Source organism: Blastococcus sp. LR1, assembly GCF_020166105.1.
Taxonomy (GTDB): domain Bacteria; phylum Actinomycetota; class Actinomycetes; order Mycobacteriales; family Geodermatophilaceae; genus Blastococcus.
In genome coordinates, this window is the sequence record NZ_JAIUJY010000004.1 from 392,947 (window position 1) to 503,623 (window position 110,677).

Genomic DNA, 110,677 nt, shown 5'->3' on the forward strand with positions numbered 1-110,677 from the left:
GGTGCTCGACCTCGCCGAGCAGGCGGCTAGATTCGTCGGTTGATGACCGGAGCCCGTGCCGCGACAGACGGCACTTCCACCGAGGTCTGGCACCGGATCTCCGCGCCGGCGTCGACCATCGGCCCCTGGCTTCCCGAGGGTGCGCTCGGCACGGCGCTCGCCGACGGGCTGGCCCGGGTGGAGGAGCGGCTCGCCGTCGCCGTCGGCAGCGAGCACCCGTTCGTGCGGGAGGCCGCCGGCCACCTGATGTCCGCCGGGGGCAAGCGGTTCCGCCCGATGCTGGCGCTGCTGGCCGCCCAGCTCGGGAACGCGGACGCCCCGCAGGTGACCGAGGGTGCCGTCGTCTGCGAGCTGACCCACCTGGCCACGCTGTACCACGACGACGTGATGGACGAGGCCGCCGTCCGCCGCGGCGCCCCCAGCGCGAACAGCCGGTGGAGCAACAGCGTCGCGATCCTCACCGGGGATCTGCTCTTCGCCCGCGCGTCGGACATCCTGGCCGATCTCGGCCCCGACGCCGTCCGGGTCCAGGCCCGCACCTTCGAGCGGCTGGTGACCGGCCAGATCCAGGAGACCGTCGGCGCCCAGGCCGGCGACGACCCGGTCGCCCACTACCTGCAGGTGCTGGCGGACAAGACCGGCTCGCTGGTGGCGACGTCGGCGCGCTTCGGCGCCACGTTCGCCGGCGTCGACCCCGCTCTCGTCGAGGCGCTGACCGCCTTCGGCGAGGAGGTCGGCGTGGCCTTCCAGCTGTCGGACGACCTGCTCGACATCGTCACCGACGGCGCCTCCGGAAAGCTGCCCGGCACCGACCTCCGGGAGGGCATCGCGACCCTGCCGGTGCTGTTCGCGCTGGCCGGTGATGATCCGGACGAGGCCCGGCTGCGCGAGCTCGTGGCGGCGCCGGTCACCGGGGACGCCGAGCACGCGGAGGCGCTGGCGCTGCTGCGCTCCTCCCGGTCACTGGCCCGGGCGAACGACGTCCTGCGCGAGTACGCCGACCGGGCCCGCGCCCGGTTGGACGCCGTACCGGAGGGCGACGTGCGCGAGGCGCTGTCCGCGCTCTGCGAGTACGTGGTCACGCGTACCAGCTGAGAAAGGACCCCCATGGCCCCCACCACTCGCAGGCTCGTGGCGGGACCCTGCATGGCGGCCGTGCTGCTGCTGGGCGCCTGCTCCAGCGGGGCGGAGGACTCCGGATCCGTCGCGACGCCCTCCACCACCTCGGCACCCGCTGGTTCTCCCACGTTGGAGATCGAGGTGGTGGTCGATGGTCTCGACCACCCCTGGGACGTCGCGCAGGCCGAGGACGGCACGTTGCTGCTCGACGAACGGTCGGGCGGCTTCACCGCGGTGCTCCCCGACGGCGCCGTCCAGGCGGTCGAAGCCGACTTCGGCGACCTGTTCGCGACGGGCGAGACCGGCCTGATGGGCCTGGCGCTGGATCCTGCCTTCGCCGAGAACCGGCGGATGTACACGTGCCAGGGCGTGGTGGACGGGGACGAGGCATCGATCGAGGTGATCTCCTGGACCGTCTCCGACGACTGGACCTCGGCATCCCGGGTCGAGGACCCGCTGATCGGCGGCATCCCGGTGAACGAGCGCTCGGGTCGGCACGGCGGCTGCCGACTGGAGTTCGCGCCCGACGGTGCGTTATTCGTCGGCACGGGGGACAACGCGGTCGGCAGTCATCCGCAGGACCTCGGGTCGCTGGCCGGCAAGGTGCTGCGCGCCGACCCGGCCACCGGCGACGCGCTCCCGGACAACCCGTTCGCCGCCCCCGACGACGGTGCGGCGGACCTGATCCAGACCTATGGGCACCGCAACGTGCAGGGTCTGGCGGTCCGCCCCGGAACCGAGGAGATGTACTCGGTCGAGCACGGCCCCGACCGCAACGACGAGGTCAACCTGCTGCAGCCGGGGGGCAACTACGGCTGGGATCCCGACGGGGACGGGTCCTACGACGAGAGCGTCCCGATGACCGACCCGGAGATCGAGGGCGCGGTGTCGGCGGTCTGGGACTCCGGGGCTCCGCCGATCGCGCCGAGCGACGGCACCTTCCTCGACGGCGAGCAGTGGGGTGCCTACGACGGGCTGCTGCTGCTGGGCGCGCTGCGCGGCCGGCACGTGCTGGCCCTCCGCCTGGACGAGTCCGGCTCCCTCGTCGAGCAGTTCCGGCTGCCGGAGCTCGACGGCACCTACGGACGGATCCGCACCGTGGAGCAGGGCACCGACGGTGCGCTCTACGTGACCACCGACAACGGCGGCGGCGAGGACCAGCTGCTGCGCGTCACGCCCCGAGGCTGACCGCCCGCTCGCGCACCCGCGGCGGGACCTCCGCGCCGTCCGGCAGCAGAGGGCACGGCTCCGGCTCCCCGGCGACCGTGCGCAGCGGGAGCACCCCGGCCCAGACCGGCAGCCCGAGGTCGCGCTCGTCGTCGCCGGGCGGGCCGGTCCGGATCTTCACGCTCGCCTCGCCCAGGTCCAGCGCGAGGACGGCGGTGGCGGCCAGCTCCTTGCGGTCGGGCAGCCGGGTCGCGGCCCACGATCCGGGGGCCAGCTGCTCGGTGAGCGCCTCCAGCCCGGCCAGGCGCTCGTCCTCGTCGGTGACCGGGCGGGCCGTGCCGTGCACGACCGCACACCGGTAGTTGACCGAGTGGTGGAAGGCCGAGCGCGCGTAGACGATCCCGTCCAGGTGGGTGACGGTGAAGCAGACCGGGATCCCGGCGGCGCCGCGCAGCGTGGCGGCACCGGTCGAGCCGTGCAGGTAGAGGGTGTCCCCGCGGCGGCCATAGCCGGTGGGCAGCACGACCGGGGCACCGTCCAGCACGACGCCGAGGTGCCCGACGAGGCCGGCGTCCAGGACCTCGTAGAGCTCGGCGCGGTCGGTGCGTGCGCGGTTCGCGCCGCGGCGCACGGTGCTGCGGGCGGTGGGGGAGAGCGGGGCGTTCGTGTCCACGGAATGGATCATGATCGCCGGACTGGCCTCCCGGAACGGCCAATCCGCTACCTTTCCGGCAGGCCAATCGGAAGGAGAGCCGTGGTCGACGTCCCGCCCCTCCTGCTCGACCGCGCATCGCGGACGCCGCTGTCGGTCCAGCTCGCCGACGCGCTGCGGGCCGCGACGGCCGACGGCACCCTCCGCCCCGGTGACCGGCTCCCGTCGACCCGGGAGCTGGCCGTCGCCCTGCGCGTCAGCCGCACCGTCACCTCCGCCGCCTACGACCAGCTGCTGGCCGAGGGCTGGGTGGGCGGCCGCCGCGGGGCGGGCACGTTCGTGCTGAGCGCCGTTTCCCCCGGTCCGGTCGGGGTCACGCCGGCCGTGGACCGGGTGGCACCGGCGTCGGCCCTGGTCGACCTCCGGGCGGGCTCGCCGTGCCTCGAGGTGCTCGACCGTGCGGCCTGGCGGCGGGCCTGGCGAGCCGCCGGCGACGAGCCGCCGGACCGGCTGCCGGAGCCGGCCGGCGACCCCGGCTTCCGGGCGGCGGTGGCCGGGCACCTGCTGAGGCACCGAGGGCTGGTAGCGGCGCCGGCCGACGTGCTGGCGACCAGCGGCACGTCCGCGGCGGTGACCGAGATCGTCCGCGTGCTGCCGCCGGGCAGCAGGGTGGCGGTCGAGAACCCCGGCTACCAGCGGGTGGTGGGTGCGCTGCGCGACGCCGGGTGCGTCGTCGTGCCCGTCCCGGTGGACGACGACGGGCTGGTGCTCGACGCGGTGCCGGCCGACGTGGCCGCCGTCTACTGCACGCCGGCGCACCAGTACCCGCTGGGCCGGCGGATGTCGGCGGCTCGGCGGCTGGCGCTCGTGACGCGGGCCCGGGCCGAGGGCTGGTGGGTGCTGGAGGACGACTACGACGGCGAGCTGCGCTACGACGTCGCCCCGCTGCCGCTGCTCGGAGCGCTCGGCCCCGACGTGGTCGTCCACCTCGGCACGACCAGCAAGATCCTCAGTCCCACTCTCGGCGTGGGCTGGCTGGTCGCCCCGCCCGCGCTCCGCGATCTCCTGCTCGAGCGCCGCACCCGCACCGGCATGCGCCCGCCACGCGCCGGGCAGCGGGTGCTGGCAGCTCTGGCCGCGTCGGGCGACCTCGCCCGGCACCTGCGCCGGCTCCGGCGGGAGCTGGCCGGCCGGCGCCAGGAGGTGCGCGTCGCGGTGGCGGCAGCCGGGCTGGTCGCCGAGGGCGACCCCGCCGGGGCGCACCTGCTCGTTCCCCTGACCGGACCGGAGGAGGAGGCGGCGGTGGTCGCCGCCGCGGCCGCGGAAGGAGTGGCCCTGGACGGGCTGGGCCGGCATCTCGGCGCCGGTGCCGCCGACCGAGCGGGGCTGGTCCTGGGCTTCGCCGCACCCGGCCGGGAGGAGCTCCGCCGGGCGCTCGTCGTCCTGACCGAGGTGCTGCGCGGTACCCGGAACGACAGCGACCCCGCCTCCCCGGAGGGAGACGGGGCCCTCTCCTAGGCCTTGACTTCCCAGGTGTCGCCGCCGTCGAGCAGCGCGGTCAGGTCGCCGGGGCCCGAGAGGCGGGCCTCGTCGAGCTGCTCGGTCATCATCGCGTCGTAGCTCGGCTTCTGGACCTTCCGGAAGACGCCCATGGGCGAGTACCGCAGGTCCTGCGACGAGAGCCGGGACAGCGCGAACGCGTAGGACGGGTCCTCGCGGGTCGCGTCGTGGACGACGATCTCCGAGGGGTCCACCTGGTTCGTCTCGGCGATCCGCAGGCCGCCGAAGTCCTCGCGGACCACGCAGGAGGCGCCGTCCGGACCGAACACGAGCGGCTTGCCGTGCTCGAGCGGGATCGTCCACATCGGGCCGGTCGCCGGGTCCTTGAGCAGCTCGAACGCGCCGTCGTTGAAGATGTTGCAGTTCTGGTAGATCTCGACCAGCGACGTGCCCTTGTGCTCGGCCGCCTGCCGCAGCACCTCGGTGAGGCCCTTGCGGTCGGAGTCCATGGCACGGCCGACGAAGGTGGCGTCGGCGCCCAGGGCCAGCGAGACCGGGTTGAACGGGTGGTCCAGCGAGCCCATCGGGGTGGACTTGGTGACCTTGCCGACCTCGGAGGTGGGCGAGTACTGGCCCTTGGTGAGCCCGTAGATCCGGTTGTTGAACAGCAGGATCGTCATGTTCACGTTGCGGCGCAGCGCGTGGATCAGGTGGTTGCCACCGATGGAGAGCGCATCGCCGTCACCGGTCACGACCCACACCGACAGGTCGGGGCGGGAGGCGGCCAGACCGGTCGCGATCGCCGGGGCGCGACCGTGGATCGAGTGCATCCCGTAGGTGTTCATGTAGTACGGGAAGCGCGACGAGCAGCCGATCCCGGACACGATGACCATGTCCTCGCGGGCGATGCCGAGGCTGGGCAGGAAGCTCTGGACCGCGTTGAGGATGACGTAGTCACCGCAGCCCGGGCACCAGCGCACCTCCTGGTCGGTCTTGAAGTCCTTGCCCTTGAGCTCGGTCACCTTCGGGCCGTGCTGCTCCAGCGATCGGGCGATCGCGGCATCGATCGGGGTCGGCGCGTCGGGCATGCCGAGTTCGACGGTCACTGCTGTGCTCCGTTCAGGGATGCGGTGGTGCTGTCGATCGCGTCCTGGATGACCGCGGCCAGCCCTGCCGAGCGGAACGGCATCCCGCTCACCTGGGTGTGGCTCTGCACGTCGACGAGGTACTTCGCGCGCAGCAGCAGGGAGAGCTGTCCGAGGTTCATCTCCGGGCAGATCACCCGGTCGTACCGGGCGAGGACCTCGCCCAGGTCGGACGGGAAGGGGTTGATGTGCCGCAGGTGGATCTGGGCGACCTTGCGGCCGGAGCCCCGGACCTGCCGGGCAGCGGAGCCGATCGGCCCGTAGGTCGAGCCCCAGCCGATGACGGCGACACGGGCGTCGCCGTCCGGGTCCTCGACATCGGTCAGCGGGATCGACGCGGCGATGCCGTCGATCTTCGCCTGCCGGGTGCGGGTCATGAAGTCGTGGTTGGCCGGGTCGTAGGAGATGTTGCCGGTCTTGTCGGCCTTCTCCAGCCCGCCGATCCGGTGCTGCATGCCCGCGGTGCCGGGGATGGCCCAGGCGCGGGCCAGGGTCTCCGGGTCGCGCAGGTAGGGGAGGAACTCGCCGTCCTCACCGTTGGGCTCGGTCGCGAACGCGACCGCCGAGGTGAGGTCCGGCAGGGAGTCGGCGTCCGGGATCGCCCACGGCTCGGCGCCGTTGGCGAGGTAGCCGTCCGAGAGCAGCATGACCGGGGTGCGGTAGGTCAGCGCGATCCGCGCGGCCTCCACGGCGGCGTCGAAGCAGTCGCCGGGGGAGCGGGGGGCGATGACCGGGATGGGGGCCTCGCCGTTGCGTCCGAACATCGCCTGCAGCAGGTCGCTCTGCTCGGTCTTGGTGGGCAGGCCGGTCGAGGGCCCGCCGCGCTGCACGTCCACGATCACCAGCGGGAGCTCGGTCATGACCGCCAGGCCGATGGTCTCGGCCTTGAGGGCCACACCCGGGCCGGAGGTGGTGGTGATGCCGAGCGCACCGCCGAAGGAGGCACCCAGGGCCGCGCCGATGCCGGCGATCTCGTCCTCGGCCTGGAAGGTGCGGACGTTGAAGGCCTTGTGCCGCGACAGCTCGTGGAGGATGTCCGACGCCGGGGTGATCGGGTAGGCGCCCAGGAAGATCGGGAGCCCCGACCGCTGTCCGGCGGCGACCAGCCCGAGGGCCAGCGCCTGGTTGCCGGAGATGTTGCGGTAGCGGCCCGGCTTCATCGGGGCGGGCTTGATCTCGTAGGAGACCGCGAACGCCTCGGTGGTGTCGCCGTAGTTGTAGCCGGCCCGGAACGCGGCGATGTTGGCCGCGGCGATCTCGGGCTTGCGCCGGAACTGGCGCTCGAGGAAGCGGATGGTGCCCTCGGTGGGCCGGTGGTACATCCAGCTCAGCAGCCCGAGGGTGAACATGTTCTTGCTCCGCTCGGCCTCCTTCTTGCCGAGGCCGGAGTCCTTGAGCGCCTCGAGCGTCATGGAGGTCAGCGCCACGCTGACGGTCTGCCAGCCCTCCAGGGAGCCGTCCTCGAGCGGGTTCGTCGCGTAGCCGACCTTGGCCAGGTTGCGCGGGGTGAACTCGTCGGAGTCGAGGATCAGCAGGCCGCCGCCGGGCAGCTCGGAGAGGTTCGCCTTGAGCGCCGCGGGGTTCATGGCCACGAGGACGTCGGGTGCGTCACCCGGCGTCATGACGTCGTGGTCGGCGAACTGCAGCTGGAAGGAGCTGACGCCCGGCAGGGTCCCCGTCGGCGCCCGGATCTCGGCGGGGAAGTTCGGCAGCGTCTTCAGGTCGTTGCCGAAGGACGCCGTCTCGCTGGTGAAGCGGTTGCCGGTCAGCTGCATGCCGTCGCCGGAGTCGCCGGCGAGCCGGATGACGACGCGGTCGAGCGCCACGACGCTCTTCACGAGGCCGCCCGGGGCGGAGCTGGACACCGTGGTGGCCAGGGCGCCGTCCGGGTTCGACGGCGCGACGGTCGGGTTGGTGCCAGTCATCAGGGGGTCTACCTCCACCGGGCGAGGTTACGTGCGTGTGTCGGCGACCGGGATGTGCAACCGGACACGCTGGCCGCGGGAGGATCCCACCGCGCTCGAGGGTTCCAACCAAGGCAGCCCTTATCTCATTCCGCCGGGTGACGGCCCTGTGCGGCGGCGGGGAACGGGCGGTCGGTGGACCGCGTTGGACCGGACGTGCAGCGATGGGCCAACGGAGTGCGGACCGCAGTGCTCCTGGGTCTCATGGGCGGTCTCATCCTCATGGCCGGAGCGCTGATCGGAGGGCGGGGCGGTCTGGGCATCGCCCTGGTGCTCGCGCTCGGTGTGAACGGCTACGCCTACTACCGCTCCGACACCCTGGCCCTGCGCTCGATGCGGGCCTTCCCGGTGACCGAGACGCAGGCGCCGCAGCTCTACGCCATCGTGCGCGAGCTGGCGACCTCCGCTCACCAGCCGATGCCCCGGCTGTACGTCAGCCCCACCAATCAGCCGAACGCCTTCGCGACCGGCCGCAACCCGCGCCATGCGGCCGTCTGCGTCACCCAGGGGATCCTCGAGCTGCTCGACCGGCGGCAGTTGCGGGGCGTGCTCGCCCACGAGCTGTCGCACGTCTACAACCGCGACATCCTGATCAGCTCCGTCGCCGGCGCCATGGCCGCGGTCATCACCTACCTGGCGCACATGGCGATGTTCGCCTCGCTCTTCGGCGGTCGCTCGGGCGAGGACCGCGGCGGCGGCAACGCGCTCGGTGGGCTGCTGCTCGTGTTCCTCGGACCGCTGGCGGCGGGCCTGGTGCGGATGGGGGTCAGCCGCAGCCGGGAGTTCCAGGCCGACGCCTCCGGCGCCGAGCTGTCGCAGGATCCGCTGGCCCTCGCCGATGCGCTGCGGGTCATCGAGCGCGGGACCGCGGCGCGACCGCTCCCGCAGGAGGAGCGCCTGGTGACCCAGAGCCATCTCATGATCGCCAACCCGTTCCGCGGTCAGGGCATGGCGTCGATGTTCGCCAGCCACCCGCCGATGGCCGAGCGGATCGCCCGCCTGGAGCAGATGGCCCGCGAGTAGAAGGACCCGGCCGCACCCCACGACACGCTCCGCGCGCCGCGGGCCCCTGCGGCCGGGCCGATTCCATCAGGTCACCTAGCGGTAGTTGTCGAACTGCAGGGCGACGTCGAGGTCGGCGCCCTTCAGCAGCTGCTGGACGGCCTGCAGGTCATCGCGCTTCTTGCCGCTGACCCGCAGCTGATCGCCCTGGATCTGCGCCTGCACACCCTTGGGGCCCTCGTCGCGGATCAGCTTGGCGATCTTCTTGGCGACGTCGGACTCGATGCCCTGCTTGATCGTCGCGCCGATCTTGTAGCTCTTGCCCGAGGACTGCGGCTCCCCGGCATCCAGCACCTTCAGCGAGATGCCGCGCTTGATCAGCTTCTCTTTGAACACCTCGAGCGCGGCCGCGACCCGCTCCTCGGTGTCGGCCTGGAGGCTCACGCCCTCCTCGCCGGCCCAGGCGATGGTGGCGTTCGTGCCGCGGAAGTCGAAGCGCTGCGAGAGCTCCTTGCCGGCCTGGTTCAGGGCGTTGTCGACCTCCTGGCGGTCCACCTTGCTCACGACGTCGAACGATGCGTCGGCCATGTCTTCCTCTCCTCGGGGCGCGGTCGCGCCACCGGCACTCGGTGCGGGGACCCGTCACCGCCGGTCCCCGCGTCTTGTAGTCTCTCCCGCGTACCGAGCAGCACGCACCGCACGGCGGGTTGCCCGAGTGGCCAATGGGAGCGGACTGTAAATCCGTCGGCTTAGCCTTCGAAGGTTCGAATCCTTCACCCGCCACGTTCGGTACGACGGCCCCCGACCACCAGGTCGGGGGCCGTCGCCCGTTCCGGGCCGGTCGGTTCAGCGCGTTCCCGGCAGGTCAGGGCAGCGTCGGGGCCCGTGCGCTGGCGACGGCGGTGCGCTCCAGCGGCTGGCCGCCGAGGAAGATCCAGTCGAAGGTGATCGTCACGAAGCGGGTGCACGTGACGGTCACCTCCGCGCCGTCGGTCTCGGCCGACCAGCTGTCGAGCTGGATCCCGCCGTCGGCGAGCTGGTCGGCGACGGCGGCCTGGGCCGCCGCGCGGGTGAGGGGCAGCTCGGCGCCCACGCCGCTGGCGTAGAGAACCGCCTCGTCGGCCTGGTTCGCGGCGGCGAGCGCGGCGCCGTCGCAGACCGACTGCACCTCCTGCTGCTCGAGGAAGGCGTCGGAGGCGGCGATGGCCCCGAAGGCCATCAGGGCCGCGACCAGCCAGCAGACCAGCACGAAGGGCAGGGTGGAGCCCCGCTCAGGGTCCTGGATCTCGAGCCGCACGCCCGGAGGGTAAGCAGGGGGCCGGGGTTGTCCACCACCTGTGGACACGATCTGTGGACATTGTGGACGGACGGTCACCCGGTCCCGTGACGAGCGGCTGGTCCCTGTGGACGGCGGGCCCGCGGCCGACCCTGCCGGGACGTCGCAGCGCCGCACCGCGTGACGCCGGGTGCGGTGCGAGTGGCGGAAGGTCACGACATGACGTGCGCGTACGGCGTGTCGTTGCCGACGTGCTTGCCGTCGCTCCACACGGGAAGCAAGGTCTCCGGCACGGCCTGTATTCGACGACGCTCTGCCCCCGCGCGTGGACGGCTGCCGTGCCAGCCAGTCATTTGTGCCCAGAGGGAGGCGCCATGAGCATCGCCATGCAGCGTGAAGGTCGGTCGGTTCGCGGGACCAAGTGGACCCGCGGGACCAAGTGGACCCGCGGCACCAAGTGGACGCGCCTAGCGGGCTGAGTCCGCCAGGGGCTCATCTGCGGTTCACTCGTGCGGGGCAGTCGTTCTTCGGAACGGCTGCCCCGACTCATGTCCGGGGTGTTCCGTGCCGAAGTCGGTGGGAGCCGGCTTTTCCTCCCGGCTCGGAACAGGGTTGTGGTGGCCGACGCCGCTGTTAGCCTTCGCCCGCCCCACGACACCAGGAGCGCAGTTGCAGGTGGCTGAGCACGACGTTCGCGACCCGATCAGGGGACGTGCAGCGCGCAGCCACTGGCTCGTCGCGCTGGTCGGCCTCGCCTTCGGGGTCCCGGTCGGGGCGCTCCTGCTGGCGGACGACCGGTCGGACGTCCACGTCGTCGTGCTCGTAGCGGTCTTCTGCGCCGCCGTCGCCGCCGAGCGTCTCAACGTGCACGTCGAGTTCCGGCGCCAGAGCCTGCACAGCTCGGGCAGCGAGCTGGCGTTCGTGCTCGCGCTCGTCGAGCTGGGCGGCGCGTGGACGGCCGTGACACGTGCTGCTGCGGTCGTGCTGGTCTTCTCGTCCCAGCGGCTCCCGGCTCCGAAGGTGGTCTTCAACGCCGCAGTGGCGGTCGTCGAAGCCGGCGTCGCCGTGGCCGTGCTCGCGCTGCTCCCGCCCGGCGGGATCACCGAGCCCTCGTCCTGGCTGTCCTACCTGCTCGCGATCTTCGCGGCCAACATGGTCGGCGGCGTCTTCGTGGTCGGTGCGGTCACGCTCAGCCAGGGCTATCCGGGTCGCGCCATCTGGACCAGCCTGTTCGTTCCCGTGCTCGTCATCGGGCCGGTGGCGGTGCTCATCGGGCTGACGGCCCTCCTGCTGCTGCACGCCACCGTGTGGTCCTGGCTGATCGTCGCACCGCTCACGCTGGCTCTGGGTCTGCTCTACCGCCGGTTCGGGACGGTCGCGCGGCAGAGTCAGTCCCTGGAGCAGGTCTACGACTTCGCCCGGCGGGTGGAGGAAGTGCAGCCCGACGAGGCCGGCACCCGGCAGATCGTCCAGGCGGTGCGCGAGCTGCTGAACGCAGAGAGCGTCGCCCTCTGGCTTCCCCCGTACCTCGACGAGGGGCCACGGCTCGTCGTGGCCACCGAGGACGGCGTGGACTGGTACGACGGGCCGGGCGATCCGGACGACCTGCTCCGACGGCGGGCCGTGGCCTCCGCCGAAGGCGTGATCCACGTGGCTCTGGCCCGTGCCGACGAAGCCGAGCGTGCCGCGCTGGCCCGCCGCGGGGTCGCGGACCTGCTGGGCGCGCCGGTCACGACGGCCGCCGGCGAGCCGGGTTACCTCGAGGTCTGCGACCGCCGTAGCGACCTCGTCACGTTCAGCAGCAGTGAGCGCGGTGCCCTGGACTCCATGCTCACGCACGTCAACGCCGCGATCCGGCAGCAGCAGCTGCTCACCCGGATCCGCTACGACGCCGACCACGACCGGCTGACCGGCCTGCCGAACCGCCAGCGCCTCGCCGCCGAGATCGACGAGCTGCTCTCCGCCGACCCGGCGGGTGCGCGGGCCGGGCTGATCCTGGCCTCCCTCGGCACCTACGCCGACGTCACCGACACCCTCGGCCACGCCGCGAGCGACGAACTGCTGCTGGTCACCGCCGGACTGCTGCGGGAGCACGCGCCGCCGCGCGCCCTGCTCGCCCGGATGGAGCGCGAGCAGTTCGCGGTGCTCCTGCCCGGTCTCTCCCTGGCGGCGACCGAGCAGGCCGCCCGCCGGCTGCGGGAAGCAGCCGCGACGCGGGTCCGGGTCGCGGGTCTGGACCTGGAGGTCTCGCTCACGATCGGCGTGGTCGCGGCCCCGGTGCACGGCACCGACGCCGGCATCCTGATGCAGCGGGCCGATGTCGCCCTGCTCGCGGCGGAGAACTCCGGCGGGGTGGCCAGCTACCACCCGGTCCTGGACCAGCAGAGCCTGCGTCGTCTCCAGCTCGGCACGGAGCTCGAGCAGGCCATGGCGGACCGGCAGATCAGCGTCGTCTTCCAGCCGGTCATCGACGCGCAGTCCAACGACATCGTCAGCGTGGAGACGCTCGTCCGGTGGGTCCACCCCCGGTACGGCAACGTCCCCCCGGAGGAGGTCATCGGCCTGGCCGAGCAGATCGGCCGGATCGGCGCGATCACCGATCACGTCCTAGACCTGGCGCTGGCCCGGTGTCGCGGATGGCTGGACCAGGGCATCGCGCTCTCGGTCGCGGTGAACGTGTCCGCCAGCTCCCTGGCGGAGCCGGACCTCGTCGAGCGCATCCGCGGCGCTCTGCTGCGCCACCAGGTGCCCGGCGAGCTGCTCATCCTCGAGCTGACCGAGAGCAGCGTCGTCGACGACGCCGTGCGGGAGAGCTCCGTCCTCGACGACCTGCACGACCTCGGGCTCCGGCTGTCCATGGACGACTTCGGCACCGGCTACTCGTCGCTGTCGCAGCTCCGGCAGCTGCCGATCGACGAGCTGAAGATCGACAAGTCCTTCATCCTGACGATGGCCACCAGTCAGGGGGAGTCGTTCATCGCCCGGTCGATCATCGAGCTGGCGCACAACCTGGGGCTCTCCGTCGTCGCCGAGGGCGTCGAGGACGAGATGACCCGCAACCAGCTGGCCACGATGGGCTGCGACAAGCTGCAGGGTTTCCTGATCAGCCGGCCGCTGGCGGAGGACCGCCTGGAGAAGTGGCTGCTGGCCCGCGCCGGGGTCCGGTCCGCCGCCCCGGGTGCCGCGCACCGCCGCCTGTTCGTCCGGACCTGACGCGGAACCTCTCCGGGTGGCTGTTAGAGTCTTCCCGCACGGTCCGGAGGGCCTCGCTGAGTGCCACGAACGGCTTGGTAGAGTCTCCGACGGTTCCGATAGCGCCCCTTTAGCTCAGTCGGCAGAGCGTCTCCATGGTAAGGAGAAGGTCTACGGTTCGATTCCGTAAAGGGGCTCTGGTTAGCAAGCAGACCGGCCGGTCCTGTCGCGAGACCGGGCCGCACGGTCGTCCCGGCGGTGTAGCTCAGCCTGGTAGAGCAAGCGGCTCATAATCGCTGTGTCACCGGTTCAAGTCCGGTCACCGCTACTCCCGACGGACCCCGCACTCCGGGGTCCGTCGTCCTGTCGGTACACCCGATCGCACCACCAGGCCCCCGCCCCGGGGGTCTGCCCCACAAGGCGAGGAGCGCCCCATGGCAGCCACCGATGTCCGCCCGAAGATCACCCTGGCCTGCCAGGAGTGCAAGAGCCGGAACTACATCACCCGCAAGAACCGGCGGAACGACCCCGACCGGCTCGAGCTGAAGAAGTACTGCCCGCGCGAGCGCAAGCACACCGTGCACCGCGAGACCCGCTGACGGTCTCCGACAACTGAGCTGAGGGCGGGAGCATGGCGCTGGACCGGGAACTGGTCGGGCGCAGCTACCCGCCCTCAGCCGTCTACGAGGTAGGCCGGGCCAAGATCGCCGAGTTCGCCACCGCGGTCGGGGCGCTGGACCCGGTCCACCTCGACGTCGATGCCGCCCGCGCCGCCGGGCATCCCGACGTCATCGCACCGCCCACGTTCGCCATCGTGGTCAGCCTCGAGGCGGCCTTCGTCGTCCTGAGCGACCCGGAGGTGGGGCTGGACTACAGCCGGGTGGTCCACGGCGAGCAGAAGTTCGTCCACCACCGCCCGATCCGGGCCGGGGACCGGCTGGTCGCCACGACCACCATCGACGCCGCCCGGTCCGTCGCCGGCAACGACCTGCTGACCGCCCGGGTGGAGCTGGTCGGCGAGGACGGCGACGCGGTGTGCACCGCGATCTCGATGCTGGTCGCCCGGGGGGTCTCGTGAACGCCGACGTGGGCATCGATGTGGGCACCGAGCTGCCGGAGCAGGTCGTCCGGATCACCCGCGCCGACCTGGTCCGCTACGCCGGAGCGTCGGGCGACTTCAACCCGATCCACTGGAACGAGCGGGTGGCCCGCGAGGTGGGCCTGCCGGGCGTCATCGCCCACGGAATGTTCACCATGGCGCTGGCCGGCCGGGCCGTGACCGCGTGGACCGGGGACCCGGCTGCCCTGCTGGAGTACCAGGTGCGCTTCGGGCGGCCAGTGGTCGTGCCCGATGACGAGGACGGCGCCGAGCTCACGGTCCGCGGCCGGGTCGCGGCGCTGCTGGACGGCGGCCGGGCGCGCGTGGACCTCACCGTGACCAGCGCGGGTGAGAAGGTGCTCTCCCTGGCCCGCGTGGTCGTGCGCCTGCCGTGACGGTCCGCCGGTCGGCGGTGCTGCTCACCGCTGTCCTGCTGACCGGCTGCACCTCCTTCGCCGACGGGGACCCGGCCGGCGCCGCCGCGACGCCGGCTCCTCCGGAGGCGGCCGTCGATCCGGGTGCGTGCCCGACGGAGCGCGCGGCGCCCGACCCGGACCGGCCGGAGATCGACTACGACTTCCGGCTCTCCGACGACCTGCGCACCGTCACCGGTCGCGAGACCGTCGTCTTCACCCCCGACCTGCCGACCGACGAGCTCGTCTTCCGGCTGGTCCCCAACGCCCCGGAGTCGGAGTCCGCGGGGAACCGGCTGGTCGTCGAAGGGGTGCGGGGCGACGACGTGCGCGACGGCGGCTACGAGGCGGTCGGCGCTGCGGGTCCGGGCGGGCTGTACGTCGTACGGCTCGACGACGAGCTGGCGGCAGGGGAGTCCACGGAGGTCCGGTTGGACTTCACGCTCACCGTCGGTGAGGGCGGCTTCGAGCGGTTCGGCGCCGCCGAGGGTGTGACCTGGTGGGCGAGCGGGGCTCCGCTGCTGGCCTGGGAGCCCGGCGCCGGCTGGGCCCGTGACCCCTTCGTCGGGCTCACCGGCGAGACCACGGTGAGTCCCGCGGCCGACAGCACCGTCACCGTCTCCGCACCGGAGCAGCTCACCGTGCTCATGACCGGGGCCCACGCCGCCCCTGGCGAGCCACGGGACGGACGGCGCACCTGGCGGTCGACCGAGCCGGTCGCACGGGACGTCGCCGTCGCGGCGGGGCTGTTCGGCACGGCGGAGGGGGAGACCCCGACGGGGGTGCAGGTCCGGGTCGGCACCCTCCCGGACGGGGACCTGACGTCGGCGGAGCTGCTGGAGGACACCCTCGGGGCGATCGCCGAGCTGGAGGCGTTCCTGGGCCCCTTCCCCTACGAGACGCTCAGCGTCGCGCTGCTGCCGGACTACGGCGGCGGGATCGAGTACCCGAGCATGATCCTGGAAGCCACGCCGAGCCGGGAGGTGCTCGTCCACGAGGTCGCGCACATGTGGTTCTACGGGATGGTCGGCAACTCGCAGTTCCGCGATCCCTGGCTGGACGAGGCGTTCGCCTCCTGGGCCGAGGCGGTGACCGATCCGCCGGCGGCGCGGGCGGTGGAGTCCGCACTGGCCCGGCCCGGCGACGTCGGGGGAGCGATGGACCAGTTCGACGGCGACCGGTCCTACGTCAGCGCCGTCTACGGCAAGGGTGGCGCCGCACTGCTGGCAGCGCGGGAGGCCGCCGGCGCCGTGGCGTTCGACGAGGCGATCCGCTGCTACGTGGACGCGACCGCGTGGTCCGTCGCGACCCCGGCCGACGTCGGCGCCGCACTGGCGGACCTGCCCGCCGCGACCGGCGTCCTGGTCGAGGCCGGAGCGCTCGACCCGTAGATGGACGGGCCAGGCGTCAGCCGGCGGAGCCGAGCAGCCGCTGCAGTCGGGTGACGCCCTCGACGAGGTCGTCGTCGCCCAGGGCGTAGGACATCCGGATGTAGCCCGGCGTCCCGAACGCCTCACCGGGGACCACCGCGACCTCGGCCTGCTCCAGGATCACCTCGGCCAGCTCGGCGCTGGTCTCCGCCGTCCGCCCGCCGATCGGCCGGCCCAGCAGGCCCTTCACCGACGGGTAGACGTAGAAGGCGCCCTGCGGCTCGGGGCAGGCGATGCCCGGGATCTCCCGCAGCATCGACACGATCGTGGTCCGGCGGCGGTCGAAGGCCTCGCGCATCGTGGCCACTGCCGACAGGTCCCCGTTCAGCGCGGCGATGGCGGCGGCCTGGGAGACGTTGGCGACGTTCGACGTCGCGTGCGACTGCAGGTTGGTCGCCGCCTTCACCACGTCCGCCGGGCCCGCGATCCAGCCGACCCGCCAGCCGGTCATGGCGTAGGTCTTCGCGACGCCGTTGACCACGATGCAGCGGTCGGCCAGCTCGGGGACGAGGACGGGCATCGACGGCGCGGTCACGCCGCCGTAGGTGAGGTGCTCGTAGATCTCGTCGGTCAGGACCCAGAGGCCGGCCTCGAGGGCCCAGCGGCCGATCTCCTCGACCTGCTCCGGCGGGTAGACCGCGCCGGTGGGGTTCGACGGCGAGCAGAAGAGCAGCGCCTTGGTGCGCGGGGTGCGTGCGGCCTCCAGCTGGGCGGCGGAGACGAGGTAGCCGCTCTGCTCGTCGGCCACGACCGGCACCGGCACCCCGCCGGCCAGCGCGATCGCCTCGGGGTAGGTGGTCCAGTAGGGCGCGGGCACGAGGACCTCGTCGCCCGGGTCGAGCATCGTGGCGAACGCCTCGTAGACCGCCTGCTTGCCGCCGTTGGTGACCAGCACCTGGGCGGGGGAGATCTGCAGGCCGGAGTCCCGCGCCGTCTTGGCGACGATGGCCTCCTTGAGCGCGGGCAGACCGCCGGCCGGCGTGTACCGGTGCATGGCGGGGGTGCGGGCCGCGGCGATCGCGGCCTCCACGATGTAGTCGGGCGTCGGGAAGTCCGGCTCGCCGGCGCCGAACCCGATCACCGGCTTGCCGGCGGCCTTGAGGGCCTTGGCCTTGGCGTCGACGGCCAGCGTCGCGGACTCGGCGATGGCGCCGATGCGACGGGAGATGCGGCGCGCGGCGGGCGGCAGCTCGGTCGAGGGGGTGACGGACTCCGGGGCGGAGGCGGCGGTCATGGGACCATCGTGTCAAAGACCGCCGCCGCAGGGGCCGCCGCCCGCCGCGGGCTCCGGTCGCCCGCTGGTGGAGGCGGGTCGGCGGGACGTTGGCTGTCCACTCGAGCGGTCCCGTACACTTGCAGCCCTGGGGCAGTTGACCCCGCCACCGGCGTGCCCCGGATCTCCTCGGAGGTCGGGACGCGGCTGCGGCGAGACGGCCGTCCCGGGGCCCTTCCGGGCACAGGGGTGTAGCTCAATTGGCAGAGCAGCGGTCTCCAAAACCGCAGGCTGCAGGTTCAAGTCCTGTCACCCCTGCCCGTGCCGCCGGTCCGCCGGCGACGAGCACGCCCAGAGCAGCACCGCACGGCAGCAGACAGGCAGCACCGACCGACGGCCCTCGCGCGAGAGGCCACCACGACGAGGCGAGCGAGGCGCAGTGAGCGACGAGAAGCCGGGCCGCGAGGACGACGCGCGCGCCGCCTCCGACGCCGAGCTCACCGACGAGCAGCTCGACCGTGAGGCACCCGGCGTCGATGACGCCGAGGCGCTCGAGGCGGCCGAGGACGAGGTGGCCGACGAGGCCGCGGCGGCCGAGGACAAGACCGTCGCGAAGCCTGCCCGTCGCCGGGGCCGCATCACCGCGGACGGCGAGGACGAGGACGACGAGCCGGCTGCCCGCAGCCGCCGGGCGGCGCGCACGGCGTCGGGCCCCGCCCGCGACGGCACCGGCACCCGGTCCCGCGCGGCCGCGGAGCGGGCGCGTGCCGAGGAGCTGCGGCCGCGCCGGTCGATCCTCCGGTTCCTGCGCGAGGTCGTGGCCGAGCTGCGCAAGGTCATCTGGCCGGGCCGGCGCGAGCTGATCACCTACACCACCGTCGTCATCGTGTTCGTGGCGTTCATCGTCGCGCTGGTGGCCGGGCTGGACCTGCTCTTCGCACGGGGCGTGATCGCCGTCTTCGGCTGACCTCCGCACCGTGCCGTTCCGCCCCCTGACAAGGAAGAGACCTCTGTGACCGACCCCCGTGAGCCCTTCGAGACCGACAGTGCGGTCGAAGGCACCGACCTGGACGACGCCCGCTTCGACGAGCGCGGTTCCGCCGACGTCGAGACCGGCATCGGTGAGACCGGTGCCGCCGAGGGATCCAGCGACACCGCTGACCTGCAGACCGACACCGAGGTCACCGACGTCGTCCCCGAGGTCGAGGACGGCGACACCGCCAGCCTGGCGAGCGACCCGCTGGCCGAGCCCGCCGCCGACTCCGACGACTCCGTCGTCGAGCCGGAGGAGGACGAGGACCCGGCCGAGGCGATGAAGAAGGCGCTGCGGATCGCTCCCGGCGACTGGTACGTCGTGCACTCGTACGCGGGCTACGAGAACAAGGTGAAGACCAACCTCGAGGCGCGCATCCAGTCCCTCGACGTGGAGGACTACATCTACCAGATCGAGGTGCCCACCGAGGAGGTCACCGAGATCAAGAACGGCAAGCGTTCGCAGGTCAACCGCAAGGTCCTGCCGGGCTACCTGCTGGTCCGCATGGAGCTCAACGACGAGTCGTGGGGCGCCGTCCGCAACACCCCCGGCGTCACCGGTTTCGTGGGTGCGACCTCCAAGCCCTCGCCGCTGACGATCGACGAGGTCGTGAAGATCCTCGTGCCGGCCACCGCTCCGCAGGCCCCGCGCGCCGCCGAGGCCGCCGCCTCCGGTGGCGGCGGCGCCGCCGCCGCGCCGGCGCCCCTCGTGGACTTCGAGGTCGGCGAGTCGGTCACGGTCATGGACGGCCCGTTCGCGACGCTGCCCGCCACCATCAACGAGATCAACGCCGAGCAGCAGAAGCTGCAGGTGCTGGTCTCCATCTTCGGCCGCGAGACGCCCGTCGAGCTGTCGTTCAACCAGGTCAGCAAGATCTGAGCGCTCGACGGCGCCCAGAGCACCAGCTGATCCACCACTGATAGAAGGAAGTCATGCCCCCCAGGAAGCGGTTGACCGCGGTCATCAAGCTCCAGATCAAGGCCGGCGCGGCCACCCCCGCGCCGCCCGTGGGTCCGGCGCTCGGCCAGCACGGCGTCAACATCATGGAGTTCTGCAAGGCCTACAACGCGGCCACCGAGTCGCAGCGCGGCGACGTGGTCCCGGTCGAGATCTCGGTCTTCGAGGACCGGACCTTCACCTTCATCACCAAGACCCCGCCGGCCGCGCGCATGCTGCTCAAGGCCGCCGGTGTCGAGAAGGGGTCGGGCGAGCCGCACAAGACCAAGGTCGCCACGGTCACCCGTGACCAGGTGCGCCAGATCGCCACCACCAAGATGGCCGATCTCAACGCCAACGACCTGGACCAGGCCGAGAGGATCATTGCCGGCACCGCCCGGTCGATGGGCATCACGGTCGTCTGAGGACCCTGCTGCCCCCGCGCCTCGCACGCTCGGCGCGGGTCTCTGCAGCAGGGCCGTTCCATCACGGTTTAGTGGGAGGGCCTTCGCCGGCCCGTACACCACATGACCGGGGCAGCTGCCCCGGAGAGGAATCACCATGGCGAAGCACGGCAAGAAGTTCCGCGCCGCGGCCGACAAGGTCGACCGCGACAACCTGTACAGCCCGCTCCAGGCCGCCACGCTGGCCAAGGAGACGTCGACGACCGCCTACGACGCCACCGTCGAGGTCGCCATGCGCCTGGGCGTCGACCCGCGCAAGGCCGACCAGATGGTCCGCGGCACGGTCAACCTGCCCCACGGCACCGGCAAGACCGCGCGCGTCATCGTCTTCGCGACCGGTGACAAGGCCGCCGAGGCCGAGGCCGCCGGCGCCGACGTCGTGGGCTCCGACGACCTGATCGAGAAGATCCAGGGCGGCTTCCTCGACTTCGACGCCGCGATCGCGACGCCGGACCAGATGGCGAAGGTCGGGCGCATCGCCCGCATCCTCGGCCCCCGTGGCCTGATGCCGAACCCGAAGACGGGCACCGTGACCCCTGACGTCACCAAGGCCGTCAACGACATCAAGGGCGGAAAGATCAACTTCCGCGTCGACAAGCAGGCCAACCTGCACCTGGTGATCGGCAAGACGTCGTTCGACCAGACCAAGCTGGTCGAGAACTACGCCGCCGCGCTCGACGAGGTGCTCCGGGCGAAGCCCTCCTCGGCCAAGGGTCGCTACGTCAAGAAGGTCACCATCTCCACGACCATGGGCCCGGGCATCCCCGTGGACCCGAACCGCACCCGCAACCTGACGGTGGACGAGCCCACCCAGTGACGCGAAGGTCTCGTCCGCACAGGACGAGGCCGCTCCACCACGTTCCGAAGGCTCCGCCGCGCACCCGCGCGGCGGGGCCTTCGTCGTGTGGCGTACTCTTTCTCTCGTTCCCCCCAAGACCGCTGGTCGTCGCACGTCCGCGTGCGATCGAAGGTCCCGGATCCCGGGCGACCCGCGCAGGTGGACGGTCCGATAGCCGGACGCCGTCGTGCGTCCGTCCTCTCGCCCCGTGCGCACTGCGCCGGGGCGTCTTCCGTCTCCGGGGCGTCGATCGCCCGTCGTCGTGCAGCGGCCAGAGGTCGCCCGACAGACGAGAGGAGGCCCATGCCCACGCAGGCGAAGGCCGCGGTGATCGACGAGATCACCGATCGGTTCCAGAACTCGAGTGCGGCGGTGCTCACCGAGTACCGCGGGCTGACCGTGGCGCAGCTGACCCAGCTGCGTCGTTCCCTCGGTGAGGGCAGCAGCTACGCCGTCGTCAAGAACACCCTGACGAAGCGGGCGGCGGACTCGGTCGGTTACTCCGACCTCGCCCCGCTGCTCAACGGTCCGACCGGTATCGCCTTCATCCAGGGCGACCCGGTGGAGGCCGCGAAGGCCATCCGTGACTTCGCCAAGGCCAACCCGATGCTCGTCGTCAAGGGCGGCGTCGTGGACGGTCGTACGGTCGACGCCTCCGAGGTCACCCGCCTCGCCGACGTCGAGCCGCGCGAGGTCCTGCTGGCCAAGCTGGCCGGCGCGATGAAGGGCAACCTGACGAAGGCTGCCGGGCTGTTCCAGGCCCCGCTGTCCCAGATGGCCCGCCTGGCCGAGGCGCTCAAGGAGAAGAAGCCCGCCGAGGCTGCCGCTCCCGAGGCTCCCGCCGCCGAGGCTCCGGCTTCGGACGACACCGCTGCTGCTGACACCACCCCCGAGACCGACACCGCTGCCGCCGACGCGGCCAGCGACGACTGACCCAGAAGGAGATCACCATGGCGAAGCTTTCCAGCGCCGACCTGCTCGACGCTTTCAAGGAGATGACCCTCCTCGAGCTGTCCGACTTCGTGAAGCAGTTCGAGGAGACCTTCGAGGTCACCGCTGCTGCTCCCGTTGCCGCTGCTGCCGCCCCGGCCGCCGGTGGCGGCGACGGTGGCGCTGCCGCCGCCGAGGAGCAGGACGAGTTCGACGTCATCCTCGAGGCTGCCGGCGACAAGAAGATCCAGGTCATCAAGGAGGTGCGTAGCCTCACGTCCCTCGGCCTCAAGGAGGCCAAGGACCTGGTCGACAACGCGCCGAAGCCGATCCTGGAGAAGGTCGCCAAGGACGCTGCCGAGAAGGCCAAGGCCGCTCTCGAGGGCGCCGGCGCCACCGTCACCGTCAAGTGACCCCCTGCCCGGTGGTCCCGACCACCGGGCACGTCACGGTCTCGTGACTCCGCACCCGGCTCGCGCCGGGTGATGCACGACCTCGTTCAGGGGCCGTCCTCCGTCACGGAGGGCGGCCCCTGACGCGTGTCGGGGCAGTTTCTGATCCAGAGACGAGATCGGCGTCACCCAAAGGCGGTGATGCACGTAACCTTGCCTCCACACGTTCGTTACTGGCTGGTAGTGGTGCGGACCACGACGGCTCCGGGTGCGGAGCCGTTGAGGATGCCGCACACTGCCGGGGCCCGCCATGGCGGCGGGGCGGGGACCGGCAGCAGAGCCGGAGCGGGAGGCAGGAGACACGTGGGCGTCGCAGTCGAGGTCTCGGGGCTGACCAAGTCGTTCGGCAGCCAGAACATCTGGAGCGACGTCACGCTGACGTTGCCCCCTGGCGAGATCTCCGTCCTGCTGGGCCCCTCGGGCACCGGCAAGTCTGTGTTCCTGAAGTCGCTGGTCGGTCTGCTGAAGCCCGAGAAGGGCTCGATCATCATCAGCGACACCGACATCGTGACGACCAGCGAGAACCAGCTCTACGAGATCCGGAAGCTGTTCGGCGTCCTGTTCCAGGACGGCGCCCTCTTCGGCTCGATGAGCCTGTACGACAACATCGCCTTCCCGCTGCGCGAGCACACCAAGAAGAGCGAGTCGGACATCAAGTCGATCGTCCTCGAGAAGATGGACATGGTCGGCCTGGCCGGCGCCGAGGGCAAGCTGCCCGGCGAGATCTCCGGCGGTATGCGCAAGCGCGCCGGCCTGGCCCGTGCGCTGGTGCTCGACCCCGAGATCATCCTGTTCGACGAGCCGGACTCGGGTCTGGACCCGGTGCGCGTGGCCTACCTCAACCAGCTCATCGTCGACCTCAACGCGCAGATCGACGCCACGTTCCTCATCGTCACGCACGACATCGGCACCGCCCGCACCGTGCCGGACAACCTCGGCCTGCTGTTCCGCCGCAACCTGGTGATGTTCGGCCCGCGCGAGCAGCTGCTCACCTCGCAGGAGCCCGTCGTCCGCCAGTTCCTCAACGGTCGCCGCGAGGGTCCGATCGGCATGAGCGAGGAGAAGGACGTCGCCCAGGTCGAGGCCGAGATGAAGGCGCTCGAGGAGCGCGGCGGCGACTCGCACAACGGCGTGGGGCCCAAGGGGGCCTCCGGCGGGGACGCGGTGCCGCCGCAGCTCACGCCGTCCGAGGGGCTGCCCGAGCGCAAGGCCGAGCGCCGCCGCCAGGAGCGCGTCGCGCGGATGCTGCACGAGTTCGACGAGGAGACGCAGGCCGCGATCCGGCAGTCGCTGCCAGAGGAGCTGCTGGCCAAGGCCGACGCCGGAGCCTACGAGTCCACCCGGTCCGGCGGTCGGCACTGGGCCGCCGAGGCCGATGCGCAGGGCACCGACGGTCAGCCCGCCCGGTCCACCGCGACGGCAGTGCTGCCCCGCCAGGGCGGTGAGGCGTGAGCGCCACCGAGAAGCCCAAAGCACCTGGGCTGCTCGACGGCAAGCTCTCGCCGACGCGCCCCCTGCGCGCCAGCGGCAATCTCTTCGCCTTCGCGCTGGACACGCTCCGGTCGCTGCCCAAGCGCCCGTTCCAGCTGCGCGAGTTCCTCCAGCAGGCCTGGTTCGTCGCCAGCGTCACGATCATCCCGACCGCCCTCGTCGCGATCCCGTTCGGCGCCGTCATCGCCCTGCAGCTGGGGTCCCTGACCCGGCAGCTGGGGGCGCAGTCGTTCAGCGGTTCGGCATCCGTGCTGGCGGTGGTGCGCGAGGCGAGCCCGATCGTGACCGCGTTGCTCATCGCCGGTGCGGGTGGATCGGCCATCTGCGCCGACCTCGGTTCCCGCAAGATCCGCGACGAGATCGACGCCATGGAGGTGCTCGGGATCAGTCCGATCCAGCGCCTGGTGGTTCCGCGGGTGCTGGCGTCCATGCTCGTGGGCCTCCTGCTCAACGGCCTGGTCAGCGTGGTCGGCGTGGCCGGCGGCTACTTCTTCAACGTCGTGCTCCAGGGCGGCACCCCCGGCGCCTACCTGGCCTCGTTCAGTGCACTGGCCCAGGTCGAGGACTTCTGGGCCTCGGAGTTCAAGGCGCTCGTGTTCGGGCTCATCGCCGGCATCGTCGCCTCCTACAAGGGCCTGAACGCCGGAGGTGGACCGAAGGGCGTCGGCGACGCGGTGAACCAGTCCGTCGTCATCACGTTCCTCCTGTTGTTCGCGGTGAACCTCGTGATCACCGCGATCTACTTCCAGCTCGTCCCGCCGAAGGGGCAGTGATGGCGCTCCTCTCCACCGGCGACCGGATCAAGGTCGGGACCCGCAAACTGGTCCGCAAGGTCTACAAGCAGCCCCTCGACCTGTTCGAGGACCTCGGCGAGCAGATGTCGTTCTACGCCCGTGCGCTGGCGTGGACCCCCAGGACGCTGCGCCGCTACAAGAAGGAGACGATGCGGCTGCTGGCCGAGGTCACCTTCGGCAGCGGGGCGCTCGCCGTCATCGGCGGCACCGTCGGCGTCATCGCCGCGTTGGCCTTCTTCACCGGGTCCGCGGTCGGCCTCCAGGGCTACGCGGCCCTCGACCAGCTGGGCACGGCCGCCTTCACCGGCTTCCTCTCGGCGTACTTCAACACCCGGGAGATCGCGCCCCTGGTCGCGGGCGTGGCGCTCTCGGCCACGGTCGGCTGCGGCTTCACCGCGCAGATCGGTGCCATGCGCATCAACGAGGAGATCGACGCCCTCGAGGTCATGGGCGTGCCGTCACTGCCGTTCCTGGTGACCACCCGGATCATCGCCGGCTTCGTCGCGGTGGTCCCGCTCTACGTCCTGGGCCTGCTGACCAGCTATTTCGCGACGAGGCTGATCGCGACCCAGGGTTACGGGCAGTCGACCGGCACCTACGACCACTACTTCAACCTGTTCCTGCCACCGGAAGACGTGTTGTGGTCGTTCCTCAAGGTGCTGGTCTTCTCCGTGGTCATCATCCTGACCCACTGCTACTACGGGTACCGGGCCAGCGGCGGCCCGGCGGGGGTCGGCCTCGCCGTCGGCCGCGCGGTCCGCTTCTCCATCGTGGCGATCAACATCATCGACCTGTTCCTGTCGCTGGCCATCTGGGGCTCGACGACCACAGTCAGGATCGCGGGGTGACCAGCTGATGTCCTCGACCAAGGGACGAGTGATCCGGCGCCGGCTGCAGGGCGTCGTGTTCTTCGTCGTGCTCGCCCTGCTGCTCGGAATGTCGGTGGCCAGCTACCAGAAGCTCTTCACCGACGTCGCCGAGGTGACGCTGCAGGCCGACACGGCGGGCAACCAGCTGCAGGAAGCCTCCGACGTGAAGATCCGCGGGGTCATCGTGGGCGAGGTCCGCGAGGTCTCGGCCAGCAAGGACGGGGCGGAGATCGAGCTCGCGATCAACCCGGAGTACCTGGACCAGATCCCCGCCGATGTCAGCGCCCGGCTGCTGCCCAAGACGCTCTTCGGTGAGCGCTTCGTCTCCCTGGAGCTCCCTGAGCAGCCGGCTTCCGAGCGGCTGGCCGACGGAGACGTCATCAGCCAGGACCGCACCAAGAACGCCATCGAGCTCCAGCGGGTCATCGACGACACGTTGCCCCTGCTCCAGGCGGTGCAGCCGCAGGACCTCTCCTACACGCTGGGTGCGGTCGCCGAAGCACTGCGCGGCCGCGGCGACGGGCTGGGTGCCAACCTCGCTGCCACCGGCGAGTACATCGGTGAGCTCAACACCGTGCTACCGGAGATCCAGGCCGACATCTCCGGGCTCGCCGACTTCGCCGAGACCTACGACGGCGCGGCCGACGACCTGCTCGCAGTGCTGGACAACCTGGCCGTCACGAACACCACGGTGGTCGACCAGGAGGAGCAGCTGCGCCGCACGTTCACGGTGGGCACCAGCTCCTCCAACGTGGCGGCCGGCTTCCTCGAGGCCAACGAGCGGAACCTGATCTCCCTGGCCGAGACCTCCCGGCCGGTGCTCGGGCTGTTCGCGAAGTACTCGCCGATCTACCCGTGCCTGCTCGACGGCCTGGCGCGCTCGGTGCCCCGGATCGGGGAGACCTTCGGTACCGATGGCGACCCGGCCCTGAACCTGAACATCCAGATCATCCTGCCGCCGCGCAACGGCTACCAGCCGGGTGACCAGCCGATCTACGCCGACGCCGCCGCGCCGGACTGCCGGGGGCTGGACGACATCGACGGCGAGATCGCCCAGGCCGCGTCGGGGGAGTACTACTGCCCCTACCCGCCGCTCGACGGCGTCGAGTCGCCGGAGAGCGAGCAGCGCCGGGAACCGGCGTGCTACGAGGGTGGCGCCGATGACGGCGGCAACCCGGACAACGTGCCGCGCGCGGCGCGAGCGGGCGAGTCGCTGCCCGACGTGCTCGCCGGGTCCACGGCCGAGCTTGACTTCGTGCGGAGTCTGCTGGCCTACCAGACCGGGGCGGAGCCGGACCAGGTCTCCGACCTGTCGGCCTCGACGTTGGCGCCGTTCCTGCGGGGGAAGAACGTGATGATCCGATGACCGGTCAGCTGCGAGGCATGGCGGGGCCGCTGACCAAACTGGTCGCCTTCGCGGTCGTGACGATCCTGGCCGCCTACGTGCTGGTCTCCACCATCACGAACGCCGGCTACGGCGAGCAGGTGGTCTACCGGGCGCAGTTCACCGACGTCGCCGGCCTCGTCGAGGGAGACGAGGTCCGGATCGCCGGCGTGCGGGTGGGTCAGGTGGTCGCGATCGGGGTGGCCGACCAGCCCGACCGCAACGCTCGGCCGGTGGCCGAGGTGGAGCTCGAGGTGTCCTCCGACATCCCGCTGCCCGCGGCGGTCGAGGCCACCATCCGGTTCCGCAACCTCGTCGGCCAGCGCTACATCTCGCTGACCGAGGGCGACGGCTCCTCCGGCGAGACGCTGGAGGAGGACGCGGTCATCCCGCTCGCCCAGACGACCGAGGCGCTGGACCTCACCACGCTCTTCGGCGGGTTCCAGCCGCTGCTCCAGGCGCTGTCGCCCCAGGACGTGAACCGGGTGTCCTTCGAGATCATCCAGGTCTTCCAGGGGGAGGGCGGGACGATGGAGAGCCTGCTCGCCCACGTCGCGTCGCTGACCGACTCCCTCGCCGACAAGGACGCGGTCATCGGCAGCGTCATCGACAACCTCACGACGGTCATGGGGACGGTCGCCGCCCGGGACCAGCAGCTGTCGGACCTGGTCATCAGCCTGCAGCAGTTCGTCACCGGCCTGGCCGGTGACCGCGAGGCGATCTTCGACTCGCTGGCGACCATCGACCAGCTCGCCGTCGAGACCAGCGGCTTCCTCGCCGACGTCCGGCCGCCGCTCGCCGCCGACATCCAGGCCCTCGAGGATCTGTCCCGCAACGTCGCCGACTCCGGCGACCTCGTCGAGGAGTTCCTGCAGCTGGCGCCGACCAAGCTCGACCTGACGACCCGGACGGCGATCAACGGAAGCTGGTTCAACTTCTTCCTGTGCCGGGCCGGGGGAACCGTGACCCTCCCGTCCCCGACCGGGACGGCGTTCTCCCAGGAGTTCGACTTCGACAGCCAGGCAGAGGGGTGCGGGTGATGGCGCGCCGTTCCAGGAACTTCCGCGACAAGAACCCGGTCGTCGTCGGAGGCGTCAGCCTGGTCGTGATGGCCGTGGTGATCCTCCTGGCGTTCAACGCGCAGTCCCTGCCGCTCATCGGCGGCGGGACCGTCTACAAGGCGCAGTTCTCCGAGGCGGCCGGCCTGAAGCCCGACGACCCGGTGCGGGTGGCCGGCGTCAAGGTCGGCAGCGTGGAGAGCCTGGCCCTCGAGGACGGGGCGGTGACGGTCGAGTTCCGCGTGAAGGACGCGTTCGTCGGTGACCGCTCGGAGGCGGCCATCAAGATCGAGACCGTGCTCGGGGCCAAGTACGTGGCCCTGGTGCCGCGCGGTTCCGGCGAGCTCGACCCCGAGAAGGGCATCCCGCTGGAGCGGACCGCCTCGCCCTACGACGTCGTCGAGGCCTTCGCCGACCTGTCCTCGACGGTGCAGGAGATCGACACCGCCCAGCTCGCCAGCTCCTTCGAGGTGCTGGCCGAGACGTTCGCCGACACTCCGGACGAGGTGCGCACCTCGCTGGAGGGGCTGTCCCGGCTGTCGGACACGATCGCGTCCCGCGACGCCCAGCTGCGCGAGCTGCTCGGCGCCACGCGCAAGGTCACCCAGGTGCTGGCCGACCGCAACGGCGAGTTCACCCAGCTGATCCTCGACTCCAACACGCTGCTCACCGAGGTGCAGGAGCGGCGGGAGCTGATCGACGCGATCCTCACCAGCACCCAGGAGCTGTCGCGCCAGCTGTCCGGCCTGGTCGCGGACAACCGCGAGACGCTCACGCCGGCACTGCAGCAGCTGTCCCGCGTCACCGACATCCTGTCGCGCAACCGGGCGGCCCTCGCCCAGACCGTCACCGAGCTGGCGCCGTTCGTCCGGGTGTTCACCAACACGCTCGGCAACGGCCGCTGGTTCGACAGCTTCGTCAACGACCTGCTCCCGACGGTCGTCGGCGCCGCCGTCTGCACCGGGCTCGAGACACCCGTGACCGGCTGCAACTCTGGAGGTCAGTGATGAGCGGCACGCTGCAGCGCGCGGTCGCGATGGCAGCCGCGCTGGTCCTGCTCGCCGCGCTCGGCTGGACCATCCTGCGGCCCGCGGGCCAGTACCGCGTGACGGCGTTCTTCGAGGAGACGGTCGGCCTCTACCCGGGGTCGGAGGTCCGCGTCCTGGGCATCACGATCGGCACGATCGACGACGTCGTCCCGCTCGGTGACCAGGTCCGGGTCGAGATGAGCATCGACGACGACTACGACGTCCCGGCCGACGCCAACGCCATCGTCCTCGCCCCCTCGCTGGTCTCCGACCGGTACGTGCAGTTCGCGCCGGTCTACGACGGCGGCCCGAGGCTCGAGGACGGCGCCGACATCCCGCTGGACCGCACCGCGATCCCGGTGGAGCTCGACGCTGTCTACGGCGCCCTCGACGAGCTGTCGGCCGCGCTCGGCCCCACCGGCGCGAACGAGAACGGTGCCCTGTCCGACCTCGTCGACGTGGGTGCGGCGAACCTGGAGGGGAACGGTGACGCGCTCAACCGGACCCTCACCGGCTTCTCGCAGGCCGTGGAGACCCTGGCCGACAACCGGGAGGACCTGTTCGGTTCCCTGGAGAACCTGCAGACCTTCACGACGGCGCTGGCCTCGATCGACGCCCAGGTCGGTCTCTTCAACGACAACATGGCGGCCGTGTCCGACCTGCTGGCCTCCGAGCGGGAGGACCTCGCCGAGGCCGTCGTCCTCCTCAACGACGCCCTGGCCGACGTCGCCGGCTTCGTGCGCGACAACACAGCGCTGCTGACGAGCAACGTCAACAAGCTGGCCGACGTGACGCTGGTGCTCGTCCAGCAGCGCAACGCGCTCGCCGAGGTCCTCGATGTCGCCCCGGCCGCACTCAGCAACCTGGCGCGGGCCTACAACCCCGACTTCGGGACCCTGGACACCCGGGACAACGGACTGGGCTCGCTCAGCCCCGAGGTCGTGGTCTGCGGCGCCCTCTTCCAGCTGGGTCGCATCGACCTCGAGCTCGACCTCCCGCTGCCCATCGACCCGCTGGAGCCGCTGCGCACCGGCGTGGACGAGATCTGCGCCCGCCTGCTGTCCGGTGACGCCGACAACGCCAACGGGCCGGACGACCTGAACGGCAACAAGATCCCGGACAGGGACGAGATCTGGGAAGCCATCTTCGGTGGCGGAGCCGGTGGCGGTGGCGGCGCGCCGCAGCTGCCCGTCGGATTCGTCCCCGTCTCGACGGAGGCTGCGGAATGACCAGCGCAACGACGAGGACCCGTCGGCTCACGGCGCTCTTCGCCGGCCTGCTCCTGCTCACCGGCTGCGGGTTCCGGGGCGCCTACTCCTTCAGCCTCCCCGGCGGGGCCGATCTCGGGGAGGAGTCCTACCGGGTGAAGATCGAGTTCCTCGACGTGCTCGACCTGGTCCCGCAGTCCGGGGTCCGGGTGGCCGACGTCGCCGTGGGCCGGGTCGAGGACATCGAGCTCGCCGACGACTGGACGGCGGTCGTGACCGTCGCGGTCAACGGGGACGTCGAGCTGCCGGCCAACGCCGTCGCCGCCATCCAGCAGTCGTCGCTGCTGGGCGAGAAGTACGTCGAGCTGGCCGCGCCCGGCGGGGACCTCGAGGCGCAGGGTCAGCTGGAGGACGGCGACCGCATCACGCTGGACCGCACCAACCGCAACGTCGAGGTCGAGGAGCTGCTCGGGGCGCTGTCCCTGGTGCTCAACGGCGGAGGCCTGGCACAGCTGCAGACGATCAACCGCGAGCTCGGCGACGCGCTCGAGGGCCGCGAGGCGGCGATCAAGGAGACGCTGGGCCAGCTCGACACCTTCATCGGTGGGCTGGACGAGCAGAAGGCGGAGATCAACCGGGCGCTGGACAACGCCAACGCGCTGGCCGCCACCCTCGCCGAGCGGACGGAGACGATCGAGACGGCTCTGGACACGATCGGCCCCGGCCTCGACGTGATCAACGAGCAGCGGGACCTCCTGGTCTCGATGCTGGAGGGCCTGGCCCGGCTGGGGGACGTCGGCACGCGGGTCATCCAGCAGTCGGCCGAGAACACGGTCGCCGACCTGCAGCTGCTCCAGCCGGTCCTCTCGCAGCTGGCCGCGGCCGGCCCGGACCTGGCCGGCTCCCTGGAGCTGCTGCTCACCTACCCCTTCCCGGACAGCTCCCTGTCTGCGCTCAACTACCGGAAGGCGCAGTCGGGTGGCATGGCCCTGTTCACCAACATGACCGCCACCATCGACTTCGACCTGAGCACGATCCTGTGCCGGTACGTGATCGACCAGAACGGCGCACTGCGCCAGCTCCCCCTGACCGACGTGCTCGTCGGCGAGCGCTGCGGTGTCGAGGGGGGCACCGGGACCGGTGGCGGCGGAGGCGGCAGCGCTGCGGCGTCCTCGCCGGCGCCGACCGGGCTCGAGGACGTCGTCGGCTCCGTGGTCGAGGCGGTGCCCGACGTCCCTGACGAGGCGGCACGCGTCGGCCTCCCCCAGATCCCGGAGGTGGGTCCGTGATCGGCCGCGTCACCAACATCAAGCTGATCGCCTTCATCCTCGTGGCGATCCTGGGCATGGCGTACCTGGGCTTCAAGTACGTGGGCCTGGACCGGCTCGTCCTCGGCACCGGGTACGAGGTGGCCGCCGACTTCCGCGACTCCGGCGGCATCTTCGTCAACGCCGAGGTCACCTACCGAGGCGTCGCCGTCGGCCGGGTGTCGGACATGCAACTGGTGGACGACGGCGTCCGCGTCGAGATCACCATCGAGCCCGGGACGGATCCCATCCCGGCCGACACCGACGCCGTCGTGGCCACCCGCAGCGCGGTGGGCGAGCAGTACATCAATCTGCTGCCCAGCAGCGAGGGGGAGCCGTTCCTCGAGGACGGCTCCGTCATCCCGCAGGAGCGCACGAGGATCCCCGTCCCCGTGGAGCAGATGCTGCTCAGCCTGGACGGGCTGGTCGGCTCCATCGACGCGGAGAACCTCCGGATCGTCGTGGAGGAGCTGGGCCAGGCGTTCGCCGGCTCCGGTGACGACCTGGGGCGCCTGATCGACAACGGCGACCTCCTGCTGGCCCGTGCCCAGCAGTCGCTGCCGGAGACGCTGCGGCTCATCACCGACGGTCAGACCGTCCTCGACACGCAGCGCGACAGCCGATCGGCGATCCGTCAGTGGGCGGCGGACCTGCGGCTGTTCACCGACACGCTGGTCGATCTGGACCCGGAGCTGCGCGGCCTCGTGGTCAACGCGCCGGATGCCGGGGAGGCGCTGCAGCGGCTGGTCGAGGACGCCGGCCCGGGGCTGGGCTCGCTGGTCCGTAACCTCGACATCCTCAACAAGGTCACGATCCCGCGGCTCGACGGCGTCCAGCAGATGCTGGTCACCTATCCCGACGCGGTGACCGGCGGCTTCACGGTCGTGCGCCGGGACGAGGACGGCGTGCTGCGCTCGCACTTCGGCCTGGTGCTGACCCAGTCGCCGCACTCGTGCGTCACCGGGTACGTGCCGACGAGCGAGACGCCCAGCGCCGGCGCGGTGGCGGCGGTGGACACCGACGCCATCCGCTGCGAGGTCTTCGACGGCGTGGACCCGCGTCCGGGCGACGACTACGACGAGAACGGGTCCAGCATCCGCGGCGAGCAGAACATCGGCAGCGACGGTGGCCGTGGAGCGACCCAGCCCGGGGGAGGGGCGCCGGGTGGTGGCGGGGCCAACCCGCTCAGCCCGCTGACCGATCTGCTCAACGGTGTGCTCAACGCCACCCCGCTGGCCTCGGCACTCGGCTGACCATGGCATGCTCACCCGCCCGGACGGCCGCACGCCGTCCGGGACGAACACGACTGCATGGAGGGCCTCGCGGGTGATCAGCGACGCGCGGGCGCATCCGCCTGAGGCGGAGGACGCCACCGAACCGGTCGACGGATCCGTGGACGACACCGCCACGGCGTCGGCCGCCCAGGACGACGTCGGGGCCGGGGAGACGGCTGCCCGCGAGCCGGCGGGCGACGACGGCAGGGCGCAGGGACCGCGGCTCGCCCTGCCGCTCGTGCCGGCGCTGGTCGTGCTGCTCGCCCTGCTGGTGGCCGCGACCGCCTTCCTGTGGTTCACGCGGCCCGATCCCTCCGACATCCGCACCGGCGACTACACCGCCGCGCTGCAGGCGGCCCGTTCAGGAGTGGTCGACGTGACCTCCTTCGACCACCTGACGCTCGACGATGACATCGAGCAGATCCGCCGGGTCGCCGTCGGTGACCTCCGCGACGAGGCCGCCGAGCAGCTCGACGGCCGCCGGCAGGAGATCACGGCGTCGGAGGCCGTCGTGAACACCGAGGTCGTCGACGCCGGGGTCGTCGCCGCCGACGAGGACAGCGCGACGGTGGCCCTGCTCATCCAGTCCACGCAGCAGTCCAACGCCGACCCGCAGGCGCAGATCGTGAAGTACCGGATCCAGGTGGAGCTCCAGAAGGTGGACGACCAGTGGCGGCTGTCCGGGATCACGGGGCGGTGAGCCGGTCATGACCGAGGAGGCCGGTAGCCGTCCCCGTCCCACCCCCCGACCGCGCCCCGGCGCGTCCGCGCGGCCCAGCCCGCGGCCCCGTGTCGCCGGCGGCCGCCGCGAGCGCGAGGAGCAGGCACCGGCTCCGGCCGCGTCGGACAGCACTGCCACCGTCGTCACCGGGGAGCCCGCCGCGACCGGCGGATCGACGGTCGTGGGCCGCCGCGCGACGGCGCGGCCGTCCGGGAGGCGATCGGCCGGCGATGCCGCACCGGGGAAGGACGCGCCCCGCCATGTGACGGCGCTGGTCCTCGTCCTCGCGGTGCTCTGCGCCGCCGCCGCGACGGCGGTCGGGGTGCTGCTGTACCAGCGGCTGAACCCCGGCTACGTCGACGCCGAGCTGCTGACCTCGGCCCGCAGCAACGTCGAGGCGCTCTACGCCTACGACTACGAGGACTCCGAGGGCAGCGTGGAGCGCAAGCTCGCTGTGCTCACCGGAGACCTGCGCGAGCAGTACGAGACGGACCTCGGGCAGGGCGGCATCATCGACACCTACGAGCAGGTGTCCGCGACCACCAGGTACGAGGTGCTGGACGTTGGCGTGAAGACGGTCAACGACGCCCAGGACGCCGCCACCCTCGTCGTGTTCGGGCAGTACGTCGTGCAGTCGGCGAACAGCGGGCAGCAGGAGGCTCCGGAGGGATCGGAGTGCAGCGTCACGCCCGAGGGTGCCCAGTCCTGCGTCCAGACGCTGCGTCTCGAGGTCGTCGAGGAAGACGGGGACTGGAAGATCAGCGAGGTCGTCCTCCTCACCACCAGCTGAGGAAGGACCCCCTCGCCCCCCACCTCTCGCACGCTCGCGGCGGGCCCCTGCGAGAGGGCCGATCGGCGTGGCGACAGCACCCCGGGGCGTCCGCTGGCATAGTGACCGGAGCGCACCCCGCCGGCCCCGCAGTTCCGGCAGCTCGCGCGTCCTGCGGATGTGGCACCGCTCGCACCGGTGCCCCCGACGTGGACACGGCGCAGTACCAGGGGTAGGGTCTCCTGTTGCGCTGCCCTCTGACTGCCTGCCCGCCAAGACGGGTCACGACGGGTGCCCGGGAATGCTCCGGGTCCTCCCCACGCTGACCGTCCCGGCGGGCGATCGCGGCCGTCGCGGACAGCCTCGCCATCACCGACGACGACCCAGGACGACCCCGCAGCCCACCGCCCGCACGTCGTGAGGTCCTTGGAAGGACGCATCTTGGCAGGCTCTCGCCCCACCAGCATCACCCCCGGCACCACCGATTCCGGCACCACCAGGACCACCCCGGCACCTCAGGACGGCCCCCGCACCGGCGAGGCCGACCAGCAGAAGATCCCCGGCGCGCCGCTGCGCGTCTCGTTCGCCAAGATCTCCGAGCCTCTCGCGGTCCCGGATCTGCTCGCCCTGCAGACCGCGTCGTTCGACTGGCTGGTCGGCAGCCCCGAGTGGCGCGCCACCCTCGCGCCCGAGGAGCAGGAGTCCGCGGTCGGCGGTCTCGCCGAGATCCTCGAGGAGATCTCCCCGATCGAGGACTTCAGCGGCTCGATGTCGCTGTCCTTCTCCAACCCGCGCTTCGAGGACGTCAAGGCGTCCCTCGAGGAGTGCAAGGACAAGGACATGACGTACGCGGCGCCGCTGTTCGTCACCGCCGAGTTCATGAACAACACCACCGGCGAGATCAAGTCGCAGACGGTGTTCATGGGCGACTTCCCGATCATGACGAACAAGGGCACGTTCGTCATCAACGGGACCGAGCGCGTCGTCGTCTCGCAGCTGGTCCGCTCGCCGGGCGTCTACTTCGACAAGACCCTGGACAAGACGTCGGACAAGGACGTCTTCTCGGCCAAGGTCATCCCGAGCCGCGGTGCGTGGCTGGAGTTCGACGTCGACAAGCGCGACACCGTCGGCGTCCGCATCGACCGCAAGCGCCGCCAGCCGGTCACCGTGCTGCTGAAGGCGCTCGGTTGGGGCGAGGACCGGATCCGCGAGCACTTCCAGTGGTCGCCCACCGTCCTGGCCACGCTCGAGAAGGACCACATCGCCGGGACCGACGAGGCCCTGCTCGACATCTACCGCAAGCTGCGTCCGGGCGAGCCGCCGACGCGTGAGTCGGCGCAGGCGCTGCTGGAGAACCTGTTCTTCAACAGCAAGCGCTACGACCTGGCGAAGGTCGGCCGGTACAAGGTCAACAAGAAGCTGGGCGTCGGCATCCCGCAGAGCACCTCGACGCTCACCGAGGACGACATCGTCGCCACCATCGAGTACGTCGTGCGTCTCCACGCCGGCGAGCCCGACCACGGCGTCGACGACATCGACCACTTCGGCAACCGTCGCCTGCGCACCGTCGGCGAGCTGATCCAGAACCAGATCCGGGTCGGCCTCTCCCGCATGGAGCGCGTGGTCCGCGAGCGGATGACGACCCAGGACGTCGAGGCGATCACGCCGCAGACCCTGATCAACATCCGGCCGGTCGTCGCCTCCATCAAGGAGTTCTTCGGCACCAGCCAGCTGTCGCAGTTCATGGACCAGACCAACCCGCTCGCGGGCCTGACCCACAAGCGCCGCCTGTCGGCGCTGGGCCCGGGTGGTCTGTCGCGTGAGCGCGCCGGCATGGAGGTGCGCGACGTGCACCCCAGCCACTACGGCCGCATGTGCCCGATCGAGACGCCGGAAGGCCCGAACATCGGCCTGATCGGTTCGCTGTCCTCGTTCGGCCGGGTGAACCCGTTCGGCTTCATCGAGACGCCGTACCGCAAGGTCGAGAACGGCACCGTCACGACGCAGATCGACTACCTGACCGCCGACGAGGAGGACCGCTTCGTCGTCGCGCAGGCCAACAGCCCGCTCGACGCGCAGGGTCGCCTCGCCGAGGAGCGCGTCCTGGTCCGCACAAAGGGCGGTGAGGTCGACTACCTCGCCCCCGAGAACGTGGACTACATGGACGTCTCGCCGCGGCAGATGACCTCGGTCGCGACGGCGATGATCCCGTTCCTCGAGCACGACGACGCCAACCGCGCGCTCATGGGCGCGAACATGCAGCGTCAGGCCGTCCCGCTGCTGCGCAGCGAGGCGCCGCTGGTCGGCACCGGCATGGAGCTGCGTGCCGCCGTCGACGCCGGTGACGTCGTCACCGCGGAGAAGGCCGGTGTCGTCGAGGACTCCACCGCCGACTACGTCACCGTCATGGCCGACGACGGCACCCGGCAGACCTACCGGCTGCTGAAGTTCCGCCGCTCGAACCAGGGGACGTCGATCAACCAGTCCCCGGTCGTCGAGGAGGGCCAGCGGGTCGAGATCGGCCAGGTCATCGCCGACGGTCCGTGCACCGACCAGGGCGAGATGGCGCTGGGCAAGAACCTGCTCGTCGCCTTCATGCCGTGGGAGGGCCACAACTACGAGGACGCGATCATCCTGTCGCAGCGCCTCGTGCAGGACGACGTCCTGTCCTCGATCCACATCGAGGAGTTCGAGGTCGACGCCCGCGACACGAAGCTCGGCGCCGAGGAGATCACCCGGGACATCCCGAACGTCTCCGAGGACGTGCTGGCCGACCTGGACGAGCGCGGCATCATCCGCATCGGTGCCGAGGTCGTCCCGGGCGACATCCTCGTCGGCAAGGTGACGCCGAAGGGCGAGACCGAGCTGACCCCCGAGGAGCGCCTGCTCCGCGCGATCTTCGGTGAGAAGGCGCGCGAGGTGCGCGACACCTCGCTCAAGGTCAAGCACGGTGAGTCCGGCAAGGTCATCGGCGTCCGCGTGTTCTCGCGCGAGGACGGCGACGAGCTGCCCGCCGGCGTCAACGAGCTGATCCGGGTCTACGTCGCCCAGATGCGCAAGATCTCCGACGGCGACAAGCTCGCCGGGCGCCACGGCAACAAGGGCGTCATCTCGAAGATCCTGCCGCAGGAGGACATGCCGTTCCTCGAGGACGGCACCCCGGTGGACATCGTCCTCAACCCGCTCGGTGTGCCCGGCCGGATGAACGTCGGCCAGGTCCTGGAGATGCACCTCGGGTGGATCGCCAAGCAGGGCTGGGAGGTCAACGGCGACCCGGACTGGGCGAAGAACCTGCCCGAGGCCGCCAAGGCCGCCGCTCCGGGCACCCGCACCGCGACCCCGGTGTTCGACGGCGCCAAGGAGGACGAGCTCATCGGTCTCCTCGGTTCGACGATCCCGAACCGCGACGGCAACCGGATGGTCAAGGAGACGGGCAAGGCGCGACTGTTCGACGGTCGCTCCGGCGAGCCCTTCCCCGAGCCGATCGCCGTGGGCTACGTCTACATCCTGAAGCTCCTGCACCTGGTCGACGACAAGATCCACGCCCGTTCGACCGGTCCGTACTCGATGATCACGCAGCAGCCGCTGGGTGGTAAGGCGCAGTTCGGTGGTCAGCGCTTCGGTGAGATGGAGTGCTGGGCGATGCAGGCCTACGGCGCGGCCTACGCGCTGCAGGAGCTGCTCACCATCAAGTCCGACGACATCCTCGGCCGCGTGAAGGTCTACGAGGCCATCGTCAAGGGCGAGAACATCCCCGAGCCGGGCATCCCCGAGTCGTTCAAGGTGCTCCTCAAGGAGCTGCAGTCGCTGTGCCTCAACGTCGAGGTGCTGTCCGGTGACGGGCAGGCCATCGAGCTGCGGGACACCGACGACGAGGTCTTCCGCGCCGCGGAGGAGCTGGGCATCGACCTGTCGCGTCGCGAGCCGTCGTCCGTCGAGGACGTCTGATCGGCAGCCGGCCGGCCCCGAGCAGTCAGGGCCGGCCGGCCACACACCTTTCGTTAGAAATGCAGTAACGAGCCCCTGAAAGGGGTCACACCTTGCTCGACGTCAACTTCTTCGACGAGCTCCGCATCGGGCTGGCCACCGGCGATGACATCCGCCAGTGGAGCCACGGTGAGGTGAAGAAGCCCGAGACCATCAACTACCGGACCCTGCGTCCGGAGAAGGACGGTCTCTTCTGCGAGAAGATCTTCGGTCCCACCCGGGACTGGGAGTGCTACTGCGGTAAGTACAAGCGGGTCCGCTTCAAGGGCATCATCTGCGAGCGCTGCGGCGTCGAGGTCACTCGCGCCAAGGTGCGTCGCGAGCGGATGGGCCACATCGAGCTGGCCGCGCCGGTCACCCACATCTGGTTCTTCAAGGGTGTCCCGTCGCGTCTGGGCTACCTGCTCGACCTGGCGCCCAAGGACCTCGAGAAGATCATCTACTTCGCGGCCTACATGATCACCTCGGTGGACGACGAGGCGCGGCACCGCGACCTCCCGACCATCGAGGCCGAGATCAGCGCCGAGAAGTCGAACCTCGAGGGTGCGCGCGACGCCAACGTGGAGGCCCGCCAGCAGAAGCTGGAGGCCGACCTGGCCGAGCTCGAGGCCGAGGGTGCGAAGTCCGACGTGCGCCGCAAGGTGCGCGAGGGCGGCGAGCGCGAGATGCGCCAGCTGCGCGACCGCTCGCAGCGGGAGATCGACCGCCTCGACGAGGTGATGGACACCTTCCGCAAGCTCGAGGTCAAGCAGCTCATCGCCGACGAGAGCCTCTACCGCGAGCTGCGCGACCGCTTCGGTGAGTACTTCGAGGGCGGCATGGGCGCCGCGGCGCTGCAGAAGCTGCTCGCCGGCTTCGACCTCGACGCCGAGGCCGTCTCGCTGCGCGAGACCATCCGCAGTGGCAAGGGCCAGCGCAAGCTCCGCGCCCTCAAGCGGCTCAAGGTCGTCGCCGCGTTCCAGCAGACCCGCAACTCGCCCATGGGCATGGTGCTGGACTGCGTCCCGGTCATCCCGCCGGACCTGCGCCCGATGGTGCAGCTCGACGGTGGCCGCTTCGCGACCAGCGACATGAACGACCTGTACCGCCGCGTGATCAACCGGAACAACCGGCTGAAGCGACTGCTGGACCTCGGCGCTCCCGAGATCATCGTGAACAACGAGAAGCGGATGCTCCAGGAGTCCGTGGACGCGCTGTTCGACAACGGTCGTCGCGGCCGTCCGGTCACCGGCCCGGGCAACCGTCCCCTGAAGTCCCTGAGCGACCTGCTCAAGGGCAAGCAGGGCCGGTTCCGCCAGAACCTGCTCGGCAAGCGCGTCGACTACTCCGGCCGTTCGGTCATCGTCGTCGGCCCGCAGCTGAAGCTGCACCAGTGCGGTCTGCCCAAGCAGATGGCCCTGGAGCTCTTCAAGCCCTTCGTCATGAAGCGGCTGGTCGACCTCAACCACGCGCAGAACATCAAGTCCGCCAAGCGGATGGTCGAGCGCGCCCGCCCCGTCGTCTGGGACGTGCTGGAAGAGGTCATCACCGAGCACCCGGTCCTGCTGAACCGCGCGCCGACGCTGCACCGTCTGGGCATCCAGGCGTTCGAGCCCCAGCTGGTCGAGGGCAAGGCCATCCAGATCCACCCGCTCGTCTGCACCGCGTTCAACGCGGACTTCGACGGTGACCAGATGGCGGTGCACCTGCCGCTGTCGGCCGAGGCGCAGGCCGAGGCCCGGATCCTGATGCTGTCGTCGAACAACATTCTGAGCCCGGCCGACGGTCGTCCGATCACCGCGCCGACCCAGGACATGGTGCTGGGCCTGTACCACCTGACGACCCTGGTGGCCTCGCGCCACGAGGCCGACGGTGGCAAGCCCGCGGCGTTCGCCTCGGCTGCCGAGGCCCTCATGGCCTACGACATGGGTGCGCTGGGCCTGCAGGAGCGCGCGCTGATCCGCCTCGACGAGGTGTTCGGCGTCGACAACGGCAAGGCCAACGACGCGTGGTCGCAGCCCGAGGACTGGACTCCGGGTCAGCCCTCGATCGTCGAGACGAGCCTGGGCCGGGTGCTCTTCAACGAGGCCCTTCCCGAGGACTACCGCTTCGTCAACTACCAGGTGCCGAAGAAGGAGCTCGGGGCGATCGTCAACGACCTCGCCGAGCGCTACCCCAAGGTGCAGGTGGCGGCGACGCTGGACGCCCTCAAGTCGGCCGGCTTCCGCTGGGCGACCCGCTCGGGCGTCACGATCGCGATCGACGACGTCGTCACGCCGCCGGTCAAGCGGGACATCCTCGACCGGCACGAGGCCGAGGCGGCCAAGATCGAGAAGCAGTACGAGCGCGGCGTCATCACCGACGCCGAGCGTCGTGGCGAGCTCATCGAGATCTGGACCCGCGCTCGCGCCGAGGTCAGCCAGGCGATGGTGGACAACTTCCCCACCACGAACCCGGTCTGGGTCATGGTCAACTCGGGCGCCCGAGGCAACATGATGCAGATCAGCCAGATCGCCGGTATGCGAGGGCTCGTCGCCAACCCCAAGGGCGAGATCATCCCGCGGCCGATCAAGGCGAACTTCCGCGAGGGTCTGTCCGTGCTGGAGTACTTCATCTCCACGCACGGCGCCCGCAAGGGTCTGGCCGACACCGCGCTGCGTACCGCCGACTCCGGGTACCTCACCCGTCGTCTGGTGGACGTCTCGCAGGACGTCATCATCCGCGAGGAGGACTGCGGCACCGACCGCGGCGTGATCATGCCGATCGGCACCGTCGTCGACGGTGTGGTGACGCGTGACGCGCACGTCGAGACCAGCGTCTACGCCCGCGCCCTGGCCGCCGACGTGGTGGCCGAGGACGGGACGGTCATCGCCGAGGCGAACGCCGACCTCGGTGACGTTCTCATCCAGACGCTGATCGACGCCCAGGTGTCGGAGGTGAAGGTCCGCTGCGTGCTCACCTGTGAGTCGCTGCTCGGCACCTGTGCCACCTGCTACGGCCGCTCGCTCGCCTCCGGCAAGCTGGTGGACGTCGGCGAGGCGGTCGGCATCATCGCCGCCCAGTCGATCGGTGAGCCCGGCACCCAGCTGACCATGCGCACCTTCCACACCGGTGGTGTGGCCGGTGCGGACATCACGCACGGTCTGCCGCGTGTGGTCGAGCTCTTCGAGGCCCGCGTCCCCAAGGGCAAGGCCCCGATCGCCGAGCTGGCCGGCACCATCCGGATCGAGGACGGCGAGCAGTTCCGCAAGCTCACCATCACCCCGGACGACGGTTCCGAAGAGGTCGTCATCGACAAGCTGTCGCGTCGTTCGCGGCTGCGCATCGAGGACGGTCAGCACGTCGAGGTCGGCGAGCAGCTGACCGAGGGTGCTGTGGACCCGCACGAGGTGCTGCGGATCATGGGCCCGCGCGAGGTGCAGCTGCACCTCGTCCGCGAGGTCCAAGAGGTCTACCGCAGCCAGGGCGTGTCGATCCACGACAAGCACATCGAGGTGATCATCCGCCAGATGCTGAAGCGGGTGACCATCATCGACTCGGGCGCGACGGAGTTCCTGCCCGGTGCGCTGGTCGAGCGGACGCTGTTCGAGACCGAGAACCGCCGCGTCGTCGCCGAGGGCGGCGAGCCGGCCTCGGCCCGTCCGGTCCTCATGGGCATCACGAAGGCCTCGCTCGCGACCGAGTCGTGGCTGTCGGCCGCCTCCTTCCAGGAGACGACCAAGGTCCTCACCGACGCGGCGATCCAGGGGAAGAGCGACAGCCTGCTCGGCCTCAAGGAGAACGTGATCATCGGAAAGCTGATCCCGGCGGGTACGGGCATCAGCCGCTACCGGAACATCACTGTCGAGCCGACCGAGGAGGCGCGTGCCGCCGTCTACACCATGGCCGGCTACGACGACGGGCAGTACTACAGCCCGGACGTCTTCGGTCAGGGCACCGGCGAGGCCGTGCGTCTCGAGGAGTACGACTGGCGGGGCTGAGTCCCTCTAGCTAGGCAGTGACGAAAGGGCCCCCAGATCCGGGATCGGGTCTGGGGGCCCTTTCGTGTCCCGTCGCGCCGACGTGGGCCCCGGAAGGCTCCGCGCGGGCGTGACGCAGCGGCTCAGCGGGCTGGGGGACGCCTCCTGGCCGCGGTGTCGCCCGGTGGACGACAGATCACGGAGCGAGGCGCTTCATGGTCTCCACCGTCTTCAGGCGTCCCTCGCGGGTGCCGTCGAGGGGCTGCAGCATCAGCGTGGTGACGCCGGCCTCGGCGAACGCGGCGATCCGCTCGGCGACGTAGCCCTCGGAGCCGATGAGCGACGACGCCTTGACCAGCTCCAGCGGCACCGCGACGGCGGCCTCGTCCTTCTTGCCGTCGAGGTAGAGGTCCTGGATGGTCTTCGCCTCCGCTTCGTACCCGTAGCGGACGGCGAGGTCGTTGTAGAAGTTCTTGCCGCGGGCGCCCATGCCGCCGATGTAGAGGGCGAGTGCGGGGCGGACGAATTCGGCCAGCTGCTCGACGTCGTCGCCGATGGCGACCGGGACGCCCGTGATCACCTGCAGGTCACCCAGGGCGGCGTCGCGCTTGGCCTTGCCGGCGGCCAGCGAGTCGCCCCAGACGGACGCGGCCTTCTCCGGCACGAAGAAGATCGGCTCCCATGCGTCGGCGATCTCCGCGGCGAGCTCGACGTTCTTCGGGCCGAGCGCGGCCAGCATGACCGGGATCTGCTCGCGGACCGGGGTGTTGATGAGCTTCAGCGGCTTGCCCAGCCCGGTGCCCTCGCCGGCCGGCAGGGGGACGTTGTACTTCTTGCCCTGGTGGTCCAGCCGCTCCCGGCGCCACACCTGGCGGCAGATCTCCACGATCTCACGCGTGCGCTGCAGCGGGGCGTCGTAGGGGACACCGTGCCAGCCCTCGATGACCTGCGGCCCCGAAGCGCCCAGCCCGAGCGTGAACCGGCCGCCGGAGACGAAGTCCAGGCCGGCCGCGGTCATGGCCGTCAACGCCGGCGTGCGGCTGTAGATCGGGAAGATGGCGCTCAGCAGCTCCACCCGCTCGGTCACGGCGGCCAGGTAGCCGAGCTGGCTGACCGCGTCGAAGGTGTAGACCTCGGCGACGGCCGCGAGGTCGAGGCCCGCCGACTCGAGGTCCCGGATCTCCGCCGCCGTCTCCTGGAAACCGCCGCTGTAGCTGGCCTGGATGCCGATGCGCACATGCACTCCTCTGTGTCGCGGCACCACCGTTGGCGCCGTCCGAACGGTATCGGGCGGGCACGCGGCAGGGCGGGGGAGCTGCCACGGAGGCCGCTGGAGCGGTACCGTGCGCCGAGCGGTGACCGGCTCCCGGTCGACCTGTCGACGGGTGTGAGGCACCCGCCTTTGACCCGTTCAGACGGCACGGGTATCGTGGTCAGCCGTGCCCAGGGTGCCCTGGGCCTGCTCCCGTTCGCGGTGCGCCTGGGCGACCAGAGGGCCAAGCCCTCTGATCGCCGGGGACCATCCGCCGGGCCGCGTCTCACGCGGTGCCCGGAGGCTGGCGGCGCCGAGTCGCGAGGGGCAACCGAGTTCGGTCCTTCATCGGACCGGTCCCGGGGAGGGCGACACACCCGACCGCGTGGACCGGAGATGGAACACGGCCGGAAACGGGAAGGTTCCCCTCCGGGAGTCGGCACCCAGCACCACCAGCAGAGCTCAGGCAGTCGACATACCAAGACAGCACCACCCCAGCGCAGGTAGGAGATCAAGGCCACCCATGCCCACGATCAACCAGCTGGTCCGCAAGGGCCGCGAGGACAAGGTCACCAAGACCAGTACTCCGGCGCTGAAGGGTTCGCCCCAGCGTCGCGGAGTCTGCACGCGCGTCTACACGACGACGCCGAAGAAGCCGAACTCGGCGCTGCGCAAGGTCGCTCGCGTCCGCCTCACCAGTGGCATCGAGGTGACCGCCTACATCCCGGGCGTCGGCCACAACCTGCAGGAGCACTCGATGGTGCTCGTGCGCGGCGGCCGCGTGAAGGACCTCCCCGGCGTGCGCTACAAGATCATCCGCGGCTCGCTGGACACCCAGGGTGTCCGCAACCGCAAGCAGGCTCGTAGCCGCTACGGCGCGAAGAAGGAGAAGAGCTAATGCCTCGCAAGGGCCCCGCCCCGAAGCGTCCGCTCATCGCCGACCCGGTGTACCAGTCGCCGCTGGTGACCCAGCTGGTGAACAAGGTCCTGGTCGACGGGAAGCGTTCGGTCGCCGAGGCGATCGTCTACGGCGCCCTCGAGGGCTGCCGTGCCAAGAGCGACACCGACCCGGTCGTCACGCTCAAGCGCGCGCTGGACAACGTCAAGCCGTCCCTCGAGGTCCGCAGCCGCCGCGTCGGTGGTGCGACCTACCAGGTCCCGGTCGAGGTCCGCGCCTCCCGCAGCACGACGCTCGGCCTGCGCTGGCTCATCCAGTACAGCCGGGCCCGTCGCGAGAAGACGATGACCGAGCGTCTGATGAACGAGCTGCTCGACGCGAGCAACGGTCTGGGTGCCGCCGTGAAGCGGCGCGAGGACACGCACAAGATGGCCGAGTCGAACAAGGCCTTCGCGCACTACCGCTGGTGACGTCCGTCCACCAGCGCCCGCGGCCGGCGGGACGACCGGGCCACCCCCGGAACCCGCTCGCGGACCAGAACCAAGAGGAGAAGTAATGGCCAGCAACGAGGCCCAGCTCCGCAAGACCCGGAACATCGGGATCATGGCGCACATCGACGCCGGCAAGACCACCACGACCGAGCGCATCCTCTTCTACACCGGTATCACGTACAAGATCGGTGAGGTCCACGACGGCGCGGCCACGATGGACTGGATGGAGCAGGAGCAGGAGCGCGGCATCACCATCACGTCCGCCGCGACGAAGTGCTCCTGGAACGATCACGACATCAACATCATCGACACCCCCGGGCACGTCGACTTCACAGTCGAGGTCGAGCGGTCCCTGCGCGTGCTCGACGGCGCTGTCGCCGTCTACGACGGTGTGGCCGGCGTCGAGCCGCAGACCGAGCAGGTCTGGCGGCAGGCGGAGAAGTACGGCGTTCCGCGCATGTGCTTCGTCAACAAGCTCGACCGCACGGGTGCCGACTTCTTCCGCTGCGTCGACATGATGGTGGAGCGGCTCGGGGCCAACCCCCTGGTGCTGCAGCTGCCCATCGGTGCCGAGGCCGACTTCATCGGCGTCGTGGACCTGGTCCAGATGCGGGCGCTCACCTGGCGCGGCGAGACCAAGATGGGTGAGGACTACGCGGTCGAGGAGATCCCGGCCGAGCTCGCCGACCAGGCCGCCGAGTACCGCGAGAAGCTCCTCGAGAACATCGCGGACTTCGACGACTCGCTGATGGAGGACTACCTCGCCGGCGAGGAGATCGCTGTCGACCGGCTCAAGGCCGCCATCCGCAAGGCCACCATCGCCGGCCAGGTGAACGCCGTCCTGACGGGCACCGCCTTCAAGAACAAGGGCGTCCAGCCCCTGCTCGACGCGGTCGTCGACTACCTGCCCAGCCCGCTGGACATCGAGGCCATCGTCGGCACCGCGCTCGACGGCGAGACCGAGGTCCTGCGTCACGCGGACGAGGACGAGCCCTTCTCCGCCCTGGCGTTCAAGATCCAGACCGACCAGCACCTGGGCAAGCTCACCTACGTCCGCGTGTACTCCGGTCGCCTGGACGCCGGTTCTCCGGTGCTGAACAGCACCAAGGACCGCAAGGAGCGGATCGGCAAGATCTACCAGATGCACGCCAACAAGCGCGAAGAGCGCGATGGCGTCGGCGCCGGTCAGATCGTGGCGGTCAACGGCCTCAAGCAGACGACGACCGGTGACACCCTCTGCGACCCGCAGAAGCCGGTCATCCTGGAGTCGATGACCTTCCCCGCTCCGGTCATCTCGGTCGCCATCGAGCCGAAGACCAAGAGCGACCAGGAGAAGCTGGGCACCGCGATCCAGAAGCTCGCCGAGGAGGACCCGACGTTCCAGGTCCGCCTGGACGAGGAGACCGGCCAGACCGTCATCTCCGGCATGGGCGAGCTCCACCTGGAGATCCTGGTGGACCGCATGCGCCGCGAGTTCAACGTCGAGGCCAACGTGGGCAAGCCGCAGGTCGCCTACCGCGAGACGATCCGCAAGGCCGTCGAGCGCTACGACTACACCCACAAGAAGCAGACCGGTGGCTCCGGCCAGTTCGCGAAGGTGCAGATCGCCATCGAGCCGCTCGAGATGAGCGGCGACTCGGCGACCTACGAGTTCGAGAACAAGGTCACCGGCGGTCGCATCCCGAAGGAGTACATCCCTTCGGTCGACGCGGGCATGCAGGACGCGATGCAGTACGGCGTCCTGGCCGGCTACCCGATGGTGGGCGTCAAGGCCAGCCTGCTCGACGGCCAGTACCACGAGGTCGACTCCTCGGAGATGGCCTTCAAGATCGCCGGTTCGATCGCCTTCAAGGAGGCGGCGCGCAAGGCCAGCCCGGCCCTGCTCGAGCCGCTGATGGCGGTCGAGGTGACCACGCCCGAGGAGAACATGGGCGATGTCATCGGCGACCTCAACTCCCGCCGCGGGATCATCCAGGCGATGGAGGAGCGCTCCGGCGCCCGCATCGTCCGGGCCCTGGTGCCGCTGTCGGAGATGTTCGGCTACGTGGGCGACCTGCGCAGCCGCACCCAGGGACGGGCGAGCTACTCGATGGTGTTCGACTCGTACGCCGAGGTCCCGGCCAACGTCGCCAAGGAGATCATCGCCAAGGCGACCGGCGAGTAATCGGAATGCGGGCCCGCCGGCCCGCGCTCCAGCGAGCACAGCCCAACCCCCAGAGCACGCACCACCTGCGTAACCACGAGGAGAGGAACCCCCAGTGGCCAAGGCCAAGTTCGAGCGGACCAAGCCGCACGTCAACATCGGCACCATCGGGCACATCGACCATGGGAAGACGACGCTGACCGCGGCGATCACCAAGGTCCTGCACGACAAGTACCCGAACCTCAACGAGGCGTCCGCGTTCGACCAGATCGACAAGGCGCCCGAGGAGAAGGCCCGCGGCATCACGATCTCGATCGCGCACGTGGAGTACCAGACGGAGAACCGTCACTACGCGCACGTCGACTGCCCCGGGCACGCCGACTACATCAAGAACATGATCACCGGTGCCGCCCAGATGGACGGCGCGATCCTGGTGGTCGCCGCGACCGACGGCCCGATGCCGCAGACCAAGGAGCACGTGCTCCTGGCCCGCCAGGTCGGCGTTCCCTACATCGTCGTGGCGCTCAACAAGGCCGACATGGTCGACGACGAGGAGATCCTCGAGCTCGTCGAGCTCGAGGTCCGCGAGCTCCTCAGCGAGTACGAGTTCCCGGGCGACGACGTCCCCGTGGTCCGCGTCTCCGCGCTCAAGGCGCTCGAGGGCGACGCCGAGTGGGGCGACAAGCTCATGGAGCTCATGAACGCTGTCGACAACTCCATCCCGGAGCCGGAGCGCGAGATCGACAAGCCGTTCCTCATGCCCGTCGAGGACGTCTTCACGATCACCGGTCGTGGCACGGTCGTCACCGGTCGCGTCGAGCGCGGCATCGTCAAGGTCTCCGAGGAGATCGAGATCGTCGGTATCCGCGAGGGTTCGACGAAGACGACGGTCACCGGCGTCGAGATGTTCCGCAAGCTGCTCGACCAGGGCCAGGCCGGTGACAACGTCGGTCTGCTCCTCCGTGGCATCAAGCGCGAGGACGTCGAGCGCGGCCAGGTCGTGGTGAAGCCGGGTTCCATCACCCCGCACACCAACTTCGAGGCCTCGGTCTTCATCCTCTCGAAGGACGAGGGCGGCCGTCACACGCCGTTCTTCAACAACTACCGTCCCCAGTTCTACTTCCGGACGACGGACGTCACCGGTGTCGTCACGCTGCCCTCGGGCACCGAGATGGTCATGCCCGGCGACAACACCGACATGACGGTGGAGCTCATCCAGCCCATCGCCATGGAGGAGGGCCTGAAGTTCGCCATCCGTGAGGGTGGCCGTACCGTCGGCGCCGGCCGGGTCACCAAGATCCTCAAGTAACACCCCTGGACGGGCGGCGGCGTCACCCGCCCCCCCCCCGCCCAGACCCGGGCCTCGCGCCCGGACCCCGGGTCAGCAGACCCACTCGAACTTTCACAACCGATCGGCAGGAGCAGAAGACACCGATGGCGGGACAGAAGATCCGCATCCGGCTGAAGGCCTACGACCACGAGGCGATCGATGCCTCGGCGCGACGCATCGTGGAGACGGTCACCAAGACCGGAGCGCGTGTGGTCGGCCCGGTGCCTCTGCCGACGGAGAAGAACGTGTACGCGGTGATCCGTTCGCCGCACAAGTACAAGGACTCGTTCGAGCACTTCGAGATGCGCACGCACAAGCGGCTCATCGACATCCTCGACCCGACGCCGAAGACGGTGGATGCGCTCATGCGCATCGACCTGCCGGCTTCGGTCGACGTCAACATTCAGTAAGGGCAGTCAGCAGACATGGCGAGCACATTTCGCGGTCTCCTCGGCGAGAAGCTGGGGATGACCCAGGTTTTCGACGAGAACAACCGCCTCGTGCCGGTGACCGTCGTCAAGGCGGGCCCGTGTGTGGTGACCCAGGTGCGCACCCCCGAGGTCGACGGCTACAGCGCCGTCCAGCTCGGGTTCGGTGCGATCGACCCGCGCAAGGTGAACCGTCCCGAGGGCGGGCACTTCACCAAGGCGGGCGTGACGCCGCGGCGCCACCTGGTCGAGCTGCGCACGAACGACGCCGGCACCTACACGGTCGGCCAGGAGCTGACCGCCGACGTGTTCGACGGCGTGGCCAAGGTCGACGTCATCGGCACCAGCAAGGGCAAGGGCACCGCCGGCGTCATGAAGCGTCACGGCTTCAAGGGCCTCGGCGCGTCGCACGGTACCCACCGCAAGCACCGTGCACCCGGATCCATCGGTGGCGCGTCCACCCCGGGCCGCGTGTTCAAGGGCCTGAAGATGGCCGGTCGCATGGGTGCGGTCAAGACGACCACGCTCTCGCTGGTCGTCCACAAGGTCGACACGGAGCGCGGGCTCATCCTGATCAAGGGTGCCGTTCCCGGTCCGAAGGGTGGCCTCCTCCTCGTCCGTTCCGCGGTCAAGGGTGGCCCCGTGGGGAGTGAGACGAAGTGACCACGTCCATCAAGAGCAGCGAGACGCGCACCGACCGTCAGGTCGACGTCCGCACCCCGGCGGGGGAGACCACCGGCAGCGTGACGCTGCCCGGTGAGCTCTTCGACGCCAGCGCGAACGTGTCGCTGATGCACCAGGTCGTCGTGGCCCAGCTGGCCGCGGCCCGCCAGGGCACGCACTCGACCAAGACGCGGGCCCAGGTCAGCGGTGGTGGCGCCAAGCCGTACCGCCAGAAGGGCACTGGCCGCGCGCGTCAGGGCTCGACCCGTGCGCCGCAGTTCGCCGGCGGTGGCGTCGTGCACGGCCCGACGCCGCGCGACTACACGCAGAAGACCCCGAAGAAGATGAAGGCCGCCGCCCTGCGCGGTGCCCTCTCCGACCGGGCCCGCGAGGGCCGGGTGCACGTGGTCTCCGCGTTCGTCGACGGCGACGCCCCCAAGACCAAGGCCGCGCTGGCCACCCTGAACGCGATCACCCAGGCCAAGCGGGTCCTGATCGTGCTCGACCGGGACGACGTCCTGAACTGGGTCAGCCTGCGCAACGTTCCTGAGGTCCACCTGATCGAGGCGGGCCAGCTGAACACCTACGACGTGCTGGTCTCCGACGAGGTCATCTTCACCGAGGCTGCGCTGGCCGAGTACGTCGCCGGTCCGGCCAAGGGCAAGCACGCCGAGGTCGTCATCATCGAAGACACCACCGAGGAGAAGGCATGAGCGTCCGCGACCCCCGGGACGTCCTGCTCGCCCCGGTCATCTCCGAGAAGAGCTACGGGCTGCTGGACAGCAACCAGTACACGTTCATCGTGCTGCCCGAGGCCAACAAGACGCAGATCAAGATCGCGGTCGAGCAGATCTTCGACGTGAAGGTGCTCAGCGTGAACACGATCAACCGCCAGGGCAAGCGCAAGCGCAGCCGGGGCGCACAGATGGGCAAGCGCAAGGACACCAAGCGCGCCATCGTGTCGCTGGCCGCGGGCGACCGCATCGAGATCTTCGGGGGTCCGGGCGCCTGAGGCCCCGGATCTAACGGACCAGAGATAGAGGACTGAGTCAGCAATGGCTATCCGCAAGTACAAGCCGACGACGCCGGGCCGCCGCGGCTCCAGTGTCGCCGACTTCGCCGAGGTCACCCGCGACCATCCCGAGAAGTCGCTGGTCCGACCGCTGCACGGTCGTGGCGGGCGCAACGTGCACGGGAAGGTCACCGCTCGCCACCAGGGCGGCGGTCACAAGCGCGCCTACCGGCTGATCGACTTCCGTCGGGCCGACAAGGACGGCGTGCCGGCCAAGGTCGCGCACATCGAGTACGACCCCAACCGCACGTCGCGCATCGCGCTGCTGCACTTCGCCGACGGGGAGAAGCGCTACATCATCGCGCCGGCGAAGCTCAAGCAGGGTGACACCGTGGAGTGCGGCCCCGCGGCCGACATCAAGCCGGGCAACAACCTGCCGCTCCGGAACATCCCGGTCGGCACGGTGGTTCACGCCATCGAGCTCCGTCCCGGTGGTGGCGCGAAGATCGCCCGCTCCGCGGGTACCAGCGTCCAGCTGGTCGCCCGTGAGGGTCGTTTCGCCCAGCTGCGCATGCCCTCGGGCGAGATCCGCAACGTCGACGTGCGCTGCCGCGCCTCCGTCGGCGAGGTGGGCAACGCCGAGCAGTCGAACATCAACTGGGGCAAGGCCGGCCGTATGCGGTGGAAGGGCAAGCGCCCGACCGTCCGCGGTGTGGCCATGAACCCGGTCGACCACCCGCACGGTGGTGGTGAAGGCAAGACCTCCGGTGGTCGCCACCCGGTGAACCCGAACGGCAAGCCGGAGGGCCGGACGCGCAAGCGGAAGGCCAGTGACGCTCTGATCGTGCGCCGCCGGCGCGCCAACAAGAAGCGCTGAGCGGGAAGAGGAGTCCGACAGACATGCCACGCAGCCTGAAGAAGGGCCCGTTCGTCGACGACCACCTGCTCAAGAAGGTGGACGCTCAGAACGAAAAGGGCACCAAGAACGTGATCCGCACCTGGTCGCGTCGCTCGACGATCATCCCGGACATGCTGGGCCACACCCTCGCGGTGCACGACGGCCGCAAGCACGTGCCGGTGTTCGTGACCGAGGCGATGGTCGGGCACAAGCTCGGCGAGTTCGCCCCCACGCGCACCTTCCGTGGGCACATCAAGGACGACCGCCGCTCGCGGCGGGGCTGACCAGGTAGAGAGAGATTCAGATGACTTCCCAGTTGGGACAGGAGGCGCCGGTCGCCCGGGCTACGGCCCGGTTCGTCCGCGTGACTCCCATGAAGGCCCGCCGGGTGGTGGACCTGATCCGCTACCTGCCCACCGATGAGGCCCTGGCCCTGCTGCGCTTCGCGCCGCAGTCCGCCAGCGAGCCGGTCGCCAAGGTCGTCGCCAGCGCGGTGGCCAACGCCGAGCACAACCTGCAGCTGGACCCGGCTGCACTCGTGGTCAGCGCGGCCTACGTCGACGAAGGCCCCACGCTGAAGCGGATCCGTCCGCGCGCGCAGGGCCGGGCGTTCCGCATCAACAAGCGGACCAGCCACATCACCGTCGAGGTCAGCGAGGTCGCCACCAGCGACGTCCTCGCGCAGAAGTCGCGCAAGGCGCGCCGGGACACCGGCATGTCGGGCCCGGCCACGCAGCAGCCGAACAACACGAGGGGAGGGACCCGCTAGTGGGTCAGAAGGTCAACCCGCACGGGTTCCGACTCGGGATCACCACCGACTACAAGTCCCGGTGGTACGCGGACAAGCTGTACAAGGACTACGTCAAGGAAGACGTCGCGATCCGCAAGCTCATGTCCAAGGGCATGGAGCGGGCCGGCATCTCCAAGGTGGAGATCGAGCGCACCCGTGACCGGGTCCGCGTCGACATCCACACCGCGCGTCCGGGCATCGTCATCGGTCGCCGTGGCGCCGAGGCGGACCGCATCCGTGGCGAGCTGGAGAAGCTCACCGGCAAGCAGGTGCAGCTGAACATCCTCGAGGTCAAGAACCCCGAGTCGGACGCGCAGCTGGTCGCCCAGGGCGTTGCCGAGCAGCTCTCGAGCCGGGTCAGCTTCCGTCGTGCCATGCGCAAGGCGATGCAGTCCGCTCAGCGCAGCCCGCAGGTCAAGGGCATCCGGGTGCAGTGCTCCGGTCGCCTCGGCGGCACGGAGATGAGCCGCTCGGAGTTCTACCGCGAGGGCCGCGTTCCCCTGCACACGCTCCGCGCGAACATCGACTACGGCATCTACGAGGCCCGTACGACCTTCGGCCGCATCGGCGTGAAGGTCTGGATCTACAAGGGTGACGTCAGCGGCTCCCGCGCCGAGCGCGCCGCCCTCGAGGCGCTCGCCGACCGTCAGCAGCGCCGCGAGCGGGCCCAGCGCCCGCAGCGTCGTTCCGGTTCCTCCGGCACCACCGCCGGTGGCACCGAGGCCGGCCGCGCCGCCGCCGAGACGACGACCGGTCCCGTGGTCGACACGACCGAGGCCGTCGTGGCGCAGACCTCCGGCGAGGTCGCGCCCGAGCAGACCGTCGCCGAGGCGGCCGGTCCCGAGGCCACCGCGGCCGTCGAGACCGCTGCTGCCGAGGTCGCCGCTCCTGAGGCCACCGAGAACACGGAGAGCTGAGCCATGCTCATCCCACGGCGCGTCAAGCACCGCAAGCAGCACCACCCGAGTCGTTCGGGTCGGGCCAAGGGTGGCACCGAGATCAACTTCGGTGAGTTCGCGATCCAGGCTCTCGAGCCTGCCTACGTGACCAACCGCCAGATCGAGTCCGCCCGTATCGCCATGACCCGGCACATCAAGCGTGGCGGAAAGGTGTGGATCTCGATCTACCCCGACCGTCCGCTGACCAAGAAGCCCGCCGAGACCCGCATGGGTTCCGGTAAGGGTTCGCCCGAGTGGTGGGTGGCCAACGTCAAGCCCGGCCGCGTGCTGTTCGAGCTGTCCGGTGTCGCCGAGCCGGTGGCCCGCGAGGCCATGCGGCGTGCGATCCACAAGCTGCCGATGAAGTGCCGCTTCATCACGCGTGAAGGAGAAGTGTGATGGCCGCCGGTCTGACCGCTCCCGAGCTGCGCGAGCTCTCTGTCGATGAGCTCGCCGCGCGGCTGCGCGAGTCGAAGGAAGAACTGTTCAACCTGCGCTTCCAGGTGGCCACCGGCCAGCTGGACAACAACCGGCGACTGCAGACCGTCCGCCGCGACATCGCTCGGATCTACACGATCATGCGCGAGCGCGAGCTGGGTCTCTCCGTCGCCCCGAACGAGGGTGTGGCATGACCGAGACCCAGCAGTCGTCCGGCCCCGGCCTGGCCGGCCGTGGCTACCGCAAGGTCCGCGAGGGCCTGGTCGTCAGCGACAAGATGGAGAAGACCATCGTCGTCGAGGTCGAGGACCGCGTGAAGCACGGCCTATACGGCAAGGTCATCCGCCGCACGAGCAAGCTCAAGGCGCATGACGAGGCGGGCGTCGCCGGCATCGGCGACCGCGTCCAGATCATGGAGACCCGCCCGATGTCGGCCACCAAGCGGTGGCGGCTCGTGCAGGTGATCGAGAAGGCCAAGTAAGACCTGCGCCTGCGGCCCTTCGGGGCCGCGGTGCAGCCGTCCAGCAGCTGCGAGTAGGCTGGACGACTGGCACGCCCTCGGGTGTGCCGCATCCCGGTTCCTGTGCTTCGGACGCACCGGCGGCCTCTGCCGCCGGTGCGTCCGCACGCGGGTCCCGGACAGCCGGTTCACCGATCCGGTCCGGCTGTCACCACAAGTTTGGGGAGTAGGACGTGATCCAGCAGGAGTCGCGACTGCGAGTCGCCGACAACACCGGTGCGAAGGAGATCCTCTGCATCCGTGTGCTCGGTGGCTCCGGGCGACGCTACGCGGGCATCGGTGACGTCATCGTCGGCACCGTGAAGGACGCGCTGCCCGGCGCCGGCGTGAAGAAGGGCGACGTGGTCAAGGCCGTCGTCGTCCGCACGGTGAAGGAGCGCCGTCGTCCCGACGGTTCCTACATCCGCTTCGACGAGAACGCCGCGGTCATCATCCGCGACAGCGGCGACCCGCGCGGCACCCGCATCTTCGGGCCCGTCGGCCGGGAGCTGCGCGACAAGCGCTTCATGCGGATCATCTCGCTCGCCCCGGAGGTGCTGTGATCATGGCTCAGGCTGCCAGCGGGAAGACCCCGTCGATGAAGGTCAAGAAGGGCGACACCGTCCTCGTGCTGTCCGGCAAGGACAAGGGCGCGCAGGGTCGGGTCATCGCCGCCTACCCGAAGGACCAGAAGGTCCTGGTGGAGGGCGTCGGCCGGGTGAAGAAGCACACCCGGATCAGCTCCAACCAGCGTGGCGCCCAGCAGGGCGGGATCGTCACCCAGGAGGCGCGCATCCACGTGAGCAACGTGATGGTCGTCGACTCCGAGGGCAAGCCGACCCGGGTCGGCTACCGCAAGGACGAGGAAGGCCGCAACATCCGGGTCTCGCGGCGCACCGGTAAGGACCTCTGATCATCATGACTTCTTCTCAGGGGACCGCCCCCAACCGCGAGCTGCCCCGCATGCTCGCCCACTACCGCGAGGCCATCGTTCCGGCCCTGCAGTCGGAGTTCGACTTCGACAACGTCATGCAGATCCCGCGTCTGACGAAGATCGTCGTCAACATGGGCGTCGGCGAGGCCACCCGCGACGCCAAGCTGATGGACGGCGCCGTTCGTGACCTCACCGCGATCACCGGTCAGAAGCCGGCCGTCGTCCGGGCCCGCAAGTCCATCGCGCAGTTCAAGCTGCGCGAGGGCATGCCGATCGGCGCGAAGGTCACCCTGCGCGGCGACCGCATGTGGGAGTTCCTGGACCGGCTGCTGTCGCTGGCCCTGCCCCGTATCCGTGACTTCCGCGGGCTGAGCCCGAAGCAGTTCGACGGGCACGGCAACTACACCTTCGGGCTGAACGAGCAGTCGATGTTCCGCGAGATCGACGTCGACAAGATCGACCGTCAGCGCGGCATGGACATCACGCTCGTCACCACCGCCACGACCGACGAGGAGGGTCGTGAGCTGCTCCGCCAGCTCGGATTCCCCTTCGCCGGCCTGACCGTCGTGAACACGACCCGCTGAGCCGGGGCAGGAGAGACAGATGGCCAAGAAGGCTCTGATCAACAAGGCGGCCCGCAAGCCGAAGTTCGCGGTGCGCGGTTACACGCGCTGCCAGCGGTGCGGTCGCCCCCACTCGGTCTTCCGCAAGTTCGGCCTGTGCCGGATCTGCCTGCGGGAGATGGCGCACGCCGGGGAGCTCCCGGGCGTCAAGAAGTCCAGCTGGTGACCGACCCGGCTGCCCCCCGCGACGCGCTTCGCGAGCCGCAGGACCTGGCAGCCGGGCCGTTCCAGTAAGTCATCCACGCACCACCGATCGCCGAGAGGCCCAGCGCCAAGTCTCCGAGACCCAGCGCATGAGGAACCGCGGCGAGAGAGGCAACACCCGACATGACGATGACCGACCCCATCGCGGACATGCTCACGCGTCTCCGCAACGCCAACCAGGCGTACCACGACGCTGCGGTCATGCCGTCCTCGAAGCTGAAGACGCACATCGCGGAGATCCTCCAGCAGGAGGGTTACATCGCTGGCTGGACGGTGAGGGACGTCGAGAAGGACGGCTCCACCTTCAAGCAGCTGACCGTCGACCTGAAGTACGGCCCGAACCGTGAGCGGAGCATCGCCGGCGTCCGGCGCGTCTCCAAGCCCGGTCTGCGCGTGTACGCGAAGTCCACCTCGCTGCCCAAGGTCCTCGGCGGGCTGGGCGTGGCGATCATCTCCACGTCGACCGGGCTGCTGACCGACAAGCAGGCGAACAAGAAGGGCGTGGGTGGGGAAGTCCTCGCCTACGTCTGGTAAGGGGCGAACGACAATGTCACGGATCGGACGACTCCCGATCGCCGTGCCCAGTGGCGTCGACATCGCGATCGACGGCCAGACCGTGAACGTGAAGGGCCCCAAGGGGAACCTGAGCCACACGGTCGCGGCCCCGATCACCGTCGAGCGCGACGAGGACGGCACGCTCAAGGTGCTGCGCCCCAACGACGAGCGGCAGAACCGCGCCCTCCACGGGCTCTCGCGGACCCTGATCGCCAACATGATCACCGGCGTCACCGAGGGCTACACGAAGACCCTCGAGATCGTCGGCGTCGGTTACCGCGTCCAGGCGCGCGGCTCGGACCTCGAGTTCGCCCTGGGCTTCAGCCACCCGGTTCCCGTGAAGGCGCCCGAGGGCATCACCTTCGCCGTCGAGTCCCCGACCCGCCTGCGGGTCAGCGGTATCGACAAGCAGCTGGTCGGCGAGGTCTCAGCCAAGATCCGCAAGATCCGCAAGCCCGACCCGTACAAGGGCAAGGGCGTGCGGTATCAGGGCGAGGTCATCAAGCGCAAGGTCGGGAAGACGGGTAAGTGATGGCTCAGGCAGAGAAGGCCGTTCGGGTCCACAAGCCCGTGGGCACCGACATCAGCACGGCGCGGCGCACTTCGCGTCTTCGCCGTCACAACCGGCTGCGCAAGCGGGTCTCCGGCACGCCGGAGCGTCCCCGCCTGGCGGTCAAGCGCAGCTCGCGTCACATCCACGTGCAGCTGATCGACGACACCGTCGGTCGCACGGTGGCCAGCGCCTCGACGATGGACGCCAGCCTTCGTGGCGCCGAGGGCGACAAGAGCGCCCAGGCCCGCAAGGTCGGGGGCCTGATCGCCGAGCGCGCCAAGGCCGCCGGCATCGCGGCGGTCGTCTTCGACCGCGGTGGCAACCGTTACGCCGGGCGCATCGCCGCTCTGGCCGACGGTGCCCGCGAGGGTGGGCTGGACTTCTGATGACCACCCACCCCACCAGCACGAGCAAGCAGATCGAGAGGGACGTCTGATGCCAGGACCACAGCGACGCGGCGGCGGCGCCGGCGCCGCCGGCGGTAACGACCGCCGCGACCGCCGCGACGGCGGTCGGGGCCCCGGAGGCGCGCCCGCCGAGAAGAGCAACTACATCGAGCGCGTCGTGGCCATCAACCGCGTGTCCAAGGTCGTCAAGGGTGGTCGTCGCTTCAGCTTCACCGCCCTGGTGATCGTGGGCGACGGCGACGGCACCGTCGGTGTCGGCTACGGCAAGGCCAAGGAGGTGCCCGCGGCGATCGCCAAGGGTGTCGAGGAGGCCAAGAAGCACTTCTACAAGGTGCCTCGCATCGCCAGCACCATCCCGCACCCGGTGCAGGGTGAGGCGGCCGCCGGTGTCGTGCTCCTGAAGCCGGCCAGCCCGGGTACCGGTGTCATCGCCGGTGGTCCGGTGCGCGCCGTGCTCGAGTGCGCGGGCATCCACGACGTGCTCTCGAAGAGCCTCGGTTCCTCGAACCCGATCAACATCGTGCACGCGACGATGCAGGCGCTGAAGGACCTCGTCCGCCCCGAGGAGATCGCGGCTCGCCGCGGTCTGCCGCTCGAGGACGTCGCCCCCGCCGCCATGCTGCGTGCCCGTGCGGGTCAGGGGGTCTGAGATGGCTCAGCTCAAGGTCACCCAGATCAAGTCCGCGATCGGCACCAAGCCCAACCAGCGCGAGACGCTGCGCTCCCTGGGCCTGAAGCGGATCAACGACTCGGTCGTCCAGGAGGACCGTCCCGAGATCCGCGGGATGGTCGCTACGGTGCCGCACCTGGTCACCGTCGAAGAGGTCTGAGGAAAGACTCGCTATGACTCTGAAGGTCCACCACCTGCGCCCCGCCCCGGGCGCCCACACCGCCAAGACCCGCGTGGGTCGTGGTGAGGGCTCCAAGGGCAAGACGGCCGGTCGCGGTACCAAGGGCACCGGCGCGCGTGGCAACACCCACGCGCGGTTCGAGGGTGGGCAGACCCCGCTGCACATGCGGCTGCCCAAGCTCTCGGGCTTCAAGAGCCCCAACAAGGTCGTGTTCCAGGTCGTCAACCTCGACCGGATCGCGGCGCTCTTCCCGCAGGGCGGTTCGGTCAACCCGGACACGCTCGTCGAGGCCGGCGCCGTCCGTCGTGGTCACCCGGTCAAGGTGCTCGGCACCGGCGACCTCAGTGGCGTGAAGGTCGACGTCCAGGCGCACGCCTTCTCCACGTCCGCAGCCGACAAGATCGGCGCGGCCGGGGGCAGCACCACCGTTCTCTGAGGCACCCTCGACCCCCGGGACGCACTGCGTCCCGGGGGTCGACGGCTGCATTGCTAACCTCGGCCGACCGAACTAGGGGAGGGCACGTGCTGCAGGCGTTCGCCGCGGCGTTCCGGACGCCAGATCTCCGGCGCAAGCTGCTGTTCTCCCTGGCGATCATCGCCGTGTACCGGTTGGGCGCCGCTGTGCCCGGGCCGGGCGTCTCCGTGGAGGCGATCAACAGCTGTCTGGAGCAGGCGCAGGCCTCCGACCAGCGGGACATCTACTCCCTGGTCAACCTGTTCTCCGGCGGCGCGCTCCTGAAGCTCTCCGTCTTCGCGCTCGGCATCATGCCGTACATCACGGCCAGCATCATCGTGCAGTTGCTGGTGGTCGTGATCCCGCGGTTCGAGCAGCTGAAGAAGGAAGGGCAGTCGGGTCAGGCCAAGCTGACCCAGTACACGCGCTACCTGACGATCGCTCTCGCGGTCCTGCAGAGCACCGGGATCATCGCCCTCGCACGCAGCGGTCAGCTCTTCCCGAACTGCAGCGAGTCGATCATCCCGTCGAACTCCGTCTGGGCCACCGTCATCCTGGTCGTGGCGCTGACCGCCGGCACCGCCCTCGTGATGTGGCTGGGCGAGCTGCTGACCGAGAAGGGGATCGGCAACGGCATGTCCGTGCTGATCTTCACCTCGATCGCCGCCCGGATCCCGGCCGAGGGTGGCGCGATCCTCCAGTCCCGCGGCGGCCTGGTCTTCGCCGTCGTCTGCGTGATCGCGGTGCTGATCATCGGGACGGTCGTCTACGTCGAGCAGGCGCAGCGACGGATCCCCGTGCAGTACGCCAAGCGGATGGTCGGGCGCCGCATGTACGGGGGCACCTCGACCTACCTGCCGCTCAAGGTGAACCAGGCCGGCGTCATCCCGGTCATCTTCGCCTCCTCGCTGCTGTACCTGCCCCAGCTGGTCACCCAGCTGCAGGGCAGCGAGACCGGCGCCGTGCGCCGCTTCTTCGAGAACTACGTCATCGACCAGAGCAGCCCGGTCCACGTGGCGATCTACTTCGGCCTGATCGTGTTCTTCACGTACTTCTACGTGTCGATCACGTTCAACCCGGAGGAGCGCGCGGATGACATGAAGCGCTACGGCGGTTTCATCCCGGGCATCCGCCCGGGGCGGCCCACGGCCGAATACCTGCAGTACGTGCTCTCCAGGATCACCCTGCCCGGGTCGATCTACCTGGGTACGGTGGCTGTCCTGCCGAACCTGTTCCTCTCGCTCACGCAGCCAGGGCAGAACCAGAACTTCCCGTTCGGCGGTACCGCGGTCCTGATCATGGTCGGAGTGGGGTTGGAGACGGTGAAGCAGATCGAGACGCAGCTGAATCAGCGCAACTACGAAGGGTTCCTGAAGTAGTGCGCATCGTCCTCCTGGGCCCCCCCGGAGCGGGCAAGGGCACCCAGGCGAAGGTCATCTCCGACAAGCTCGGTGTCCCGGCGATCTCGACCGGCGACATCTTCCGCGCGAACGTCAGCGGGCAGACCGAGCTGGGCCTGCAGGTCAAGACGTACCTGGACGCCGGCAACCTCGTCCCCGACGAGATCACCGTCGCCATGGTCAAGGACCGGCTCGCCCAGCCCGATGCCGAGACGGGCTTCCTGCTGGACGGATTCCCGCGGAGCATTCCGCAGGCCGAGCAGCTCCGGGACTCCCTCGCCGACCTGGGCCACAAGCTGGATCGCGTCGTCGAGCTCGTCGTCGAGGAGGACGAGCTGGTCCGACGGCTCTCCGGCCGGCGCATGATCGTCGATGGCAAGGAGACCCAGCGCGACGACGACAAGCCCGAGACCGTGCGGCACCGGCTGAACGTGTACCGGGAGCAGACCGCGCCCGTGGCCGGGTTCTACGAGGGCGAAGGCCTGCTGAGCCGGATCGACGCGATCGGTTCGGTCGAGGAGGTCACCGCCCGGGCGATGAATGCCCTGGGTGCGGACGACGACGGCGATGCCGGGCAGTCGGCTGCTGTCTGAGCAGCCGGCCCCCGGGCCCGTGAAGGGACAGCACGGCAGATGACTGCAGGCATCCTCGGTCGCCTCCCGCTGCTGGCGAAGTGGAGTGGACGCATGATCCAGATCAAGACGGCACACGAGATCGAGCTCATGCGGGCCTCGGGGCTGATCACCGCGGGCGCGTTGAAGGCGGTCAAGGCCGCCGTCGCGCCAGGGGTCAGCACAGGGGAGCTGGACGCCGTCGCCGAGGACTACATCCGGTCCCACGGGGCCGTGCCCAACTTCCTCGGCTACCACGGCTTCACCGGCACCATCTGCGCCTCGATCAACGACGAGATCGTGCACGGGATCCCGAACCCCGAGCGCCGCCTCGCGGCCGGCGACAACATCTCGATCGACTGCGGCGCCATCCTGAACGGCTGGCACAGCGACTCCGCCATCACCGTGACGGTGGGGGAGCCCTCTCCGGAGGACGCCGCCCTCCTCGAGGTGACCGAGCGCTCCATGTGGGCGGGCCTCGCGCGCGCGGTGGCCGGTGGCCGGCTGACCGACATCAGCCACGCCGTCGAGGAGTCGATCCGCTCGCACGAGCACGACTACGGCATCGTCGACCACTACGGCGGCCACGGCATCGGCACCGAGATGCACCAGGACCCGCACGTCCTCAACTACGGGCGTCCGGGTCGCGGTCCGAAGCTGGTGCCCGGTCTCGCGCTGGCGATCGAGCCGATGGTGACGGTCGGCGACCCGTCCACGGCCGAACTCGACGACGGCTGGACGGTCGTCACCAAGGACGGCTCGCGCGCCGCGCACTTCGAGCACAGCGTCGCCATCACGCCGGAAGGCCCCTGGGTCTTGACGGCGGAGGACGGTGGCGTGGCGGGTCTCGCCCCGTTCGGGGTCACCCCCCGCCAGTAAAAGGACCCCCGTTCGCCCCACCACTCGCTCCGCTCGTGGCGGGACCCTGAACGGGGGCCGTTCCAGCGCCTCACCAGGGAGTCGGCACCGTCACTACGGGGGCGGGTTGGTGACGCGTGGGACGCCGGGGTACTCTCTTCGATGGCGCTAGCGCCGTTTCGTCGTCGTGCTGTGGCCGCATGACCCGAGACGCCCTCTGCGAAAGCGCCTGCACCACCTGTTCTGCAATCACCGAGTACGTCCTGCCGGGTTCGGGCATGGGCGCACGAGGATCCAGTACCACCGAGTCAGGGAGCGCGTCTTAGGCATGGCGAAGAAGGACGGGGCCATCGAGGTCGAGGGTCGCGTCGTCGAGCCGCTGCCCAATGCGATGTTCCGGGTCGAGCTGCAGAACGGGCACCGGGTGCTCGCCCACATCAGCGGCAAGATGCGGCAGCACTACATCCGCATCCTGCCCGAGGACCGCGTGGTCGTGGAGCTCTCGCCCTACGACCTGACGCGCGGTCGCATCGTCTACCGCTACAAGTAACCGCTCGGACCGTGCAGCTGCCGCAAGGCAGAGCGCGGCGGGCGCACGATCCGAGGAAATGAGGGGCGGCACCGGTGAAGGTCCAGCCGTCGGTGAAGAAGATCTGCGACAAGTGCAAGGTGATCCGCCGGCACGGCCGGGTCATGGTCATCTGCGACAACGCCCGGCACAAGCAGCGCCAGGGCTGAGGGAGTACCTGAACATGGCACGACTGGCTGGCGTCGACCTGCCCCGCGAGAAGCGGATGGAGATCGCGCTCACCTACATCTATGGCATCGGCAAGCACCACGCCAAGGAGGTCCTTGCGGCGACGGGCGTCAGCCCGGACCTGCGCGCCAAGGACCTCGGCGACGAGGACCTGCTGAAGCTCCGCGACTACATCGACGAGCACTTCCGCGTCGAGGGTGACCTCCGCCGTGAGGTGGCCGCCGACATCCGCCGCAAGGTGGAGATCGGTTGCTACCAGGGACTGCGGCACCGCCGCGGTCTCCCGGTGCACGGTCAGCGCACCAAGACCAACGCGCGCTCGAGCAAGGGCCCGCGCAAGACCATCGCGGGCAAGAAGAAGGCCCGCTGACCCAGGCGTGACGGCGCGCCGCCCCAGGTCCGAGAGGGCCGGACCGGCGGAGCGCCCCAGCCGAACCGCCTCTGCGCGCACATCACCGCGGAGGCAACCGCACCACCCAGGCCACGAACACAGACTCAGACCGGAGAGACATGCCTCCCAGGGCTCGCACTGCGGCCGGCGCCAAGAAGGTCCGCCGCAAGGAGAAGAAGAACGTCGCCCACGGCGCCGCGCACATCAAGAGCACGTTCAACAACACGATCGTGTCGATCACCGACCCCAACGGCAACGTGATCAGCTGGGCCTCCGCCGGCCACGTCGGCTTCAAGGGCTCGCGCAAGTCCACGCCGTTCGCGGCGCAGATGGCTGCCGAGAACGCCGCGCGCAAGGCGCAGGAGCACGGCATGCGCAAGGTCGACGTCTTCGTGAAGGGCCCTGGGTCCGGTCGCGAGACGGCCATCCGCTCCCTGCAGGCCACCGGCCTCGAGGTCGGGCAGATCCAGGACGTGACGCCGCAGCCGCACAACGGCTGCCGGCCCAAGAAGCGCCGCCGGGTCTGACCGGTCACTGACGAGACGAAACAGGAGTATTTGACGTGGCCCGTTACACCGGAGCCGATTGCCGCCTCTGCCGGCGCGAGAAGATGAAGCTGTTCCTCAAGGGCAGCAAGTGCGAGTCCGCGAAGTGCCCGATCGAGATCCGGCCCTACCCGCCGGGCGAGCACGGCCGTGGCCGCACCAAGGACAGCGAGTACCTGCTCCAGCTTCGTGAGAAGCAGAAGGCCCGCCGCATCTACGGCGTGCTGGAGAAGCAGTTCCGCGGTTACTACGAAGAGGCCAACCGCAAGACCGGCAAGACCGGTGAGGTTCTCCTGCAGATCCTCGAGTCGCGGCTGGACAACGTGGTCTACCGGGCCGGCTTCGCCGAGTCCCGCGACATGGCGCGCCAGCTGGTCCGCCACGGCCACATCCGGGTGAACGGCCGCAAGGTCGACATCCCGTCGTACCGCGTGAGCGAGAACGACATCATCGAGGTGGCCGAGAAGTCGCGCACGATGCTGCCGTTCGAGGTGGCCCAGGCCCGCGCCGGCGAGCGTCCCGTTCCCGCGTGGCTCGAGGTCATCAGCAGCCAGCTGCGCGTGCTCGTGCACAGCATCCCGGCCCGCCAGGTGATCGATACCCCGGTCCAGGAGCAGCTGATCGTGGAGCTCTACTCCAAGTAGCTCCTACCGGCTCCGGCGGGCGGACAGATGCCCGCCGGAGCCAGCACCACCCTCACGGCGTCATATGGCGGGTGCCGGAGGACCTGAAGGAGAAACACATGCTCATCGCACAGCGCCCCACGCTGACCGAGGAGATCATCTCGGAGCAGCGCTCGCGGTTCGTCATCGAGCCGCTCGAGCCGGGTTTCGGCTACACCCTCGGCAACTCCCTGCGGCGCACGCTGCTCTCCTCCATCCCCGGCGCGGCTGTCACCAGCATCCGCATCGAGGGCACCCTGCACGAGTTCACCACCGTGCCGGGCGTCAAGGAGGACGTCACCGAGATCATCCTGAACCTCAAGGGTCTCGTCGTCAGCTCCGACTCGGACGAGCCGGTGACGATGTACCTGCGCAAGCAGGGCCCCGGGCAGGTCACCGCCGCGGACATCGCGCCGCCGGCCGGCGTCGAGGTGCACAACCCCGACCTGCACATCGCGACCCTCAACGGCAAGGGCCGGCTCGAGGTCGAGCTCGTCGTCGAGCGCGGCCGCGGCTACGTCCCGGCGCCGCAGAACAAGCAGCCCGGCCAGGAGATCGGTCGCATCCCCGTCGACTCGATCTACTCGCCGGTCCTCAAGGTCACCTACGCCGTCGAGGCGACCCGCGTCGAGCAGCGCACCGACTTCGACCGCCTCGTGGTCGACGTCGAGACCAAGCCGTCCATCGCCCCCCGTGACGCCATCGCGTCCGCCGGGTCGACCCTGGTCGAGCTCTTCGGTCTGCTGCGCGAGCTGAACGTCGACGCCGAGGGCATCGAGGTCGGGCCCAGCCCGGCAGAGGCCGCCGACATCGCGAACTTCTCGATGCCGATCGAGGACATGGACCTCACCGTCCGGTCCTACAACTGCCTCAAGCGCGAGGGCGTGCACACCGTCGGTGAGCTCGTCACCCGTTCCGAGGCCGACCTGCTCGACATCCGGAACTTCGGGGCCAAGTCGATCGACGAGGTCAAGATGAAGCTGGCTGCCATGGGCCTCGCGCTCAAGGACAGCCCGCCCGGATTCATCCCCACCTCGGTGGAGAGCTACGACGAGGGCTACGAGACGGACGCCTACCAGGGCACCGGCGAGTACGCCGCGGGCTACGACCAGGCCCAGTACGACGAGGCCTCCTTCCAGGAGACCGAGCAGCTCTGAGGCCGTGTGCCGGACGGCGGGGCAACCCGCCGTCCGGCACCGCCCCGCGGGCAGCCACACTGAACGCGAGCACCACCGCAGTACGGACGACAGCAGCACCACGGATGCAGCCGGCAGCGAGCGCCCGGCGGCCTGAGGAAGGACCGACATGCCCACCCCCACCAAGGGACCCCGTCTCGGCGGCGGCCCCGCGCACGAGCGGCTGATGCTGGCCAACCTGGCCACCTCGCTGTTCGAGCACGGCCGCATCACCACGACCGAGGCGAAGGCGAAGCGGCTCCGTCCGCTGGCCGAGAAGCTGGTCACCTTCGCCAAGCGCGGTGACCTGCACGCCCGTCGCCAGGTGATGACGACCATCCGTGACAAGGACGTCGTCCACACCCTCTTCGCCGAGATCGGTCCTCGCTTCGAGAACCGCCCCGGTGGCTACACCCGCATCACCAAGGTCGGTCCCCGCAAGGGCGACAACGCCCCCATGGCGGTCATCGAGCTGGTCGAGGCGCTGACCGTCGCGCAGCAGGCCGTCGGCGAGGCCGAGCGGGCCCGCGGCACGCAGTTCGCCTCCGGCGCCGGCTCGTCCGCCGCCACCGGCGAGGTCACCGCGGACGTCGTCGAGGAGACCCCGGCAGCCGAGGCGCCCGTCGCCGACGCCCCGGCCGAGGAGACCGCGGACGACGCGGCCGCCGACGAGGCCGAGGGCACGGACGGCGCCAAGTGACCGGTCCCGAGGGCACCACGGGGCCCGGTGGCGACACCTCCCCGGCCGTGACCGACGGCTCCGTCACCGACGAGGCGCAGGAGATCGTCACCGACGTCTTCACCCCCGACGGTGAGCGCCAGGACGACGGCGACGTCACCCGTCAGCCGACCGCGCACAACACCGCGGTCGTCGACGACCCGAACCTCTCGCCCGAGGTGGCCGATGCCGTCGCGGCCGAGGTCAACGCCGCGGAGATGGGTGACGCCGCCACGGCCAGCCTGAACGCTCCCGGCGGCGAGTCGGCTCCCGACCCGCGATAGCACCTCGCCTCCACGACGTGTCGCTGACCAGTCAGCACCCGGACGAGCCCGCCACCCACACCGGTGGCGGGCTCGTCCGTCTTCGTCTCGGGGTCCAGTACGACGGGACCGCGTTCCACGGGTGGGCCCGGCAGCCCGCGCTGCGCACCGTGCAGCAGGAGCTGGAGCAGGGCCTCGCCACGGTGCTGCGCCGCCCGGTCGAGCTGACCGTCGCGGGCCGGACGGATGCAGGGGTCCACGCCACCGGGCAGGTGGTGCACTGCGACATCCCGGCCGAGCTGTGGGCCGAGCAGGCGCCGAAGCTGGTCCGCCGGCTGCGTGGCGTCCTCCCGGGGGACGTCGTCGTGCGGTCGGTCGAGGAGGCGCACCCGGACTTCGATGCCCGCTTCGGTGCGCTGGCGAGGCACTACGTGTACCGGCTGACCGACGACCCGGCCGGGCCGCCGCCGCTGCGGCGGTCCGACACCGTCGCCTGGCCCCGCACGCTCGACGCGGGCGCCATGGACCTTGCCGCCGGACTGCTGCTCGGGCAGAACGACTTCGCCGCCTACTGCAAGCGGCGCGAGGGGGCGACGACGATCCGGACGCTGCTCCGGCTGACCGTTGCGCGCCAGCGGGAGGAGGACGGCACCGAGGTCGTGCGCATCGACGCCTCGGCCGACGCCTTCTGCCACTCCATGGTCCGCAGCCTCGTCGGCGGGCTCATCGCCGTCGGTGAGGGCCGGCGTCCGCTGGACTGGCCCGCGAGCCTGCTCAGTCGCACGGAGCGGTCCAGTGAGGTGCCGGTGGCGCCCGCGCACGGTCTCGCGCTCGTCGCGGTCGACTATCCGCCGGACGCCGAGCTCGGAGCCCGCACGCAGGTCACCCGCGCCCGCCGCGGGCCTTAGCCCTCAGGGCAGCGCGGCGACCGCCTCGGGAATCGCGGTGTCCCCGGAGACCAGCTCGACCACGGCGCCGTCGCGTCCGGCGTCCAGCAGGGCGAGCAGGACGGCGGCGACGTCGTCCCGGGGGATGCTGCCGCGGTCGGCGTGCCGGGCGAGGGTGACCCGTCCGGTGCCGGGGTCGTCGGTGAGCCCACCGGGCCGGACGACGCTGACCGCGAGCGTCTCGCGCGCCAGCAGGTCCTGCTCGGCGCCGAGCTTGGCCCGCAGGTAGGCGGTGAACACCTCGTCGACGCCCTCGGGCTGGGCTCCGTCGGCGACGAGGTCCACGCCCATGGAGGAGACCAGCAGGTAGCGGCGCACGCCGGCCCGCTCGGCGGCGTCGGCCAGCAGGACCGCGGCGCCGCGATCGACGGTGTCCTTGCGGGCGACGCCGCTGCCCGGTCCGGCGCCGGCCGCGAACACCACGGCGTCGGCGCCCGACAGCACCTCGGCCACCTTCTCGACGGAGGCCGACTCGAGGTCGAGCACCTCCGGGGTGACGCCGTCGTCCTCCAGGTCGGTCCGGTGGTCGGGGTTGCGGACGAGGCCGAGAACGGCGTCGCCGCGGGCGGAGAGCAGGCGGCCGAGGCGGCGGGCGATCTGGCCGTGGGCTCCGGCGATGACGATGCGCATGATCGGCCCCTACCCGGGGCGGTGCCCGGCTACCTGCCTGGCGCGGGCCAGCTCCTCAGGTGTGTCGCAGTCCACCCACGGGGCCGGCGTCCCCGGTACGAGCGAGGGGCGGTGCCGGGTGATGTCCAGGCCGCGCAGGGCGCGGTGCAGGGCGGCCGGGGCGTCGGGGTCGGCCACGGCGGTGCGCAGCCGCTCCGTCCGCCAGACCCCGAGGAGCAGCTGGTCCCGGCCGGTGTCGTCGACGACCAGGATGCCGTCGGCGGAGGACTCCCGGCGCAGGTCGCCGATGACGTCGGCGGTCAGGAAGGGCAGGTCCCCGGCCAGCACCGCGACGACGTCGGTGTCGACCTCGCGGAGTCCGGCACGCAGCGCCGCGACCGGCCCACCGCCGGGCGGCTCCTCGCGCACGACCACGACGTCGGGTGGGGTGGGCTGCGGCGGCCCGACCACGATCCTCCGGTCCGCGTCGGCGACCGCGTCGAGGACGGCGTGGAGCATCGTGCGGCCGCCGACCTCGAGCTGCGGTTTGGCCTGCCCGCCGAGCCTCGCCGCCCGGCCGCCGGCGAGCACCACGGCGCTGTACGGCGGCAGTTCCTCCATGCGCAGCACCGTAGGCCGACGCGCGTGGGTACCGTCGGCCCCGTGGGACGAGTCACCAGCCGCACCCCGGTGCTGCGCATCCGAGGTCCGCAGCACACCACCCGGCCCGACACCGTCGCGGCCGAGGAGCCCCTGGAGATCCGGCTGGGCGGCACCGCGCTCGCCGTGACCATGCGGACCCCCGGTGACGACTTCGACCTGGTGCACGGCTTCCTGGCCACCGAAGGCGTCATCTACGGCGCGGACGACGTCGCCGGGCTGCGCTACTGCGACTCCGTCGACGCCGAGGGGCGGAACACCTACAACGTCGTCGACGTCGACCTGGCGCCCGGCGTGCCGATCCCGGACACCGGTCTGGAGCGGAACTTCTACACGTCCAGCTCCTGCGGTGTCTGCGGCAAGGCGAGCATCGATGCCATCCGCACGAAGACCTCCTACGACGTCGCAGCCGACGCCGCGCGGCTCCCGCTGGAGGTGCTGCTCGCGCTGCCGGACCGGCTGCGGGCCGAGCAGCAGGTGTTCGAGAAGACCGGTGGCCTGCACGCGGCGGGGCTCTTCACCGCAGGCGGCGAGCTGCTGGCGCTCCGCGAGGACGTCGGCCGGCACAACGCGGTGGACAAGGTGATCGGCGACGGCGTCCGGGGCGGGCGCCTGCCGCTGGCGGGGCACGTGCTCATGGTCAGCGGGCGTGCAAGCTTCGAGCTCACCCAGAAGGCGGCGATGGCGGGCATCCCGGTGCTCGCCGCGGTGTCGGCGCCGTCGTCCCTGGCGGTGGAACTGGCCCGCGAGGTCGGCATCACGCTGGTCGGCTTCCTGCGCGGAGACGGCTGCAACGTCTACACGCACACCGAGCGGATCGTCCTGCCCGACTGACGGGAGCACGCCACCCGAGCACCGTGAGCCGCCCCGCGAGGCGGTGGCTCGAGGACGGGCCCGGAGGGTCCTCATCGGGACACCGGGTGGAGCTCAGGGCAGCAGGGGCACGGCAGTTGGCCGCGGTGTCGTCCGGAGGACGACATCAGACATGGTCGCCGCCGCGGAGCTGGCTGACCACGTGGGGGAGCAGCGGTCCTAGCACCGCGAGTCCGTCCTTCACCCCGCCGGTCGAGCCGGGGAGGTTGACGATCAGCGTGCGCCCCGCGGTGCCGGCCAGCCCGCGGGAGAGCACCGCGGTGGGAACTCCGTGCTCGGCGCCGTACCGGCGGACGGCGTCGGCGATGCCCGGCGCCTCGCGTTCGAGGACTCCACGGGTGGCCTCCGGCGTGACGTCGGTGGGGGAGAGCCCCGTGCCTCCGGTGGTGACGACGAGGTCGACCCCCGAGTCGACCGCCTCGCGCAGCACCGCGACGAGTTGCTCGACGTCGTCCGGGCGCACGTGCGGCCCCTCCACGGCGAAGCCGAGGTCGCGCAGGCCGGCGGCGACGGCCTGACCGCTGCGGTCCTCGTAGACGCCGGCCGAGGCCCGGTTGGACGCGGTCACGACGACGGCGCGCGCGCCGGCGGGCAGGTCGCTCACCGCGTCCACACCCCGCTCTTGCCGCCGGACTTCCGGAGCAGCCGCACGTCGGTGATGGCCGCGCGCGGGTCGACCGCCTTGACCATGTCGATCACCGTCAACCCGGCGACGGCGACCGACGTGAGGGCCTCCATCTCGATCCCGGTGCGGTCGGCGGTGCGCGCGGTCGCGGTGATCTCCACGGCCTCGTCGGTCACCTCGAGCTCGACGGTGACGCCGTGCAGCGCGATCGGGTGGCACAGCGGGATCAGATCCGGCGTCCGCTTGGCACCGGCGATGCCGGCGATGCGGGCCACCGCGATCGCGTCACCCTTGGGCACCCCCTCGCCGCGCAGCAGCGCGACCACCTCCGGGCTGACCAGCACGCGCCCGGCGGCGGTGGCCTCCCGGGCGGTGACGGCCTTGGCGCTGACGTCGACCATGCGCGCGGCACCGGTCTCGTCGACGTGGGTGAGCCGGGGTTCGGTCACTGCGTTCCTCCTGTTCGGCTCCGCGCTCGCTCCGCGCCTCGCTCGTTCCTCGCTGCGATGCTCACTCGCTGTCGCCTCACTGGAGCGCTCCTTCGATCAGCACGACGTCGACCTGTGCGCCGGCGGGCAGTTCGGTGACGTCCTCGGGGACGACCACCAGGCAGTTGGCCCGGGCCAGGTGCGCCACGAGGTGCGAGCCTGGCCCGCCGACCTGGGAGACCTCGCCGCCGTCGTAGCGGCCGCGGAGGAACTGGCGCCTGCCGGCGGGGGAGCGCAGCGGCCCCGCGAGCCGGGCGGGGGCGCGCAGGCGGTCGGGGAAGGCGTGCCCGAGGGCGCGGCGCAGGGCGGGGCGGACGAACACCTCGAAGGAGACGAACGCGCTCACCGGATTGCCCGGCAGCGTGATCACCGGGACGCCGTCCACGGTGCCGGCCCCCTGCGGTCCGCCGGGCTGCATCGCCACCTTGCCGAACTCGACGGTGCCGAGGGTGCGGAAGGCGTCCTTCACCACCTCGTAGGCGCCGGCGCTCACTCCGCCGCTGGTGATCAGCAGGTCGGCCGACGCCACCTCCGCGCGGACCGTGGCGAGGAACTGGTCGACGTCGTCGGGCACGAAGTGCAGCCGGCGGGGGATCCCGCCGGCCTCCTCCACCGCCGCGGCCAGCAGCACCGAGTTCGACTCGTAGATCTGGCCGCGCACCAGCGGCTGCCCCGGCGCGACCAGCTCGCTGCCGGTGGAGAGCACCAGTACCCGCGGTCGGCGTCGCACGGTCAGCTCGGTGGCGCCGACCGCGGCGGCCAGACCCAGCTGCGCGGCACCCAGCGGAGCGCCGGCGGAGAGGGCGACGGTGCCTGCGGTGATGTCCTCCCCGGCGCCCCGGAGGTGGCTGCCGGCCGCGGGGCGCTCGCGGATCTCGACGACGTCGGTGGCCCCGTCGGTCAACTCCACCGGGACGACGACATCGGCGCCCGGGGGGAGCGGGGCGCCGGTCATGATGCGGTGCACGGTGCCCGGCGCGAGGGCGACGACGTCGGTGCGCCCGGCGGGGATGTCCTCGGCGACCGGCAGCCGCACGGGGCCGCCGTCGGGCCCGGCCAGCTCGGCCCAGCGGCCGGCGTAGCCGTCCATCGCGGAGTTGTCGAAGCCGGGCAGCGGAACCTGTGCGACCACGTCCCGGGCCAGCACCCGACCGTGCGCCTCGGCGAGGGGGACGCTCTCCTCGGGCAGCGCCGGCAGCAGGGCCTGCACCACCGCCTGGTGTTCCTCGACCGTCCGCATGGACCCATCCTGGCCGATCTCCCGCCGGGCCACCCCGGCGGTGGCCGGTTACTGTCCCCGGGCACCTACGGCGAGACGGAGGACGGACGTGGCAGAGATCGACCGGATGCTCGAGGCGAACAAGGCCTGGGCGGCGCAGTTCCCCGGCAGCAAGCCGGTGCGCCCGGCCCGCAAGGTCGCGGTGGTGGCCTGCATGGACTCGCGCATCCCGCTGTTCGGGGTCCTGGGGCTGGAGATCGGGGACGCGCACGTCATCCGCAACGCAGGCGGGGTCATCACCGAGGACACCATCCGCTCGCTGACCCTCAGCCAGCACGCGCTCGGCACCCGGGAGATCGTGCTGGTGCACCACACCGAGTGCGGGCTCCAGACCACCGACGACGTCTCCTTCGCCGACAAGGTCGAGGCGGCCACCGGCCGTCGTCCCCCGTGGGCGGCGCGGACGTTCACCGACGTGGACGACGACGTCCGCGAGTCGATCCGGCTGATCAAGGAGAGCCCCTACCTGCTCTCGCACGAGGTGCGCGGCACCGTCTACGACGTCGACACCGGCCTGCTGCGGGAGATCACGGACCGAGGGCCGGCGGCGTAACCGCCGCTGGTACTGTTCACGGTTGGCGCGCGCGAGCCGGCTGGTGCTGCGCGCGTCGATCCACGTCTCCCGTGCTCGGTGAGGCGAATCCACCAGCCACCCCGACGACGACGGAGGACACGAGCGCCGTGCGCACGTACACCCCCAAGCCCGGCGAGATCTCCCGGGCCTGGCACGTCATCGACGCCACTGATGTGGTGCTCGGTCGACTTGCCAGCCAGACCGCGCAGCTCCTGCGCGGCAAGCACAAGCCCCAGTACGCCCCGCACGTCGACGTCGGCGACTTCGTCGTCATCGTCAACGCCGGCAAGGTCGCTCTGACCGGGTCGAAGCGGGACAACAAGGTGGCCTACCGCCACTCCGGTCACCCGGGTGGTCTCAAGACCATCAACGTGGGCGACCAGCTCCGCACGCACCCCGACCGCGTCATCGAGCGCGCCATCAAGGGCATGCTGCCGCACAACACCCTCGGGCGTCAGATGCTCTCGAAGCTCAAGGTCTACGCCGGCCCCGAGCACCCGCACGCTGCGCAGCAGCCCCAGACCTACGAGATCAAGCAGGTGGCCCAGTGACCAGCGCACTGACCGTGACCGACGCCGACGGGCGTCCGATCCAGACCGTCGGCCGCCGCAAGGAGGCCGTCGTCCGCGTGCGACTGCTCCCCGGCACCGGCCAGTTCACGCTGAACGGCCGCACGCTCGAGCAGTACTTCCCGAACAAGGTGCACCAGCAGCTCATCCGTGAGCCGTTCGTGACCCTCGAGAAGGCCGAGCAGTACGACGTCGTGGCCCTGCTCAAGGGTGGTGGCGTCACCGGTCAGGCTGGCGCCCTGCGCCTGGGCATCGCCCGCGCCCTGATCGAGATCGAGGCCGAGGACCGTCCGGCCCTCAAGAAGGCCGGCTTCCTCACGCGTGACCCCCGGGTCAAGGAGCGCAAGAAGTACGGGCTCAAGAAGGCCCGCAAGGCTCCTCAGTACTCCAAGCGCTGACCCGTCCCTTGGGTCGCCTGTTCGGTACGGACGGCGTCCGCGGAAGGGCCAACTCCGAGCTCACGCCGGAGTTGGCTCTCTCCGTGGCCCGGGCCGCCGCCGGAGTGCTTGCCGACCGCGACGGGACCTCGCGTCCCGTCGCGGTCGTCGGCCGTGACCCCCGCGCCAGCGGGGAGATGCTCGAGGCCGCGGTCGTCGCGGGTCTCACGAGCGCCGGAGCCGAAGTGCTCCTGGCCGGGGTGGTCCCCACGCCGGCCCTGGCCTACCTGACCGCGCGCGCCGACGCCGATCTCGGCGTCATGATCTCGGCCAGTCACAACCCGATGCCGGACAACGGCATCAAGCTCTTCAGCAGGGGCGGGCACAAGCTGCCCGACGCCGTCGAGGCCGCCATCGAGCAGACCGTGGCCTCCGGCTCGTCCGAGGGACACCGCCCCACCGGTGCCGGGATCGGCCGCGTCAGCGCGCTCGCCGACGGCACCGACGCCTACCTCGAGCACCTGCTCTCCACCGTCGACCGGCCGCTGTCCGGGCTCTCCGTCGTCGTCGACGGTGCGCACGGCGCCGCTGCCTTCGCCGCGCCCGACGTCTACCGCCGGGCCGGTGCCACGGTGCACGCCATCGGCTGCGAGCCCGACGGCTGGAACATCAACGACGGCATCGGCTCGACCCACCTGGGCCCGCTGACCGACGCGGTCCGCTCGCACGGCGCCGACATCGGCATCGCCCACGACGGCGACGCCGACCGGTGCCTCGCGGTCACGGCCGACGGCGACGTCGTCGACGGCGACGCCATCCTCGCCATCTGCGCGCTGGCGCTGCACGAGCGCGGCGAGCTCACGGACGCCACCGTCGTCGCGACCGTCATGAGCAACCTCGGCTTCCACCACACGATGCGCGACGCCGGCATCGCGGTGCAGACCACCGCGGTCGGCGACCGCTACGTGCTCGAGGCGCTGCGCTCCGGAGGCCTGAGCCTCGGTGGCGAGCAGAGCGGGCACCTCGTCTTCCTGGAGCACGCCACCACCGGCGACGGGCTGCTCACCGGCCTGGCCCTGATGTCGCGCATGGCCGCCACCGGGTCGTCCCTGGCCGAGCTCGCGTCCGTCGTGCGCCGGCTGCCGCAGGTGCTGATCAACGTGCCCGTCACCGACAGGCTCGCGGTCGCCGAGAGCGACGAGGTCGCCGCCGCGGTCAACGCGGTGGAGGAGGAGCTGGGGGAGTCCGGCCGCGTGCTGCTGCGCCCCTCGGGCACCGAGCAGCTGGTCCGCGTCATGGTCGAGGCCCCGACCCAGGAACAGGCCGACGAGGTCGCCGACCGCCTCGCGGCTGTGGTCGCCGGCGTCGGCTGACCGGCCGCCTCCTCACCCGCCGGGGTCGCCCCCGCTCGGTGGAACGCCGCACCCCGGCGTCCCGCCGGTACCCTCGGTCGAATGTGCGGCATCGTGGGTTACGTCGGTCCGCAGGGCGCGTTGGACGTCGTCCTGGAGGGCCTCCGCCGGCTGGAGTACCGCGGTTACGACTCCGCGGGCATCGCCGTCCTCTCCGACGGGGCGCTGACCACCGCGAAGAAGGCCGGCAAGCTCGCCAACCTGGAGAAGGTGCTGGCCGAGCAGCCGCTGCCCGACTCGACGATCGGCATCGGTCACACCCGCTGGGCGACGCACGGCGGGCCGACCGACCGCAACGCGCACCCGCACGTCTCCGCTGACGGCTCCGTCGCGGTGATCCACAACGGCATCATCGAGAACTTCGCCGCGCTGCGCTCCGAGTGCGAGGCGAGCGGCATCGAGTTCACCTCCGAGACCGACACCGAGGTCGTCGCGCACCTCCTGGCGGCCGTCTACGAGGCCACGCCCGAGGGTGAGGGCCGTCTCGCCGAGGCCATGCGCCGCGTGTCCCGGCGGCTCGAGGGCGCGTTCACCCTCGTCGCCACGCACGTCGCCGAGCCCGACACGCTGGTCGCCGCCCGGCGCAGCAGCCCCCTGGTCGTGGGTGTCGGCGAGACCGCCGACGGCACGCCCGAGTACTTCCTGGGCTCCGACGTCGCCGCCTTCATCGGGCACACCCGTGAGGCCCGCGAGCTCGGCCAGGACCAGGTCGTGGAAATCGACCGCACTCGCGGCCTGACCGTCACCGGCTTCGACGGCACCCCCGCCGAGCCCACCGCCTACACCGTCGACTGGGACGCCGCGGCCGCCGAGAAGGGCGGCTACGACTGGTTCATGCTCAAGGAGATCGCCGAGCAGCCCCAGGCGATCGCCGACACCCTGCTCGGCCGACTCGGCGAGGACGGGAAGCTGCTGCTGGACGAGGTCCGCCTCTCCGACCAGGAGCTGCGGGACATCGACAAGATCTTCGTCGTCTCCTGCGGCACCTCGTTCCACGCCGGCCTGATCGCCAAGTACGCGATCGAGCACTGGACCCGGATCCCGGTCGAGGTCGAGGTCGCCAGCGAGTTCCGCTACCGCGACCCGGTGCTCGACCGCTCGACGCTCGTCGTCGTCATCAGCCAGTCCGGCGAGACCATGGACACCCTGATGGCGATGCGGCACGCCAAGGAGCAGAAGGCGCGCGTGCTGGCCATCTGCAACGCCAACGGGTCGACCATCCCGCGCGAGTCCGACGCCGTGCTCTACACGCACGCCGGGCCCGAGGTCGCCGTCGCCTCCACCAAGGCGTTCCTCAGCCAGATCGTCGCCTGCTACCTGGTGGGGCTCTTCCTCGCCCAGGTGCGCGGCGTGAAGTACGAGGACGAGATCGCCGCCATCGTCGACGACCTGCGCGAGCTGCCCGAGAAGGTGGCCCGCGTCCTGGAGGACATGGAGGAGGTCCGCGCGCTGGGGCGTTCGCTGGCCGACGCGAACACGATCCTCTTCCTGGGCCGCCACGTCGGGTACCCGGTGGCGCTCGAGGGCGCGCTCAAGCTCAAGGAGCTCGCCTACATCCACGCCGAGGGCTTCGCCGCCGGTGAGCTCAAGCACGGGCCGATCGCGGTGATCGACCAGGGCACCCCCGTGGTCGTGATCGTGCCCTCGCCGCGCAGCCGGAACTCGGTGCACGGGAAGGTGGTCTCCAACATCCAGGAGGTCCGCGCCCGCGGCGCCCGCACGATCGTGATCGCGGAGGAGGGCGACGAGGACGTCGTCCCCTACGCCGACCACCTGATCCGGGTGCCCCGCACGCCGACGCTGATGGCGCCGGTCGTCACCACCGTGCCGCTGCAGGTGCTGGCCTGCGAGATCGCCGACACCCGCGGGTTCGACGTCGACCAGCCGCGCAACCTGGCGAAGTCCGTCACCGTCGAGTGACTTCCCTGGTGATCAGCTGACCTGATCACCAGTCGTCCTGGCTCACTGTCGACGGTGAGCCAGGACGCCCCATGGTGAGCCAGGATGCCGCCGGCGCGGCACCATGAGCCGGTGATCATCGGGGTCGGGATCGACGTGGTGCCGGTCGAGCGGTTCGCTGGATCGCTGACCCGGACGCCGGGGCTGCGCGACCGGCTGTTCACCGCCGCCGAGCAGGTGACGCCGTCGGGCAACCCGCGCACCGGGGAGTCCCTGGCCGCCCGGTTCGCGGCCAAGGAGGCGCTGGCCAAGGCACTCGGCGCTCCCGGTGACCTGCACTGGCACGACGCCGAGGTGACCGTCGGCGAGCACGGCCGGCCGCACCTTGAGGTCCGCGGCTCGGTCGCCGGCCGCGCCGCGCAGCTGGGCGTCACCTCCTGGCACGTCTCGCTGAGCCACGACGGCGGGATCGCCTCGGCGGTCGTCGTCGCCGAGGGCCTCGGGCGGGCGGACGCGTGATCGGGCTGCACACGGCCGCCGAGGTCCGGGCCGCGGAGGAGCCGCTGCTGGCCGCACTTCCCGACGGCGCGCTGATGCAGCGGGCCGCCACCGGACTGGGCGCCGTGTGCCTTCGGCTGCTCGGGCGCCCCTACGGCGCGGGCGTCGTCCTGCTGGTCGGCGCGGGCAACAACGGCGGCGACGCCCTGTACGCCGGAGCCCTCCTCGCCGGGCGGGGAGCGCGGGTCACCGCCGTCCTGCTGAGCCCTGACCGTGCGCACCCCGGAGGTCTGGCCGCTCTGCGGCGGGCGGGTGGTCGCGCCGTCTCACCGGACGACGTCGGACCGCTCCTGGACCGGGCCGACCTCGTGCTCGACGGCATCGTCGGCATCGGGGGAACCGGCGGCCTGCGGGAACCGGCGGCGGCGCTCGTCGGGCGGGCCGCGGCGAGCCCGGCGCTCATGGTCGCCGTCGACGTGCCGAGCGGTGTCGACGCCGACACCGGCGACGTCCTGGGCGACGCCTTCCCGGCGACGCACACCGTCACCTTCGGCGCGGTCAAGCCCGGCCTGGTCGTGGGCGACGGACGGGCGCACGCCGGCGAGGTGCACCTGGTCGACATCGGGCTGGCCGACCACCTGCGCCCCGCCCGCACCCACCAGCTCACCGACGACGACGTCGCGGCGCGGCTGCCCGTCCCCGAGGCCGGTGACGACAAGTACTCCCAGGGCGTCGTGGGGATCGTCGCCGGGTCGGCGACCTATCCCGGAGCCGGAGTGCTCTGCACCGGCGCCGCGCTGCGCACCCGGCCGGGGCTGGTCCGCTACGCGGGAACGGCGGCCGACGGCGTGCGGGCGGCGTGGCCCGAGGCGATCGTCACCGACGGCCGGCCGTCCGACGCGGGGCGGGTGCAGTCGTGGGTGGTCGGCCCGGGCATGGGCACCGACGACGACGCGCGCAGCGTGCTCGCCGAGATCCTGGCCACCGACCTCCCTGTGCTCGTCGACGCGGACGCGCTCACCCTGCTCGCCCGCGAGCCGGACCTGGTTCGCGGCCGGAAGGCGCCCACGGTGCTGACCCCGCACGACCGGGAGTTCGCCAGGTTCGGGAACGAGGTCGGCGCCGACCGCATCGGTGCGGCCCGGCGGCTGGCTGACGAGCTGGGCGCCGTCGTCCTCCTCAAGGGCGAGGCCACGGTGGTCGCGGACCCGGACGGCACCGCCTTCGTCAACGCGACCGGCACGCCGTGGCTGGCGACGGCCGGCACCGGCGACGTGCTCTCCGGCATCGCGGGGGCACTGCTGGCCACCGGCCTCCCGGCGGTCGAAGCCGCGGCCGTGGCCGCGCACCTGCACGGCCGTGCCGGGCAGCTCGCCTCCGCCGGCGGACCGCTGATCGCCGGCGATCTCGTGCGGCACCTGCCCGAGGCGATCGGCCGGGTGCGCGGGGTGCGTCCGGCGGGCCTGCCAGACTCGGGGACGTGACGAACGGGACCGGTGCCGAGGTGGTCGTCGACCTCGATGCGATCGCGGCCAACACCGCCGTGCTGCGCGAGCGGGTGGACCGGCCGCTGATGGCGGTCGTGAAGGCCGACGGCTACGGCCACGGCCTGGTGCCGGCGGCCCGCGCCGCCCTGGCCGGCGGTGCCGACTCCCTCGGCGTCGCCGTTCTGGCGGAGGGCCTGGCGCTGCGTGCCGCCGGGGTCACCGCGCCGGTGCTGACCTGGCTGAACGGTCCGGGCGCCGACTTCGCCGCCGCGCTCACCGCCGACCTCGAGGTCTCGGTGAACGCGGTCTGGGGCCTGTCCGAGGTGGTCGCCGCCGCGCGGGCAACGGGGCGCCCGGCGCGGCTGCACCTGTTCGTCGACACCGGCCTCTCCCGGGAGGGCGCGACGATGAGCGAGTGGCCGGAGCTGGTCGCCGCCGCGGCCCGGGCCCAGGCCGACGGCGACGTCACGGTCGTGGGGCTCTGGAGCCACATGGCCTACGCCGACGCCCCGACCCACCCCACGATCGGCGCCCAGGTGCGGGTCTTCGAGGAGGCGGTGGGCATCGCCCGCGCCGCCGGCCTCACCGATGCGCGCAGGCATCTCGCCAACTCGGCGGCCACCGTCGCGCTGCCCGAGACCTGGTTCGACCTGGTGCGGCCCGGGATCGCCGTCTACGGCCTGGACCCGCTGGGCGGGAACGCCGCGGACCACGGGTTGCGGCCGGCCATGACGGTGCGGGCGCAGGTGGCGCTGACCAAGCGGGTGCCGGGCGGGGCCGGGGTGTCGTACGGGCACACCTACACGACTGCAGGAGAGACGACGCTGGCACTGGTGCCGGTCGGGTACGCCGACGGGGTGCCGCGGGCGGGCGGCAACTGCGCGCCGGTGCTGGCCGCCGGTGCGCAGCGGAGGATCGCCGGCCGGGTCTGCATGGACCAGTTCGTCCTCGACGTCGGGAACGCCGCGGTCGCGCCGGGGGACGAGGTCGTCCTCTGGGGCCCGGGCGACGGCGGTGAGCCGACCGCGCAGCAGTGGGCCGACGCCGTCGGCACCATCCACTACGAGCTGGTCACCCGGATCGGGGGCCGGTTCGCCCGCCGCTACGTCGGCTCGGCGGGGGCGGTCTGATGGCCCGCGAGCCGAAGCCCGCGTCCAAGCACCCGAAGGCGCACACCGCCGGTCTCGTCGGCGGTCTGCTCGGTCTGGCCGCGGCGGGAACCGCCGCGGGGGTCGCCGTCAGCAAGATCGCTGCCCGCCGCGTGCGCGCCGCCGAGCTGGGGCCGGCCGCGGAGCTGCCGGAGAACCTCACCGGGAGCCAGCTGCGCCAGGTCGACCCCCTCGGCCTCGAGACGCGGGCGCCGGACCGCACCGCGCTGGTGCAGACCGACGACGGCGTGCTGCTCGCGGTGGAGGAGATCGGGCCCCGGGACGCCCCGCTGACCGTCGTCTTCGTGCACGGCTACACGCTGTCGATGGCCTCCTGGGCGTTCCAGCGGCGCACCCTGGGGCAGGAGCTCGCGACCGAGAACGGGCACCGCCCGCAGGCGCGGCTGGTGTTCTACGACCAGCGCGGGCACGGCGCCTCCGGCCGCGGGAAGCCGGAGAACTCGACGATCGAGCAGGCAGCCCGTGACCTGCAGACGGTGCTCGACGCCCGGGTGCCGCGGGGACCGGTCGTCCTCGTCGGCCACTCGATGGGCGGCATGACGATCATGGGCCTGGCGGCGCTGCGGCCGGAGCTGTTCGGGAGCCGGATCGTGGGCGCCGCGCTGGTGGCCACCTCCAGCGGCAACCTCGCCGACCTGAACTTCGGCCTGCCCGACGTGCTCACCCGCGTGCGCGCCACGGTCCTGCCGGTCGCCGCGTGGACGATGCGGCACCGTCCCGGGTTCGCCGAGCGCACCCGCCGGGTGGCCGCCGAGCTCGTGTCGATCGCGACGCGGTCGCTGTCCTTCGGCTCCTCCGACGTCGATCCGGCGCTGGGGCGCTACGTGGACGCGATGATCGCCGGCACCCCGGTCGAGGTGATCGCGGAGTTCTACCCGGCGATCGCCGGCCTGGACCACACCGGTTCGCTGGAGCCGCTGCGCGCGGTGCCGACGCTGGTGCTCACCGGCGATCGCGACAAGCTGATCCCGAAGGAGCACAGCGACCTGATCGTGGAGCAGCTCGGGCGGGCGGGGGAGAACGCTGTCGAGTACGTGGTGCTCGAGGGTGCGGGGCACATGGTGCAGCTGGAGCGGCCGGATGAGGTCGACCGGGCGCTCACGGCGCTGCTGCGCCGCGTCGGCGCGGGGAAGCCGCGGAGGGCGGCCCGGTGAGCCAGGTCGGCACCGACTCCGACGCCGGTACCGTCGCCGCCGCCGCAGCGGCCGCCCCTGACTGGACGTCGCTCGCTGCTGCGGCGCGCACCTGCGTGGCGTGCCCGGAGCTGGCCGCGGCCCGGCAGCACGTCGTCGTCGGTGACGTGCCGCCGTCCGGACGGCCACGGCTGGTGCTGGTCGGCGAAGCTCCCGGAGCGACCGAGGACGAGACCGGCCGACCGTTCGTCGGGAAGTCCGGCGCGCTGCTGGACCTGCTGCTCGCCGAGGCCGGACTGGACCGTGCCGAGGCCGCGGTGCTGAACGTGGTGAAGTGCCGGCCGCCGGGCAACCGCACGCCGAAGGCCGCGGAGGTCGCCCGGTGCAGCGGATGGCTGCGGCGGCAGCTGGACCTGCTCGGCGCGCCGGTCGTCGTCGCGCTGGGGCTGTCGTCGGCCAAGTGGTTTCTCGGCCCGCGCACCGTCCTCGGCGCCGTCCGCGGCCGCCCGCACGAGATCGAGGGCCGCGCGGTGTGGGCGACCTACCACCCCTCGGCGGCGATCCGGTTCGGCCCGAACGGGGCGCCGCGGGCCGGGCTGCTCGCCGACCTCACCGCCGTCGCCGCGACCCTGGAGGGAGCCGCGTGAACCGCGAGCACGTGCTGACCACGCTCGCCGACACCCACGCACTGGGGCGGCAGCTGGCCGAGGCCGCCCGCCCCGGAGACCTGCTCGTCCTGGTCGGACCGCTGGGTGCCGGCAAGACGGCGCTCACGCAGGGGATCGGCGCCGGGCTCGGTGTCCGGGAGCCGGTCACGTCGCCGACGTTCGTCATCGCGCGCGTGCACCGCGACGGACGGCTCCCGCTGGTGCACGTCGACGCGTACCGGCTCGGTGGGCACGCCGACGTCGACGACCTGGACCTCGACGCCTCGACCGAGGAGTCGGTGACCGTCGTCGAGTGGGGGCAGGGCCTGGTCGAGCAGCTGGCCGACGAGCACCTGGAGGTCCGGCTGGACCGGCGCGAGGACGACGTCCGCACCGCCGTCCTGGTGCCGCACGGACCGGGCTGGGAGCAGCGGCTCGCCTGACCGGGCTCAGTTGCGGAAGACCACCAGCCGCAGCATGACGAAGTTGACCGCAGTGCCGATGCCCTGCGAGATCGCCCAGGCCAGGGTGATCCGCCAGGAGCTCTCGGGGAGCGCGGCGAGCGCCAGGGCGTTGACCGCGAGGATCACCACGAAGGTCGTGCCGTAGAGGATGGCGAAGCCGACCGCTTGCCCGTGCCCGCCGGTGGCGTTGAAGGTCCACCGGCGGTTGAGGAAGTACGCCGTCGTGGTGCCGGCGGCGAAGCTGAGCGCCCGGGCGGCGTACGTCGGGAGCCCGAGGTGCAGCGCCAGGGTGTAGACGCCGAGGTCGACCAGTGCGCTGAACCCACCCACCACGGCGAAGCGGGCGAGCTGACCGAACAACCCGGGAGCGCCGGAGCCGGCACTGCCTGACATCCGCGACCACGTCCTCTCCGGCGGCACAGGTGTCCGCAGCTGCGGGCCAGCCTGCCGCACCCGCGCAGCTGCCCGCTCCCCGGGTGCGCCGGGCCGTCGCGGCGGGGCGACTAACCTGGCGTCCCGTGCTCGTCCTCGCGCTCGACACCGCCACCCCCACCCTCGTCGCAGGGCTCGCGCGGTGGACGCCGGACGGGGGCACCGAGGTGCTCGCCGAGCGGGCCGTCCCGTCGGGGACCAAGCACGCCGAGCTGCTGACGCCGGCCATCCGGGACGCCCTCGCCGACGCCGGGCTGTCGCTGGCCGACGTCGAGGCGGTGGTCACCGGTCTCGGGCCGGGTCCGTTCACCGGACTGCGGGTCGGCGTGGTCACCGCCGCCGCGATCGCCGACGCCCGCGGACTGCCCGTCGTCGGCGTCTGCTCGCTGGACGCCGTCGGCTCGGGCCCGCGCACGGTGGTCACCGACGCGCGCCGCAAGGAGGTCTACTGGGCCACCTACGACGCCGACGGCTCGCGCACCGACGGCCCCGCCGTGGTCCGGCCCGAGGAGCTCGGGCTGCCCGGCCCCTTCACCGGTGACCCGGCCTTCGCCGAGCGGCTGGGTGCCGAGGTGACGAGGGCCGACGTGACGACCGCCGGTCTGCTCCGGGCCGCGGCGGCGCAGCTGGCCGATCCGTCGTCCGCCGCTCCGCTGGTGCCCCTGTACCTGCGCCGCCCCGACGCGGTGCCGCCGACGTCGATCAAGGCCGTGACGCAGTGACCCGGCTGCGGCCGATGCGGCTGGCGGACATCCCCGCGGTGATGGTGCTGGAGGAGGAGCTCTTCGCCCCCGACACCTGGACCGCGGCGATGTACCGCGAGGAGCTCTCGCTGGCCGACACCCGGCACTACCTGGTGGCCGAGGACGCCGGCGTCGTCGTCGGGTACGCCGGGCTGATCGCCTACGCCGACGAGGCGCACGTGGCGACCATCGGCGTCACAGGTTCGCGCCAGGGGGAGGGTGTCGGAGCGCAGCTGCTCGACGCCTTGCTCGCCGAGGCTGACCGGCGGCGCAGCCCGGTGGTGCTGCTCGAGGTGCGCGCGGACAACGAACTGGCCCAGGGGCTGTACCGGCGGCGCGGGTTCGCCGAGATCGGCCGGCGGCCGAAGTACTACCAACCGAGCGGCACGGACGCCGTCGTGATGCAGAGGGAGCGTGCTCGTGGCTGACGAACCGATCGTCCTGGGGTTCGAGACCTCGTGCGACGAGACCGGCGTGGGCATCGTCCGCGGGCACACCCTGCTCGCCGATGCCCTGGCGACGTCGATGGCCGAGCACGAGCGGTTCGGTGGGGTGGTGCCGGAGATCGCCTCGCGGGCGCACCTCGAGGCGATGGTGCCGACCGTGCACCGGGCGCTGGCCGAGGCCGGGCTCCAGGCCTCCGACATCGACGCCGTCGCCGTGACCAGCGGGCCCGGGCTGACCGGCGCGCTGCTGGTCGGGGTCGCCGCGGCCAAGGCCTACGCGATGGCGCTGGACAAGCCGCTGTACGGCGTCAACCACCTGGCCGCGCACGTCGCCGTCGACGAGCTGCAGCACGGTCCGCTGGCCGAGCCCTCGATCGCGATGCTGGTCTCCGGCGGGCACAGCTCGCTGCTGCTGGTGCCCGACCTCGCGCAGGAGGTCCAGTCGCTCGGCCGCACCATCGACGACGCGGCGGGGGAGGCCTTCGACAAGGTCGCGCGCGTGCTCGGCCTGCCGTTCCCGGGTGGCCCGCCGATCGACCGCGCCGCCCGCGACGGCGACCCCGAGGCGATCGCGTTCCCGCGTGGGCTGACGGGTCGGCACGACCCGATCTACGACTTCTCGTTCTCCGGGCTGAAGACCGCCGTCGCGCGATGGATCGAGGCACGCGAACGAGCGGGGGAGCCGGTGCCGGTGGCCGACGTCGCCGCGTCGTTCCAGGAGGCGGTGGCCGATGTCCTGACCGCCAAGGCGGTGCGCGCGTGCAAGGACCACGGCGTCGACCATCTCGTGCTCGGCGGGGGAGTGGCGGCCAACTCGCGGCTGCGCGCGCTCGCCGAGGAGCGGTGCGCCGCGGCCGGGATCGTCCTGCGCGTGCCCAGCCCGAAGCTCTGCACCGACAACGGGGCGATGGTGGCCGCGCTGGGCTCGCGGCTGGTGGCCGCGGGCGTGGCGCCGTCGGCGCCGGACCTGGGTGCGGACAGCTCGCTGCCCATCGAGACGGTGAGCCGCTAGCGACGGTCCTTCTCCCGCCGCTGACCGCTACTCGCCGCAGCCTGCGCCCGAGCTGATGGCGACGACCTCGCTGCCGGTCTCCATGTCGAAGGTGAACGTCATGTTCCAGAGGTCGCCCGACGAGTACCGGTAGTAGGTGCCGCCGTAGTCCTCGCCCAGTTCCCCGTCCGGGACAGCGGCCATCACGTCGTCGAGGCTCGACCCCAGCCCGAGCCCGTCGGTGGTGCGCAGCCCCTGGCGGTCGGCGCCGGTCTTGATCTCCCAGTACTCCCAGCCGACGACCGACGGCTCCTCGGCGTACGCGGGGTAGCCGGTCATGTCGTCGAGGACCAGGACGGTCAGGTTGCCCCAGGTGTAGCGCTTCCCGGCCGGCGCCCCCATCTCGCACATCGCGTCGGTGGCCACGTCGTCGGGCGGGCCCAGCCGGTCGGTGAGGAAGCGGACGGCGTCGTCCTCCGGTGCGGGCGGCTCCAGGCCCACGATCCCCCCGCCGTAGTCGAGCGTGACCGGCTGCCGTCGCGGCTTCGGCGCCGGCGGCGGGGAGAGCCGGACGGTGGTGTCGGTGAGGGCCGTTCCCGACGTCATCTGGCCGAGCAGTTCGCCGATCAGCTCGTAGTAGGCGACCGCCAGGCGTGGGATCTCGACGATCTTGCTCATCTTCGCGAGCAGCTTCAGGCGGCCCTGGATCGACTCGACGCGGCCTCCGAAGCGCTGCCAGTCGGACCGCACGTCGACCTGCTGGACGCCCTGCTCCAGCGCGACCACCTGCTCGGCCAGGGAGCCGACCTTGCCGGGATCACCCGCGACGTCCATGACGCAGTCCCAGGCCGTCTGGGCGATCCTCCGAATGCCGTCGAGCCCGTCCGGGACCTGGCCGATCCACTCCAGCGCCTTGCTGCACTTCGCCAGCGCGACGAACGCCACCAGGCTGCTGGTGCTGCCCTGGCCCAGGTCGGCCAGCGTCGTGATCAGGTCGACCAGGATCGCGGTCGCGGGCACCGCGGACAGGATGTGCGCGACCACGTCGCCGCCGTCGGCGGGCCGGTCGAAGCCCACGGTCATCTCCTGGCCGGGGGCGAGCATGACGATGTCGCGCCCGCCGCCGAGGCCGGTCCGCACGAACTCCCGGACGACGTCGCTCTGCCCGTCCACCCAGGCGTACGCGACGCCGGTGGGAACGACGATCTCCTGCGTCACCCCCCGGTTGTTGCGGAGTCGCACCTCCGCCCGTTCCCGGCCGCCGTCGGTGTTCGGGGCGAGGCAGGTGTGGACGACGTCGAGCGCCGGGGCCTCGAGCTTGGCCCACGGCGGCGCGCCGTCGGCACAGCGTGGCGGGTCGAACCGCACGCCGAGCCCGCGCCCCACTCCGCCCACGACCTCCCCGAACCAGGCTCGCGGGTCGAAGCGCCCGCCCTGGTGGGGCGAGAAGAGCTCGCGCTCGGCGTCAGCGACACCGCCGGGATCGCCGACGGCCACGGGATACCAGCCGACCTCGGGATCGTGCCGGAGCACCAGGGGGATCTCGTCGGGCTGGACGCTCTGCGAGCCGTCTCCCGCAGGGAAGGCGATGACCAGAGGCCCGGACAGATCCCCGTCCACGGTGATGTCGGTGACGGGTCCGACCGGCGTCAGCGCTCCGCGGCCCCATGCCCGGCCAGGGGGGGCCACGGTGCCTTCCTGCAGCAGCAGCGACGTGCTGGACGTGCCGTCCGCCGCCTCCGCGGTCACCTGGAGGCCGGTGCCGTTGTCGACCTCGACGGCGGCGCCGAGCTTCCAGGTGCCCCAGCCGCTGCCGGTCTCCTCCGGCTCTGCGGGTGGGGCGCTGCAGGCGGTCAGGAAGACGGCCAGCAGGGCGGCGCATGCCGTCCTGCTGGTCCTGGAGCGTCGTCTCTGCACAGGCCGGCCCCCCGCGTGCGGTCGTGGGGGCAGGCTAGGGGAGGGCCGTCCTGCGTGGGGCGTCCCCGTTCGTGAGGTCTTTCCTCAGGTCGCGACGTCGCAGAGCAGGGCTGTCGGAGCTCCGGCGACCCGGGTGACCACCACGGTCGCCGTGCCGCGCGCGTCGGTGCGCAGCTGCTTCGCGATCGACTCCGGCTCGATCGCCGAGCCGCGCTTCTTCACCACCACCCGGCCGACGCCGCGCTCGCGCAGCAGCGCCTTGAGCTTCTTGAGGTTGAACGGCAGCACCTCATCGACCCGGTGGGAGCTCACGTACGGGCTGTCGGCCTCGGCATCGGAGGTCAGGTAGGCGATCGTCGGGTCGACGAGAGTCGCGCCGAGGTCCGCGGCCACCAGCGAGACCAGTCCCGAGCGGATGACGGCGGGGTCCGGCTCGTGCAGCCAGCCCCGGACCGGTCCGGCCTCGGCGTGGCCGGGATCGGAGTCGGCGGTCAGCTCGTGCGCGACGCCGTCGCGGAACACGGTCGCCCTGCGCCAGGTCTCGGAGACCGCCGGCCCCCACAGCAGGGCCTCGACGATCGAGCCGCCGACCGACACCCACTCCGACTCGATGCCCTCGGGCACGCGGTCGTGGTCGAGCCCGGGGGCGACCTTGACCACCGAGGTCGGCACCTTCCTCAGCAGCTCGACGACCGTCGACCACGGGGGCGACCACGTGTCGGGGTCCAGCTGCCGCTTGCCGCCGGCCCGCCGAGCGGGATCGAGGACGGCGGCGCCGCAGCCCGCCACCTCGCCGCCGCGCGCCGCGGCCACCAGTTCGACGGCGTCGCCCGCGACGACCCACACGTCGTCGACGCCAAGAGCTTCGACGTTCAGCGCGGTCAGCTCACGGGCCACCGGGTCGACGTCGACGGCCAGCACGCGGGCGCCGGCGCGGGCGAGCGCGATGGTGTCGGTGCCGGCCGCGCACCCGAGGTCGGCCACGGAGTCCGCGCCCCCGGCCAGCAGGCGCACCGCGCGCCGGGCGGCGAGCTCCGGGCGGCCGGCCTGCTCGAGGGTGTCGGAGGTGAACAGCATCCGGTCGGCGTCGGCACCGAACGTGGCGCGGGCCTTCTGGCGCTGGCGGGCGATGCCCCAGGCCGGCCCGGCGAGGGCCGCGCCGAACTCGGCGCGCAGCCGGCTCAGAGCGGCGACGGCGTCGACCCGCTCGTCCAGGAGCACCGCCGCCCGCGACAGCGCGGCCGCGCCCTCGGGCGTCGCCAGCGCCTGCAGCTGGCGCACCGTCTCGGCGGTCTGCTCCTCGGGTTCCCGGTCCACGGTCACAGCGTGGCGTACGGACCGGCGCGCTCTCTCGTCACCCACCCCGGGGACCAGGTTGAGCGGCTGGCACTCTCGTAGGTAGAGTGCCAATGCGACACGGGCTGGCGCCCGACCCCCGCGACGGCGGGTGCCCGGATCCCGTGCCACAGCATCAGCACCACCGCAGTACCGCACCACCATCCACCAGCCGTCCGACACCGAAGGGGGCGTCACCGACGTGACGACCGCTACCAAGGTCAGCATCAAGCCGCTGGAGGACCGCGTCGTGGTCCAGGCCAACGAGGCCGAGACCACCACCGCCTCCGGTCTGGTCATCCCGGACACCGCCAAGGAGAAGCCCCAGGAGGGCACCGTTGTCGCCGTCGGCCCCGGCCGCATCGACGACAACGGCAACCGCGTTCCGCTCGACGTGAACGTCGGCGACGTGGTCATCTACTCGAAGTACGGCGGCACCGAGGTCAAGTACGCCGGTCAGGACTACCTCGTCCTCTCCGCGCGTGACCTGCTCGCCGTCGTGGAGAAGTAGAAGGACCTCGTCCTCCTCATCCCTCGCGAGCTCGGGACGAGCCTCCGAACGAGGCCGTTCCAGCACGTCGGGTGCTCCACCAGTAAGTCCTTCGACCGCCCCGGGCGACCCGAACTCGGGTCCCGGGGCGGTCGCCTTTCCACGCTTTCCTGATCGAGAGGCTCCTTCATGGCCAAGATCATCAAGTTCAACGAGGACGCCCGCCGGGCCCTCGAGCGCGGTGTCGACAAGCTCGCCGACGCCGTCAAGGTGACGATCGGCCCGCGTGGCCGCAACGTCGTCCTCGACAAGAAGTTCGGCGCGCCGACCATCACCAACGACGGCGTCACCATCGCCCGTGAGGTCGAGCTCGACGACCCCTACGAGAACCTCGGCGCGCAGCTGGCGAAGAGCGTCGCCACCAAGACCAACGACGTCGCCGGTGACGGCACGACCACCGCCACCGTGCTCGCCCAGGCGCTGGTCCACGAGGGCATGCGCAACGTCGCCGCCGGCGCCAGCCCGCTGGGTCTCGGCCGCGGCATGCGCGCCGCCGTCGACGCCGTGCACGCCGCTCTCGACGCCGCCGCCCTCCCGGTGGAGAAGCGCGAGGCCATCGCCGGCGTCGCCACCATCTCCGCCCAGGACGCCGAGGTCGGCGACCTGATCGGCGAGGCGATGGAGCGCGTCGGCAAGGACGGCGTCATCACCGTCGAGGAGAGCAACACCCTGCACACCGAGCTCGACGTCACCGAGGGCGTCCAGTTCGACAAGGGCTACCTCTCGCCGTACTTCGTCACCGACCAGGAGGCCATGGAGGCCGTCCTGGACGACGCCCTCCTCCTGCTGGTGAGCGGCAAGGTCGGCGCGCTGGCCGAGCTGCTCCCGCTGCTGGAGAAGGTGCTCTCGACCGGTGGCCGCCCGCTGCTGATCGTCGCCGAGGACGTCGAGGGCGAGGCCCTGTCGACCCTGGTCGTCAACTCGATCCGCAAGACCATCAAGGTCGTCGCGGTGAAGGCGCCCTACTTCGGTGACCGCCGCAAGGCGTTCATGACCGACCTCGCCGTCGTCACCGGTGGCCAGGTCGTGACCGAGGACGTCGGCCTCAAGCTCGACCAGGTCGGCCTCGAGGTGCTCGGCACCGCCCGTCGCGTCACCGTGACCAAGGACGCCACCACGATCGTCGACGGCGGCGGCACGTCGGAGGCCATCGCCGACCGCGTGGCGCAGATCCGCCGCGAGATCGACGCCACCGACTCCGACTGGGACCGCGAGAAGCTCCAGGAGCGCCTCGCGAAGCTGGCCGGCGGCATCGGCGTCATCCGGGTCGGCGCGGCCACCGAGGTCGAGCTCAAGGAGCGCAAGCACCGCATCGAGGACGCCATCGCGGCCACCCGCGCGGCGGTCGAGGAGGGTGTGATCCCCGGCGGCGGCTCCGCGCTGGTGCACGCCGCCTCGGCGATCGACGCCCTCTCGCTCGAGGGCGACGAGCTGACCGGTGCCCGCGCGGTGCGCGCGGCGCTGGACGCCCCGATGGTGCAGATCGCGGAGAACGCGGGCTTCGAGGGCCGCGTCGTCGTCGCCAAGGTGCGCGAGGCCGGCGCCGGTCAAGGCTTCAACGCCGCGACCGGCGAGTACGGCGACCTGACCGCCCAGGGCGTCATCGACCCGGTCAAGGTCACCAAGGCCGCGCTGGGCAACGCCGTCTCGATCGCGGCGATGATCCTCACGACCGACTCCGCCGTCGTCGAGGCTCCCGAGGAGCAGCACGACCACGCCGGGGGCGGCAACCACACCCACGGCCACTCGCACGGCGGGCACGGCCACAGCCACTGACTCCGCTGATGATCAGCTGAGCTGATCGTCAGGCGTCCTGACTCACCGTCGATGGTGAGCCAGGACGCGCAGTGGTGAGCCAGGACGGCGCATAGCACGCGAAAGGGCCCGGTCCAGAACTTCTGGACCGGGCCCTTTCGTTCGTTCAGGTGGGGGTCAGACCCCCGCGGCGACGGCAGCCGGCTCGGCGGCGATCAGCCGGGTCCGCTCCTCCTCGCTCATACCGCCCCAGACGCCGTACGGCTCACGGACGGCCAGGGCGTGCTTGAGGCAGGCCTCCACGACCGGGCACCGCGCGCAGACGGCTTTGGCCGCGGTCTGCCGCCGCGCCCGCGCCGGACCGCGCTCACCGTCCGGGTGGAAGAAGAGGGACGTGTTCTCGCCACGGCATGCGCCGTGGAGCTGCCAGTCCCAGACCTCGGCGACGGGCGTCGGGAGTCTGCGGATGTCGGCCATGTCTCCTCCAGGACTCGATCGAGCCGGAGAAGGGCTGTCCGGCTGCAAGGGGCCGGGTGCCCTCGCGGTCCCACCGTCAAACACGGCGGATTCGCAACTTTTGGGGATGGGTCCTGCGTCACGCCTGTTCGAGGGCGCTCACCCCCGGGGGTGAGGGCGTCTGTCGGAGCCCCCCGGAGTCGATCAAGGTTGATCCGGGTCGCGCCGACGACCGGGTGGGGGAGTTGCCCGGATCCGGTGCGCGACCCGCGCAGAGGTGGCGGGCTCCCGGACGGGAGCCCTCCACCCGAGCGGCAGCCGGCCGGGCCTCCCGGTCGGTCGGGGGACCCCGGCGCAGGCCGGAGGAGTGAGGAGCCAGGCGTGATCGAGGACAGGATGCGTGCCCCGGTGCACGGCGCGACCGTGTGGGTCTACGACGAGCGGCGACGGGTCCGTGACGACGTCGCCTCGCGCCTGGTCGCCCTGCCCTTCGTCGGCCGGGTCGAGGTCGTCGGCGACGGGCAGTCGCTGATGTCCCGCCTGGCGACGCGTCGGCCCGACGTGCTCGTCGTCGGCACCCAGCGTGCGGTCGACACCGGCCTCTCGGCGGCCACCCAGGCGCTGCGGGCCAACCCGGGCCTCCCGGTGCTGGTGCTCGGCGCCCCCGATGACGCCGAGAGCGTGCGGGCCGCCGTCGCCTTCGGTGCCCGCGGCTACCTCCGCTGGGACGCCACCCCCATCGAGATGGGCCTCGGCCTCTCCCGCGTGGGCCTGCGTGCCGACGGCCGCATCCCGATGCAGCAGGCGCCCCAGCCGGCGATGGCCTGGAGCGGTGCGGCCCCGCTGGCGGGCTCCGCGCCCACCACGGTGCGGTCGACGGTCCGCGAGGCCACCCCCTCGCCCGCGCTCTCCATGCGCGAGATGCAGGTGCTGACCGGCATGAGCCAGGGCAAGAGCAACGCCCAGATCGGCCGCGAGCTCTACCTGTCCGAGGACACCATCAAGACCCACGCGCGCCGGCTGTTCCGCAAGCTGGGTGCGAAGGACCGCGCCGAGGCGGTCGCGCTCGGCTTCCGCCGCGGCATCATGGCGTAGCCCTCCTCCAGATACGCGAGAGCGGGGCCCTCCGGCGACGGATGGCCCCGCTTTCGCGTATCTCGACGACGATGTGCTCAGTCGTCGCGGGCGTGCCGGCCGGTGCGCCGGCCGCTGGGCTCGTCGCGCTCGGCCAGCGCGGCGACGCCGTCGGCGTAGCCACTGGCGTAGTCCCAGCTGACGTAGTCGTCGGGGTTCGGCTCGAACGGCGGCTCGTGCCGGCCGGTCTCGCCCTCCTCGAGCAGCTGGCGCAGGTTGGCCTGCATCAGAGCCCAGTCGACGTGGTGCTCTTCCTCGCAGTCGGGGCAGTCCACGACGATGCCCTTGATGCCCGTGGGCTCCAGCAGGGTGCGGAAGACCTCGAGCTCGGCGAGGTCGTCGAGCACCCCGGCGCGCTCCTCCATCGTCAGCGGAGGGGGAGTGGGACGGTCGGAACCGAAGTCGGGCCCGAAGGCGTCGTCGAACGGGGACACGCTCCACACGGTAGCCGCCGCACAGCCGGAAGGTCGGCCCCTTCTCCCCGCCGCCTACGATCAGGGGAGGTTCGCCGGCCCTGTGTCCCGGGGCGGCGGCCGGGAACAGTCCCCGATCTGCCCCGAAGGGTGGCCGCGCACATGCAGCCCGACGACCGTGCCATGGAGCTGCCGGCGAAGTTCGCCCGCCTCGGCCTGACCTACGACGACGTCCTGCTCGTCCCCGGGGCGTCCGACGTCGTCCCGTCCGAGGTGGACACCAGCAGCCGCGTCACCCGCCGCATCACCCTGGCCGTTCCGCTGCTCTCCAGCGCGATGGACACCGTGACCGAGGCCCGCATGGCGATCGCCATGGCCCGCGTGGGCGGCATGGGCGTGCTGCACCGCAACCTCTCCGCCGAGGAGCAGGCCGGCCAGGTGGACCTGGTGAAGCGGTCCGAGGCCGGCATGGTCACCAACCCGGTCACCTGCTCGCCGGACAACACCCTGGCCGAGGTCGACGCGCTGTCCGCGCGCTACCGCATCTCCGGTGCCCCTGTGGTCGACGCCGACGGCGTCCTGCTGGGCATCGTCACCAACCGCGACATGCGCTTCGAGACCGACTTCAACCGCCTGGTCCGCGACGTCATGACGCCGATGCCGCTGGTGACCGCGCCGGTGGGCGTGGACGCCGACACCGCGCTGGGCCTGCTGTCGAAGCACAAGATCGAGAAGCTGCCACTGGTCGACGACGCCGGCCGGCTGCGCGGCCTGATCACCGTCAAGGACTTCGTCAAGCGCGACCAGTTCCCGCTCAGCACCAAGGACGCCGACGGCCGCCTCGTGGTCGGCGCCGCCCTCGGTGTCGGCGAGGACGCGTTCAAGCGCGCCGGGCTGCTGGTCGAGGCCGGCGTCGACGTGCTCGTCGTCGACACCGCCCACGGCCACCAGCGCGCGGTGCTCGAGATGGTCGCCCGCGTGAAGAAGGAGTTCGGCGGCGACAACGGTGTCGAGATCGTCGGCGGCAACATCGCCACCCGCGCCGGTGCGCAGGCGCTGGTCGACGCCGGCGTGGACGCGGTGAAGGTCGGCGTCGGGCCGGGCTCCATCTGCACCACCCGCGTGGTCGCCGGCGTCGGCGTCCCGCAGATCACCGCCATCTACGAAGCCTGGCTCGCGGCCGGCCCGGCCGGCATCCCGGTCATCGCCGACGGCGGTCTGCAGTACTCCGGTGACATCGCCAAGGCGATGGTCGCGGGCGCGGACACCGTGATGATCGGTGGCCTGTTCGCCGGCGTCGAGGAGGCGCCGGGCGAGCTGGTCTTCATGAACGGCAAGCAGTTCAAGACCTACCGCGGCATGGGCTCGCTGGGCGCGATGCAGAAGCGCGGCAACCAATCGTTCAGCCGCGACCGGTACTTCGCCGACGACGTCCTCTCCGACGACAAGCTCGTTCCCGAGGGCATCGAGGGCCAGGTGCCCTACCGGGGCTCGCTGTCCGGCGTCGCTCACCAGCTCGTCGGTGGACTGCAGGCCTCGATGGGCTACGCCGGCGCGGCGACGATCACCGACCTCAAGGAGCGCGGTCAGCTGACCCGCATCACGTCGGCGGGCCTGGTGGAGAGCCACCCGCATGACATCCAGATGACCGTCGAGGCCCCCAACTACCGGAGTCGCTGAGCATGAGCGTGCGTGACACCGTCGAGATCGGGCTGAACCGCTTCGCCCGCCGCGGCTACGACCTGGACGAGGTCTCCATCGTCCCGTCGCGCCGGACCCGGGACGTCGACGACGTCTCGACCGCCTGGCAGATCGACGCCTTCCGGTTCGACATCCCGCTGATCACCAGCCCGAGCGACGCCGTCGTCAGCCCGGCCACCGCGATCGCGGTCGGCCAGGCCGGTGGGCTCGGCGTGCTCAACGGCGAGGGCCTCTGGACCCGCTACGAGGACCCGACGCCGGTCTACCGGGAGATCGCCGCGGCCTCGGCCCATGGCGCCCCGCCGGTCTCGCTGCTGCAGAAGGTCTACGCCGAGCCGGTGAAGACCGACCTCATCGCCGCGCGCATCAAGGAGATGAGCGAGGGCGGGGTGACCACCGCGATCCGGGTCTCCCCGCAGCACACCCAGCAGCTCGCGCCCGCCGCGCTGTCGGCAGGGGTGGACCTGCTGGTCATCCAGGGCACGATCGTCTCCGCCGAGCACGTGACCTCCACCGGTGAGGCGCTGAACCTCAAGGAGTTCATCGCCGACCTCGACGTCCCGGTCATCGTCGGCGGTGCCGCCAACTACACGACCGCGCTGCACCTGATGCGCACCGGCGCGGCCGGCGTGATCGTCGGCGTCGGGGCCGACACCTACTCGACCACCGACGCCGTCATGGGCATCCGCGTGCCGCTGGCCAGCGCGATCGCCGACGCCGCCGCGGCCCGCCGCGACTACCTCGACGAGACCGGCGGCCGGTACGTGCACGTCATCGCCAACGGCGCGATCGAGACCAGCGGTGGCATCGCCCGCGCGCTGGCCTGCGGTGCCGACGCCGTGCAGCTGGGCGAGCCGCTCCGCGTCGCCGCCGAGGCGCCCGCAGGCGGTGTCTGGTGGGACTCGGTCGCCGCGCACCCGCGGCTTCCCCGCGGCGCCACCTCGGCCCCGGTCGAGCCCTCCGGGTCGCTGGCGGACGTGCTGAACGGCGCCGCCGAGTCCGCCGACGGCCGCACCAACCTCTTCGGCGCCCTCGCCCGGACGATGGCCAAGACCGGCTACCGGGACCTCAAGGAGTTCCAGCGCGTCGACCTCGTGATCGGCGGCTGAGCTCCGTCATGGTCATGGACTTCCCGACCGTCCTCGTCGTCGACTTCGGCGCCCAGTACGCCCAGCTGATCGCCCGGCGGATCCGCGAGGCCGGCGTCTACTCCGAGCTCGTCTCCTCGGAGGTGCCGGTCGAGGAGATCCTCGCGCGCAAGCCGGCGGCGATCGTGCTCTCCGGCGGCCCGTCCAGCGTCTACGCGCCGGGAGCTCCGAAGGTCGACCCGACGCTGTTCGAGGCCGGCGTCCCGGCCTTCGGCATCTGTTACGGCTTCCAGGCGATGGCCGACTCCCTCGGCGGCACCGTCGCGCGCACGGGCGACCGCGAGTACGGCGGCACGCCGCTGACCGTCACGACCGAGGGGCGGCTGTTCGGCTCGCTGCCTGTCGAGCAGAACGTCTGGATGAGCCACGGCGACGCCGTCAGCGAGGCGCCCCCCGGGTTCACGGTCACCGCCACCTCCACCGGCGCTCCCGTCGCGGCGTTCGAGGACGTCGACCGCCGGCTGGCCGGCGTGCAGTTCCACCCCGAGGTGAAGCACACCGCGCACGGGCAGACGGTGCTCGAGCACTTCCTGTTCGAGATCGCGGGCCTCGAGCGCAGCTGGACGATGAGCAACGTCGTCGACGAGCAGGTCGCGCTCATCCGCGAGCAGATCGGCGACCGCCGGGCGATCTGCGGCCTCTCCGGCGGCGTCGACTCCGCCGTCGCCGCGGCGCTGGTCCAGCGGGCGATCGGCGACAAGCTCACCTGCGTCTACGTCGACCACGGGCTGATGCGCGAGGGCGAGACCGAGCAGATCGAGCGGGACTTCGTCGCCGTGACGGGCGCGGACCTGCGGGTGGTCGACGCCAGCGAGCAGTTCCTCGCAGCACTCGCCGGGGTCAGCGACCCGGAGCAGAAGCGGAAGATCATCGGCCGCGAGTTCATCCGGGTGTTCGAGCAGGCGGCCCTCGACGTCGTCGCCGACGCCCAGGCGCACGGCGAGACCGTCGACTTCCTCGTGCAGGGCACGCTCTACCCCGACGTCGTCGAGTCCGGTGGCGGCAGCGGGACGGCGAACATCAAGAGCCACCACAACGTGGGCGGCCTGCCCGAGGACCTGCAGTTCACCCTCGTCGAGCCGCTGCGCACGCTGTTCAAGGACGAGGTGCGCGAGGTCGGCCGGCAACTCGGCCTGCCCGACACCCTCGTGCAGCGCCAGCCCTTCCCGGGCCCGGGCCTCGGAATCCGCATCGTCGGCGAGGTGACCCGCGAGCGGCTGGACGTGCTGCGCAAGGCCGACCTGATCGCCCGCGAGGAGCTCTCGGCAGCCAAGCTCGACACCGAGATCTGGCAGTGCCCGGTCGTGCTGCTGGCCGACGTCCGCTCGGTCGGCGTGCAGGGCGACGGGCGCACCTACGGGCACCCGATCGTGCTGCGGCCGGTGTCCAGCGAGGACGCCATGACGGCGGACTGGACGCGGCTGCCCTACGACGTGCTGGCGAAGATCTCCACGCGGATCACGAACGAGGTCGAAGAGGTCAACCGCGTCGTCCTCGACGTCACCAGCAAGCCGCCGGGCACCATCGAGTGGGAATAGAAGGACCCTCCTGCCCCCCACCCGCTCGCTGACGCTCCCGGGCGGGGCCCTGCAGGAGGGCCGTTCCATCGCGTCACCTCGCCGACCTCCGCTTCGCTCCGGCCGGCATCACCTCACGGCGTGGGCGTCGGGGGGCGGGGTGCCGTACACCTCCGGATCGCGTTCCGGTGCGGTCTCGGTGGTGAGGTCCGCGGCCTCGATCCGGTCCCAGCGGAACCATCGCGGTGCCTGCCGGTCCTGGCACCAGGCGATCAGGTACCAGCGGTCCCCGGTGCGGGCGAGCAGGTGCGGCTCCACCCGGCGTCGGGACACCGTGCCCTCCCCGTCGCGGTAGCGGATGGCCACCACCCTGCGGCGCAGCAGTGCCTCCTCCACCACCGCGGCCGGGCCGGGCCGCCCCCGGCCACCCCGCACCCAGACCCGGCCGCCGAGTCGCTCGGCCTCCTTCCGCGCCGCGGGGCCCATCACGTCCATGACCTTCTCCAGCGCTGCCCGGCCGTCCGCGGCGAACGGCGCGTCCGTCGCGCCGGCGAGCGCCACGGCCACCGCCACGGCCTGCGCCGGAGTGAGGTTCACCGGGGGGAGCGTTGCGGCGGAATCCAGCACGTAGCCACCGCGCGGTCCCGCCGTGGCCCAGATCGGGACGCCGGCCTGCTGCAACGCCGAGATGTCGCGCTTGATCGTGCGCGGTGACACCTCGAGCCACTCCGCCAGCCGCTGAGCGGTCCGGCCGCGTCCACCGGCTCGGCGCAGCTCCTCGGACACGGCATGCAGCCGGTCGGTGCGATTCACGTCGAGATCGTGACAGAGACGGTGACAGGACGATGTCACCGGCGGCGCGAGATGGTCCGTCCATGACTCAGATCGCCCTCTTCCACTCCGTCCTCGGCGTCCGCCCGGGGATCCTCGACGCCGCCGAGCGGCTGCGCGCCGCCGGCCACGAGGTGGGGGTCGTCGACCAGTACGACGGGCTGGTCTTCGACGGATACGCCGAGGCCGGCGCGCACGTCGAGCGGATCGGATTCCCGGCGCTCATGGCCGCGGCTCTCGCGGGCGTCGCGGACCTCTCGGACGGCTTCGTGGCTGCCGGCTTCTCCAACGGCGCCGGCATGGCGGAGTACGTGGCCACGCAGCGGCGCTGCGCTGGGCTGGTGATGTTCTCCGGCGCTCTGCCACTGGCCGTGCTGGGCGTCAGCACGTGGCCGGACGGGGTGCCGGTGCAGCTCCACGTCGCCAAGGGTGACCCGCTGCGCAACGAGGAGTGGGACGAGGCGTTCCTGGCCGACGTCGGCGCGGCCGGTGCGCCGGTCGAGGTGTTCGAGTACCCGGTGACCGGCCACCTCTTCACCGACCCGAGCCTCCCCGCCGAGTTCGATGCTGCCGCGACGGAGCAGTTGTGGTCGCGCACGCTGGACTTCTGCGCCCGCACCGCCCTCAGCCGGTCGTGAACTGCAGCCCGTGTCCGTCGGGAGCGGTCAGGGTCAGGTGGTCGCGGGCGATGCGGACCGCGCCGCCCTGACGGAGCACGTCGAGGACGTGCCCGTCCTGCTCGGCGGTCTCGGGTGCGCAGTCGCCGTCGGCGACGAGGTCGGCGGTCACCAGCCGCTCGTCGGTGACTCGCCAGGTTCCGCGCACCGGGCGGCACCCGGTCGTCCCCGAGAACGTGCCGTCTGGCCGGAGCTCCAGTTCCGCGGCCTGCATCGGGGACGACGCCATGTCGCGCGTGGCGAGCGCCGTCAGCTGCCAGCGTCCGGCCAGGTCGGCGTCCTCGACCGGAGGGCGCGGGACCAGGCGCACGTCTACACCGCCGCCGCTGACGAGCAGCGCCTCGCCGTCGCGGGCGAGCCGGACGTCGTCGGCCGTGAGTGCGCCCACGTAGAGCCGTTCGAGCTCGGCGATCTCGGGAGCGCAGCCGATCAGCGTCTGGGCCAGGTCCTCGACCACCAGGCGGTCGCCCTCGATCCGGTAGGCCTGCGCGCCGAAGCCATTGCAGAAGGCGCGACCGCTCAGGCGGTCGTCGAGGGTCAGCGTGCCGTCGGTGCCCGGCGGGACGGGCACGACCTCGCCGTCCCGACGGAGCTCGGTGACCACCCACTCGCCGCGCACGTCGCCCGGCTCCTGGGCCGGCGGGGACCCGCCGGTCGAGCCTCCGCCGCAGGCGGCGACGGCGAGCACCACTCCGAGCAGCAGCACGGTCCGGGTCATGTCCTCCTGACGTCCGGGGCGGCGACACGGTTCCGGACGACGAGAGGGCCCGGGGAGCGATCGCTCCCCGGGCCCTGACCCGCTCCGACTCCCTCGGTCATGCCGTGCGGCGCGACCTCCGCAGTTCCCGCACCAGCAGGAGCACCCCGGCGGCGATGGCGGCGATCACCAGGAACCCGCCGTCGGTCAGGAAGCCCAGGGGCAGGGCCAGATCGGCCATCGTGACGAGAGCGAGCAGGACGAACAGCACGCCGGGCACCAGCGCGACCAGGTCGACCCCCCGCCGGGGAGCCGGCTGCTTCAGGTCCTCGTTCTCCAGCGCGCGCACCTCCTCCCACTGCTGCTCCTGCCAGGCCGTGGGCGTGGTCGGGAACTCGCTGTAGTCAGCCACGGGACACCTCCGCCTCTCCGACACCGGTGTGGATCTCGAGCACGAACTCCGGCTCGTCGTCGTCGGTCCACGGAGCCGACCCGGTGCCCGGGTAGGTGCGCGGGCCGGCGTCGCTCGTCCCGAAGACGTCGATGTCGCCGAGCCCGCTCATGACCTCGACCTGCACGTCCGCGGAGCGCGGGACGATGACGTCGACGTCGCCCACCCCGTGCTCCACCTTCACGCGCAGCGGCTCGTCCAGGTCGTCCAGCGGCACGTCGGAGAGGTCGACGGTCAGGTTGCCGACCCCGCCGCTGTAGGTCTCCTGCACGTCGGCGACGGTGCGCGGGGCGAAGGTGCGGTCACCGACCGGGCGGTCGGCCGGCCACGGATCGGTGGCGACGGCGACCACGACGACCGAGAGGACCACGCCGAGCGCGATCAGCCCTCCGCGCCCGCGGCGTCTGCCGGTGAGCGCCGCCGCGACGAGGCCGAGCCCGACGAGCAGCAGCGCCGTCCCGAAGAACAGCCGCGGCTCGAGGTCCCACGCGGTGTAACGCTCGATCAGCGCCAGCGTGCCGAGCACGAGGAGCAGTGCCGCGACGGTGACGCCGGGGATGGGGGAGCGGGGCTCGGCCGGCCGCTTGGGGCGGGCCGCGGGCCGCTCGGCCCCCGGTCCGGCGGCGTCGGTGGGCAGCAGCACCCACAGCAGCAGGTAGACGAGGACGCCGGAGCCCGCGGCGAGGGTGAGGGCGATGAAGCCGACCCGCCAGAGCAGGGCGTCGATGCCGGTGTACTCGGCCAGGCCGCCGTTCACGCCGCCCAGCACCTTGTCGGTGCTGCTGCGGCGCAGCTGGGAGCGGACGAGCGGACCCGATGCGGGTGGGGGCTGCCAGGCCGGCGGGTCCACCGTCGGCGGCGGGGGAGGGGATGCGGAGGTCATGGCAGCGAGCGTGCCGACGATCGGGCCCGGAAACCATCAGGGAACCCCCGGAACCGACCCTGGTTCCTCTTCCGGGGTGATCACCGGTGTCGGCGGGCACCTCGCCGGTGCGACGATCGACACCGTGACCACACCCCTCGCCGCGCCGCCGCGCCCGCCGCTGGCGCGTCCGCGCTCCGGCCGGGTGATCTCCGGCGTGGCCGCGGGGACGGCGGCGCACCTGCGCCAGGACCCGGTGGTGGTGCGGGTCGCCTTCGCCCTGCTCTCGGTCACGGGCATCGGGGTGCTCGTCTACGCACTGCTCTGGATGAGCATGCCGATCGCCGCTCCGGGTGAGGACCCGGCGCCGGCGTCCGCGGCCTGGCGCCCGTCGGGCACGTGGCAGTGGATCGGCGTCGTCGTGCTGGGCCTGGTGGCGGTCTCGCTGCTCGGCGAGCTGACGAAGTGGACCAGCAGCGACGTCGTCGTGCCGCTGCTGCTGGTGGGCGCCGGCCTCGCCGTCATCTGGCGGCAGCTGGACACCGACCGGACGCTGGCCGTCAGCGGCGTGCGCTGGGCGCTGGCCGGCGGCGTCGCGCTCGCCGGCGGCGGTCTGTTCATCCTGCTGGCCACCACCGGGCAGCTGGCCAACGCCCGCAACGGTTTCGCCGCCACCCTCGTCATCCTCACCGGGCTGGTCCTGGCGACGGCGCCGCTGTGGCGCCGGCTGCTCGACTCCCGGGCGGAGGAGCGTGCCGCGCGCATCCGGTCCGAGGAGCGCGCCGCGGTCGCCGCGCACCTGCACGACTCGGTGCTGCAGACCCTGGCCCTCATCCAGCGCAACGCCGAGGAACCGCAGGCGGTCAGCCGGCTGGCCCGCGGTCAGGAGCGCGAGCTGCGCGCCTGGCTCTACGACCCCGCCGCCGTGCGCGAGGGCGGCACCTGGGCCGGCGTCGTGGCCGGGATGGTCGCCGAGGTCGAGGCCGACCACGCCGTGACCGTCGACCCGGTCGTCGTCGGTGACGCCCCGGTCGACGACGCGCTCGCCGCGCTCGGCGCCGCCACCCGCGAGGCCCTGGTGAACGCGGCCAAGCACTCGGGGGTGGACTCCGCCGACCTCTACACCGAGGTCACGCCGCAGCAGGTGTCGGTCTTCGTCCGCGACCGCGGAAAGGGCTTCGACCCCGCTACCGTCCCCGACGACCGCCGGGGGCTGCGCGACTCCGTGCACGGCCGGCTGACCCGGTTCGGCGGCACCGCGCAGGTGCGCTCCGCGGCGGGCGAGGGCACCGAGATCGAACTGGTCCTGCCGAGGAGTGCTCCATGAGTCCGCGCGTCTTCCTGGTCGACGACCACGCGATGGTGCGGGCGGGGGTGCGGGCGGAACTCGGCGACGCCGTCGACGTCGTCGGCGAGGCGGCCGACGTCCCGAGCGCGATCGAGGGCATCAGGACGACGCGGCCCGACGTCGTCCTGCTCGACGTGCACCTGCCCGGCGGGGACGGCCGTGCGGTGCTCGAGGCGCTACGGGGTGAGCTGCCCGACGTGCGGTGGCTGGCGCTGTCGGTGTCCGACGCCGCCGAGGACGTCATCGCCGTCATCCGGGCCGGTGCGCGCGGCTACGTCACCAAGACCATCTCCGGGCCGGACCTGCTCGATGCGCTGCGCCGGGTGGCCGACGGCGACGTCGTCTTCAGCCCGCGGCTGGCCGGCTTCGTGCTGGACGCGTTCTCCTCTGCCGAAGCCGCCGCCCCTGCGCCCGCCGAGGAGGCGACCGATCCCGGGCTGGACCTGCTCAGCGCGCGCGAGCGCGAGGTGATGCAGCTGCTGGCCCGCGGCTACACCTACCGGGAGATCGGCTCGCGGCTGTTCATCTCGGTGAAGACCGTGGAGTCGCACGCCTCGAACGTGCTGCGCAAGCTGCAGCTGTCCAACCGCAACGAGCTCACCCGCTGGGCGGCGACCAACCGCCTGCTGTAGCTACTGCTGCGAGGTGACGAACTCCCGCGCCTCCTCGACCAGCGGCGCGGGATCCGCGGACCCGGTGAGCACCACCCAGCCGTTCATCCGACGCCCCTTCATCGGCTCGAACGGAGCTGCTGCGCCGGCCTCCACCAGCTCGGTGAGCCGGGCCGGCGGGAGCTTGAGCACCAGCTGCTCGTGCCATCGGATGGTGAAGAACTTCCGCCCGGTCCGCAGGCCCGAGCAGCCGAACATCGTGCCGCGGGTGACGACGCCGTCGGCGAACCGGTCGACGAGGTCCTCCCAGTTGTCCTCCGTCATGCGTGCGCATCATGCCCGCGGGCCGGGTCCCGCGGGCACGATGCGTTCGCCTCAGCCGAAGTGGCTCTTCGGGATCACGGCGTGCACACCGACCGTGCGGTCGACGACCTGGGAGACCTCGAAGTCCACCGCCGCGGAGAGGTAGGCGTAGGCGACCGACCGGTCCATCCCCAGGTCGTTCTGAAGGAAGTCCAGGGCGTTGACCACCGCCCGCCGGTTGGCGATGTCGAGGTCGCTGATCTGCCCGCCGCCGAGGCTGCCGTCGGGGTCGGAGAGCCCGATCGGGATCCAGGACTCCGGCGTCTCCCCGAAGGGATAGCGGTAGGCCACCGACGGCGCGGCGCCCTTGTTCTTCTTCTTGCACACCGTGAGTCGGAAGGTCAGCCGCAGCGACCCCTCCAATGCGGTGAGGGCGACCTCGCCGCTGCCCATGGACATGTGCGGGTCGCCGACGGAGAACAGTGCCCCGGGCGCGACCACCGGCAGGTAGAACGCCGACCCGACGGCGAGCAGGTTCACGTCGATGTTGCCGCCGCCCAGCGTCGGCGGGATGGAGTTGAGCGACGGGTCGTTCAGTTCGGCGGCGCTGACGGTGGCGACGGACATCAGGCCGGCGAACGGGTCGACCGGCCACGCCACCGACCCCTTCGCTCCGCGAGGCAGGGCCGCCCGGACGACGCCCCTGCTCGTCGACAGCGGCGTGAAGTGGGAGACGTTGCCGTACAGCAGCGGGTTCTTCGTGCTCCGGCCGTCCGGGGTCGACGGAAGACCTCGGCGGCGGTGATGTCGCCGGGAGCGCCTGCGAAGGAAGCGGAGAGCGCGCCCTTGCCGTGCCGGCTGCTGATGACGCCGTACGGCACCCGGGGGAGTGCCGTCAGCAGCTCGATCTTGAGCACGTCGCCCGGGGCGGCTCCCTCGACGTGGATCGGCCCGGTCACGACGTGCGGGCCGTCGGCGTCGAAGTTCCGCTTGTGCCGGCCGTACTCCCTCGCGATGGCGACGGCGTCGTCGAGGACCCGGTTGCGGGGCACGCCCTTGCTCCCGAACCAGGCCACCGGGTCCTTGCCCTGGTCCTCGAGGATCCCCTCGTGGCTGACCGTGTCGATGGTGACGGTGCGGCCGGACCTCATCGTGAGGACCGGCTTGTCCGTGGTGCGCGGCAGGTAGCCCCAGCGGACCTGGTCGGGCCGGGACGGCAGGTAGTGCTGGCCGTCGATCGGCCCCCTGCCCGGCTGGAGCACCTCGCCGGGCAGCCGGGTCCTCGTCGGGGTCGCGGCGGCCGGGCCCGCCGTCGCCACCCCGGCCGCCATCAGGGCGCCGGTCGCCAGGGCGGCCTGCACGAAGCCGCGCCGGCCCAGTCCCCGCTCCAGGCGCTCGGCGGCCTCCTGCGGATCGGGTGCGGGAACTGTGGAGTCGTGCGTCGAGGTCATGCGCTCTCCCGGTGCCGGATGGGGCGGTCGGGGGAGTTCTACGTGTCCTGTGTTGCGTCCCCGTGGCGATCGGGGACCGGGATGTTGCGACCCTGTGTCGGCGCCGATCAGACCGTGTGGACGACGTGGAAGGTCTCGGCGAACCGGCCCTCGGGCAGTCCGTGCGTGCGGGCGTTCTGCTTCATCCAGGCGCCCACGAACTCGTCGAGCTCGGCCATGTGGCCGACCTGGCTGACGTGGGAGCGCAGCGCCGTCATCTTGCGGTCGACGAACTCGGTGACGTCGACGGCGTGGTCGGCGCGCGGGCTCGCGCCCAGCCACACCTCGGCGACGGTCCAGGCCTCCAGGCCCTCGTCGGCGAGCAGCTCCGGGAAGGCGAACGGGTTGCGGGCGTCGGGGTAGACCGCGCGCAGCGTGGACTCACCGACGGTCATGTGGTCCGGGTGGCTGGCGCCGATCCGCTCCCAGAAGCGCTCCGGCGAGCTGGTCAGGACCCGCTGCGGCCGCACCTGCCGGATGACCCGGCTGATGTCGCGGCGCAGGTCGAGGGTCAGCTCCAGCCGGCCGTCGGGGTAGCCCAGGAACCGGACGTCGGTGACGCCGACCGCTGCGGCCGCCGCGCGCTGCTCGGCCTGACGCAGTGGCCCCATCTGGTCGCGTGGGGTGTCGTCGAAACCGCCCGCGTCGCCGTCGGTGACGATCAGGTAGGTCACCTCGGTGCCGGCCGACGTCCAGGAGGCGACGGTGCCGGCGCTGCCGAAGTCGACGTCGTCGGGGTGGGCGAGCACGCACAGTGCGCGCTCCACGTGCTCGGCGGGTGCGGAGGGGAGCGGGGAGGTCACTCGCGCGAGCCTAGGCCCGCGCCTCAGGCGGCCAGGACGACGCGGTCGCGGCCGTCACGCTTGGCGCGGTACAAGGCACCGTCGGCCTCCCGCAGCAGCTGGCTGAGGCTGGCGGAGTCTCCGACGGCGGTGGCCACCCCGACCGACACGGTCACCGCGAGGCCGGCCAGCGGCGTCGCGGCGACGGCGCGGCGGATCCGCTCGGCGACCCGCTCGGCGGCCCCGGCGTCACGGCCGGGGAGGAGCAGGACGAACTCCTCGCCACCGACCCGGTAGGCGAGATCGGCCTCGCGCAGGATTCCGCGCAGTCGGATGGCCAGCTCGATGAGGACCTGGTCGCCGCGTTCGTGGCCGTAGGCGTCGTTGACCTGCTTGAAGTGGTCGACGTCGCACATCACCAGGCCGACCGAACCCTCGGTGCCACCGGCGCGCACGGCCTCGGTGAACCGGGCGGACAGGCTCAGGCGGTTGAGCAGCCCGGTCATCGGATCGGTCACCGCCTCGTCGCGGGAGTCCCGCTCGGCCGACGCGAGGTAGTGGACGCCGAGGCCCAGGGAGGCCAGCAGTGCGAGGTAGGTGACCAGGTGGACGACCGGCGGGGCCTCGGGGGCCGGCCCGAACGCAGGGGCCAGGAGTACGGCCAGGGTGGCCAGGCACCCCGATAGCAGACCACCGGCGGCGAGGACCTGCGGGCGGAAGCAGACCGCCTGCGTGGCCACCGGCACGACCAGCAACGGGAGCAGGGCGCTGGATCCGCCGCCGGTGATCAGCACGCTCACGGCCAGGTTGACCTCGAGTGCGATGAACGCGGCCGCGGTGATCGCCGGGGTGTTGCGCCCCCGCCGCTGCCAGGCCAGCGCCGCACCCATCGTGCCGAACCCCAGGCCGACGAGGACGAGGAGGGCCGGCCCGTACCAGAACGAGGCGAGGACCTTCGCGGTGCCGATGGCGGCGCCGAAGTACGGGGCGTGGCGGAATCGCCGGCTCATGTCGGCGTAGCGGCTCCGGTCGGTCAGGTCGCCGCGCAGCCACCGGATCGCGGCGGACTCGATCGGGGCGGTGGACGCGGGCACACCGGTGGATCGGCACGTCCGGACCGGTACTTGACGCACCACGCGCCGTGGACGGCCCCGATCACCCCCTCGGGCGCAGGTTCGCCAGCTTGTCGGGGTTGCGCAGGAGGAACACCTGCTCGATCCGCCCGTCGACCACCACCAGGGACATCGTCATCAGCGGCTCGTCCCCCGCCCACGCCACCACGGCCGGGGAGCCGTTGAGATCGGCGATCTCGATCCGCAGACCGGGCAGGTCCATGTTCTGCGCGGCGATGCCGATGGCGAACCTGGCCACTCTGTCCGCTCCGGTGATGGGCCGCAGCGCCGCCTTCGCCTTGCCGCCGCCGTCGCTGACCAGGACGACGTCGGGGGCGAGCGCGGCCAGCAGCGCCTCGACGTCCCCGCCGGCGCAGGCCGCCAGGAAGCGCTCGGTCACCTCCCGCTGCGCCCGCCGGTCGGTGTCGAACCGGGGACGGCGGGCCTGCACGTGCTCGCGCGCCCGGTGCGCCAGCTGCCGGACGGCGCCCTCCGTGCGGCCGAGCGCCGTCGCCACCTCGGCCATGGACATGCCGAAGACCTCGCGCAGGACGAACACCGCGCGCTCGGGAGGCGAGAGGGTCTCCAGGACGACGAGCATCGCCAGGGACACCTGTTCGCCGACCTCCGCGGCCCGATCCGGGTCGGCCGGAGCCGGCGCCGCGGCGACGGTGCTCCCGCCGGTCAGCAGGGGCTCGGGCAGCCATGGCCCGACGTAGCTCTCCCGCCGGCTCCGGGCCGATCCGAGCCGGTCGAGGGCCAGGTGGGTGGTGATGCGGACCAGGTAGGCGCGTTGGTCGGCCACCTCGCCCCGGTCGGCGGCAGACCAGCGCAGCCAGGTGTCCTGGACGACGTCCTCGGCGTCGGCCACGCTGCCCAGCATCTGGTAGGCGACGGAGAACAGCAGCCCGCGGTGGCGGTCGAACGGAGCGAGCGGCTCGCTCACGCCGGGATCTCGCAGCGGTCCCGGAACCCCTGGCTGGTCAGCCCGAGGGCGCTGTTGGTGCGGGACCGGGAGTTCTCCACGGAGATCATCATCGTCAGCTCCACGAGCTGCGCGTCGTCGAGGTGGCGTCGGAGCTCCGCCACCATGTCGTCGGTGACCTGCAGCGGGGTTGTCGTCATGGCCTCGGCGTAGGCCATGACCTGACGCTCGAGGTCGGAGTAGACGTCGCTGTCCCGCCAGCGCGGGACGTTCCGGAGCTTGGCCGGATCGACGCCGCGCTGGGTGGACTCCCAGTAGCCGAAGTCCAGGCACCACGAGCAGCCGATCGTCGCCGCCGAGCTCAGCACCGCCAGCGCCTTCAGCGTGGGGTCGAGCCGGTTCCAGCGGGCCAGCGACAGCTCGTGGCGGAGGTAGGTGCGCAGGACCTGCCGGTGGTGTGCGATGGCCGCGCCGGGATCGAGGACGGCGCCGTAGGTGCGGCGCGAGTACCACTCGGTCAGCCGGATGGTCAGCGAGCGGGGCGGGTCGAGCGGGATGCGGGCCATGGTGGCGTCCTCTCTCCGGGGCGGGTGCGTCCAGAGAGACGACGCAGCCCTCGCGGATGTGACACAGGGCGGTGGCGACGGCGCGGCCGGGATCGCGCAGACTCGCTGCGTGCCCTCGTTCACCCTCTCCGTCGCGCTGCGCTCCTCCGCACCGCTGGACGACGACGCGATCGACCGCATCCGGGCCGCGGTGCGACCCGACGACCCGGAGCTGCGGGTGTGGCGGGAGCCCGACCGCGCGGTGCTCCGCGTGGCGGCCGAGTGCGAGGCCGCCGATCTCGACGCCGCCCTCGACCTCGGCAAGGACCTGGCCGACGAGGCCAACGCGGTGTGCCCCGGCCGGGTGTTCGAGGTGGCCGCGATGGGCGACGAGGACTCGCAGGTCTGGCGCAGCGGGCCCTAGAGCCCGCGGCGCAGCAAGCTGTCCGGGCGGTCACGGTCGCCGGGCGGCCGCGCCGATCGCCGCGCCCAGGTCGCGCAGCGCCTGCTGCACCTCGCCGGCGGGCCGGGGGAGGGCGGCCTCGACATCTCCCAGAGCGGACCGGAACTGCCGGCCCGCGGTGGTGTGGGCCTGCAGGCCCGCGTCGGTGAGCGTGATGCGGTACGACCGACGGTCCTCCGGGTGCGGAACCTGCCGGACGTGCCCGCGCGCGACCAGCCGCTTGACGTGGGCGGACACCGTCGTCGCCGGGGCGGACATCCACCGCGCCAGTTCCCCGGGGGTGATCTCACCGGCCCCGCGGAGCACCGAGTAGACGGCGAAGTCCTCGGCGTCCAGACCGGTCCCGGCCAGCGCGCTGTCCAGCAGCGCGATGGCGGCTCGGGCCGTGAGCCACGTGTCGAAGAGGACGTTCGACGCCTCGTCGTTGACAGAACTGCTGCGATCTCGCACTATCTCTCCTCGACGAAGTAGTGCGAAATCGTAGCATCGGAGGACGTGGTGGCGGCGTGGCGTGCGCGAAACGGGGGCCGCGTGATCGTGGGCGTCTGGGTTCTCTACGGGGTCAGCGCAGTGGCCATGTTCGGCTGGCCCGGCCTGGTCGGTGCGGTCTCCCGGGCGTGCAGTGGCCGGAGCGCCCTGGACGTCCGCACGGGGTGGACCGCTGGGGACGCGCGTGACCTGGTGGCGGTCTGCGGTTCCGAAGGGCGGGCGGCCCTCGTTCGACTGCAGCTGCTCGACCTGGTGTACCCGCTGCTCTGCGGCCTGGCCCTGCTGCTCGTGGCGGCCCTGCTGGTCCGGCGGCTGTCCGGCCGGGGATGGCGGCTCCTGCTGGTCCCTGCGGTCGCGATGACAGTGCTGGACTACGGCGAGAACGCGGCCGTCTGGACCATCCTGTCGACGTGGCCCGCCGTCGGCGACATGCCTGCGCTCCTGGGAGGGGTCGCCACCACGGCGAAGCGCGCCGCGGGTCTCGCGGCCTATCTCGCAGTTCCGCTTCTCCTGCTCGCCGTCGGCTTCGATCGGTTCCGAGCCCGTGGTCCGGCCCAGGTCGGAGCGAGGGCGTCGTCGCGGTGAGGGCGGCGCGGCCGATCGGGGGTCGGCCCGCGCCGGCGCGCACGGTCCACCGTCGTCAGAGCTTCCCGCGTCCCTGGCGGAGCAGCAGCATCCCGAGCGCGGCGCCGTCGGTGCCGAGCGCGTCGCGGAAACGGCCGAGGACCTGCTGCTCCCGGGCGAGGTTCAGGCGCGTGCCGCCGCTGGCCTTGCGCAGGACGCCGATCTCCTGGGAGACGGCGAGGCGCCGCTGGACCAGCTCGATGATCGCGGCGTCGCAGGCGTCGATCTCGGTGCGCAGCTCACCGATGCGCTCGACGTCGGTGCCGGTGACGGCGACGGGGGGCGTGCTCATGGGGGTCTCCTTCGGTCGGATGGCCCGAGACCCCTGAGAACGGAAAACGCCCCGGGCTTCTCGGGCCCGGGGCGTCTGTTGCGGCTGTGCTCAGCCGGCGGTGACGGACACCGGATCCCGGTGGCCGTAAAAAAAGCGAATGGCGGCGAGCACGGGTCGGAGTCTGCCACAGCGGGCGCTCCGCGCACCACCTCCGCGGCGCTGTGACGGATGGTGCGCGCCCGGCCGGCCTGTCACCCCTCCGGCCTACAGTGGCTCCGTCATGAGCAGCAGCATCCAGCAGTCCCTGCCCGGTACCGCCGCCCTGCAGCGATCCGCCTCCGGCTCCCTCGGGCGGGAGCTGGACCGGATGCTCGCCGGCCTGAACGGGCCGCAGCGCGACGCCGTCGTCCACGAGGGCGGCCCGCTGCTCATCGTCGCCGGGGCCGGCTCGGGCAAGACCCGGGTGCTCACCCACCGGGTCGCCTACCTGCTGGGCGCCCGGGGCACGCAGCCGGGCGAGATCCTGGCGATCACCTTCACCAACAAGGCCGCCGGCGAGATGAAGGACCGGGTCGCCGCGCTCGTCGGGCCGCGGGCCCGGTCGATGTGGGTCTCGACGTTCCACTCGATGTGCGTGCGGATCCTGCGCGCCGAGGCCGCGAAGCTGGGCCTGAAGTCCTCGTTCACGATCTACGACCAGGGCGACTCGGTGCGCCTCATGACGATGGTCGCCCGCGATCTGGACCTCGACGCCAAGCGCTTCCCGGGCCGCAGCCTCGCCAACCAGGTCTCGAACCTGAAGAACGAGCTGGTCGACGAGGAGGACTTCAGCCCTCAGACGCCGCCGGAGAAGGTGCTCAAGGAGGCGTACACGCTCTACCAGCGGCGCCTGCGCGAGGCGCACGCCATGGACTTCGACGACCTGATCATGAACACGGTGCACCTGCTCCAGGCGTTCCCCGACGTTGCCGAGCACTACCGTCGCCGGTTCCGCCACGTGCTGGTCGACGAGTACCAGGACACCAACCACGCCCAGTACGTGCTGGTCCGCGAGCTGGTGGGGCCCGAGGGCGGGCCGGTGCCGCCGGCCGAGCTGTGCGTGGTCGGTGACGCCGACCAGTCGATCTACGCCTTCCGCGGCGCCACGATCCGCAACATCGACGAGTTCGAGCGCGACTACCCGCACGCGACGACGATCCTGCTGGAGCAGAACTACCGCTCCACCCAGCGGATCCTCAAGGCCGCGAACACGGTCATCGCGAAGAACACCGGTCGCCGGCCGAAGAGCCTGTGGACCGACTCCGGCGACGGCGACCTCATCGAGGGCTACGTCGCGGACAACGAGCACGACGAGGCCGCCTGGGTCGCCGAGCAGATCGATGCCCTGGTCGACGAGGGCAAGGCCCAGCCGAAGGACATCGCGGTCTTCTACCGCACGAACAACGCCTCGCGAGTGTTCGAAGAGGTCTTCATCCGCGTCGGCATGCCCTACAAGGTCGTCGGCGGCGTCCGGTTCTACGAGCGCAAGGAGGTCCGCGACGCGCTGGCCTACCTGAAGCTGGTGGCCAACCCGGCCGACGTCGTCAGCCTGCGCCGGATCATCAACGTGCCCAAGCGCGGCATCGGCGACAAGGCCGAGTCGTGCATCGAGGCGTTCGCCGACCGCGAGCGGATCGCGTTCGGGACGGCGCTGCGGCGGTGCGGCGAGATCAACACGCTGGCGACCCGTTCGCTCAAGGCGCTCCAGGAGTTCGTCGCGCTGCTCGAGGAGTTCGAGCAGCTGGTCGAGACCGGCTCGGGCCCTGCGGCGCTGCTGGAGAGCATCCTCGACCGCACCGGCTATCTCGCCGAGCTGCAGGCGAGCACCGATCCGCAGGACGAGGGCCGTGTAGACAACCTCAACGAGCTGATCTCGGTGGCGGCGGAGTTCGAGGCGGCCAACCCCGGCGGCACCGTCACCGCCTTCCTCGAGCAGGTCTCGCTGGTGGCCGACGCCGACCAGATCCCGGTGACCGGCGACGACGCCGGCGTGGTCACGATGATGACGCTGCACACCGCGAAGGGCCTGGAGTTCCCGGTCGTCTTCGTGACCGGCATGGAGGACGGCGTCTTCCCGCACCTGCGTGCGCTCGGTGACCCCCGCGAGCTGGAGGAGGAGCGCCGGCTGGCCTACGTGGGCATCACCCGCGCCCGGGAGCGGCTCTTCATCTCCCGCGCGACCGTGCGGACCAGCTGGGGGCAGCCCGCCTACAACCCGCCGTCGCGGTTCCTCGACGAGATCCCGGCCGAGACGATCCACTGGGAGCGGCTGGACCCGACGCCCGCGCCGTCCACCGGCTACAAGTCGGCGCAGACGCGGGTCGCGGCCACCGGGCTGTCCACGGGCGGTCTGCGCGGGGGTGCCGGCAACCGTCCGGTGATCTCGGTGGAGGTCGGCGACCGGGTCAGCCACGACGCCTTCGGCCTCGGCACGGTGGTCGAGGTGACCGGCGTGGCCGACAAGGCCCAGGCCACGGTCGACTTCGGTTCCGGCGGCACCAAGCGCCTCGTC

General features: G+C 71.6%; 120 protein-coding genes, 4 tRNA genes and 3 pseudogenes (2 of these 127 running past the window's edge). 97 read left to right on the top strand and 30 right to left on the bottom strand.

The genetic code is table 11. From position 1 onward, the window contains the following. The 3 genes in view from nuoN to LBW97_RS13840 are tightly spaced (at most 51 nt apart) and all read left to right on the top strand, a layout consistent with a single transcriptional unit that may run on beyond the window. Window positions 1-43 carry the end of an NADH-quinone oxidoreductase subunit NuoN gene (gene nuoN / locus LBW97_RS13830; protein WP_224499948.1) on the top strand. The gene continues 1,502 nt to the left of window position 1, outside the view, so only the last 43 of its 1,545 coding nucleotides appear in the window; its start codon lies beyond the left edge, outside the window; it ends in the stop codon at window positions 41-43. Next, window positions 43-1,095 (top strand): polyprenyl synthetase family protein, encoded by a 1,053-nt coding sequence (locus tag LBW97_RS13835; protein ID WP_224499949.1) that lies wholly within the window; start codon window positions 43-45, stop codon window positions 1,093-1,095. The genes nuoN and LBW97_RS13835 overlap by 1 nt, the downstream gene beginning before the upstream one ends. 51 nt (window positions 1,096-1,146) lie before the next feature. Beyond that, the gene (locus tag LBW97_RS13840; RefSeq protein ID WP_224499950.1) at window positions 1,147-2,307 is read left to right on the top strand and encodes a sorbosone dehydrogenase family protein; all 1,161 of its coding nucleotides are present in this window, start codon (window positions 1,147-1,149) and stop codon (window positions 2,305-2,307) included. Here LBW97_RS13840 and LBW97_RS13845 read toward each other — a convergent pair. Further along, entirely contained in the window at window positions 2,291-2,959 is a 669-nt protein-coding gene (locus tag LBW97_RS13845) for a pyridoxamine 5'-phosphate oxidase family protein (RefSeq protein WP_224499951.1), read from the bottom strand. The two genes, LBW97_RS13840 and LBW97_RS13845, sit on opposite strands and share 17 nt — an antisense overlap. Before the next feature lie 81 nt (window positions 2,960-3,040). On the opposite strand from LBW97_RS13845, the gene LBW97_RS13850 reads away from it, so the two are divergent. Continuing rightward, complete coding sequence (locus LBW97_RS13850; protein ID WP_224499952.1) at window positions 3,041-4,456, top strand: PLP-dependent aminotransferase family protein; 1,416 nt, start codon at window positions 3,041-3,043, stop codon at window positions 4,454-4,456. On the opposite strand, the gene LBW97_RS13855 is transcribed toward LBW97_RS13850, so the two are convergent. Next, window positions 4,453-5,544, bottom strand: coding sequence for a 2-oxoacid:ferredoxin oxidoreductase subunit beta (locus LBW97_RS13855; RefSeq protein ID WP_224499953.1), 1,092 nt, complete (start codon window positions 5,542-5,544; stop codon window positions 4,453-4,455). The genes LBW97_RS13850 and LBW97_RS13855 overlap by 4 nt on opposite strands. Continuing rightward, window positions 5,541-7,508 (bottom strand): 2-oxoacid:acceptor oxidoreductase subunit alpha, encoded by a 1,968-nt coding sequence (locus LBW97_RS13860; RefSeq protein WP_224499954.1) that lies wholly within the window; start codon window positions 7,506-7,508, stop codon window positions 5,541-5,543. Before LBW97_RS13860 ends, LBW97_RS13855 begins: the two co-directional genes overlap by 4 nt. A 195-nt stretch (window positions 7,509-7,703) precedes the next feature. Between LBW97_RS13860 and htpX the strand changes: the two genes are divergently transcribed. Next, entirely contained in the window at window positions 7,704-8,570 is an 867-nt protein-coding gene (gene htpX, locus LBW97_RS13865) for a zinc metalloprotease HtpX (RefSeq protein WP_224499955.1), read from the top strand. A 75-nt stretch (window positions 8,571-8,645) separates the two neighbouring features. On the opposite strand, the gene LBW97_RS13870 is transcribed toward htpX, so the two are convergent. After that, a complete protein-coding gene (locus LBW97_RS13870; protein ID WP_224499956.1) occupies window positions 8,646-9,137 on the bottom strand; it encodes a YajQ family cyclic di-GMP-binding protein in 492 nt (163 codons plus the stop codon). Window positions 9,138-9,250: 113 nt separating this feature from the next. On the opposite strand from LBW97_RS13870, the gene LBW97_RS13875 reads away from it, so the two are divergent. Beyond that, a tRNA-Tyr gene (locus LBW97_RS13875) sits at window positions 9,251-9,332 on the top strand. 82 nt (window positions 9,333-9,414) lie between these two features. Here LBW97_RS13875 and LBW97_RS13880 read toward each other — a convergent pair. After that, on the bottom strand, window positions 9,415-9,846 hold the full coding sequence (locus tag LBW97_RS13880) for a pilus assembly protein TadG-related protein (protein WP_224499957.1): 432 nt from the start codon (window positions 9,844-9,846) through the stop codon (window positions 9,415-9,417). 654 nt (window positions 9,847-10,500) lie between these two features. Between LBW97_RS13880 and LBW97_RS13885 the strand changes: the two genes are divergently transcribed. From LBW97_RS13885 to LBW97_RS13915, 7 genes are all read left to right on the top strand, one after another. Further along, window positions 10,501-13,038: a bifunctional diguanylate cyclase/phosphodiesterase gene (locus LBW97_RS13885; RefSeq protein ID WP_224499958.1), complete on the top strand. Its 2,538-nt coding sequence runs from the start codon at window positions 10,501-10,503 to the stop codon at window positions 13,036-13,038. Window positions 13,039-13,141: 103 nt separating this feature from the next. Then, window positions 13,142-13,214, top strand: a tRNA-Thr gene (locus LBW97_RS13890). 57 nt (window positions 13,215-13,271) lie between these two features. Beyond that, window positions 13,272-13,345, top strand: a tRNA-Met gene (locus LBW97_RS13895). Window positions 13,346-13,451: 106 nt separating this feature from the next. Next, on the top strand, window positions 13,452-13,616 hold the full coding sequence (gene rpmG / locus LBW97_RS13900; protein ID WP_104524783.1) for a 50S ribosomal protein L33: 165 nt from the start codon (window positions 13,452-13,454) through the stop codon (window positions 13,614-13,616). Between the two features lie 32 nt (window positions 13,617-13,648). Then, window positions 13,649-14,095 carry a MaoC family dehydratase N-terminal domain-containing protein gene (locus tag LBW97_RS13905; RefSeq protein ID WP_224499959.1) on the top strand — a complete coding sequence of 149 codons (447 nt, stop codon included), beginning with the start codon at window positions 13,649-13,651 and terminating at the stop codon, window positions 14,093-14,095. Next, the gene (locus LBW97_RS13910; RefSeq protein ID WP_224499960.1) at window positions 14,092-14,511 is read left to right on the top strand and encodes a MaoC family dehydratase; all 420 of its coding nucleotides are present in this window, start codon (window positions 14,092-14,094) and stop codon (window positions 14,509-14,511) included. The genes LBW97_RS13905 and LBW97_RS13910 overlap by 4 nt, the downstream gene beginning before the upstream one ends. Then, window positions 14,508-15,920 carry a M1 family aminopeptidase gene (locus LBW97_RS13915; protein WP_224499961.1) on the top strand — a complete coding sequence of 471 codons (1,413 nt, stop codon included), beginning with the start codon at window positions 14,508-14,510 and terminating at the stop codon, window positions 15,918-15,920. Before LBW97_RS13910 ends, LBW97_RS13915 begins: the two co-directional genes overlap by 4 nt. Window positions 15,921-15,936: 16 nt before the next feature. Here the strand turns inward: LBW97_RS13915 and LBW97_RS13920 are convergent, their stop codons facing one another. Then, window positions 15,937-17,193 (bottom strand): pyridoxal phosphate-dependent aminotransferase, encoded by a 1,257-nt coding sequence (locus LBW97_RS13920; protein ID WP_224499962.1) that lies wholly within the window; start codon window positions 17,191-17,193, stop codon window positions 15,937-15,939. 224 nt (window positions 17,194-17,417) lie between these two features. Here LBW97_RS13920 and LBW97_RS13925 point away from each other — a divergent pair. The 20 genes and pseudogenes from LBW97_RS13925 (at window position 17,418) to LBW97_RS14020 (ending at window position 41,674) form a co-directional block, all read left to right on the top strand. Then, window positions 17,418-17,490: transfer RNA gene (locus tag LBW97_RS13925), tRNA-Trp, on the top strand. Between the two features lie 121 nt (window positions 17,491-17,611). Beyond that, window positions 17,612-18,139 (top strand): preprotein translocase subunit SecE, encoded by a 528-nt coding sequence (gene secE, locus LBW97_RS20490; RefSeq protein ID WP_224499963.1) that lies wholly within the window; start codon window positions 17,612-17,614, stop codon window positions 18,137-18,139. Between the two features lie 45 nt (window positions 18,140-18,184). After that, complete coding sequence (gene nusG / locus LBW97_RS13935) at window positions 18,185-19,084, top strand: transcription termination/antitermination protein NusG (protein WP_224499964.1); 900 nt, start codon at window positions 18,185-18,187, stop codon at window positions 19,082-19,084. Between the two features lie 53 nt (window positions 19,085-19,137). After that, window positions 19,138-19,566, top strand: coding sequence for a 50S ribosomal protein L11 (gene rplK, locus LBW97_RS13940; protein ID WP_224499965.1), 429 nt, complete (start codon window positions 19,138-19,140; stop codon window positions 19,564-19,566). A 136-nt stretch (window positions 19,567-19,702) separates the two neighbouring features. Then, window positions 19,703-20,422, top strand: coding sequence for a 50S ribosomal protein L1 (gene rplA, locus LBW97_RS13945; RefSeq protein WP_224499966.1), 720 nt, complete (start codon window positions 19,703-19,705; stop codon window positions 20,420-20,422). Window positions 20,423-20,746: 324 nt separating this feature from the next. Beyond that, window positions 20,747-21,271: pseudogene (rplJ, locus tag LBW97_RS13950) on the top strand (50S ribosomal protein L10); the annotation flags it as partial. A 122-nt stretch (window positions 21,272-21,393) separates the two neighbouring features. Further along, on the top strand, window positions 21,394-21,786 hold the full coding sequence (gene rplL / locus LBW97_RS13955; RefSeq protein ID WP_224499967.1) for a 50S ribosomal protein L7/L12: 393 nt from the start codon (window positions 21,394-21,396) through the stop codon (window positions 21,784-21,786). 342 nt (window positions 21,787-22,128) lie between these two features. Continuing rightward, window positions 22,129-23,277, top strand: coding sequence for an ATP-binding cassette domain-containing protein (locus LBW97_RS13960; RefSeq protein ID WP_308010473.1), 1,149 nt, complete (start codon window positions 22,129-22,131; stop codon window positions 23,275-23,277). Continuing rightward, window positions 23,274-24,089 (top strand): ABC transporter permease, encoded by an 816-nt coding sequence (locus LBW97_RS13965; RefSeq protein ID WP_224499968.1) that lies wholly within the window; start codon window positions 23,274-23,276, stop codon window positions 24,087-24,089. Before LBW97_RS13960 ends, LBW97_RS13965 begins: the two co-directional genes overlap by 4 nt. Before the next feature lie 104 nt (window positions 24,090-24,193). After that, a complete protein-coding gene (locus LBW97_RS13970; protein ID WP_224500141.1) occupies window positions 24,194-24,958 on the top strand; it encodes an ABC transporter permease in 765 nt (254 codons plus the stop codon). 7 nt (window positions 24,959-24,965) lie between these two features. After that, window positions 24,966-26,345 (top strand): MCE family protein, encoded by a 1,380-nt coding sequence (locus LBW97_RS13975; RefSeq protein ID WP_224499969.1) that lies wholly within the window; start codon window positions 24,966-24,968, stop codon window positions 26,343-26,345. Then, the gene (locus LBW97_RS13980) at window positions 26,342-27,403 is read left to right on the top strand and encodes an MCE family protein (RefSeq protein ID WP_224499970.1); all 1,062 of its coding nucleotides are present in this window, start codon (window positions 26,342-26,344) and stop codon (window positions 27,401-27,403) included. The genes LBW97_RS13975 and LBW97_RS13980 overlap by 4 nt, the downstream gene beginning before the upstream one ends. Continuing rightward, window positions 27,403-28,428 (top strand): MCE family protein, encoded by a 1,026-nt coding sequence (locus LBW97_RS13985; protein WP_224499971.1) that lies wholly within the window; start codon window positions 27,403-27,405, stop codon window positions 28,426-28,428. The genes LBW97_RS13980 and LBW97_RS13985 overlap by 1 nt, the downstream gene beginning before the upstream one ends. Next, window positions 28,428-29,678, top strand: a complete 1,251-nt coding sequence (locus tag LBW97_RS13990) for an MCE family protein (RefSeq protein WP_224499972.1) — start codon at window positions 28,428-28,430, stop codon at window positions 29,676-29,678. The genes LBW97_RS13985 and LBW97_RS13990 overlap by 1 nt, the downstream gene beginning before the upstream one ends. After that, window positions 29,675-30,946, top strand: coding sequence for an MCE family protein (locus LBW97_RS13995; RefSeq protein ID WP_224499973.1), 1,272 nt, complete (start codon window positions 29,675-29,677; stop codon window positions 30,944-30,946). Before LBW97_RS13990 ends, LBW97_RS13995 begins: the two co-directional genes overlap by 4 nt. Beyond that, window positions 30,943-32,217 carry an MlaD family protein gene (locus tag LBW97_RS14000; RefSeq protein WP_224499974.1) on the top strand — a complete coding sequence of 425 codons (1,275 nt, stop codon included), beginning with the start codon at window positions 30,943-30,945 and terminating at the stop codon, window positions 32,215-32,217. The genes LBW97_RS13995 and LBW97_RS14000 overlap by 4 nt, the downstream gene beginning before the upstream one ends. A 73-nt stretch (window positions 32,218-32,290) precedes the next feature. Further along, entirely contained in the window at window positions 32,291-32,938 is a 648-nt protein-coding gene (locus tag LBW97_RS14005; RefSeq protein ID WP_224499975.1) for a hypothetical protein, read from the top strand. A 283-nt stretch (window positions 32,939-33,221) separates the two neighbouring features. Beyond that, on the top strand, window positions 33,222-33,749 hold the full coding sequence (locus tag LBW97_RS14010) for a hypothetical protein (RefSeq protein ID WP_224499976.1): 528 nt from the start codon (window positions 33,222-33,224) through the stop codon (window positions 33,747-33,749). Between the two features lie 534 nt (window positions 33,750-34,283). Beyond that, window positions 34,284-37,676 (top strand): DNA-directed RNA polymerase subunit beta, encoded by a 3,393-nt coding sequence (rpoB, locus tag LBW97_RS14015; RefSeq protein ID WP_374490031.1) that lies wholly within the window; start codon window positions 34,284-34,286, stop codon window positions 37,674-37,676. Window positions 37,677-37,768: 92 nt separating this feature from the next. Then, window positions 37,769-41,674 carry a DNA-directed RNA polymerase subunit beta' gene (locus LBW97_RS14020; RefSeq protein ID WP_224499978.1) on the top strand — a complete coding sequence of 1,302 codons (3,906 nt, stop codon included), beginning with the start codon at window positions 37,769-37,771 and terminating at the stop codon, window positions 41,672-41,674. Between the two features lie 175 nt (window positions 41,675-41,849). Here the strand turns inward: LBW97_RS14020 and LBW97_RS14025 are convergent, their stop codons facing one another. Then, window positions 41,850-42,890, bottom strand: a complete 1,041-nt coding sequence (locus LBW97_RS14025; protein WP_224499979.1) for an LLM class F420-dependent oxidoreductase — start codon at window positions 42,888-42,890, stop codon at window positions 41,850-41,852. Between the two features lie 538 nt (window positions 42,891-43,428). Between LBW97_RS14025 and rpsL the strand changes: the two genes are divergently transcribed. From rpsL to truA, 37 genes and pseudogenes are all read left to right on the top strand, one after another. Beyond that, a complete protein-coding gene (gene rpsL / locus LBW97_RS14030) occupies window positions 43,429-43,803 on the top strand; it encodes a 30S ribosomal protein S12 (RefSeq protein WP_224499980.1) in 375 nt (124 codons plus the stop codon). Then, entirely contained in the window at window positions 43,803-44,273 is a 471-nt protein-coding gene (gene rpsG / locus LBW97_RS14035) for a 30S ribosomal protein S7 (protein WP_224499981.1), read from the top strand. Before rpsL ends, rpsG begins: the two co-directional genes overlap by 1 nt. A gap of 85 nt (window positions 44,274-44,358) precedes the next feature. Continuing rightward, complete coding sequence (gene fusA / locus LBW97_RS14040) at window positions 44,359-46,458, top strand: elongation factor G (RefSeq protein ID WP_224499982.1); 2,100 nt, start codon at window positions 44,359-44,361, stop codon at window positions 46,456-46,458. A gap of 94 nt (window positions 46,459-46,552) precedes the next feature. Next, window positions 46,553-47,746 carry an elongation factor Tu gene (tuf, locus tag LBW97_RS14045; protein ID WP_224499983.1) on the top strand — a complete coding sequence of 398 codons (1,194 nt, stop codon included), beginning with the start codon at window positions 46,553-46,555 and terminating at the stop codon, window positions 47,744-47,746. A gap of 125 nt (window positions 47,747-47,871) precedes the next feature. Continuing rightward, window positions 47,872-48,177 carry a 30S ribosomal protein S10 gene (gene rpsJ, locus LBW97_RS14050; RefSeq protein WP_014377994.1) on the top strand — a complete coding sequence of 102 codons (306 nt, stop codon included), beginning with the start codon at window positions 47,872-47,874 and terminating at the stop codon, window positions 48,175-48,177. A gap of 15 nt (window positions 48,178-48,192) precedes the next feature. Next, window positions 48,193-48,858, top strand: coding sequence for a 50S ribosomal protein L3 (rplC, locus tag LBW97_RS14055; protein ID WP_224499984.1), 666 nt, complete (start codon window positions 48,193-48,195; stop codon window positions 48,856-48,858). Then, a complete protein-coding gene (rplD, locus tag LBW97_RS14060; RefSeq protein ID WP_308010474.1) occupies window positions 48,855-49,571 on the top strand; it encodes a 50S ribosomal protein L4 in 717 nt (238 codons plus the stop codon). The genes rplC and rplD overlap by 4 nt, the downstream gene beginning before the upstream one ends. Then, complete coding sequence (gene rplW, locus LBW97_RS14065; RefSeq protein WP_224499985.1) at window positions 49,568-49,870, top strand: 50S ribosomal protein L23; 303 nt, start codon at window positions 49,568-49,570, stop codon at window positions 49,868-49,870. Before rplD ends, rplW begins: the two co-directional genes overlap by 4 nt. 43 nt (window positions 49,871-49,913) lie before the next feature. Next, window positions 49,914-50,747 carry a 50S ribosomal protein L2 gene (rplB, locus tag LBW97_RS14070; protein ID WP_224499986.1) on the top strand — a complete coding sequence of 278 codons (834 nt, stop codon included), beginning with the start codon at window positions 49,914-49,916 and terminating at the stop codon, window positions 50,745-50,747. 23 nt (window positions 50,748-50,770) lie between these two features. Beyond that, window positions 50,771-51,052, top strand: coding sequence for a 30S ribosomal protein S19 (gene rpsS, locus LBW97_RS14075; RefSeq protein WP_029340037.1), 282 nt, complete (start codon window positions 50,771-50,773; stop codon window positions 51,050-51,052). 20 nt (window positions 51,053-51,072) lie between these two features. Beyond that, window positions 51,073-51,426 (top strand): annotated as a pseudogene (gene rplV, locus LBW97_RS14080) (50S ribosomal protein L22); the annotation flags it as partial. A gap of 110 nt (window positions 51,427-51,536) precedes the next feature. Continuing rightward, the gene (gene rpsC / locus LBW97_RS14085) at window positions 51,537-52,475 is read left to right on the top strand and encodes a 30S ribosomal protein S3 (RefSeq protein ID WP_224499987.1); all 939 of its coding nucleotides are present in this window, start codon (window positions 51,537-51,539) and stop codon (window positions 52,473-52,475) included. Window positions 52,476-52,478: 3 nt separating this feature from the next. Continuing rightward, a complete protein-coding gene (gene rplP / locus LBW97_RS14090) occupies window positions 52,479-52,895 on the top strand; it encodes a 50S ribosomal protein L16 (RefSeq protein ID WP_104523783.1) in 417 nt (138 codons plus the stop codon). Then, window positions 52,895-53,128 carry a 50S ribosomal protein L29 gene (rpmC, locus tag LBW97_RS14095; protein WP_089336468.1) on the top strand — a complete coding sequence of 78 codons (234 nt, stop codon included), beginning with the start codon at window positions 52,895-52,897 and terminating at the stop codon, window positions 53,126-53,128. Before rplP ends, rpmC begins: the two co-directional genes overlap by 1 nt. Next, a complete protein-coding gene (rpsQ, locus tag LBW97_RS14100) occupies window positions 53,125-53,415 on the top strand; it encodes a 30S ribosomal protein S17 (protein ID WP_224499988.1) in 291 nt (96 codons plus the stop codon). The genes rpmC and rpsQ overlap by 4 nt, the downstream gene beginning before the upstream one ends. 212 nt (window positions 53,416-53,627) lie before the next feature. Next, complete coding sequence (rplN, locus tag LBW97_RS14105) at window positions 53,628-53,996, top strand: 50S ribosomal protein L14 (RefSeq protein WP_091929103.1); 369 nt, start codon at window positions 53,628-53,630, stop codon at window positions 53,994-53,996. Between the two features lie 35 nt (window positions 53,997-54,031). After that, window positions 54,032-54,346 carry a 50S ribosomal protein L24 gene (gene rplX, locus LBW97_RS14110; protein ID WP_104523805.1) on the top strand — a complete coding sequence of 105 codons (315 nt, stop codon included), beginning with the start codon at window positions 54,032-54,034 and terminating at the stop codon, window positions 54,344-54,346. Between the two features lie 50 nt (window positions 54,347-54,396). Further along, a complete protein-coding gene (rplE, locus tag LBW97_RS14115) occupies window positions 54,397-54,951 on the top strand; it encodes a 50S ribosomal protein L5 (protein WP_224500143.1) in 555 nt (184 codons plus the stop codon). Window positions 54,952-54,970: 19 nt separating this feature from the next. Next, the gene (locus LBW97_RS14120) at window positions 54,971-55,156 is read left to right on the top strand and encodes a type Z 30S ribosomal protein S14 (RefSeq protein ID WP_091981751.1); all 186 of its coding nucleotides are present in this window, start codon (window positions 54,971-54,973) and stop codon (window positions 55,154-55,156) included. 161 nt (window positions 55,157-55,317) lie between these two features. Continuing rightward, on the top strand, window positions 55,318-55,728 hold the full coding sequence (gene rpsH, locus LBW97_RS14125; protein ID WP_224499989.1) for a 30S ribosomal protein S8: 411 nt from the start codon (window positions 55,318-55,320) through the stop codon (window positions 55,726-55,728). Window positions 55,729-55,741: 13 nt separating this feature from the next. After that, window positions 55,742-56,281, top strand: coding sequence for a 50S ribosomal protein L6 (rplF, locus tag LBW97_RS14130; RefSeq protein ID WP_224499990.1), 540 nt, complete (start codon window positions 55,742-55,744; stop codon window positions 56,279-56,281). After that, complete coding sequence (gene rplR / locus LBW97_RS14135) at window positions 56,281-56,688, top strand: 50S ribosomal protein L18 (protein ID WP_255601017.1); 408 nt, start codon at window positions 56,281-56,283, stop codon at window positions 56,686-56,688. Before rplF ends, rplR begins: the two co-directional genes overlap by 1 nt. 49 nt (window positions 56,689-56,737) lie before the next feature. After that, window positions 56,738-57,358 (top strand): 30S ribosomal protein S5, encoded by a 621-nt coding sequence (rpsE, locus tag LBW97_RS14140; RefSeq protein WP_224499991.1) that lies wholly within the window; start codon window positions 56,738-56,740, stop codon window positions 57,356-57,358. Between the two features lies 1 nt (window position 57,359). Continuing rightward, window positions 57,360-57,539, top strand: a complete 180-nt coding sequence (rpmD, locus tag LBW97_RS14145; RefSeq protein WP_224499992.1) for a 50S ribosomal protein L30 — start codon at window positions 57,360-57,362, stop codon at window positions 57,537-57,539. A 19-nt stretch (window positions 57,540-57,558) separates the two neighbouring features. Continuing rightward, the gene (gene rplO, locus LBW97_RS14150) at window positions 57,559-57,996 is read left to right on the top strand and encodes a 50S ribosomal protein L15 (protein ID WP_374490034.1); all 438 of its coding nucleotides are present in this window, start codon (window positions 57,559-57,561) and stop codon (window positions 57,994-57,996) included. Window positions 57,997-58,082: 86 nt separating this feature from the next. Beyond that, the gene (secY, locus tag LBW97_RS14155) at window positions 58,083-59,393 is read left to right on the top strand and encodes a preprotein translocase subunit SecY (protein ID WP_224499994.1); all 1,311 of its coding nucleotides are present in this window, start codon (window positions 58,083-58,085) and stop codon (window positions 59,391-59,393) included. Beyond that, window positions 59,393-60,007 carry an adenylate kinase gene (locus LBW97_RS14160; protein ID WP_224499995.1) on the top strand — a complete coding sequence of 205 codons (615 nt, stop codon included), beginning with the start codon at window positions 59,393-59,395 and terminating at the stop codon, window positions 60,005-60,007. Before secY ends, LBW97_RS14160 begins: the two co-directional genes overlap by 1 nt. Before the next feature lie 93 nt (window positions 60,008-60,100). Next, window positions 60,101-60,904 carry a type I methionyl aminopeptidase gene (gene map, locus LBW97_RS14165; RefSeq protein WP_224499996.1) on the top strand — a complete coding sequence of 268 codons (804 nt, stop codon included), beginning with the start codon at window positions 60,101-60,103 and terminating at the stop codon, window positions 60,902-60,904. 307 nt (window positions 60,905-61,211) lie between these two features. Continuing rightward, window positions 61,212-61,433, top strand: coding sequence for a translation initiation factor IF-1 (gene infA, locus LBW97_RS14170; RefSeq protein ID WP_012950459.1), 222 nt, complete (start codon window positions 61,212-61,214; stop codon window positions 61,431-61,433). Between the two features lie 74 nt (window positions 61,434-61,507). Then, window positions 61,508-61,621: a 50S ribosomal protein L36 gene (gene rpmJ, locus LBW97_RS14175; RefSeq protein WP_012950458.1), complete on the top strand. Its 114-nt coding sequence runs from the start codon at window positions 61,508-61,510 to the stop codon at window positions 61,619-61,621. Window positions 61,622-61,635: 14 nt separating this feature from the next. Next, window positions 61,636-62,010, top strand: a complete 375-nt coding sequence (rpsM, locus tag LBW97_RS14180; RefSeq protein ID WP_104523773.1) for a 30S ribosomal protein S13 — start codon at window positions 61,636-61,638, stop codon at window positions 62,008-62,010. Between the two features lie 140 nt (window positions 62,011-62,150). Continuing rightward, on the top strand, window positions 62,151-62,558 hold the full coding sequence (rpsK, locus tag LBW97_RS14185) for a 30S ribosomal protein S11 (protein WP_026857037.1): 408 nt from the start codon (window positions 62,151-62,153) through the stop codon (window positions 62,556-62,558). A 35-nt stretch (window positions 62,559-62,593) separates the two neighbouring features. Next, window positions 62,594-63,220, top strand: a complete 627-nt coding sequence (rpsD, locus tag LBW97_RS14190; protein WP_113811328.1) for a 30S ribosomal protein S4 — start codon at window positions 62,594-62,596, stop codon at window positions 63,218-63,220. A gap of 98 nt (window positions 63,221-63,318) precedes the next feature. After that, on the top strand, window positions 63,319-64,395 hold the full coding sequence (locus LBW97_RS14195; protein WP_224499997.1) for a DNA-directed RNA polymerase subunit alpha: 1,077 nt from the start codon (window positions 63,319-63,321) through the stop codon (window positions 64,393-64,395). A 148-nt stretch (window positions 64,396-64,543) separates the two neighbouring features. Then, a pseudogene (gene rplQ / locus LBW97_RS14200) lies at window positions 64,544-64,891 on the top strand (50S ribosomal protein L17); the annotation flags it as partial. Between the two features lie 218 nt (window positions 64,892-65,109). Beyond that, the gene (locus LBW97_RS14205; protein WP_224499998.1) at window positions 65,110-65,415 is read left to right on the top strand and encodes a hypothetical protein; all 306 of its coding nucleotides are present in this window, start codon (window positions 65,110-65,112) and stop codon (window positions 65,413-65,415) included. Between the two features lie 17 nt (window positions 65,416-65,432). Continuing rightward, window positions 65,433-66,302 (top strand): tRNA pseudouridine(38-40) synthase TruA, encoded by an 870-nt coding sequence (gene truA / locus LBW97_RS14210; RefSeq protein WP_224499999.1) that lies wholly within the window; start codon window positions 65,433-65,435, stop codon window positions 66,300-66,302. A 3-nt stretch (window positions 66,303-66,305) separates the two neighbouring features. On the opposite strand, the gene LBW97_RS14215 is transcribed toward truA, so the two are convergent. Then, window positions 66,306-66,971, bottom strand: a complete 666-nt coding sequence (locus LBW97_RS14215) for an NAD(P)H-binding protein (RefSeq protein WP_224500000.1) — start codon at window positions 66,969-66,971, stop codon at window positions 66,306-66,308. Window positions 66,972-66,980: 9 nt separating this feature from the next. Next, the gene (locus LBW97_RS14220; protein WP_224500001.1) at window positions 66,981-67,571 is read right to left on the bottom strand and encodes a molybdenum cofactor guanylyltransferase; all 591 of its coding nucleotides are present in this window, start codon (window positions 67,569-67,571) and stop codon (window positions 66,981-66,983) included. 42 nt (window positions 67,572-67,613) lie between these two features. Here LBW97_RS14220 and fdhD point away from each other — a divergent pair, with 42 nt between their 5' ends. Next, entirely contained in the window at window positions 67,614-68,444 is an 831-nt protein-coding gene (fdhD, locus tag LBW97_RS14225) for a formate dehydrogenase accessory sulfurtransferase FdhD (protein WP_224500002.1), read from the top strand. A gap of 145 nt (window positions 68,445-68,589) precedes the next feature. Here fdhD and LBW97_RS14230 read toward each other — a convergent pair whose 3' ends face one another. From LBW97_RS14230 to glp, 3 genes are all read right to left on the bottom strand, one after another. After that, on the bottom strand, window positions 68,590-69,087 hold the full coding sequence (locus LBW97_RS14230; RefSeq protein ID WP_224500003.1) for a molybdenum cofactor biosynthesis protein B: 498 nt from the start codon (window positions 69,085-69,087) through the stop codon (window positions 68,590-68,592). Next, window positions 69,084-69,557, bottom strand: coding sequence for a cyclic pyranopterin monophosphate synthase MoaC (moaC, locus tag LBW97_RS14235; protein WP_224500004.1), 474 nt, complete (start codon window positions 69,555-69,557; stop codon window positions 69,084-69,086). The genes LBW97_RS14230 and moaC overlap by 4 nt, the downstream gene beginning before the upstream one ends. A gap of 76 nt (window positions 69,558-69,633) precedes the next feature. Then, entirely contained in the window at window positions 69,634-70,836 is a 1,203-nt protein-coding gene (gene glp / locus LBW97_RS14240; protein WP_224500005.1) for a gephyrin-like molybdotransferase Glp, read from the bottom strand. An 88-nt stretch (window positions 70,837-70,924) separates the two neighbouring features. Between glp and LBW97_RS14245 the strand changes: the two genes are divergently transcribed. The 11 genes from LBW97_RS14245 (at window position 70,925) to tsaE (ending at window position 81,083) form a co-directional block, all read left to right on the top strand. Then, window positions 70,925-71,428, top strand: a complete 504-nt coding sequence (locus tag LBW97_RS14245; protein WP_224500006.1) for a carbonic anhydrase — start codon at window positions 70,925-70,927, stop codon at window positions 71,426-71,428. Window positions 71,429-71,556: 128 nt separating this feature from the next. Next, the gene (gene rplM, locus LBW97_RS14250; protein WP_224500007.1) at window positions 71,557-72,000 is read left to right on the top strand and encodes a 50S ribosomal protein L13; all 444 of its coding nucleotides are present in this window, start codon (window positions 71,557-71,559) and stop codon (window positions 71,998-72,000) included. Further along, window positions 71,997-72,416, top strand: coding sequence for a 30S ribosomal protein S9 (gene rpsI / locus LBW97_RS14255; protein WP_374489990.1), 420 nt, complete (start codon window positions 71,997-71,999; stop codon window positions 72,414-72,416). Before rplM ends, rpsI begins: the two co-directional genes overlap by 4 nt. 8 nt (window positions 72,417-72,424) lie before the next feature. Continuing rightward, window positions 72,425-73,768, top strand: a complete 1,344-nt coding sequence (gene glmM, locus LBW97_RS14260; RefSeq protein ID WP_224500008.1) for a phosphoglucosamine mutase — start codon at window positions 72,425-72,427, stop codon at window positions 73,766-73,768. Window positions 73,769-73,849: 81 nt separating this feature from the next. Beyond that, window positions 73,850-75,727 carry a glutamine--fructose-6-phosphate transaminase (isomerizing) gene (glmS, locus tag LBW97_RS14265; protein ID WP_224500009.1) on the top strand — a complete coding sequence of 626 codons (1,878 nt, stop codon included), beginning with the start codon at window positions 73,850-73,852 and terminating at the stop codon, window positions 75,725-75,727. A gap of 111 nt (window positions 75,728-75,838) precedes the next feature. Further along, complete coding sequence (locus tag LBW97_RS14270) at window positions 75,839-76,225, top strand: holo-ACP synthase (RefSeq protein ID WP_224500010.1); 387 nt, start codon at window positions 75,839-75,841, stop codon at window positions 76,223-76,225. Beyond that, window positions 76,222-77,688, top strand: coding sequence for an NAD(P)H-hydrate dehydratase (locus LBW97_RS14275; protein ID WP_224500011.1), 1,467 nt, complete (start codon window positions 76,222-76,224; stop codon window positions 77,686-77,688). The genes LBW97_RS14270 and LBW97_RS14275 overlap by 4 nt, the downstream gene beginning before the upstream one ends. Beyond that, window positions 77,685-78,821 (top strand): alanine racemase, encoded by a 1,137-nt coding sequence (alr, locus tag LBW97_RS14280; protein ID WP_224500012.1) that lies wholly within the window; start codon window positions 77,685-77,687, stop codon window positions 78,819-78,821. The genes LBW97_RS14275 and alr overlap by 4 nt, the downstream gene beginning before the upstream one ends. Beyond that, window positions 78,821-80,014, top strand: a complete 1,194-nt coding sequence (locus LBW97_RS14285) for an alpha/beta fold hydrolase (RefSeq protein WP_224500013.1) — start codon at window positions 78,821-78,823, stop codon at window positions 80,012-80,014. The genes alr and LBW97_RS14285 overlap by 1 nt, the downstream gene beginning before the upstream one ends. After that, window positions 80,011-80,640, top strand: coding sequence for a uracil-DNA glycosylase (locus tag LBW97_RS14290; RefSeq protein WP_224500014.1), 630 nt, complete (start codon window positions 80,011-80,013; stop codon window positions 80,638-80,640). Before LBW97_RS14285 ends, LBW97_RS14290 begins: the two co-directional genes overlap by 4 nt. Further along, entirely contained in the window at window positions 80,637-81,083 is a 447-nt protein-coding gene (tsaE, locus tag LBW97_RS14295) for a tRNA (adenosine(37)-N6)-threonylcarbamoyltransferase complex ATPase subunit type 1 TsaE (protein ID WP_224500015.1), read from the top strand. The genes LBW97_RS14290 and tsaE overlap by 4 nt, the downstream gene beginning before the upstream one ends. Before the next feature lie 6 nt (window positions 81,084-81,089). Here tsaE and LBW97_RS14300 read toward each other — a convergent pair whose 3' ends face one another. After that, entirely contained in the window at window positions 81,090-81,497 is a 408-nt protein-coding gene (locus tag LBW97_RS14300; RefSeq protein WP_224500016.1) for a GtrA family protein, read from the bottom strand. Window positions 81,498-81,526: 29 nt separating this feature from the next. Between LBW97_RS14300 and tsaB the strand changes: the two genes are divergently transcribed. From tsaB to tsaD, 3 genes are read left to right on the top strand one after another with little or no spacing between them, the layout of a single operon-like run. Next, window positions 81,527-82,258 carry a tRNA (adenosine(37)-N6)-threonylcarbamoyltransferase complex dimerization subunit type 1 TsaB gene (tsaB, locus tag LBW97_RS14305; RefSeq protein ID WP_224500017.1) on the top strand — a complete coding sequence of 244 codons (732 nt, stop codon included), beginning with the start codon at window positions 81,527-81,529 and terminating at the stop codon, window positions 82,256-82,258. Next, entirely contained in the window at window positions 82,255-82,707 is a 453-nt protein-coding gene (gene rimI / locus LBW97_RS14310) for a ribosomal protein S18-alanine N-acetyltransferase (protein WP_224500018.1), read from the top strand. The genes tsaB and rimI overlap by 4 nt, the downstream gene beginning before the upstream one ends. Then, the gene (gene tsaD / locus LBW97_RS14315) at window positions 82,700-83,737 is read left to right on the top strand and encodes a tRNA (adenosine(37)-N6)-threonylcarbamoyltransferase complex transferase subunit TsaD (RefSeq protein ID WP_224500019.1); all 1,038 of its coding nucleotides are present in this window, start codon (window positions 82,700-82,702) and stop codon (window positions 83,735-83,737) included. The genes rimI and tsaD overlap by 8 nt, the downstream gene beginning before the upstream one ends. A gap of 27 nt (window positions 83,738-83,764) precedes the next feature. Here the strand turns inward: tsaD and LBW97_RS14320 are convergent, their stop codons facing one another. Continuing rightward, window positions 83,765-85,633 (bottom strand): hypothetical protein, encoded by a 1,869-nt coding sequence (locus tag LBW97_RS14320; protein WP_224500020.1) that lies wholly within the window; start codon window positions 85,631-85,633, stop codon window positions 83,765-83,767. Between the two features lie 84 nt (window positions 85,634-85,717). Then, window positions 85,718-86,950, bottom strand: a complete 1,233-nt coding sequence (locus LBW97_RS14325; protein ID WP_224500021.1) for a class I SAM-dependent methyltransferase — start codon at window positions 86,948-86,950, stop codon at window positions 85,718-85,720. A 220-nt stretch (window positions 86,951-87,170) separates the two neighbouring features. Between LBW97_RS14325 and groES the strand changes: the two genes are divergently transcribed. Together groES and groL are read left to right on the top strand one after the other, a co-directional pair. Further along, window positions 87,171-87,479 (top strand): co-chaperone GroES, encoded by a 309-nt coding sequence (gene groES, locus LBW97_RS14330; RefSeq protein ID WP_163205087.1) that lies wholly within the window; start codon window positions 87,171-87,173, stop codon window positions 87,477-87,479. A gap of 168 nt (window positions 87,480-87,647) precedes the next feature. Beyond that, window positions 87,648-89,294, top strand: a complete 1,647-nt coding sequence (gene groL, locus LBW97_RS14335) for a chaperonin GroEL (RefSeq protein ID WP_224500022.1) — start codon at window positions 87,648-87,650, stop codon at window positions 89,292-89,294. A 156-nt stretch (window positions 89,295-89,450) separates the two neighbouring features. Here groL and LBW97_RS14340 read toward each other — a convergent pair whose 3' ends face one another. Further along, window positions 89,451-89,750: a WhiB family transcriptional regulator gene (locus LBW97_RS14340; RefSeq protein ID WP_104523745.1), complete on the bottom strand. Its 300-nt coding sequence runs from the start codon at window positions 89,748-89,750 to the stop codon at window positions 89,451-89,453. Window positions 89,751-90,125: 375 nt separating this feature from the next. Between LBW97_RS14340 and LBW97_RS14345 the strand changes: the two genes are divergently transcribed. Further along, entirely contained in the window at window positions 90,126-90,824 is a 699-nt protein-coding gene (locus LBW97_RS14345; RefSeq protein ID WP_255601196.1) for a response regulator transcription factor, read from the top strand. Between the two features lie 77 nt (window positions 90,825-90,901). Here LBW97_RS14345 and LBW97_RS14350 read toward each other — a convergent pair whose 3' ends face one another. After that, window positions 90,902-91,297, bottom strand: coding sequence for a DUF5319 family protein (locus LBW97_RS14350; RefSeq protein ID WP_224500024.1), 396 nt, complete (start codon window positions 91,295-91,297; stop codon window positions 90,902-90,904). A 141-nt stretch (window positions 91,298-91,438) separates the two neighbouring features. Between LBW97_RS14350 and guaB the strand changes: the two genes are divergently transcribed. Genes guaB through guaA form a run of 3 tightly spaced genes read left to right on the top strand, consistent with a single transcriptional unit; the run spans window position 91,439 to window position 95,663 of the window. Further along, window positions 91,439-92,956, top strand: a complete 1,518-nt coding sequence (gene guaB / locus LBW97_RS14355) for an IMP dehydrogenase (protein ID WP_224500025.1) — start codon at window positions 91,439-91,441, stop codon at window positions 92,954-92,956. Window positions 92,957-92,958: 2 nt separating this feature from the next. Continuing rightward, the gene (locus LBW97_RS14360; protein ID WP_224500026.1) at window positions 92,959-94,086 is read left to right on the top strand and encodes a GuaB3 family IMP dehydrogenase-related protein; all 1,128 of its coding nucleotides are present in this window, start codon (window positions 92,959-92,961) and stop codon (window positions 94,084-94,086) included. A gap of 8 nt (window positions 94,087-94,094) precedes the next feature. Then, complete coding sequence (guaA, locus tag LBW97_RS14365; protein ID WP_374489997.1) at window positions 94,095-95,663, top strand: glutamine-hydrolyzing GMP synthase; 1,569 nt, start codon at window positions 94,095-94,097, stop codon at window positions 95,661-95,663. 108 nt (window positions 95,664-95,771) lie between these two features. Here guaA and LBW97_RS14370 read toward each other — a convergent pair whose 3' ends face one another. Next, window positions 95,772-96,455: a YafY family protein gene (locus tag LBW97_RS14370; protein WP_224500028.1), complete on the bottom strand. Its 684-nt coding sequence runs from the start codon at window positions 96,453-96,455 to the stop codon at window positions 95,772-95,774. A 62-nt stretch (window positions 96,456-96,517) separates the two neighbouring features. On the opposite strand from LBW97_RS14370, the gene LBW97_RS14375 reads away from it, so the two are divergent. Beyond that, window positions 96,518-97,111, top strand: a complete 594-nt coding sequence (locus LBW97_RS14375) for a dienelactone hydrolase family protein (RefSeq protein ID WP_224500029.1) — start codon at window positions 96,518-96,520, stop codon at window positions 97,109-97,111. Here LBW97_RS14375 and LBW97_RS14380 read toward each other — a convergent pair. The 3 genes from LBW97_RS14380 to LBW97_RS14390 form a co-directional block, all read right to left on the bottom strand. Next, complete coding sequence (locus tag LBW97_RS14380) at window positions 97,098-97,868, bottom strand: META domain-containing protein (protein ID WP_224500030.1); 771 nt, start codon at window positions 97,866-97,868, stop codon at window positions 97,098-97,100. The genes LBW97_RS14375 and LBW97_RS14380 overlap by 14 nt on opposite strands. Before the next feature lie 97 nt (window positions 97,869-97,965). Then, window positions 97,966-98,259, bottom strand: coding sequence for a hypothetical protein (locus tag LBW97_RS14385; protein ID WP_224500031.1), 294 nt, complete (start codon window positions 98,257-98,259; stop codon window positions 97,966-97,968). Continuing rightward, complete coding sequence (locus tag LBW97_RS14390) at window positions 98,252-99,181, bottom strand: PspC domain-containing protein (protein WP_224500032.1); 930 nt, start codon at window positions 99,179-99,181, stop codon at window positions 98,252-98,254. Before LBW97_RS14390 ends, LBW97_RS14385 begins: the two co-directional genes overlap by 8 nt. 124 nt (window positions 99,182-99,305) lie before the next feature. On the opposite strand from LBW97_RS14390, the gene LBW97_RS14395 reads away from it, so the two are divergent. Both LBW97_RS14395 and LBW97_RS14400 read left to right on the top strand, forming a co-directional pair. Continuing rightward, complete coding sequence (locus tag LBW97_RS14395; RefSeq protein ID WP_224500033.1) at window positions 99,306-100,487, top strand: ATP-binding protein; 1,182 nt, start codon at window positions 99,306-99,308, stop codon at window positions 100,485-100,487. After that, entirely contained in the window at window positions 100,484-101,140 is a 657-nt protein-coding gene (locus tag LBW97_RS14400; protein ID WP_224500034.1) for a response regulator transcription factor, read from the top strand. Before LBW97_RS14395 ends, LBW97_RS14400 begins: the two co-directional genes overlap by 4 nt. Here LBW97_RS14400 and LBW97_RS14405 read toward each other — a convergent pair whose 3' ends face one another. The 7 genes from LBW97_RS14405 to LBW97_RS14435 form a co-directional block, all read right to left on the bottom strand. Further along, a complete protein-coding gene (locus LBW97_RS14405; RefSeq protein ID WP_224500035.1) occupies window positions 101,141-101,443 on the bottom strand; it encodes a TfoX/Sxy family protein in 303 nt (100 codons plus the stop codon). Between the two features lie 51 nt (window positions 101,444-101,494). After that, window positions 101,495-102,082: an acetamidase/formamidase family protein gene (locus LBW97_RS14410; RefSeq protein ID WP_224500036.1), complete on the bottom strand. Its 588-nt coding sequence runs from the start codon at window positions 102,080-102,082 to the stop codon at window positions 101,495-101,497. Next, window positions 102,049-102,873, bottom strand: coding sequence for an acetamidase/formamidase family protein (locus tag LBW97_RS14415; RefSeq protein ID WP_224500037.1), 825 nt, complete (start codon window positions 102,871-102,873; stop codon window positions 102,049-102,051). Before LBW97_RS14415 ends, LBW97_RS14410 begins: the two co-directional genes overlap by 34 nt. Window positions 102,874-102,980: 107 nt before the next feature. Next, window positions 102,981-103,715, bottom strand: coding sequence for a PIG-L deacetylase family protein (locus tag LBW97_RS14420; RefSeq protein WP_224500038.1), 735 nt, complete (start codon window positions 103,713-103,715; stop codon window positions 102,981-102,983). Window positions 103,716-103,738: 23 nt separating this feature from the next. Further along, window positions 103,739-104,788: a diguanylate cyclase gene (locus LBW97_RS14425; RefSeq protein ID WP_224500039.1), complete on the bottom strand. Its 1,050-nt coding sequence runs from the start codon at window positions 104,786-104,788 to the stop codon at window positions 103,739-103,741. A gap of 61 nt (window positions 104,789-104,849) precedes the next feature. Continuing rightward, window positions 104,850-105,752, bottom strand: a complete 903-nt coding sequence (locus tag LBW97_RS14430) for an RNA polymerase sigma-70 factor (protein ID WP_224500040.1) — start codon at window positions 105,750-105,752, stop codon at window positions 104,850-104,852. Continuing rightward, window positions 105,749-106,297 carry a carboxymuconolactone decarboxylase family protein gene (locus tag LBW97_RS14435; RefSeq protein ID WP_224500041.1) on the bottom strand — a complete coding sequence of 183 codons (549 nt, stop codon included), beginning with the start codon at window positions 106,295-106,297 and terminating at the stop codon, window positions 105,749-105,751. Before LBW97_RS14435 ends, LBW97_RS14430 begins: the two co-directional genes overlap by 4 nt. A 109-nt stretch (window positions 106,298-106,406) precedes the next feature. On the opposite strand from LBW97_RS14435, the gene LBW97_RS14440 reads away from it, so the two are divergent. Further along, window positions 106,407-106,700, top strand: a complete 294-nt coding sequence (locus tag LBW97_RS14440) for a hypothetical protein (RefSeq protein ID WP_224500042.1) — start codon at window positions 106,407-106,409, stop codon at window positions 106,698-106,700. Window positions 106,701-106,730: 30 nt separating this feature from the next. On the opposite strand, the gene LBW97_RS14445 is transcribed toward LBW97_RS14440, so the two are convergent. Continuing rightward, window positions 106,731-107,189, bottom strand: coding sequence for a MarR family winged helix-turn-helix transcriptional regulator (locus LBW97_RS14445; protein ID WP_224500043.1), 459 nt, complete (start codon window positions 107,187-107,189; stop codon window positions 106,731-106,733). An 81-nt stretch (window positions 107,190-107,270) separates the two neighbouring features. Here LBW97_RS14445 and LBW97_RS14450 point away from each other — a divergent pair, with 81 nt between their 5' ends. Further along, window positions 107,271-107,813, top strand: coding sequence for a hypothetical protein (locus LBW97_RS14450; RefSeq protein WP_224500044.1), 543 nt, complete (start codon window positions 107,271-107,273; stop codon window positions 107,811-107,813). Window positions 107,814-107,868: 55 nt separating this feature from the next. On the opposite strand, the gene LBW97_RS14455 is transcribed toward LBW97_RS14450, so the two are convergent. Next, complete coding sequence (locus tag LBW97_RS14455) at window positions 107,869-108,144, bottom strand: chorismate mutase (protein ID WP_224500045.1); 276 nt, start codon at window positions 108,142-108,144, stop codon at window positions 107,869-107,871. 262 nt (window positions 108,145-108,406) lie between these two features. On the opposite strand from LBW97_RS14455, the gene pcrA reads away from it, so the two are divergent. Then, window positions 108,407-110,677: the 5' portion of a DNA helicase PcrA gene (pcrA, locus tag LBW97_RS14460; protein ID WP_224500046.1), read on the top strand. The gene runs 30 nt beyond the window's last position; the window shows 2,271 of its 2,301 coding nt (coding positions 1-2,271); it begins with the start codon at window positions 108,407-108,409; its stop codon lies off the right edge, out of view.

Excerpts from the sequence above, each read along its gene's own strand:
- LBW97_RS13835 (WP_224499949.1), top strand. The coding sequence starts at position 43 with ATGACCGGAGCCCGTGCCGCGACAGACGGCACTTCCACCGAGGTCTGG.
- LBW97_RS13840 (WP_224499950.1), top strand. The coding sequence starts at position 1,147 with ATGGCGGCCGTGCTGCTGCTGGGCGCCTGCTCCAGCGGGGCGGAGGAC.
- LBW97_RS13860 (WP_224499954.1), bottom strand. The coding sequence starts at position 7,508 with ATGACTGGCACCAACCCGACCGTCGCGCCGTCGAACCCGGACGGCGCC.
- LBW97_RS13870 (WP_224499956.1), bottom strand. The coding sequence starts at position 9,137 with ATGGCCGACGCATCGTTCGACGTCGTGAGCAAGGTGGACCGCCAGGAG.
- rpmG (WP_104524783.1), top strand. The coding sequence starts at position 13,452 with ATGGCAGCCACCGATGTCCGCCCGAAGATCACCCTGGCCTGCCAGGAG.
- LBW97_RS13905 (WP_224499959.1), top strand. The coding sequence starts at position 13,649 with ATGGCGCTGGACCGGGAACTGGTCGGGCGCAGCTACCCGCCCTCAGCC.
- LBW97_RS13920 (WP_224499962.1), bottom strand. The coding sequence starts at position 17,193 with ATGACCGCCGCCTCCGCCCCGGAGTCCGTCACCCCCTCGACCGAGCTG.
- rplK (WP_224499965.1), top strand. The coding sequence starts at position 19,138 with ATGCCCCCCAGGAAGCGGTTGACCGCGGTCATCAAGCTCCAGATCAAG.
- rplA (WP_224499966.1), top strand. The coding sequence starts at position 19,703 with ATGGCGAAGCACGGCAAGAAGTTCCGCGCCGCGGCCGACAAGGTCGAC.
- rplL (WP_224499967.1), top strand. The coding sequence starts at position 21,394 with ATGGCGAAGCTTTCCAGCGCCGACCTGCTCGACGCTTTCAAGGAGATG.
- LBW97_RS13970 (WP_224500141.1), top strand. The coding sequence starts at position 24,194 with ATGTCGTTCTACGCCCGTGCGCTGGCGTGGACCCCCAGGACGCTGCGC.
- LBW97_RS13975 (WP_224499969.1), top strand. The coding sequence starts at position 24,966 with ATGTCCTCGACCAAGGGACGAGTGATCCGGCGCCGGCTGCAGGGCGTC.
- LBW97_RS13980 (WP_224499970.1), top strand. The coding sequence starts at position 26,342 with ATGACCGGTCAGCTGCGAGGCATGGCGGGGCCGCTGACCAAACTGGTC.
- LBW97_RS13985 (WP_224499971.1), top strand. The coding sequence starts at position 27,403 with ATGGCGCGCCGTTCCAGGAACTTCCGCGACAAGAACCCGGTCGTCGTC.
- LBW97_RS13990 (WP_224499972.1), top strand. The coding sequence starts at position 28,428 with ATGAGCGGCACGCTGCAGCGCGCGGTCGCGATGGCAGCCGCGCTGGTC.
- LBW97_RS13995 (WP_224499973.1), top strand. The coding sequence starts at position 29,675 with ATGACCAGCGCAACGACGAGGACCCGTCGGCTCACGGCGCTCTTCGCC.
- rpsL (WP_224499980.1), top strand. The coding sequence starts at position 43,429 with ATGCCCACGATCAACCAGCTGGTCCGCAAGGGCCGCGAGGACAAGGTC.
- rpsG (WP_224499981.1), top strand. The coding sequence starts at position 43,803 with ATGCCTCGCAAGGGCCCCGCCCCGAAGCGTCCGCTCATCGCCGACCCG.
- fusA (WP_224499982.1), top strand. The coding sequence starts at position 44,359 with ATGGCCAGCAACGAGGCCCAGCTCCGCAAGACCCGGAACATCGGGATC.
- rpsJ (WP_014377994.1), top strand. The coding sequence starts at position 47,872 with ATGGCGGGACAGAAGATCCGCATCCGGCTGAAGGCCTACGACCACGAG.
- rplC (WP_224499984.1), top strand. The coding sequence starts at position 48,193 with ATGGCGAGCACATTTCGCGGTCTCCTCGGCGAGAAGCTGGGGATGACC.
- rplW (WP_224499985.1), top strand. The coding sequence starts at position 49,568 with ATGAGCGTCCGCGACCCCCGGGACGTCCTGCTCGCCCCGGTCATCTCC.
- rplB (WP_224499986.1), top strand. The coding sequence starts at position 49,914 with ATGGCTATCCGCAAGTACAAGCCGACGACGCCGGGCCGCCGCGGCTCC.
- rpsS (WP_029340037.1), top strand. The coding sequence starts at position 50,771 with ATGCCACGCAGCCTGAAGAAGGGCCCGTTCGTCGACGACCACCTGCTC.
- rplP (WP_104523783.1), top strand. The coding sequence starts at position 52,479 with ATGCTCATCCCACGGCGCGTCAAGCACCGCAAGCAGCACCACCCGAGT.
- rpmC (WP_089336468.1), top strand. The coding sequence starts at position 52,895 with ATGGCCGCCGGTCTGACCGCTCCCGAGCTGCGCGAGCTCTCTGTCGAT.
- rpsQ (WP_224499988.1), top strand. The coding sequence starts at position 53,125 with ATGACCGAGACCCAGCAGTCGTCCGGCCCCGGCCTGGCCGGCCGTGGC.
- rplX (WP_104523805.1), top strand. The coding sequence starts at position 54,032 with ATGAAGGTCAAGAAGGGCGACACCGTCCTCGTGCTGTCCGGCAAGGAC.
- rplE (WP_224500143.1), top strand. The coding sequence starts at position 54,397 with ATGCTCGCCCACTACCGCGAGGCCATCGTTCCGGCCCTGCAGTCGGAG.
- LBW97_RS14120 (WP_091981751.1), top strand. The coding sequence starts at position 54,971 with ATGGCCAAGAAGGCTCTGATCAACAAGGCGGCCCGCAAGCCGAAGTTC.
- rpsH (WP_224499989.1), top strand. The coding sequence starts at position 55,318 with ATGACGATGACCGACCCCATCGCGGACATGCTCACGCGTCTCCGCAAC.
- rplF (WP_224499990.1), top strand. The coding sequence starts at position 55,742 with ATGTCACGGATCGGACGACTCCCGATCGCCGTGCCCAGTGGCGTCGAC.
- rplR (WP_255601017.1), top strand. The coding sequence starts at position 56,281 with ATGGCTCAGGCAGAGAAGGCCGTTCGGGTCCACAAGCCCGTGGGCACC.
- rpsE (WP_224499991.1), top strand. The coding sequence starts at position 56,738 with ATGCCAGGACCACAGCGACGCGGCGGCGGCGCCGGCGCCGCCGGCGGT.
- rpmD (WP_224499992.1), top strand. The coding sequence starts at position 57,360 with ATGGCTCAGCTCAAGGTCACCCAGATCAAGTCCGCGATCGGCACCAAG.
- map (WP_224499996.1), top strand. The coding sequence starts at position 60,101 with ATGATCCAGATCAAGACGGCACACGAGATCGAGCTCATGCGGGCCTCG.
- infA (WP_012950459.1), top strand. The coding sequence starts at position 61,212 with ATGGCGAAGAAGGACGGGGCCATCGAGGTCGAGGGTCGCGTCGTCGAG.
- rpsM (WP_104523773.1), top strand. The coding sequence starts at position 61,636 with ATGGCACGACTGGCTGGCGTCGACCTGCCCCGCGAGAAGCGGATGGAG.
- rpsK (WP_026857037.1), top strand. The coding sequence starts at position 62,151 with ATGCCTCCCAGGGCTCGCACTGCGGCCGGCGCCAAGAAGGTCCGCCGC.
- LBW97_RS14195 (WP_224499997.1), top strand. The coding sequence starts at position 63,319 with ATGCTCATCGCACAGCGCCCCACGCTGACCGAGGAGATCATCTCGGAG.
- LBW97_RS14215 (WP_224500000.1), bottom strand. The coding sequence starts at position 66,971 with ATGCGCATCGTCATCGCCGGAGCCCACGGCCAGATCGCCCGCCGCCTC.
- LBW97_RS14220 (WP_224500001.1), bottom strand. The coding sequence starts at position 67,571 with ATGGAGGAACTGCCGCCGTACAGCGCCGTGGTGCTCGCCGGCGGCCGG.
- glp (WP_224500005.1), bottom strand. The coding sequence starts at position 70,836 with ATGCGGACGGTCGAGGAACACCAGGCGGTGGTGCAGGCCCTGCTGCCG.
- glmS (WP_224500009.1), top strand. The coding sequence starts at position 73,850 with ATGTGCGGCATCGTGGGTTACGTCGGTCCGCAGGGCGCGTTGGACGTC.
- LBW97_RS14285 (WP_224500013.1), top strand. The coding sequence starts at position 78,821 with ATGGCCCGCGAGCCGAAGCCCGCGTCCAAGCACCCGAAGGCGCACACC.
- LBW97_RS14300 (WP_224500016.1), bottom strand. The coding sequence starts at position 81,497 with ATGTCAGGCAGTGCCGGCTCCGGCGCTCCCGGGTTGTTCGGTCAGCTC.
- groL (WP_224500022.1), top strand. The coding sequence starts at position 87,648 with ATGGCCAAGATCATCAAGTTCAACGAGGACGCCCGCCGGGCCCTCGAG.
- LBW97_RS14340 (WP_104523745.1), bottom strand. The coding sequence starts at position 89,750 with ATGGCCGACATCCGCAGACTCCCGACGCCCGTCGCCGAGGTCTGGGAC.
- LBW97_RS14345 (WP_255601196.1), top strand. The coding sequence starts at position 90,126 with ATGCGTGCCCCGGTGCACGGCGCGACCGTGTGGGTCTACGACGAGCGG.
- guaB (WP_224500025.1), top strand. The coding sequence starts at position 91,439 with ATGCAGCCCGACGACCGTGCCATGGAGCTGCCGGCGAAGTTCGCCCGC.
- LBW97_RS14360 (WP_224500026.1), top strand. The coding sequence starts at position 92,959 with ATGAGCGTGCGTGACACCGTCGAGATCGGGCTGAACCGCTTCGCCCGC.
- guaA (WP_374489997.1), top strand. The coding sequence starts at position 94,095 with ATGGTCATGGACTTCCCGACCGTCCTCGTCGTCGACTTCGGCGCCCAG.
- LBW97_RS14375 (WP_224500029.1), top strand. The coding sequence starts at position 96,518 with ATGACTCAGATCGCCCTCTTCCACTCCGTCCTCGGCGTCCGCCCGGGG.
- LBW97_RS14380 (WP_224500030.1), bottom strand. The coding sequence starts at position 97,868 with ATGACCCGGACCGTGCTGCTGCTCGGAGTGGTGCTCGCCGTCGCCGCC.
- LBW97_RS14390 (WP_224500032.1), bottom strand. The coding sequence starts at position 99,181 with ATGACCTCCGCATCCCCTCCCCCGCCGCCGACGGTGGACCCGCCGGCC.
- LBW97_RS14400 (WP_224500034.1), top strand. The coding sequence starts at position 100,484 with ATGAGTCCGCGCGTCTTCCTGGTCGACGACCACGCGATGGTGCGGGCG.
- LBW97_RS14405 (WP_224500035.1), bottom strand. The coding sequence starts at position 101,443 with ATGACGGAGGACAACTGGGAGGACCTCGTCGACCGGTTCGCCGACGGC.
- LBW97_RS14415 (WP_224500037.1), bottom strand. The coding sequence starts at position 102,873 with ATGACCTCGACGCACGACTCCACAGTTCCCGCACCCGATCCGCAGGAG.
- LBW97_RS14435 (WP_224500041.1), bottom strand. The coding sequence starts at position 106,297 with ATGGCCCGCATCCCGCTCGACCCGCCCCGCTCGCTGACCATCCGGCTG.
- LBW97_RS14455 (WP_224500045.1), bottom strand. The coding sequence starts at position 108,144 with ATGAGCACGCCCCCCGTCGCCGTCACCGGCACCGACGTCGAGCGCATC.